104 protein-coding genes and 3 pseudogenes are annotated in these 115,343 nt (G+C 53.8%); 42 read left to right on the forward strand and 65 right to left on the reverse strand.

The window, feature by feature from the left end; all coding sequences use genetic code 11:
• Window positions 1–650: 650 nt before the first annotated feature.
• Both purH and purD read left to right on the forward strand, forming a co-directional pair.
• The gene (gene purH, locus C3432_RS19885) at window positions 651–2,240 is read left to right on the forward strand and encodes a bifunctional phosphoribosylaminoimidazolecarboxamide formyltransferase/IMP cyclohydrolase (RefSeq protein ID WP_103778287.1); all 1,590 of its coding nucleotides are present in this window, start codon (window positions 651–653) and stop codon (window positions 2,238–2,240) included.
• Between the two features lie 11 nt (window positions 2,241–2,251).
• Entirely contained in the window at window positions 2,252–3,541 is a 1,290-nt protein-coding gene (gene purD, locus C3432_RS19890) for a phosphoribosylamine--glycine ligase (RefSeq protein WP_103778288.1), read from the forward strand.
• Here the strand turns inward: purD and zraR are convergent.
• Together zraR and zraS are read right to left on the reverse strand one after the other, a co-directional pair.
• Window positions 3,538–4,863, reverse strand: a complete 1,326-nt coding sequence (zraR, locus tag C3432_RS19895) for a sigma-54-dependent response regulator transcription factor ZraR (RefSeq protein WP_103778289.1) — start codon at window positions 4,861–4,863, stop codon at window positions 3,538–3,540. The genes purD and zraR overlap by 4 nt on opposite strands.
• Entirely contained in the window at window positions 4,860–6,272 is a 1,413-nt protein-coding gene (zraS, locus tag C3432_RS19900; protein WP_103778290.1) for a two-component system sensor histidine kinase ZraS, read from the reverse strand. Before zraS ends, zraR begins: the two co-directional genes overlap by 4 nt.
• 252 nt (window positions 6,273–6,524) lie before the next feature.
• Between zraS and zraP the strand changes: the two genes are divergently transcribed.
• Window positions 6,525–6,971 (forward strand): zinc resistance sensor/chaperone ZraP, encoded by a 447-nt coding sequence (gene zraP, locus C3432_RS19905; protein ID WP_103779078.1) that lies wholly within the window; start codon window positions 6,525–6,527, stop codon window positions 6,969–6,971.
• 88 nt (window positions 6,972–7,059) lie between these two features.
• Here the strand turns inward: zraP and C3432_RS19910 are convergent, their stop codons facing one another.
• The 6 genes from C3432_RS19910 to nudC form a co-directional block, all read right to left on the reverse strand.
• A complete protein-coding gene (locus C3432_RS19910) occupies window positions 7,060–7,755 on the reverse strand; it encodes a DUF1481 domain-containing protein (protein WP_103779080.1) in 696 nt (231 codons plus the stop codon).
• A 12-nt stretch (window positions 7,756–7,767) separates the two neighbouring features.
• Window positions 7,768–8,040, reverse strand: a complete 273-nt coding sequence (gene hupA / locus C3432_RS19915; RefSeq protein ID WP_001044509.1) for a nucleoid-associated protein HU-alpha — start codon at window positions 8,038–8,040, stop codon at window positions 7,768–7,770.
• 186 nt (window positions 8,041–8,226) lie between these two features.
• A complete protein-coding gene (locus tag C3432_RS19920) occupies window positions 8,227–8,817 on the reverse strand; it encodes a YjaG family protein (RefSeq protein WP_103778291.1) in 591 nt (196 codons plus the stop codon).
• A gap of 42 nt (window positions 8,818–8,859) precedes the next feature.
• Window positions 8,860–9,531: a deoxyribonuclease V gene (nfi, locus tag C3432_RS19925; RefSeq protein ID WP_103778292.1), complete on the reverse strand. Its 672-nt coding sequence runs from the start codon at window positions 9,529–9,531 to the stop codon at window positions 8,860–8,862.
• A gap of 9 nt (window positions 9,532–9,540) precedes the next feature.
• Window positions 9,541–10,605 carry a uroporphyrinogen decarboxylase gene (gene hemE / locus C3432_RS19930; RefSeq protein WP_103778293.1) on the reverse strand — a complete coding sequence of 355 codons (1,065 nt, stop codon included), beginning with the start codon at window positions 10,603–10,605 and terminating at the stop codon, window positions 9,541–9,543.
• Between the two features lie 50 nt (window positions 10,606–10,655).
• The gene (gene nudC / locus C3432_RS19935; protein ID WP_103778294.1) at window positions 10,656–11,429 is read right to left on the reverse strand and encodes an NAD(+) diphosphatase; all 774 of its coding nucleotides are present in this window, start codon (window positions 11,427–11,429) and stop codon (window positions 10,656–10,658) included.
• A 94-nt stretch (window positions 11,430–11,523) separates the two neighbouring features.
• Between nudC and rsd the strand changes: the two genes are divergently transcribed.
• The 7 genes from rsd to thiH all read left to right on the forward strand — a co-directional run bounded on the left by rsd (window position 11,524) and on the right by thiH (window position 17,745).
• The gene (rsd, locus tag C3432_RS19940; RefSeq protein WP_103778295.1) at window positions 11,524–12,012 is read left to right on the forward strand and encodes a sigma D regulator; all 489 of its coding nucleotides are present in this window, start codon (window positions 11,524–11,526) and stop codon (window positions 12,010–12,012) included.
• 368 nt (window positions 12,013–12,380) lie between these two features.
• Window positions 12,381–14,279, forward strand: coding sequence for a phosphomethylpyrimidine synthase ThiC (gene thiC / locus C3432_RS19945; protein ID WP_103778296.1), 1,899 nt, complete (start codon window positions 12,381–12,383; stop codon window positions 14,277–14,279).
• A complete protein-coding gene (gene thiE, locus C3432_RS19950; RefSeq protein WP_103778297.1) occupies window positions 14,279–14,914 on the forward strand; it encodes a thiamine phosphate synthase in 636 nt (211 codons plus the stop codon). Before thiC ends, thiE begins: the two co-directional genes overlap by 1 nt.
• The gene (locus C3432_RS19955; RefSeq protein WP_103778298.1) at window positions 14,907–15,665 is read left to right on the forward strand and encodes a HesA/MoeB/ThiF family protein; all 759 of its coding nucleotides are present in this window, start codon (window positions 14,907–14,909) and stop codon (window positions 15,663–15,665) included. The genes thiE and C3432_RS19955 overlap by 8 nt, the downstream gene beginning before the upstream one ends.
• On the forward strand, window positions 15,646–15,846 hold the full coding sequence (gene thiS, locus C3432_RS19960) for a sulfur carrier protein ThiS (RefSeq protein WP_103778299.1): 201 nt from the start codon (window positions 15,646–15,648) through the stop codon (window positions 15,844–15,846). Before C3432_RS19955 ends, thiS begins: the two co-directional genes overlap by 20 nt.
• A gap of 1 nt (window position 15,847) precedes the next feature.
• A complete protein-coding gene (gene thiG, locus C3432_RS19965) occupies window positions 15,848–16,618 on the forward strand; it encodes a thiazole synthase (RefSeq protein ID WP_103778300.1) in 771 nt (256 codons plus the stop codon).
• Complete coding sequence (thiH, locus tag C3432_RS19970; RefSeq protein WP_103778301.1) at window positions 16,615–17,745, forward strand: 2-iminoacetate synthase ThiH; 1,131 nt, start codon at window positions 16,615–16,617, stop codon at window positions 17,743–17,745. Before thiG ends, thiH begins: the two co-directional genes overlap by 4 nt.
• 36 nt (window positions 17,746–17,781) lie before the next feature.
• On the opposite strand, the gene C3432_RS19975 is transcribed toward thiH, so the two are convergent.
• Complete coding sequence (locus tag C3432_RS19975) at window positions 17,782–18,927, reverse strand: SIS domain-containing protein (protein ID WP_103778302.1); 1,146 nt, start codon at window positions 18,925–18,927, stop codon at window positions 17,782–17,784.
• Window positions 18,928–19,022: 95 nt separating this feature from the next.
• Here C3432_RS19975 and C3432_RS19980 point away from each other — a divergent pair, with 95 nt between their 5' ends.
• Window positions 19,023–19,754, forward strand: a complete 732-nt coding sequence (locus C3432_RS19980) for a GntR family transcriptional regulator (protein WP_103778303.1) — start codon at window positions 19,023–19,025, stop codon at window positions 19,752–19,754.
• Here the strand turns inward: C3432_RS19980 and C3432_RS19985 are convergent.
• Together C3432_RS19985 and C3432_RS19990 are read right to left on the reverse strand one after the other, a co-directional pair.
• A complete protein-coding gene (locus tag C3432_RS19985; protein ID WP_103778304.1) occupies window positions 19,744–21,057 on the reverse strand; it encodes a 6-phospho-beta-glucosidase in 1,314 nt (437 codons plus the stop codon). The genes C3432_RS19980 and C3432_RS19985 overlap by 11 nt on opposite strands.
• Before the next feature lie 11 nt (window positions 21,058–21,068).
• Window positions 21,069–22,400: a PTS sugar transporter subunit IIC gene (locus C3432_RS19990; protein WP_103778305.1), complete on the reverse strand. Its 1,332-nt coding sequence runs from the start codon at window positions 22,398–22,400 to the stop codon at window positions 21,069–21,071.
• A gap of 746 nt (window positions 22,401–23,146) precedes the next feature.
• Between C3432_RS19990 and C3432_RS19995 the strand changes: the two genes are divergently transcribed.
• From C3432_RS19995 to C3432_RS20005, 3 genes are all read left to right on the forward strand, one after another.
• A complete protein-coding gene (locus C3432_RS19995; protein ID WP_103778306.1) occupies window positions 23,147–24,688 on the forward strand; it encodes a sensor domain-containing diguanylate cyclase in 1,542 nt (513 codons plus the stop codon).
• Between the two features lie 170 nt (window positions 24,689–24,858).
• Window positions 24,859–25,164, forward strand: a complete 306-nt coding sequence (locus C3432_RS20000; RefSeq protein ID WP_103778307.1) for a PTS sugar transporter subunit IIB — start codon at window positions 24,859–24,861, stop codon at window positions 25,162–25,164.
• Between the two features lie 4 nt (window positions 25,165–25,168).
• Complete coding sequence (locus C3432_RS20005; protein WP_103778308.1) at window positions 25,169–25,489, forward strand: PTS lactose/cellobiose transporter subunit IIA; 321 nt, start codon at window positions 25,169–25,171, stop codon at window positions 25,487–25,489.
• 54 nt (window positions 25,490–25,543) lie between these two features.
• Here the strand turns inward: C3432_RS20005 and rpoC are convergent, their stop codons facing one another.
• The 18 genes and pseudogenes from rpoC to fkpA all read right to left on the reverse strand — a co-directional run bounded on the left by rpoC (window position 25,544) and on the right by fkpA (window position 45,559).
• Complete coding sequence (rpoC, locus tag C3432_RS20010) at window positions 25,544–29,767, reverse strand: DNA-directed RNA polymerase subunit beta' (protein WP_103778309.1); 4,224 nt, start codon at window positions 29,765–29,767, stop codon at window positions 25,544–25,546.
• Window positions 29,768–29,843: 76 nt separating this feature from the next.
• Window positions 29,844–33,872 (reverse strand): DNA-directed RNA polymerase subunit beta, encoded by a 4,029-nt coding sequence (rpoB, locus tag C3432_RS20015; protein ID WP_103778310.1) that lies wholly within the window; start codon window positions 33,870–33,872, stop codon window positions 29,844–29,846.
• A gap of 319 nt (window positions 33,873–34,191) precedes the next feature.
• A complete protein-coding gene (gene rplL / locus C3432_RS20020; RefSeq protein WP_012133812.1) occupies window positions 34,192–34,557 on the reverse strand; it encodes a 50S ribosomal protein L7/L12 in 366 nt (121 codons plus the stop codon).
• Between the two features lie 66 nt (window positions 34,558–34,623).
• Entirely contained in the window at window positions 34,624–35,121 is a 498-nt protein-coding gene (gene rplJ, locus C3432_RS20025; protein WP_004097644.1) for a 50S ribosomal protein L10, read from the reverse strand.
• Window positions 35,122–35,535: 414 nt separating this feature from the next.
• Window positions 35,536–36,240 carry a 50S ribosomal protein L1 gene (gene rplA / locus C3432_RS20035; RefSeq protein WP_044185940.1) on the reverse strand — a complete coding sequence of 235 codons (705 nt, stop codon included), beginning with the start codon at window positions 36,238–36,240 and terminating at the stop codon, window positions 35,536–35,538.
• 3 nt (window positions 36,241–36,243) lie between these two features.
• Window positions 36,244–36,672: a 50S ribosomal protein L11 gene (gene rplK / locus C3432_RS20040; protein ID WP_006688357.1), complete on the reverse strand. Its 429-nt coding sequence runs from the start codon at window positions 36,670–36,672 to the stop codon at window positions 36,244–36,246.
• Between the two features lie 157 nt (window positions 36,673–36,829).
• On the reverse strand, window positions 36,830–37,375 hold the full coding sequence (gene nusG, locus C3432_RS20045) for a transcription termination/antitermination protein NusG (protein WP_003862341.1): 546 nt from the start codon (window positions 37,373–37,375) through the stop codon (window positions 36,830–36,832).
• 1 nt (window position 37,376) lies between these two features.
• Window positions 37,377–37,760 (reverse strand): preprotein translocase subunit SecE, encoded by a 384-nt coding sequence (secE, locus tag C3432_RS20050; protein WP_103778311.1) that lies wholly within the window; start codon window positions 37,758–37,760, stop codon window positions 37,377–37,379.
• A gap of 223 nt (window positions 37,761–37,983) precedes the next feature.
• Window positions 37,984–39,087: pseudogene (gene tuf / locus C3432_RS20055) on the reverse strand (elongation factor Tu); the annotation flags it as partial.
• Window positions 39,084–39,467 (reverse strand): GTP-binding protein, encoded by a 384-nt coding sequence (locus tag C3432_RS20060; protein WP_103772090.1) that lies wholly within the window; start codon window positions 39,465–39,467, stop codon window positions 39,084–39,086. The gene C3432_RS20060 and the pseudogene tuf, both read right to left, overlap by 4 nt.
• Before the next feature lie 69 nt (window positions 39,468–39,536).
• Window positions 39,537–41,651: an elongation factor G gene (gene fusA, locus C3432_RS20065; protein ID WP_103778312.1), complete on the reverse strand. Its 2,115-nt coding sequence runs from the start codon at window positions 41,649–41,651 to the stop codon at window positions 39,537–39,539.
• A gap of 96 nt (window positions 41,652–41,747) precedes the next feature.
• Window positions 41,748–42,218, reverse strand: a complete 471-nt coding sequence (rpsG, locus tag C3432_RS20070; protein WP_042322792.1) for a 30S ribosomal protein S7 — start codon at window positions 42,216–42,218, stop codon at window positions 41,748–41,750.
• Window positions 42,219–42,314: 96 nt separating this feature from the next.
• Window positions 42,315–42,689: a 30S ribosomal protein S12 gene (gene rpsL, locus C3432_RS20075; RefSeq protein ID WP_000246815.1), complete on the reverse strand. Its 375-nt coding sequence runs from the start codon at window positions 42,687–42,689 to the stop codon at window positions 42,315–42,317.
• Window positions 42,690–42,814: 125 nt separating this feature from the next.
• Complete coding sequence (gene tusB / locus C3432_RS20080; protein ID WP_103778313.1) at window positions 42,815–43,102, reverse strand: sulfurtransferase complex subunit TusB; 288 nt, start codon at window positions 43,100–43,102, stop codon at window positions 42,815–42,817.
• Between the two features lie 7 nt (window positions 43,103–43,109).
• Complete coding sequence (gene tusC, locus C3432_RS20085; protein WP_103778314.1) at window positions 43,110–43,469, reverse strand: sulfurtransferase complex subunit TusC; 360 nt, start codon at window positions 43,467–43,469, stop codon at window positions 43,110–43,112.
• Window positions 43,469–43,855: a sulfurtransferase complex subunit TusD gene (gene tusD, locus C3432_RS20090; RefSeq protein ID WP_103778315.1), complete on the reverse strand. Its 387-nt coding sequence runs from the start codon at window positions 43,853–43,855 to the stop codon at window positions 43,469–43,471. Before tusD ends, tusC begins: the two co-directional genes overlap by 1 nt.
• Entirely contained in the window at window positions 43,855–44,577 is a 723-nt protein-coding gene (locus tag C3432_RS20095) for a helix-turn-helix transcriptional regulator (RefSeq protein ID WP_103778316.1), read from the reverse strand. The genes tusD and C3432_RS20095 overlap by 1 nt, the downstream gene beginning before the upstream one ends.
• Before the next feature lie 163 nt (window positions 44,578–44,740).
• Window positions 44,741–45,559 carry an FKBP-type peptidyl-prolyl cis-trans isomerase gene (fkpA, locus tag C3432_RS20100; protein WP_103778317.1) on the reverse strand — a complete coding sequence of 273 codons (819 nt, stop codon included), beginning with the start codon at window positions 45,557–45,559 and terminating at the stop codon, window positions 44,741–44,743.
• Between the two features lie 221 nt (window positions 45,560–45,780).
• Here fkpA and C3432_RS20105 point away from each other — a divergent pair, with 221 nt between their 5' ends.
• Window positions 45,781–45,999, forward strand: coding sequence for a protein SlyX (locus C3432_RS20105; RefSeq protein WP_103778318.1), 219 nt, complete (start codon window positions 45,781–45,783; stop codon window positions 45,997–45,999).
• A 250-nt stretch (window positions 46,000–46,249) separates the two neighbouring features.
• On the opposite strand, the gene slyD is transcribed toward C3432_RS20105, so the two are convergent.
• The 4 genes from slyD to kefG form a co-directional block, all read right to left on the reverse strand.
• On the reverse strand, window positions 46,250–46,840 hold the full coding sequence (gene slyD / locus C3432_RS20110; RefSeq protein WP_103778319.1) for a peptidylprolyl isomerase: 591 nt from the start codon (window positions 46,838–46,840) through the stop codon (window positions 46,250–46,252).
• 94 nt (window positions 46,841–46,934) lie between these two features.
• A complete protein-coding gene (locus tag C3432_RS20115) occupies window positions 46,935–47,135 on the reverse strand; it encodes a YheV family putative zinc ribbon protein (protein ID WP_103778320.1) in 201 nt (66 codons plus the stop codon).
• A gap of 10 nt (window positions 47,136–47,145) precedes the next feature.
• Complete coding sequence (gene kefB, locus C3432_RS20120) at window positions 47,146–48,951, reverse strand: glutathione-regulated potassium-efflux system protein KefB (protein ID WP_103778321.1); 1,806 nt, start codon at window positions 48,949–48,951, stop codon at window positions 47,146–47,148.
• Window positions 48,951–49,502 (reverse strand): glutathione-regulated potassium-efflux system ancillary protein KefG, encoded by a 552-nt coding sequence (kefG, locus tag C3432_RS20125; RefSeq protein WP_146050952.1) that lies wholly within the window; start codon window positions 49,500–49,502, stop codon window positions 48,951–48,953. The genes kefB and kefG overlap by 1 nt, the downstream gene beginning before the upstream one ends.
• A gap of 212 nt (window positions 49,503–49,714) precedes the next feature.
• Here kefG and C3432_RS20130 point away from each other — a divergent pair, with 212 nt between their 5' ends.
• The 4 genes and pseudogenes from C3432_RS20130 to C3432_RS20150 all read left to right on the forward strand — a co-directional run bounded on the left by C3432_RS20130 (window position 49,715) and on the right by C3432_RS20150 (window position 53,952).
• Window positions 49,715–51,616: an ABC transporter ATP-binding protein gene (locus C3432_RS20130; protein WP_103778323.1), complete on the forward strand. Its 1,902-nt coding sequence runs from the start codon at window positions 49,715–49,717 to the stop codon at window positions 51,614–51,616.
• Window positions 51,617–51,786: 170 nt separating this feature from the next.
• Window positions 51,787–52,849: pseudogene (locus C3432_RS20140) on the forward strand (hydrolase).
• Window positions 52,850–52,851: 2 nt separating this feature from the next.
• Window positions 52,852–53,070 (forward strand): YheU family protein, encoded by a 219-nt coding sequence (locus C3432_RS20145; RefSeq protein ID WP_103778326.1) that lies wholly within the window; start codon window positions 52,852–52,854, stop codon window positions 53,068–53,070.
• Window positions 53,071–53,082: 12 nt separating this feature from the next.
• Window positions 53,083–53,952: a phosphoribulokinase gene (locus C3432_RS20150; RefSeq protein WP_103778327.1), complete on the forward strand. Its 870-nt coding sequence runs from the start codon at window positions 53,083–53,085 to the stop codon at window positions 53,950–53,952.
• Between the two features lie 93 nt (window positions 53,953–54,045).
• Here the strand turns inward: C3432_RS20150 and C3432_RS20155 are convergent, their stop codons facing one another.
• Window positions 54,046–54,453, reverse strand: coding sequence for an OsmC family protein (locus C3432_RS20155; RefSeq protein WP_103778328.1), 408 nt, complete (start codon window positions 54,451–54,453; stop codon window positions 54,046–54,048).
• Window positions 54,454–54,762: 309 nt separating this feature from the next.
• On the opposite strand from C3432_RS20155, the gene crp reads away from it, so the two are divergent.
• On the forward strand, window positions 54,763–55,395 hold the full coding sequence (gene crp, locus C3432_RS20170; RefSeq protein ID WP_000242758.1) for a cAMP-activated global transcriptional regulator CRP: 633 nt from the start codon (window positions 54,763–54,765) through the stop codon (window positions 55,393–55,395).
• Between the two features lie 51 nt (window positions 55,396–55,446).
• Window positions 55,447–57,534, forward strand: a complete 2,088-nt coding sequence (locus C3432_RS20175; RefSeq protein ID WP_103778329.1) for a YccS/YhfK family putative transporter — start codon at window positions 55,447–55,449, stop codon at window positions 57,532–57,534.
• Window positions 57,535–57,570: 36 nt separating this feature from the next.
• Here the strand turns inward: C3432_RS20175 and argD are convergent, their stop codons facing one another.
• From argD to ppiA, 5 genes are all read right to left on the reverse strand, one after another.
• Window positions 57,571–58,788, reverse strand: coding sequence for a bifunctional acetylornithine/succinyldiaminopimelate transaminase (gene argD, locus C3432_RS20180; protein ID WP_103778330.1), 1,218 nt, complete (start codon window positions 58,786–58,788; stop codon window positions 57,571–57,573).
• A gap of 73 nt (window positions 58,789–58,861) precedes the next feature.
• Window positions 58,862–59,425 carry an aminodeoxychorismate synthase component 2 gene (pabA, locus tag C3432_RS20185; RefSeq protein WP_103778331.1) on the reverse strand — a complete coding sequence of 188 codons (564 nt, stop codon included), beginning with the start codon at window positions 59,423–59,425 and terminating at the stop codon, window positions 58,862–58,864.
• A gap of 31 nt (window positions 59,426–59,456) precedes the next feature.
• Window positions 59,457–60,059, reverse strand: coding sequence for a putative adenosine monophosphate-protein transferase Fic (locus C3432_RS20190; protein WP_103778332.1), 603 nt, complete (start codon window positions 60,057–60,059; stop codon window positions 59,457–59,459).
• The gene (locus tag C3432_RS20195) at window positions 60,049–60,216 is read right to left on the reverse strand and encodes a YhfG family protein (protein WP_103778333.1); all 168 of its coding nucleotides are present in this window, start codon (window positions 60,214–60,216) and stop codon (window positions 60,049–60,051) included. Before C3432_RS20195 ends, C3432_RS20190 begins: the two co-directional genes overlap by 11 nt.
• Window positions 60,217–60,324: 108 nt before the next feature.
• Window positions 60,325–60,897, reverse strand: coding sequence for a peptidylprolyl isomerase A (gene ppiA / locus C3432_RS20200; RefSeq protein ID WP_103778334.1), 573 nt, complete (start codon window positions 60,895–60,897; stop codon window positions 60,325–60,327).
• A 388-nt stretch (window positions 60,898–61,285) separates the two neighbouring features.
• On the opposite strand from ppiA, the gene tsgA reads away from it, so the two are divergent.
• The 6 genes from tsgA to C3432_RS20230 all read left to right on the forward strand — a co-directional run bounded on the left by tsgA (window position 61,286) and on the right by C3432_RS20230 (window position 68,524).
• Window positions 61,286–62,467, forward strand: coding sequence for an MFS transporter TsgA (tsgA, locus tag C3432_RS20205; protein WP_103778335.1), 1,182 nt, complete (start codon window positions 61,286–61,288; stop codon window positions 62,465–62,467).
• Between the two features lie 350 nt (window positions 62,468–62,817).
• A complete protein-coding gene (nirB, locus tag C3432_RS20210) occupies window positions 62,818–65,361 on the forward strand; it encodes an NADPH-nitrite reductase large subunit (RefSeq protein WP_103778336.1) in 2,544 nt (847 codons plus the stop codon).
• Window positions 65,358–65,684 (forward strand): nitrite reductase small subunit NirD, encoded by a 327-nt coding sequence (gene nirD / locus C3432_RS20215; RefSeq protein WP_103778337.1) that lies wholly within the window; start codon window positions 65,358–65,360, stop codon window positions 65,682–65,684. Before nirB ends, nirD begins: the two co-directional genes overlap by 4 nt.
• Before the next feature lie 223 nt (window positions 65,685–65,907).
• Window positions 65,908–66,717 (forward strand): nitrite transporter NirC, encoded by an 810-nt coding sequence (gene nirC / locus C3432_RS20220; protein ID WP_103778338.1) that lies wholly within the window; start codon window positions 65,908–65,910, stop codon window positions 66,715–66,717.
• Between the two features lie 11 nt (window positions 66,718–66,728).
• The gene (gene cysG, locus C3432_RS20225; RefSeq protein ID WP_103778339.1) at window positions 66,729–68,102 is read left to right on the forward strand and encodes a siroheme synthase CysG; all 1,374 of its coding nucleotides are present in this window, start codon (window positions 66,729–66,731) and stop codon (window positions 68,100–68,102) included.
• Between the two features lie 254 nt (window positions 68,103–68,356).
• The gene (locus C3432_RS20230) at window positions 68,357–68,524 is read left to right on the forward strand and encodes a YhfL family protein (protein ID WP_103778340.1); all 168 of its coding nucleotides are present in this window, start codon (window positions 68,357–68,359) and stop codon (window positions 68,522–68,524) included.
• Between the two features lie 130 nt (window positions 68,525–68,654).
• Here C3432_RS20230 and C3432_RS20235 read toward each other — a convergent pair whose 3' ends face one another.
• The 20 genes from C3432_RS20235 to C3432_RS20330 form a co-directional block, all read right to left on the reverse strand.
• Window positions 68,655–69,746, reverse strand: a complete 1,092-nt coding sequence (locus C3432_RS20235; protein ID WP_103778341.1) for an aminotransferase class I/II-fold pyridoxal phosphate-dependent enzyme — start codon at window positions 69,744–69,746, stop codon at window positions 68,655–68,657.
• Between the two features lie 10 nt (window positions 69,747–69,756).
• Window positions 69,757–71,061 carry a YhfT family protein gene (locus tag C3432_RS20240; RefSeq protein ID WP_103778342.1) on the reverse strand — a complete coding sequence of 435 codons (1,305 nt, stop codon included), beginning with the start codon at window positions 71,059–71,061 and terminating at the stop codon, window positions 69,757–69,759.
• Between the two features lie 11 nt (window positions 71,062–71,072).
• Window positions 71,073–71,426: a DUF2620 domain-containing protein gene (locus C3432_RS20245; protein WP_103778343.1), complete on the reverse strand. Its 354-nt coding sequence runs from the start codon at window positions 71,424–71,426 to the stop codon at window positions 71,073–71,075.
• Between the two features lie 10 nt (window positions 71,427–71,436).
• On the reverse strand, window positions 71,437–72,315 hold the full coding sequence (locus C3432_RS20250; protein WP_103778344.1) for a phosphotriesterase-related protein: 879 nt from the start codon (window positions 72,313–72,315) through the stop codon (window positions 71,437–71,439).
• Complete coding sequence (locus tag C3432_RS20255) at window positions 72,312–73,538, reverse strand: phosphopentomutase (RefSeq protein WP_103778345.1); 1,227 nt, start codon at window positions 73,536–73,538, stop codon at window positions 72,312–72,314. The genes C3432_RS20250 and C3432_RS20255 overlap by 4 nt, the downstream gene beginning before the upstream one ends.
• A complete protein-coding gene (locus C3432_RS20260; protein WP_103778346.1) occupies window positions 73,538–74,701 on the reverse strand; it encodes a YhfX family PLP-dependent enzyme in 1,164 nt (387 codons plus the stop codon). Before C3432_RS20260 ends, C3432_RS20255 begins: the two co-directional genes overlap by 1 nt.
• An 83-nt stretch (window positions 74,702–74,784) precedes the next feature.
• A complete protein-coding gene (locus C3432_RS20265) occupies window positions 74,785–75,147 on the reverse strand; it encodes a PRD domain-containing protein (protein ID WP_103778347.1) in 363 nt (120 codons plus the stop codon).
• 13 nt (window positions 75,148–75,160) lie between these two features.
• The gene (yhfZ, locus tag C3432_RS20270) at window positions 75,161–76,066 is read right to left on the reverse strand and encodes a GntR family transcriptional regulator YhfZ (protein ID WP_103779084.1); all 906 of its coding nucleotides are present in this window, start codon (window positions 76,064–76,066) and stop codon (window positions 75,161–75,163) included.
• Window positions 76,067–76,228: 162 nt separating this feature from the next.
• Window positions 76,229–77,233, reverse strand: coding sequence for a tryptophan--tRNA ligase (trpS, locus tag C3432_RS20275; RefSeq protein WP_103778348.1), 1,005 nt, complete (start codon window positions 77,231–77,233; stop codon window positions 76,229–76,231).
• The gene (gph, locus tag C3432_RS20280; RefSeq protein ID WP_103778349.1) at window positions 77,226–77,984 is read right to left on the reverse strand and encodes a phosphoglycolate phosphatase; all 759 of its coding nucleotides are present in this window, start codon (window positions 77,982–77,984) and stop codon (window positions 77,226–77,228) included. Before gph ends, trpS begins: the two co-directional genes overlap by 8 nt.
• Window positions 77,977–78,654: a ribulose-phosphate 3-epimerase gene (gene rpe, locus C3432_RS20285; protein WP_103778350.1), complete on the reverse strand. Its 678-nt coding sequence runs from the start codon at window positions 78,652–78,654 to the stop codon at window positions 77,977–77,979. The genes gph and rpe overlap by 8 nt, the downstream gene beginning before the upstream one ends.
• Before the next feature lie 17 nt (window positions 78,655–78,671).
• Window positions 78,672–79,508: an adenine-specific DNA-methyltransferase gene (dam, locus tag C3432_RS20290; RefSeq protein WP_103778351.1), complete on the reverse strand. Its 837-nt coding sequence runs from the start codon at window positions 79,506–79,508 to the stop codon at window positions 78,672–78,674.
• A 66-nt stretch (window positions 79,509–79,574) separates the two neighbouring features.
• Window positions 79,575–80,855 carry a cell division protein DamX gene (damX, locus tag C3432_RS20295; protein ID WP_103778352.1) on the reverse strand — a complete coding sequence of 427 codons (1,281 nt, stop codon included), beginning with the start codon at window positions 80,853–80,855 and terminating at the stop codon, window positions 79,575–79,577.
• A gap of 96 nt (window positions 80,856–80,951) precedes the next feature.
• Window positions 80,952–82,040 carry a 3-dehydroquinate synthase gene (gene aroB, locus C3432_RS20300; RefSeq protein ID WP_103778353.1) on the reverse strand — a complete coding sequence of 363 codons (1,089 nt, stop codon included), beginning with the start codon at window positions 82,038–82,040 and terminating at the stop codon, window positions 80,952–80,954.
• A gap of 57 nt (window positions 82,041–82,097) precedes the next feature.
• Entirely contained in the window at window positions 82,098–82,619 is a 522-nt protein-coding gene (gene aroK, locus C3432_RS20305) for a shikimate kinase AroK (RefSeq protein ID WP_042322869.1), read from the reverse strand.
• Between the two features lie 544 nt (window positions 82,620–83,163).
• Window positions 83,164–84,402: a DNA uptake porin HofQ gene (gene hofQ, locus C3432_RS20310; RefSeq protein ID WP_103778354.1), complete on the reverse strand. Its 1,239-nt coding sequence runs from the start codon at window positions 84,400–84,402 to the stop codon at window positions 83,164–83,166.
• The gene (locus C3432_RS20315) at window positions 84,314–84,718 is read right to left on the reverse strand and encodes a HofP DNA utilization family protein (protein WP_103778355.1); all 405 of its coding nucleotides are present in this window, start codon (window positions 84,716–84,718) and stop codon (window positions 84,314–84,316) included. Before C3432_RS20315 ends, hofQ begins: the two co-directional genes overlap by 89 nt.
• Window positions 84,708–85,166 (reverse strand): HofO family protein, encoded by a 459-nt coding sequence (locus tag C3432_RS20320; RefSeq protein ID WP_103778356.1) that lies wholly within the window; start codon window positions 85,164–85,166, stop codon window positions 84,708–84,710. The genes C3432_RS20315 and C3432_RS20320 overlap by 11 nt, the downstream gene beginning before the upstream one ends.
• A complete protein-coding gene (locus C3432_RS20325; protein ID WP_103778357.1) occupies window positions 85,150–85,689 on the reverse strand; it encodes a PilN domain-containing protein in 540 nt (179 codons plus the stop codon). The genes C3432_RS20320 and C3432_RS20325 overlap by 17 nt, the downstream gene beginning before the upstream one ends.
• Window positions 85,686–86,468 carry a DNA utilization protein HofM gene (locus C3432_RS20330; RefSeq protein ID WP_103778358.1) on the reverse strand — a complete coding sequence of 261 codons (783 nt, stop codon included), beginning with the start codon at window positions 86,466–86,468 and terminating at the stop codon, window positions 85,686–85,688. Before C3432_RS20330 ends, C3432_RS20325 begins: the two co-directional genes overlap by 4 nt.
• Window positions 86,469–86,588: 120 nt before the next feature.
• Here C3432_RS20330 and mrcA point away from each other — a divergent pair, with 120 nt between their 5' ends.
• Window positions 86,589–89,141 carry a peptidoglycan glycosyltransferase/peptidoglycan DD-transpeptidase MrcA gene (gene mrcA / locus C3432_RS20335; RefSeq protein ID WP_181012959.1) on the forward strand — a complete coding sequence of 851 codons (2,553 nt, stop codon included), beginning with the start codon at window positions 86,589–86,591 and terminating at the stop codon, window positions 89,139–89,141.
• Window positions 89,142–89,196: 55 nt separating this feature from the next.
• Here mrcA and nudE read toward each other — a convergent pair whose 3' ends face one another.
• On the reverse strand, window positions 89,197–89,757 hold the full coding sequence (nudE, locus tag C3432_RS20340; protein WP_103778360.1) for an ADP compounds hydrolase NudE: 561 nt from the start codon (window positions 89,755–89,757) through the stop codon (window positions 89,197–89,199).
• A 324-nt stretch (window positions 89,758–90,081) separates the two neighbouring features.
• On the opposite strand from nudE, the gene igaA reads away from it, so the two are divergent.
• From igaA to pckA, 5 genes are all read left to right on the forward strand, one after another.
• Complete coding sequence (igaA, locus tag C3432_RS20345) at window positions 90,082–92,214, forward strand: intracellular growth attenuator protein IgaA (protein WP_103778361.1); 2,133 nt, start codon at window positions 90,082–90,084, stop codon at window positions 92,212–92,214.
• Window positions 92,215–92,389: 175 nt separating this feature from the next.
• On the forward strand, window positions 92,390–93,058 hold the full coding sequence (gene yrfG, locus C3432_RS20350; protein ID WP_103778362.1) for a GMP/IMP nucleotidase: 669 nt from the start codon (window positions 92,390–92,392) through the stop codon (window positions 93,056–93,058).
• Between the two features lie 10 nt (window positions 93,059–93,068).
• Window positions 93,069–93,470 (forward strand): ribosome-associated heat shock protein Hsp15, encoded by a 402-nt coding sequence (gene hslR, locus C3432_RS20355; protein ID WP_103778363.1) that lies wholly within the window; start codon window positions 93,069–93,071, stop codon window positions 93,468–93,470.
• A 24-nt stretch (window positions 93,471–93,494) separates the two neighbouring features.
• Window positions 93,495–94,373, forward strand: coding sequence for an Hsp33 family molecular chaperone HslO (gene hslO, locus C3432_RS20360; protein ID WP_103779086.1), 879 nt, complete (start codon window positions 93,495–93,497; stop codon window positions 94,371–94,373).
• Between the two features lie 384 nt (window positions 94,374–94,757).
• Window positions 94,758–96,380 (forward strand): phosphoenolpyruvate carboxykinase (ATP), encoded by a 1,623-nt coding sequence (gene pckA / locus C3432_RS20365; RefSeq protein WP_103778364.1) that lies wholly within the window; start codon window positions 94,758–94,760, stop codon window positions 96,378–96,380.
• Window positions 96,381–97,009: 629 nt separating this feature from the next.
• Here the strand turns inward: pckA and envZ are convergent.
• Both envZ and ompR read right to left on the reverse strand, forming a co-directional pair.
• Window positions 97,010–98,362 carry a two-component system sensor histidine kinase EnvZ gene (gene envZ / locus C3432_RS20370; RefSeq protein WP_103778365.1) on the reverse strand — a complete coding sequence of 451 codons (1,353 nt, stop codon included), beginning with the start codon at window positions 98,360–98,362 and terminating at the stop codon, window positions 97,010–97,012.
• Window positions 98,359–99,078, reverse strand: a complete 720-nt coding sequence (ompR, locus tag C3432_RS20375; RefSeq protein WP_001157751.1) for an osmolarity response regulator transcription factor OmpR — start codon at window positions 99,076–99,078, stop codon at window positions 98,359–98,361. Before ompR ends, envZ begins: the two co-directional genes overlap by 4 nt.
• Before the next feature lie 227 nt (window positions 99,079–99,305).
• On the opposite strand from ompR, the gene greB reads away from it, so the two are divergent.
• The 6 genes and pseudogenes from greB to C3432_RS20415 all read left to right on the forward strand — a co-directional run bounded on the left by greB (window position 99,306) and on the right by C3432_RS20415 (window position 106,793).
• Window positions 99,306–99,779, forward strand: coding sequence for a transcription elongation factor GreB (gene greB / locus C3432_RS20385; protein WP_103778366.1), 474 nt, complete (start codon window positions 99,306–99,308; stop codon window positions 99,777–99,779).
• A gap of 213 nt (window positions 99,780–99,992) precedes the next feature.
• Complete coding sequence (locus C3432_RS20390) at window positions 99,993–102,326, forward strand: Tex family protein (RefSeq protein WP_103779088.1); 2,334 nt, start codon at window positions 99,993–99,995, stop codon at window positions 102,324–102,326.
• Between the two features lie 534 nt (window positions 102,327–102,860).
• The gene (gene feoA, locus C3432_RS20400; protein ID WP_103778367.1) at window positions 102,861–103,088 is read left to right on the forward strand and encodes a ferrous iron transporter A; all 228 of its coding nucleotides are present in this window, start codon (window positions 102,861–102,863) and stop codon (window positions 103,086–103,088) included.
• Between the two features lie 18 nt (window positions 103,089–103,106).
• Window positions 103,107–105,425: a Fe(2+) transporter permease subunit FeoB gene (gene feoB / locus C3432_RS20405; protein WP_103778368.1), complete on the forward strand. Its 2,319-nt coding sequence runs from the start codon at window positions 103,107–103,109 to the stop codon at window positions 105,423–105,425.
• A 10-nt stretch (window positions 105,426–105,435) separates the two neighbouring features.
• On the forward strand, window positions 105,436–105,672 hold the full coding sequence (gene feoC, locus C3432_RS20410; protein ID WP_103778369.1) for a [Fe-S]-dependent transcriptional repressor FeoC: 237 nt from the start codon (window positions 105,436–105,438) through the stop codon (window positions 105,670–105,672).
• Window positions 105,673–105,854: 182 nt separating this feature from the next.
• A pseudogene (locus tag C3432_RS20415) lies at window positions 105,855–106,793 on the forward strand (Rpn family recombination-promoting nuclease/putative transposase).
• A gap of 48 nt (window positions 106,794–106,841) precedes the next feature.
• Here C3432_RS20415 and bioH read toward each other — a convergent pair.
• Window positions 106,842–107,612, reverse strand: coding sequence for a pimeloyl-ACP methyl ester esterase BioH (bioH, locus tag C3432_RS20420; protein ID WP_103778370.1), 771 nt, complete (start codon window positions 107,610–107,612; stop codon window positions 106,842–106,844).
• A 37-nt stretch (window positions 107,613–107,649) separates the two neighbouring features.
• On the opposite strand from bioH, the gene gntX reads away from it, so the two are divergent.
• From gntX to gntT, 3 genes are all read left to right on the forward strand, one after another.
• Entirely contained in the window at window positions 107,650–108,333 is a 684-nt protein-coding gene (gene gntX, locus C3432_RS20425; RefSeq protein WP_103778371.1) for a DNA utilization protein GntX, read from the forward strand.
• A 58-nt stretch (window positions 108,334–108,391) separates the two neighbouring features.
• Window positions 108,392–108,967, forward strand: a complete 576-nt coding sequence (gene nfuA, locus C3432_RS20430; RefSeq protein ID WP_103778372.1) for a Fe-S biogenesis protein NfuA — start codon at window positions 108,392–108,394, stop codon at window positions 108,965–108,967.
• 413 nt (window positions 108,968–109,380) lie between these two features.
• On the forward strand, window positions 109,381–110,697 hold the full coding sequence (gene gntT / locus C3432_RS20435) for a gluconate transporter (RefSeq protein WP_103778373.1): 1,317 nt from the start codon (window positions 109,381–109,383) through the stop codon (window positions 110,695–110,697).
• Between the two features lie 44 nt (window positions 110,698–110,741).
• On the opposite strand, the gene malQ is transcribed toward gntT, so the two are convergent.
• Both malQ and malP read right to left on the reverse strand, forming a co-directional pair.
• Window positions 110,742–112,829, reverse strand: coding sequence for a 4-alpha-glucanotransferase (gene malQ / locus C3432_RS20440; RefSeq protein ID WP_103778374.1), 2,088 nt, complete (start codon window positions 112,827–112,829; stop codon window positions 110,742–110,744).
• A gap of 9 nt (window positions 112,830–112,838) precedes the next feature.
• Entirely contained in the window at window positions 112,839–115,232 is a 2,394-nt protein-coding gene (gene malP / locus C3432_RS20445) for a maltodextrin phosphorylase (protein WP_103778375.1), read from the reverse strand.
• Window positions 115,233–115,343: the final 111 nt, after the last annotated feature.

Below are 115,343 nucleotides of genomic sequence, written 5' to 3' on the forward strand. Positions count from 1 at the left end.
GAGCCATGATCAAACTCTTCAATTTAAGTTTGATGCTCGTAGAATTAAACTTCGTAATGAATTACGTGTTCACTCCAGAGACTTGGTATTCATTTATTGTCCGAAGACATTAAGAATCCATGTCACTTTGAGTGCCCACACAGATTGTCTGATAAATTGTTAAAGAGCAGTTGCGACGCGCTTCAGCGCTCTGTCGCGAGGTGGCGTATATTACGCTTTCCTCTTTCAGAGTCAACCCTGAATTTCAGGATTTTTCTCTTCAACCGGCCCGGCTGTTTGTGTGAAGTGATTCACATCCGCCGTGTCGATGGAGGCGCATTATAGGGAGTTCCCGAGCATCCGCAATAGAAAAATTGCAGAAAAATGACTGACTGCTGCATTCCCCAGCAAAACCCCGCCTTATACCTTTTTACACACAGAGTTATCCACAATTTCAGGGATCGTTTGCCGGATCCTTCCTGCGGCAAGGGATCGATAATAGAAGGAAAATCAGTGGCCGAATCGAAAAAGAAAAATTCGCGAGCGTTGCGCAAACGTTTTCGTTACAATGCCCCCGCAAAATAAAGATGCCCCGTAAGGGGCGTTAGCTGAGTTTTTTACGAAAAACTCAGCTAACGCTCTCTGTTATAGTCAAATCCAGGGGATTTACCATGCAACAACGTCGTCCAGTCCGCCGCGCTCTGCTCAGTGTTTCTGACAAGGCCGGTATCGTCGAATTCGCCCAGGCACTTTCTGCACGCGGTGTGGAGCTACTGTCTACGGGGGGTACTGCCCGCCTGTTAGCAGAAAAAGGTCTGCCGGTGACCGAAGTTTCCGATTACACCGGTTTCCCGGAAATGATGGATGGACGCGTAAAAACCCTGCATCCGAAAGTACACGGCGGTATTCTCGGCCGTCGCGGCCAGGATGACGGCATTATGGAACAGCACGGTATCGCGCCAATCGATATGGTGGTTGTAAACCTGTATCCGTTCGCCCAGACCGTGGCTCGCGAAGGCTGCTCGCTGGAAGATGCGGTGGAGAATATCGATATCGGCGGCCCGACCATGGTGCGCTCTGCGGCGAAGAACCATAAAGATGTGGCTATCGTGGTGAAGAGCAGCGACTACAGCGCCATTATTAACGAGATGGATGCCAATGAGGGTTCTCTGACCCTCGACACCCGTTTCGATCTCGCCATTAAAGCCTTTGAACACACCGCCGCTTACGACAGCATGATTGCCAACTACTTCGGCAGCATGGTGCCAGCCTATCACGGTGAAAGCAAAGAAGCGGCAGGCCGCTTCCCGCGTACCCTGAATCTGAACTTCATTAAGAAGCAGGACATGCGCTACGGCGAGAACAGCCACCAGCAGGCTGCCTTCTATATAGAAGAAGAGGTAAAAGAAGCCTCTGTTGCTACCGCACAGCAGGTTCAGGGTAAAGCGCTCTCTTATAACAATATCGCTGATACCGACGCCGCACTCGAATGCGTGAAAGAGTTTAACGAACCTGCCTGCGTTATCGTGAAGCACGCTAACCCGTGCGGCGTGGCGGTCAGTACCTCTGTTCTTGACGCTTACGACCGCGCGTATAAAACCGACCCGACCTCTGCGTTCGGCGGCATTATCGCTTTCAACCGTGAGCTGGATGCCGAAACCGCCCAGGCCATCATCTCTCGTCAGTTTGTTGAGGTAATTATTGCGCCATCGGCGTCTGAAGAAGCCCTGAAAATCACAGCCACAAAACAGAACGTCCGCGTCCTGACCTGTGGACAGTGGGCGGAACGCGTTCCGGGCCTGGACTTCAAACGTGTTAACGGTGGCCTGCTGGTTCAGGATCGTGACCTCGGTATGGTGACAGAAGGCGAGCTGCGCGTGGTTTCTAAACGCCAGCCGACCGGACAGGAGCTACGTGACGCGCTGTTCTGCTGGAAGGTGGCGAAGTTCGTTAAATCCAACGCCATTGTTTACGCCAAAGAGAACATGACCATCGGGATAGGTGCAGGCCAGATGAGCCGCGTCTACTCCGCGAAAATCGCTGGTATTAAAGCGGGTGATGAAGGTCTGGAAGTGAAAGGTTCTGCGATGGCATCCGACGCTTTCTTCCCGTTCCGCGATGGAATTGATGCCGCCGCCGCCGTTGGGGTGAGCTGCGTGATCCAGCCAGGCGGTTCCATCCGTGATGATGAAGTGATTGCCGCTGCGGATGAACACGGCATTGCAATGATCTTCACCGACATGCGCCACTTCCGCCATTAATGGAGCGAGACATGAAAGTATTAGTTATTGGAAACGGCGGGCGCGAGCACGCCCTGGCGTGGAAAGCCGCCCAGTCGCCGAAGGTAAACACGGTATTTGTTGCGCCAGGTAATGCCGGCACCGCACTGGAGCCCACGCTGCAAAACGTTGCCATCAATGCCACCGACATTCCGGCACTGCTGAACTTTGCACAGAACGAGAAAATCGACCTCACTATCGTCGGCCCGGAAGCGCCGCTGGTCAAAGGTGTGGTGGACACCTTCCGCGCCGCAGGTCTGAAAATCTTCGGCCCGACCGAGGGTGCCGCGCAGCTGGAAGGCTCCAAAGCCTTCACTAAGGATTTCCTTGCCCGTCACCAGATCCCGACGGCGGAGTATCAGAACTTTACCGACGTTGAGCCTGCGCTGGCGTATCTGCGCGAGAAAGGCGCGCCGATCGTGATCAAAGCCGACGGCCTGGCTGCGGGCAAAGGCGTGATTGTCGCCATGACGCTTGAGGAAGCCGAAGCCGCCGTTCACGACATGCTGGCTGGCAACGCGTTTGGCGACGCGGGTCACCGTATTGTCATCGAAGAGTTCCTCGACGGTGAAGAGGCGAGCTTTATCGTGATGGTTGACGGCGAGCACGTGCTGCCAATGGCCACCAGCCAGGACCATAAGCGCGTAGGCGACGGTGATACCGGGCTGAACACGGGTGGTATGGGCGCCTATTCTCCGGCACCCGTGGTAACTGATGAGGTTCATCAGCGCACCATGGAACGCATTATCTGGCCAACCGTAAAAGGTATGGCGGCGGAAGGTAACACTTACACCGGTTTCCTCTACGCGGGACTGATGATCGACAAACAGGGTAACCCAAAGGTTATTGAGTTTAACTGTCGCTTTGGCGATCCGGAAACTCAGCCGATCATGCTGCGCATGAAGTCCGACCTGGTTGAGCTGTGCCTTGCCGCCTGCGAAGGTAAGCTGGACGAGCAAGAATCGCAGTGGGATGAGCGCGCATCGCTGGGCGTCGTCATGGCCGCAGGGGGTTACCCAGGCGACTATCGCACCGGCGACGTCATCCACGGTCTGCCGCTGGAAGAAGCGGCGGATGGCAAAGTGTTCCACGCCGGAACCCGAGTGGCGGATAGCGATCGGGTAGTCACCAGCGGCGGCCGCGTGCTGTGCGTCACCGCGCTGGGAGATACCGTGGCTGAAGCGCAAAAACGCGCTTATGCCTTAATGACCGATATCCACTGGGACGACGGCTTCTGCCGTAAAGATATCGGCTGGCGCGCGATTGAGCGTGAGCAGAACTAACGCAACAGTTTCGCCAGCAGCGTCTTGCGTGTGATGCCTAACTGACGGGCGGCTTCAGTCTTGTTGCCGCCCGTTTTCTCCAGCGCCGCCAGTATCACCTCTTTCTCGACCTCCACCAACGGCTGAATGGCAGCCTCCTGCATTTGTGGGATTGCCGCGTTAGCCATAGCCAGCGGCAGTTCGCGCTCCGAAATGTACTCCCCATTAAGCAGGACCACCGAACGCTCAATGGCATTTTCCAGCTCGCGGATATTACCCGGCCAGTCGTAATGAATCAGCAAATCCATCGCCCGTGGGGTAAATCCTTTCACCACTTTGCGGTTACGCTCAGCAAAACGCTGGAGAAAATGTTCCGCCAGCAAGGGGATATCTTCCCGGCGCTGGCGTAGCGACGGCATTTCAATCGTAACCACGTTCAGTCGATAGTAGAGATCCTGGCGAAAGCGACCGGCGCTCACCTCTTCGGCCAGATCGCGGTGGGTGGCGGCAATCAGACGAACATCCACGGAAAGCGTCTGATTGCTCCCCACACGCTGCACTTCCCGCTCCTGAATGACGCGCAGCAGGCGCACCTGCATCATTGGCGAAATATCGCCAATTTCATCGAGAAATAGCGTGCCGCCGTCAGCCTCAATAAATCGCCCCTCCCGGCGTTTGTCTGCGCCGGTAAACGCCCCCTTTTCGTGACCGAACAGCTCTGACTCCAGCAGCGACTCGTTGAGCGCCGCGCAGTTCAGGGTCACCAGTGGTTTACCACTGCGCGCGCTGCTGGCATGCAGCGCCCTGGCGACCAGCTCTTTCCCGGTACCCGAATCGCCATGTATCAACACCGTGGCATCAGATGGGGCAACCATCGCAATCTCACTAAGCAATTGCTGCATTGCCGGGCTTTTGCCGGTCATACCGAACTGCGCGCCAGAGACCGACGTCAGCTCGCTTGTGGAATCCCGCGTGTGGGCCAGCGCTTTTTCCAGCGTCTCCTGTAAGCGGTCAAAATCCAGCGGTTTGATTAAGTAATCCAGCGCCCCGGTCTTTAGTGCCTCCACCGCCGTCTCCACGCTGGAAAAGGCGGTCATGATCAGCACCGGAATAGCCGGGTTAAGCGTTTTGATCTCTTTGAGCGTTGCAATGCCATCCATCTCCGCCATCCGCACATCGCACAGTACCAGGTCAAAGACATGTTCACGTACCTGTTCCAGCGCTGCGCGTCCGCTGTACGCCAGCGCGACGCCATAGCCCCAACCGCGAAGCAGCGCCTGCAAGATCGTGCAGTGGCTGACATCATCATCCACCACCAGAATGTCAATTTTTCCGCGAGTCATCCGTGTAAATCCTTACGTGTTGCCTTAACCGGCAGCCAGAGTGTGAAAACAGCGCCTTTTCCTGCCGGGCTGGCGGCCTGAATGTTGCCCCCATGCTGCTCAATAATGTTTTGTACCACCGCCAGTCCCAGCCCGGTCCCCTCAGCTTTGGTTGTAAAGTAGGGGGTAAAAATGGCTTCCAGCTGTTCTGCCGCAATCCCCTTCCCCGTGTCGGTAACCGTAATTTTAACGCGATCGCTTCCGCTTTCACTCGCCTCAACGGTGATAATCCCTTGACGATCAATAGCATGGATCGCGTTCAGATAGAGGTTCAGCAGTACCTGGGTCAACCTGTCCGGATCCGCCTGAACAGGCGGGAGCGTCGGTTTGGCACTGAAACGCAGCACAATCTCCCGACTTTGAGCATCCTGCCTGACCAGTTGCAAAGAGTGGGCTATCACCTCGTTAAGATCCACCGACTGCAACGACAGATGCGCGGGCTTCACCAGCTCCAGCAGCTCGCTGACCACCCGGTTTAAGCGGTCAGCTTCTTTTGCCATCACCTGCGCCAGTTCATGCGCCTCACCTCCTGCTGGCGAGCGCTCGGCGAAATATTTTGCTAAGCCCTTGATGGAAGAGAGCGGATTACGAATCTCGTGGGCGACCCCCGCCGCCAGATGCCCTAGCGCCACCAGCCTCTCTTTACGATTCATCTCATCCTGTAAAAGTTGGCGGGAACGCAGGTACCGGCGATACCAGAAGAATGTCAGGAGCGTCGCCAGCAGTACCGTCGCCAGCGCAAAAAGAACAATCAGCGTATTGTGCCACTCTCGCGCCTTCGTCACCGCCAGCTCACTGGCATCAAAGGCGATAAAAATCATCTGCTGCGCCGCCGGAGTGGCGTCACCGTTGCTGTCACAACGCGGCGTATTGCGCATGCCGTGCCTGCCAGGAGCAAACAGCGGCTGAAAATGGCGATAGATTTCCAGTGCCTCCACCGGCTCACCGTTCTCACCTTGCGCTTCAATATACCGCCAGCGTTCCTCGTCTCCCGGATTTAACGTCTGAATCTCATCCGTCGAATAGAGCTTTTTCCCTACCATCGCAGGATCGCTGTGGGTCACGATTTTGCCCTGGGCATCCGTTACCGCAAACCAGAGCACCCCTGGCTGTCCGGCCATCTCCTCCAGCAGCGTCTGCTGTTGGACATGGTGCATCCGCATGCTCATTCCTACGCGGGTTCCTGACTCCAGCGCCCGGATCAGCACGCTGCCTTTTTCCAGCAGCGTCTGACGGGCCGCGTTGCTCTCCCGACCATAGTCACGGATCACCATCACGGAAAACAGCCCTACCAGAATGAGAATAACGGCGGGCAGCACGCCGTTCAGCCATTTCGCTATTTTATCCTTATGTTCCCGCATGAAATGCATATGCTCTCTCTTATTGTCGTTCCCTTCCCTGCTTCAGCAGAAATCATGCCACTTTTCATCGCGGGTAAACCTGTCCCTCGACACAAACCGCGGCACCCTCTGAGTAAAAATGACTCACAGGGCTAACCAGACGGGTCATTTTTACTCACATTCAGACCCAGGGGACAACCAGAGCCTATGGGATACGGGGCGGACACATCTGGCACGGAAGATGCAATACAGTGAGTAAGACTACCCACAGGAGGATAAATGATGAAACGGATTAACAAACCTGGACTTGCGCTGATTGCTCTCTCTCTGCTGGCATTGGGTTCAACCCCAGCCTTAGCACGCCACCACTGGGGGAACGGCGACGGCATGTGGCAGCAAAATGCCAGCCCGCTGACCGCTGAACAGCAAACAACCGTGCAGAAAATTCATAATGATTACTACACACAAACCAGCTCGCTGCGTCAGCAGTTAATGTCCAGGCGTTATGAATACAATGCGCTGTTAACCGCCAGCTCACCGGACAGCGCCAGGATCAGCGCGGTGGCAAAAGAGATGGAAGCGCTGAACCAGTCACTGGATGAGCAGCGTGTGAAACGGGATATTGCGATGGCGGAAGCGGGCGTACCGCGTGGCGCGGGTATGGGCTATGGCGGCTGCGGCGGGGGTTACCATCGTGGCGGTGGTCATATGGGGATGGGCAACGGGTAAAGGACTTAATGCCTGATGGCGCTACGCTTATCAGGCCTACAGATGGACACCGTAGGCCGGGTAAGACGCCTTTGCGTCGCATCCGGCGCTAAAATGTTTTCTCTTTTGGCTGCCAGCGGCAGAAATCAGAATTAGCCACCAGTAAGAGTTGCGACCCTTCCGGCGCCTCCAGCCATGCCACGCTCACGTCTGACGACGAGCGGCTCTGGCGGCGCTCAATATGGCTCATTGCCCACGAATCTAAATCGGGCTTAACCGTCTCGCCTTCACAGGTTGTGATCGTGCGTTCCGCAGCATGCCAGCGCCCCTGACGCAATATCACTCGCCCCTGGCGTAGCGCATCGCTGGTCTGGCGGATCTGCTGTGCACGGTAGCGATATAACGCGATTTGATCGTTAGAAAGCTGCTGCTTTTGCCCATCGACTTCGCGCTGCATAAAACTTAGCTCATTGCGATCGTCAAAGCGCACGCGAATATGTTCCGGCGGTTTAGCGTAAATGTTGAGCTCAATCAGAGAGAGCGTGTCTCCCTGCCAACGGTATTCGCTGGTGGTGGTATCGCCGTTACGCCAGGGACTAAAGACTGAAAGCAGATGGACACCGTCGGCGGAATCTTTCCGCCAGATGCGCACCGCCCCCTGATCGTCCGCAAACCCGCTGGCCGTAAACGGCGGCAGAGAAGTATTGTGACTACAGGCCGTCAGCAACAGCATGCCCGCCAGCGTCAACGCGCGACGCCAGACAGACAAAAGGGGCGAAACCGCCCCTTCGCTAAAACTGTTCACAGCCATGCGGTCTTACTTAACTGCGTCTTTCAGTGCCTTACCAGAAACAAATGCCGGTACATTAGCTGCGGCGATTTTGATTTCTTTACCGGTCTGCGGGTTGCGGCCAGTACGCTCAGCGCGGTGGTTCACTTTGAAGGTACCGAAACCAACCAGTTGTACAGCATCGCCTTCTTTCAGAGACTCAGTAATTGCAGCCAGAGTGGATTCCAGAGCAGCTTTAGCCTGGGTTTTAGACAGTTCTGCTTTGTCTGCAATTACATCAATCAGTTGAGTCTTGTTCATAAGTTATCCTTACAATGTGTTTATCGCTTGCTAAGCATCGAGTGCGACGGAAATGCCAGAAAAGCACTCTCCTGCATACACGCACCGATAGCCACTTTTTTTCGCCCCCCAAATGTAGACCAGACGGGGGGCGAAAGGGAAGACTCCAGGCACGACAAATCAGGCGTTAAATCACGTTTTCTGGTCTCATTGCTGAAAATTTATACCGATATTGCTCTCTCCGACCTCGCGGAGGTCTGCACGGAGCCCTTTTATCAGCTCAATATCGCGTTCTTCGCAGTCGGCCAAAAGTCGGAATATTTCCCACTGAATATCCCATTCCTGTTCAACAGCGGGGTTTTCTTTGAGCTCTTCATCGGTCATTTCCCGCCCAGCTTGCGTCATTTCCAACATCGCTACCGTAGTGATCGATGTCTTACTGACCTCAAGTGCATGTTCCAGCGTTTCACCGCTCAGACGGGAATGCATTAATTCGCTTAATGCAACGCAGGCATCAATCGCCGGATAAACGCCGTACAGGTCAAAATCATCGGCCACCGGAATCGCTTCTTCAAACTTTTCGAGCTGACTGTCGAAATTCACCTTCGCATCTTTCACCGTCAGCGTCTCCCAGATGAGATCCAGGATGCGGCGGTATACCTGGCCGTCGCCAAATCCAGTCTGCTGGCAAAACATCGCGTAATTCGGGTACATGCGTTCACATAAACAGGCCATAAAAGTGACGTGCTGCCAGCTTTCCAGGCGCTCCAGACGGAGATGAATCGGGTTTTGTAACATGATGAGTTCTCGAAAACAGAAATTAGCGGCAGTGTACCTGAATCAGGGTTGAATTTCTTGCCATCGCATAAACGCCGGGCGTTCCGACGCGACGGCATCCGCCCAGCGGGTCGGCTCCGGCAGGCGGTACCCTTTCATACAGCGTTGAACCCACGCCAGCGCGCTATCCGTACTGACCCGATGCCCTGTCGCGATAAACAGCGGATTACAGCGTGCCTTGCTGCGCCAGACCCAGGCCAGCTGTTCGCCTTTATCCATTAGCGGGGTTAATGCGCCAGGTTCAGCAGAAAGCGGCTCAAATTTACCGCAGAGTCGTTTTTTTGCCACGCCAATGGTCGGCACATCCACCAGCAGTCCGAAATGGCTGGCAACGCCAAGCCGACGCGGATGCGAGATGCCGTGACCGTCAACAAAGACTAAATCGGGTTTTTGCGATAGCTGTTCCCACGCCGCCAGCAGCGCGGGATATTCACGAAACGAGAGAAAGCCTGGAATATAAGGCATGGTCGTGGCGATACGCGCCACTTTGTACTCCACCAGCTCAAGCGTGGGATACTTCAAGAGAACCATTGCGGCCCGCGTCACTTCACCGCCCTGCTCAAACCCGACGTCGGCTCCGGCGATCAGATCTGGCGGATCTTGATCAAGACGATCTTCACGACAAACGGATGAGGCAAGTTCAAGCTGTTTTGCGCGTAGCGACGCGAGATCCATAATGGTTCCTTAGCGGTGATACTGTTGGGACAAACGGTGCACCGCCTCCACAAAGACGCCGGCATGTTCTGGCGGCACATCCTGGTGGATACCGTGACCGAGGTTAAAGACGTGCCCTTCACCCTGGCCGAAACCAGCCAGTATCGTTGCCACCTCTTCTTCGATACGCGCCGCTGGCGCATAGAGCATCGACGGGTCCATATTGCCCTGCAGGGCGACCTTATGCCCCACGCGACGGCGCGCATCCGCAATATCGGTGGTCCAGTCAAGCCCCAGCGCATCACAGCCCGTTTCCGCCATCGCTTCCAGCCACTGCCCGCCGCCTTTGGTGAACAGCGTAACCGGGACGCGGCGACCGTCGTTTTCACGCAGCAAGCCATCGACAATCTTGTGCATGTAATACAAAGAGAACTGCTGATAATCACGACCCGTCAGCACACCGCCCCAGGTGTCAAAAATCATCACTGACTGAGCACCCGCCTTGATTTGGGCGTTAAGGTACAGCGCGACGCTCTTCGCCAGCTTATCAAGCAGCAGATGCAGCGCCTGCGGATCGGCATACATCATCTTTTTGATGACGGTAAAGGCTTTGCTGCTGCCGCCTTCCACCATGTAGGTCGCCAGCGTCCACGGGCTGCCGGAGAAACCGATCAGCGGCACGTCGCCTTTCAGTTCACGACGGATAGTACGCACCGCATTCATTACGTAGCCCAGTTCATCTTCCGGGTCAGGGATCGGCAGTTTGTCGACGTCAGCTTTACAGGTCACCGGCGCGGTGAAGCGCGGGCCTTCTCCGGCTTCGAAATAAAGCCCCAGCCCCATCGCATCCGGAATCGTCAGGATATCGGAGAAGAGGATCGCCGCATCAAGCTTATAGCGGCGCAGCGGCTGTAGCGTCACTTCACACGCCAGCTCGGCGTTTTTGCACAGCGACATAAAATCGCCCGCCTGTGCGCGGGTGGCTTTATATTCCGGTAAATAGCGGCCCGCCTGGCGCATCATCCACACCGGGGTGACATCAACGGGCTGGCGCAGCAGCGCACGCAGATAACGATCGTTCTTCAGTTCGGTCATTTTTGCAGTTCCTTATTGCGTCAGTCCGCCAGTGTATCACTACTCATTCTTTACTCGTACCCGGCCCGGCAGATCGCCACGGTATCTTCGATAAGGCGGCGCGCCACGGTGCCCGGCGGCGGCAGTAACGGGAGAGAGTCATAACGATACCAGTTCGCTTCTAACAGCTCTTTTGGATCGATAACAATCTCGCCGCTGTCATACTCTGCCATAAAGGCGGTCATCAGTGACATAGGGAAAGGCCACGGCTGGGAAGTCACGTAGCGCAGGTTTTTGACCGTAATCCCACTCTCTTCCATCACTTCGCGCGCCACCGCCTGTTCTAAGGTTTCGCCCACCTCCACAAATCCGGCAAGCACGGTATGGATGCCGTTACGATGGCGGGTATGTTGCGCCAGCAGAATGCTATCGTCACGACGAATGGCGACGATAATGCAGGGGGCAATTTGCGGGTAATAACGTTCACGACAGTGGCTGCAAAGCATCGCCCATTCGGTTTTGCCTGGATACATTGGGTGCCCGCAGTAGCCGCAGAATTTATGCGAACGAAAGAATTCCGCCAGCTGCACGCCACGCCCCGCCAGTTGAAACAGGCCGACATCCTGATCGATAACCTGACGCACCGAGCCCATATCGTACCGTCGATGCTGTTGTACCAACCAGACAGGCTCATCTTCCCACTCCCCGATTCGGAGTGCGCGCTGCCCCACAAGATCGAAATTTCCCGCCTCACCGTGTGGCAATTCACCGTGGGGCAACCATAATTTTTGCTCATGACTGACGATCCACCAGCCGTGATCTCTTTTTTCAATAATACGATCCATAGCTCTTGCACTACCTTTGCTTCACTGGCATGTTGTTAACATTATATTTACATTTTTGGGTGAGCAGTTTACATCTACATTTGCGGAGTCAATCATGCTAAACCAGCTGGAAAACCTGACAGAGCGCGTCGGAGGAAGTAATAAACTGGTTGATCGCTGGCTACATGTACGTAAGCATCTGCTCGTTGCTTACTACAATCTGGTCGGCATTAAGCCTGGCAAAGAATCGTACATGCAGCTGAATGAAAAAGCGCTGGATGATTTTTGTCAGAGCCTGGTCGATTACCTGTCCACCGGACATTTCAGTATTTATGAACGCATTCTCCATAAATTGGAAGGGAATGGTCAGCTTTTAAAAGCGACAAAAATCTGGCCCTTACTGGAAGCCAATACCCAGCGCATTATGGATTACTATGATTCCAGCCTGGAGATCGCTATCGATCACGATAACTGCCTTGAGTTTCAGCAGGCGCTGTCCGATCTCGGTGAAGCGCTGGAAGCCCGGTTTGTGCTGGAAGATAAGCTGATTATGCTGGTATTCGATGCCATGCACGACAGCGCCACGCTCAAACGTCCAGCTTGAGTTCTGCATTATTAACGCGTAGTTTACAAGCGTCCCCTCTCTTCGGAGGGGAGTTATCTTGTCGGAGTGCTTATTTTCCACAAAAGCATTCGTGATGCCTCAGGGCGGCAGGTCAGTGAACCTCCGGAAGCTTACATAAGTAAGTGACTGGAGTGAGCGGACGAAGCCAACGAAGAGGCAGCGCGAAGGTTGAAGTGGAAAAGGCTGAGACCGTTAATTCGGGATCCGCGGAACCTGATCAGGTTAAGACCTGCGAAGGGAACAAGAGTAATTCTGCCTTATGCTATGCTGCGCCCGTACGGGCGGTGTACATCCATTACTCCATCCGTCGTCTGACAAGCCACGTCCTTACTTTTATGGAATGAGCTATGTCTGCAACCACGAAACCATCACGCCGCGAACAGCGCAAACATGCCCAACACTTTATCGATACCCTGGAAGGCACCGCCTTTCCCAACTCGAAACGGATCTACATTACCGGCTCACAACCGGATATCCGCATCCCAATGCGTGAAATCCAGCTTAGCCCGACGCTGACTGGCGGCAGCAAAGAACAGCCGCAATACGAAGAGAACGAAGCGGTACCGGTGTATGACACCTCTGGCCCTTACGGCGATCCGGATGTGGCGATTAACGTCCAGCAGGGTCTGGCGAAACTGCGCCAGCCGTGGATTGTCGCCCGTAACGACAGCGAAGAATTAGACGACCGTAGCTCCGCTTATACCAAAGAACGTCTGGCGGATGACGGCCTTGATGAACTGCGTTTCAACGGCCTGCTGACGCCAAAACGCGCCAAAGCAGGCAAACGCGTAACCCAGTTACACTACGCCCGCCAGGGGATGGTGACGCCAGAAATGGAGTTCATCGCCATTCGCGAAAACATGGGCCGCGAGCGCATTCGTAGCGAAGTGTTACGCCACCAGCATCCGGGAGAAGGGTTTGGCGCGCGTCTGCCGGATAACATCACCCCGGAATTTGTCCGTGATGAAGTCGCCGCCGGGCGCGCGATTATTCCCGCCAACATCAACCACCCGGAATCCGAACCGATGATTATTGGCCGCAACTTCCTGGTGAAGGTGAACGCCAACATTGGTAACTCAGCGGTGACCTCCTCCATCGAGGAGGAGGTGGAAAAGCTGGTGTGGTCGACACGCTGGGGGGCGGATACGGTGATGGATCTCTCCACCGGTCGCTATATCCACGAAACCCGCGAGTGGATCCTGCGTAACAGTCCAGTACCTATCGGTACTGTGCCTGTCTATCAGGCGCTGGAGAAGGTTAACGGGATTGCCGAAGATCTCACCTGGGAAGCCTTCCGCGATACCCTGCTGGAACAGGCGGAACAGGGCGTGGACTACTTTACTATCCACGCGGGCGTGCTGTTGCGCTACGTGCCGATGACCGCCAGACGTCTGACGGGTATCGTCTCACGCGGCGGTTCAATCATGGCGAAATGGTGTCTCTCTCATCACAAAGAGAACTTCCTCTACGAACACTTCCGCGAAATTTGTGAAATCTGCGCCGCCTATGACGTCTCTCTGTCGCTGGGCGATGGCCTGCGTCCAGGGTCAATTCAGGATGCCAACGACGAAGCGCAGTTCTCCGAACTGCGTACGCTGGGCGAACTGACCAAAATCGCCTGGGAATATGATGTGCAGGTGATGATTGAGGGGCCGGGTCACGTGCCGATGCAGATGATCCGCCGCAATATGACCGAAGAGCTGGAGCACTGCCATGAAGCTCCGTTCTACACCTTAGGACCGTTAACCACCGATATCGCACCGGGCTATGACCACTTCACCTCCGGGATTGGCGCAGCGATGATTGGCTGGTTTGGCTGTGCCATGCTGTGCTACGTGACGCCGAAAGAACACCTGGGCCTGCCGAACAAAGAAGATGTGAAGCAGGGGCTGATTACCTACAAGATTGCTGCCCATGCCGCCGATTTAGCCAAAGGACACCCTGGCGCACAGATCCGCGATAACGCGATGTCAAAAGCACGCTTCGAATTCCGCTGGGAAGATCAGTTCAACCTCGCACTCGACCCATTCACCGCCCGTGCTTATCACGATGAAACCCTGCCGCAGGAATCAGGCAAAGTAGCCCACTTCTGCTCCATGTGCGGGCCGAAGTTCTGTTCGATGAAAATCAGCCAGGAAGTGCGCGACTATGCCGCCGCGCAAACCATCGAAGTGGGAATGGCGGATATGTCGGAGAACTTCCGCGCCAGAGGCGGTGACATTTATCTTCGCAAGGAGGAAGCCTGATGTACCAGCCTGATTTCCCCACCGTCCCCTTCCGCCTCGGACTTTATCCGGTGGTAGACAGCGTGCAATGGATCGAGCGTCTGCTGGAGGCAGGCGTGCGTACTATTCAACTGCGCATTAAAGACAAGCGCGATGAAGAGGTGGAGGCCGATGTGGTCGCCGCCATTGCGCTGGGTCGCCGCTATGATGCCCGGCTGTTCATTAACGATTACTGGCGTCTGGCGATCAAACACCATGCCTGGGGAGTGCATCTCGGCCAGGAGGACCTGGAAACGACCGACCTGAAGGCCATTCAGATGGCGGGATTACGCCTCGGCGTGTCGACTCACGATGATATGGAGATCGACGTGGCGCTGGCGGCTCGTCCTTCTTACATCGCATTAGGGCATGTTTTCCCGACGCAAACCAAGCAGATGCCTTCGGCCCCGCAGGGGCTGGAGCAACTGGCACGTCATATTGAGAGGCTATCCGATTACCCCACCGTCGCCATCGGCGGTATCAGCCTGGAACGTGCACCTGCGGTACTGGCCACCGGCGTCGGCAGCATTGCCGTGGTCAGCGCGATCACTCAGGCAGCAGACTGGCGTGCTGCCACCGCGCAGCTACTTTCGGTAGCAGGAGCCGGCGATGAATGACCGTGATTTTATGCGCTACAGCCGACAGATCCTGCTCGGCGATATCGCCCTTGAGGGGCAGCAAAAGCTGCTCGAAAGTCATGTACTGATTGTCGGTCTGGGTGGACTAGGCTCACCTGCTGCGCTGTATCTGTCCGGTGCCGGCATCGGAACGCTAACCCTGGTGGATGATGATGACATTCATCTGAGCAACCTGCAGCGGCAGATTCTTTTTACCACTGATGATATCGCCCGCCCGAAAGCGCAGGTCGCCCGGCAGCGGCTGTCGCGACTTAACCCGGACAGCGAACTGGTGGCGCTGCAACAACGTCTGACGGGCGATGCGCTCAGACATGCGGTGGCATGTGCCGACGTGGTGCTCGACTGTACTGACAATATGACCACCCGCCAGGAGATTAACGCCGCCTGCGTGGCGCTGAATACGCCATTGGTTACCGCCAGCGCCGTCGGTTTTGGCGGTCAGCTGATGGTGCTGACGCCGCCCTGGGAGCAGGGCTGCTATCGCTGCCTGTGGCCAGACGACGCAGAGCCGGAACGTAACTGTCGCACCGCGGGTATTGTCGGCCCTGTCGTCGGCGTGATGGGCACGCTGCAGGCGCTGGAAGCGATTAAACTGCTGAGCAATATCGAAACACCCGGCGGCGAATTACGCCTGTTTGACGGCAAAACCAGCCAGTGGCGTAGTCTGGCGCTGCGCCGTGCCAGCGGTTGTCCAGTATGTGGAGGGCAACATGCAGATTCAGTTCAATGATGAGCCAATGCAGTGCGCAGAGGGGCAAACCGTCAGCGAACTGCTCACCGCGCTTAATCAGCTCAAACCGGGGGCAGCGCTGGCGCTGAACCAACAGATCCTGCCACGCGAGCAGTGGCAGCAGCAAATCGTGCAGGAAGGCGACCAGATCCTGCTTTTTCAGGTTATTGCAGGGGGTTGATATGTTACACATTGCAGACAAAACGTTTGATTCACATCTGTTTACCGGCACCGGAAAATTCGCCTCATCGCAGCTTATGGTTGATGCGATCCGCGCTTCCGGTAGCCAGCTGGTGACGCTGGCGATGAAGCGTGTGGATTTGCGTCAGCATAACGACGCGATCCTGGCGCCGCTGATCGAGGCTGGCGTTACGCTACTGCCCAACACCTCAGGGGCAAAAACCGCCGAAGAGGCGATCTTCGCCGCTCAGCTGGCGCGCGAAGCGCTGGGCACAAACTGGCTGAAGCTGGAGATTCATCCGGATGCCCGCTGGCTGTTGCCGGATCCGATTGAAACGCTGAAGGCCGCCGAAGCCCTGGTAAAACAGGGGTTTGTGGTGTTGCCCTACTGCGGCGCTGACCCGGTGCTGTGTAAGCGGCTGGAAGAGGTCGGCTGTGCGGCGGTAATGCCGCTCGGCGCGCCGATAGGATCAAATCAGGGACTGGAAACCAGAGCCATGCTGGAGATTATTATTCAGCAGGCGACGGTGCCTGTCGTCGTGGATGCCGGGATCGGCGTCCCCAGCCACGCGGCGCAGGCGCTGGAAATGGGCGCCGATGCGGTGCTGGTAAATACGGCCATTGCCGTGGCGGACGATCCGGTCACGATGGCGAAGGCATTCCGGCTGGCGGTTGAAGCCGGGATTCTGGCGCGTCAGGCCGTTCCGGGATCGCGTGGCGTTTATGCCAGCGCCACCAGCCCGTTGACCGGATTCCTGGAGGCCATCGCATGAAAACCTTCACCGACCGCTGGCGGCAGCTGGACTGGGACGATGTTCGCCTGCGTATCAACAGCAAAACCGCCGCTGACGTAGAGCGCGCGCTCAACGCCGCGCATCTCAACAGCGAGGATATGATGGCGCTGCTCTCCCCTGCCGCCGCCAGCTATCTTGAGCCGCTGGCGCAGCGGGCGCAGCGTCTGACCCGCCAACGGTTTGGCAACACGGTAAGCTTCTACGTCCCGCTCTATCTCTCTAACCTCTGTGCTAACGATTGCTCCTATTGCGGTTTTTCGATGAGCAACCGCATTAAGCGTAAAACGCTGGATGAAGCAGAAATTAACCGGGAGTGTGCGGCCATCCACGCGCTGGGGTTTGAACATCTCCTGCTGGTGACCGGCGAGCATCAGACCAAAGTCGGAATGGACTATTTCCGTCGTCACTTGCCCGTCATCCGCCGTCAGTTTTCCTCTTTACAGATGGAAGTACAGCCGTTATCGGAAGAAAACTACGCGGAGCTGAAAGCGCTGGGGCTTGACGGCGTGATGGTCTATCAGGAGACGTACCACGAACCGGTGTACGCCCGGCATCATTTGAGGGGCAAAAAACAGGACTTCTTCTGGCGGCTGGAAACCCCGGACCGGCTGGGGCGGGCGGGGATCGACAAAATTGGTCTCGGCGCGCTGATCGGTCTTTCCGACAGCTGGCGGGTGGACTGTTTTATGGTCGCCGAACACCTGCTGTGGCTACAGCAGCACTACTGGCAGAGTCGTTACGCCATCTCCTTCCCACGCCTGCGTCCATGTACCGGGGGTATTGAACCGGCATCTATTATGAATGAGCGGCAACTGGTGCAAACCATCTGCGCGTTTCGCCTGCTGGCACCGGAGATTGAGCTGTCACTGTCCACGCGCGAGTCAGCGTGGTTTCGCGATCGCGTGATCCCGCTGGCGATCAACAACGTCAGCGCATTTTCAAAGACGCAGCCTGGCGGTTACGCCGACAATCACCCGGAGCTGGAGCAGTTTTCTCCGCATGATGACCGTCGTCCGCAAGCCGTTGCAGCCGCATTGACGGCGCAGGGGCTACAACCGGTGTGGAAGGACTGGGACAGCTGGCTGGGGCGCTCGTCGCAACAATGACAAAAGCGGCGGGGGGAGTGACTCCCCCCGTTTTTTTCAATACACGGTGACTTTGGCCACTTTTGCTACTTTACCATCATGAGAGGGATTGTCAGGCGTTACGCCTGCTGCAATTGCTTTATATAACCCGGCCAGTTGAGCAAATAAGACGTACAGCATAGCCGTAAAGGATTCATGCACTTCAGCCAGTTCCGGGCTGGAAAAATGAAAGTAGCGATCGCACACAGTAGCTTCATCCGGCAACGCGTCATGACCAATTCCAATAATCATGGCCGCTTCACTGCGATCGCGTTTTAGCTCTGTCATCATATCCAGATCGTAACGCTGTAAATCTGGACGGGCGGCGATATAACCAAGAATCGTGGCATCACGATTAACGATCAACTTTGGACCGTGACGAAATTCCAGCATAGAATGCCACGCCGTCATGATGCTGCCATTGCCCATCTCCAGCAATTTGAGGCTGGTTTCGCAGGCTACCGCTTTTAGCGACAATGCGCCGACGGCCACCATATTATCGCGCTCAAGCGTGGCCCACTGTTCAATAGCCGACGCATAATTTTGCAGAAAATAACCGGCGCCACGCATTAGCACGGGCAAAATATTTTCCAGCTCCTGCCTGCGTTTTGGCGCCAGTAGCAGCATCAGATACCACAATGGCAACGTAAATTCAGATGTTGCGGCAAAACTCCCGTTTGAAGTCCCCTCTGGCACAGGTACAAATAACCCTTCCGGATGCTGGCAGGCAAGCAGTGCCAGTTTACTCTGTGCATTGTTGGTGATGGCAATATGATAAAGTCCGGGCTGGCTCATGAGATATTTTTCAACGACGCGGACTGTTTCAGGTGTATTACCAGAGCTGCTTACCGAAACTAAAATCACATCATCCGTCATCCTTTCGGGCATCAATACCAGGTCCGTAGAGGGTATGACCTCTATCTGGCGTTCCGATACGCTGCGCAGCCAGTTGAGACAGGATCGCGCAGCAAGTAGCGATGAGCCCGCACCGGTAATCACAATCCGATGCCGGTTCTCACAGCCTGTCCAAAAAGCCGCTATCGCCTCCTCCTGCGTTTTAACCCGTTCGAGTCCTTCCTTCCACAAACGTGGCTGCGCCACGATAGCCTTCGCAGTCAGTATGGCCCCTTTCTCTTGCCACCAGTCTTCATTGTGGTTAAGCATAATGATTTCCTGAAGTTAATGTCCTTGCACCCGGCGGAAGTTGTGCATTAGCATCCCGTCGCCAGCCTTTTTATTCATACTTTCCGGGGACCCTCATGAAGCCAGTCTATGTTTTGATTCGCGACACGCTAAAGCGTGATATTCAAAATCAAAAATATCCGGTGGGTTCCCTTATTCCATCCGAACGCGAGCTTGCTCAAACGTACCAGGTCACACGAGCAACGGTCCAAAAAGCAATAACTCACCTTGAGCAGGAAGGCCTGGTTAAAAAGATCGTGGGCAAAGGAACATTTGTTAGCCGGACCTTTGCGCCACCCGTTTATTTGCTGAACCCCGAAGGTAAAAATAGCGCCCTGGGGGTCACTCAGGAGCTCAGCGAAAAAGCGACCATTACCAGTCAACTGATCTATAACGTCAGACAACCAGCCGGTGAATTACTTGCCTCCCAGTTTGGCGTTAACGCAGATGAACCCGTCCATGCCATTCGACGTATTCGACTCTTTGACGGCGTGCCGGCATTAATCGAAGACAGCTATATTCCCCGGTCAGTTGTTGCGGTGATTGACAACGACACGCTGGAGAATCATTCGCTCTATACCTTTATCGAAAACGCCTGCCAGCAAAAAATTGGGGGTACCGATTCGGAAATCTCGGCCAGCCTTTTCAACCAGGAGATGGCCAGACTTTTGCGTATTCCGGTGAACTCCCCCATGCTGCATATTAAAGAGCGAACCTGGCTTGCCGACGGCACTATTTTTAACTACTCATGGAGCTATAACCGCGGCGATCTGTTCCGTATGCACAGCCGCAAAATCCTCACGCCTTAAAAAACTGAGGCAGATATTCCCGATGCGCCTGCAGAAGCTCATCCAGCACGTTTTTGGCGACCTTCCCTGACGGTACCAGCGGGTTGAGCGTCAGCGCCTGTAGCGCTGCGCCATAGTCTCCGGTCACCGCCGCTTCTACCGCCATCTCCTCCCACGCTTTCATCAGCGACACCAGGCCGGATACCGTTGCCGGGAGCGGATCGTTATTCAGCGGAATAGCGCCGTAGCGCCCTATAACGCAGGTAGTTTCAATGGCGACATTATCCGGCAGAGAGCGAATCGCGCCGTTATTACGCACATTCACCGTCATCAGCAGATTTTTATCATTGTAGATTGCGCTAATGAGCTCACACGCCGCCTCGGAGTAGTAAGCCCCGCCCCGCTGCTCCAGCTGTCCTGGCTTTTCATGAAGCTGTGGATTTTTGTATAACGCAAAAAGCTCATGCTCGACGGCTTTAACAACCTCGCCGCGCGTACCGTGTTCTCTGTATTCCTGTACTTGTTTCTCAAGAACATCGCTGGTGGCGTAGTAATACTGATGATAAGGGCAGGGAATCACGCCGAGATGCTGAATTTGCGCCTGTAGCCAGGGAATATCCGGAATATTTTTTGGCTTATGCTCACTGTCGTATCGCAGGTTTTTCAGCACTTCCGGCATGACATCCCTGCCATCCATATAGACATGCGTGCCGTATAAGAAATGGTTTAATCCCACCAGTTGCAGCATAAATCGAGATTTATCCACGCCCAGGATCTCAGCGACCATCCGCTGCATGGATTGAGAAAGATTGCACAGGCCAACGCATTTTATCTGGCTATGTTTAAGCACCGCTTCCGTTACGATCCCGCTGGGATTCGTAAAGTTGATGAGCCAGGCATCCGGGCACAGCGCTTCCATGTCCCGGCAAATATCCAGAATCACCGGAATTGTACGCAGCGCTTTTGCCAACCCCCCTGCGCCATTGGTCTCCTGACCAATCAAACCATGTGAAAGAGGAATGCGTTCATCTTTAATTCGCGCTTCAAGCTGTCCCACGCGGAATTGCGTAGTCACGAAATCGGCACCTTTCAGAGCCTCCCGGCGATCGAGCGTCAGATGAACCTTGCAGTCAATCCCCGCCGCTTCAACCATCCGCTTTGCCAGGTTACCAACGACGTCGAGTTTCTCACGCCCTGCTTCAACATCGACCAACCAGATTTCGCCAACAGGCAATTCATGATAGCGCTGGATAAAACCTTCAATAATTTCTGGGGTATAAGAACTGCCGCCCCCAATAGTGACTATTTTAATTTTCTTCGTCATAACCTAATCCTTTAACTTTCCGCTACGGGCGATACTGTTTTTATAAAATCACGTTGTTGCTCTGTTTCATCACGTAGATATTGTTTATCAAGAGTCATTACAAATGGATAATAGATGGTCATCGCCACAATAAGATTTATTAGCTGAAGCAACATCCCTTTCCAGCCGCAGATTAAAAAACCGCTGATCAATATGGGTGTCGTCCACGGCACTTCCAGACCCGATGTCAGGGGTAAGACCCCCGATGACATTGCACTGTATGTGATAATACACAAGACAACCGGCACGATGACAAAAGGGATCATCATGACGGGATTCAGCGCAATAGGCACACCAAAAATAATAGGTTCATTAATATTAAACATCGCGGCAGGGGTGGCCAGTTTAGCAATTTCTCGCATACGCTTACTTTTTGCTTTCAATAGCATGACCAGCAGCATGGCCAACGTAAAACCGGTGCCGCCGCAGATCAAGAAAACATCCCTGAATTGCTGCGTAATAATATTGATGGGCGGCAAACCGTTTTTCGTCGCCTGAAGATTTTCCAGCGTTAATGAGCGCCAGATAGGTCCCATAACTGCGGTGACAATAGAGTCACCGTGCAGTCCAAAAAACCAAAAGAAGCTGATAAAGAACTCGGCAATCATTTGTGAAAACAATGAATTCCCTAACTTCATCATCGGCGCTTGTAAAACGGTGAAGATCATCTCCTGAACAGTATTAAAGTTCGTTATTTCAAAGAGTAAACGTAACAACCAAAATAGCAACACAATCAGGAATGAGGGAATAAGGGAACTAAAACTGTTCGATACTGCAGGTGGAACACTGTCAGGCATCTTGATCATCAGGCGAGGATGATTAAAGAGGCGATACAATCTGACTGACGCCAGCGTTACCATCAAAGACAAAAATAATCCCTGCGCCCCCATTGCAAACACAGGAATGACATCACTGACGACAGTGCCGCTATTCAGAGGGAGTTTATAAGGTGTGATCAGCAAAAAACTGACCAGAGAAATCAGTGCGCATGATATTTCATTGAGCTGCCAGCGCTTTGCCAGACTGATACTTGTGCTGACGATGACCAACAAAGCCATAATTGAATAAGTCGCATCAAGAATATAATTCAATCGGCTAATAAATTTTTCACCAAACAATCTGATAACAAATTCGCTATATCCAGGGACAGGTATGTTGGCGACCAGGAGAAAGAATGACCCTATGATCAAAAAAGGCATAATCCTGATAAACCCATCTTTAATCGCAGACAGGTAATCATTACCTTCAATTCGCATTGCCAAAGGGAGCAATCTTCTTTCTATAAATGCAGTGAACTTGTTCATACATGACTCACCGTTACCTCACAAGTGGTATATACCACTTGTGAGAGAGTATTTTTTCTTCAGGAGAGAGTCAATCGACTAGAGAGTTTGCAGAGGCTATTTATTGTATTATGTGAGAACGAACACAAATAAATAAAATTTGAGCTTTGATTGAAGACGTTAAGATAATCAATAAATTTAAAATTAATGCAGGATAAATCAAGAAAGAATATGAAAAACATCGTGTTATGCTGCGATGGATTACGACATGCTGAAAGGCAATGGCATACCGGGGAAAGCATAACGGTATGGAAGAGCCACAGACAACCAGCATCATGGCACTGATGGTCAACGTGGGTGCGGCATGCAGCCAGGCGGCATAAAGGGGATTTCGCTGGGGCGTGCCTCGCAAATGCGGTGAATGGCGATGTAATCGAATAACTCTTTTACGAGCGTCTATGGAAGATTGAAAACGGCAGGTTGTTGTTAATCGGCCGCCCTTTTAAGCTGATGTTGTCAGCCATTCATGCTGTCCAGGGCGGAAAGCTTCTTCCTCGTTTCGCCCTGCCTTCAATGCCAGCAATACGATAAAACCCCCATACCCGCGGTAAATTTTCTCGAACTAACGGCATTTTTAAGATAATTCATCTCCATTCATAATGTTAAGATTATAATTGCATACATTCTGTCCTGATGCGTAGATCCACCTTCTGGTTCTTCATCGTGCTTCCCTTCAGGATTCACACCTTCTGAAACTGGTTACAGTAATGGCAAGTTATAGCAGAAAACTTTCTTTCACTACGCCGATTCTGGTGAGCTTCACGGGTATCTTGATCAGTTTTATTCTGATTGCGGTATTTATTACCTTCACCCAAAGAAAAGACTTTCTCGATGATTATCATGGCATTAACAAAAATTTCACGCATAACCTCGCCGTGAACTACACGGAGTCGTTGCTGCGTGAAAATGACTATATTCTCGGACGTGCGGCAACCTTCTTCTCCCGCAACGATCAGCTAAACCAAACAGTAAACGTTAACCCGGAAGAAGGGTTGAATACGCTGATGCAGTTGCAAACGCTGATGCCGAGCGTCTCTTCAATTTCACTGGCCGATACCAAGGGAAACTATCTGCGCGCGCCAGAAGTGCTGTCTGATGAAAGCAGCCACACTTTCGATGCCAAAACTCGCCCGTGGTTTATATCGCAGGCTGAGGCCAGCACGTTCAGTAGTTATACCTCCCCCTATATGGACCACTTCACTCATAATCCAACGGTCACTCTCTATAAGCCCGTGATATCGCCGGAAGGCAAGCTGAAAGGCACCATCGCGTTCCACCTCGATTTGACCTCAATTGGCTATACCTTGCGTCAGATGGTGGCTCCGGTACAGGGCGAATTTTTTGTTGTCGATCGTCATGGAAACGTCATGTTGCATCCGGATACCGGCATGTTATTTAAGCGCTATGTTAGCGAAGCCATAATGCATAAAATGACCAGTGGCGAGGGCCATCTCTACGATAAAGAGAGTGATGACTGGTATTACTACTACTCGTTTACCAATCCGGACTGGTTTGTTATCTACCGGGTAGCCAATACCACCCTGGTTGGCCTGACGCGACATGAAACCGACATTGTCCTATGGGGCTTTGCCCTGGCAGCCATCGTGATTGTGCTCTTTGGTCTCTATCTACGTCACGCCTCCCGTACGGTGTTGATGAACATTTTTAATGCAATAAAAACGGGAGACGTTCAACGCGCGCCCCGTCTCGAAGCGATGCTCAGTAAAGCCATTGAAACCAACAAGGAACGTGAACTCACTTATGTCCGCCAGGCCACGATCGACGCGCTGACGGGCTGTAAGAACCGTCGCGCTTTTGACAGCGATATCTCCACGCTGATGAACGATCACCAGCCATTCGCTCTGGCGCTGGTAGATATAGATAACTTCAAGTCCATCAACGATACCTGGGGCCACCTGAATGGCGACATCGTGCTACGCAACGTGGCACGAGAAGGTATTGCGGTCATGCAGCCGCAGGGCATCTCTGTGTATCGCTATGGCGGTGAAGAGTTCGCGATCCTGTTTCCTGCCGGGCATCTGCATGCTGCGGACTCGCTGCTGGAAAGCTGGCGAATTCAGGTCGCGCAGAGAACCTGGCGCGAGGAGGGTCTGCACGTCACCTTTAGTGCTGGCGTTGGCGAGTGGAACCTGGAGACGCTGGAGCAGCTGGTGATAAACGTGGATGAAGCATTATACAAAGCGAAAAAGCAGGGTAAAAATCGAATTCTCCGCGTCAAAACCCACTAACCCCTGCTACCTATAAAGGCCTGCCATCGCAGGCTTTTTAATACCGCCAACAAAATTGTAACCGGTTTCATTTTTTGTGTGATGCTTTACACACATTCACATGAAGACAGTTGTTCTCATCACCTGCCCGGACTAAAGATGAAGTATCAACGTAACCGTGAGAACCAACTATGAAGAATATCGTTTTATGCTGTGCCGCCGGAATGTCCACCAGCATGCTGGTACAACGAATGAAAGACGCGGCTCAGAAGAAAGGCGTGGAAGTCAGCATCAAAGCCGTGCCTGTCGCCGAATTCAAAGAAAATATCGCCGCAGCGGATATCGTTCTGCTTGGCCCGCAGGTTAAGTATGAACAGGGCAAGCTTCAGGCACTTGCTGACCCATTAGGTAAGAAAGTCGCAGTTATCGATATGATGGATTACGGCATGATGAAAGGCGATGTCGTGCTGGAGAAAGCGCTTAAACTTATGGAGTAACAGCATGGAAGATTTAGAGACAATCATCATGGAGCTGCTGGTCAATGCAGGAGCGGCGCGTAGCCAGGCGCTAACTGCGCTTCAGCTGGCGCGTAAAGGGGATTTCGCCGGAGCCGGGCAGGCAATGGAAGAGTCGCGCGATTACGTTAAGCTGGCGCATAAGATCCAGACCCAGCTTATCGGTATAGACGAAGGGACAGGCAAGTTACCGGTCAATTTGATCACCGTACACTCGCAGGATCATCTGATGAATGCAATGGTCATTCAGGATCTGGCGGGCGATATGATTGAGCTATACCGTCGGTTGCCGCCAGTCGGTGAGTAGACATAAAAAAACCCGCTTCGAAAAGCGGGTTTTTTATTACAGGACGTTCAACGATTAATCGTTGTCAGAACCACCCAGGCCTGCGTTCAGCAGTTCTGCCAGGCTGGCAGACGCATCTTCAGCAGTCACCTGCGGTGCAGCCGGGAGTTCACCCGCTGCGCGGCGGCGCATACGATCCTGGTGGTACGCGTAACCGGTACCTGCCGGGATCAGACGACCCACGATAACGTTCTCTTTCAGACCGCGCAGTTCATCACGTTTACCCGCAACGGCGGCTTCGGTCAGGACACGCGTGGTTTCCTGGAACGATGCTGCAGAGATGAAGGACTCGGTTGCCAGAGACGCTTTGGTGATACCCAGCAGATCGCGGGAGAATGTTGCACCCACTTTGCCGTTCGCTTCCAGATCGCGGTTTGCGATCTTGACGCGGGAGTATTCAACCTGCTCGCCTTCCAGGAAGTCGGAGCTACCTACGCTTTCGATGGTGGCTTTACGCAGCATCTGACGAACGATAACTTCGATGTGTTTATCGTTAATCTTAACGCCCTGCAGACGGTATACGTCCTGAACTTCGTTAACGATATAACGAGTTACAGCATGCACACCACGCAGACGCAGAATGTCGTGCGGCGCTTCCGGACCGTCGGAAACAACGTCACCACGTTCTACGCGTTCACCTTCGAACACGTTGAGCTGACGCCATTTCGGAATCATCTCTTCGTACGGATCGCTACCGTCTACCGGGGTGATAACCAGACGACGTTTCCCTTTGGTTTCTTTACCGAAGGAAATGATGCCGCTGATTTCAGCCAGGATTGCCGGCTCTTTCGGACGACGTGCTTCGAACAGGTCCGCAACGCGCGGCAGACCACCGGTGATATCCTTGGTACCGCCGGATTCCTGCGGTACACGCGCCAGGGTGTCACCAGAACTGATCTGTACGCCATCTTCCAGCTGAACAATCGCTTTACCCGGCAGGAAGTACTGCGCAGGCATATCGGTACCAGGGATCAGAACATCATTACCCTGAGCATCAACGATTTTCAGCGCAGGACGCAGATCTTTACCGCCGGTAGTACGTTCAGCAGAATCCAGAACCACCAGAGAAGACAGACCGGTCAGCTCGTCGGTCTGACGAGTAATGGTCTGGCCGTCGATCATGTCAGTGAAGCGGACGAAACCACTCACTTCGGTGATAACCGGCATGGTGTGCGGATCCCAGTTTGCAACGGTTTCGCCGCCAGCAACCTGCTCACCATCACCTTTCGCCATAACGGAGCCGTAAGGCACTTTATAGCTTTCTTTGGTACGGCCGAATTCGTCGATCAGTTTCAGTTCGGTGTTACGTGAGGTGATAACCAGTTTACCGCTGGAGTTAACAACCGACTTCGCATTGCTCAGACGGATGCTACCTTTGTTTTTCACCTGGATGCTGGATTCAGCAGCCGCACGAGATGCCGCACCACCGATGTGGAACGTACGCATCGTCAGCTGTGTACCCGGCTCACCGATGGACTGCGCCGCGATAACACCGATCGCTTCACCTTTGTTGATGATGTGACCACGCGCCAGGTCGCGACCATAGCAGTGCGCACATACACCAAAGTCGGTGTCACAGGATACAACGGAACGCACTTTCACAGAGTCAACGGAGTTCGCTTCCAGCAGGTCACACCACTGTTCGTGCAGCAGCGTGTTACGTGGAACCAGAATATCCGCCGTACCCGGCTTCAGCACATCTTCAGCCGTCACACGGCCCAGTACGCGATCGCGCAACGGCTCTTTAACGTCACCACCCTCGATAACCGGGGTCATGGTGATGCCTTCCAGTGTGCCACAGTCGTCTTCAGTGACGACCAGATCCTGCGCCACGTCAACCAGACGACGGGTCAGATAACCGGAGTTCGCTGTTTTCAGTGCGGTATCCGCCAGACCTTTACGCGCACCGTGAGTGGAGATGAAGTACTGGAGTACGTTCAGACCTTCACGGAAGTTCGCGGTGATTGGCGTTTCGATGATGGAGCCATCCGGCTTCGCCATCAGACCACGCATACCCGCAAGCTGACGAATCTGTGCAGCAGAACCACGCGCACCGGAGTCGGCCATCATGTAGATGCTGTTGAAGGAAACCTGCTGCTCTTCTACGCCGTCACGGTTAATCACGGTTTCGGTTTGCAGGTTGTCCATCATCGCTTTGGATACACGATCGTTCGCCGCGGCCCAGATATCGATAACTTTGTTGTAGCGTTCGCCCGCCGTTACCAGACCAGACTGGAACTGCTCCTGGATCTCAGCAACTTCGGCTTCCGCTTCGCTGATGATCTCGTGTTTTTTCTCCGGGATGACCATGTCATCAATACCAACAGATGCACCTGAACGTGCTGCATAAGCAAAGCCGGTGTACATCGTCTGGTCCGCAAAAATAACGGTCGGTTTCAGGCCCAGAATACGGTAACAGGTGTTCAGCATTTTGGAGATTGCTTTCTTGCCCAGCGCCTGGTTGACGATGGAGAAAGGCAGCCCCTTCGGTACGATCATCCACAGAATGGCACGGCCAACGGTCGTGTCTTTCAGGCTGGTGTGCGCAACGAATTCGCCATTAGCATCTTTTTCGTATTCAGTAATACGCACTTTAACGCGCGCATGCAGAGAGGCCAGGCCAGCGCGATAAATACGCTCGGCTTCTTTCGGGCCAGTCAGCACCATGCCTTCGCCTTTGGCGTTAACACAGTCACGGGTCATGTAGTACAGACCCAGTACAACGTCCTGGGACGGAACGATGATAGGTTCGCCGTTCGCCGGGGACAGGATGTTGTTGGTAGACATCATCAGCGCACGCGCTTCCAGCTGGGCTTCCAGCGTCAGCGGTACGTGAACAGCCATCTGGTCACCATCGAAGTCGGCGTTGTATGCCGCACAAACCAGCGGGTGCAGCTGGATAGCTTTACCTTCGATCAGTACCGGTTCAAACGCCTGGATACCCAGACGGTGCAGTGTTGGTGCACGGTTCAGCAGTACCGGGTGTTCGCGGATAACTTCGTCCAGGATATCCCAAACGACAGCTTCTTCACGCTCAACCATCTTCTTGGCGGCTTTGATGGTGGTGGCCAGGCCACGCAGTTCCAGCTTGCCGTAGATGAACGGTTTGAACAGTTCCAGCGCCATTTTCTTCGGCAGACCGCACTGATGCAGACGCAGGTATGGACCTACGGTGATAACAGAACGACCGGAGTAGTCGACACGCTTACCGAGCAGGTTCTGACGGAAACGACCCTGTTTACCTTTGATCATGTCGGCCAAAGATTTCAGAGGACGTTTGTTAGAACCGGTGATTGCACGACCGCGACGACCGTTATCCAGCAGGGCGTCAACCGCTTCCTGCAGCATACGCTTTTCGTTACGGACGATGATGTCCGGCGCAGCCAGATCCAGCAGACGTTTCAGACGGTTGTTACGGTTAATGACGCGACGATACAGATCGTTCAGGTCAGAAGTCGCAAAACGACCACCATCCAGCGGTACCAGCGGACGCAGATCTGGCGGCAGAACCGGCAGAACGGTCAGGATCATCCACTCCGGCTTGTTGCCAGACTGTACGAACGCTTCCAGCAGTTTGATACGCTTGGTCAGCTTCTTACGCTTGGTTTCAGAGTTGGTTTCGTTCAGCTCTTCGCGCAGAGTTTCGCACTCTTGCTCCAGATCCATGCTCTTCAGCAGAGCCTGGATTGCTTCCGCACCCATCTTCGCATCGAATTCGTCACCGAACTCTTCCAGCGCATCCAGATACTGCTCTTCAGTCAGGATCTGCTGGCGTTCCAGGTTAGTCATACCGCCTTCGATAACCACATAGGATTCGAAGTACAGCACGCGTTCGATATCACGCAGCGGCATATCGAGCAGCAGGCCGATACGGGACGGCAGAGATTTCAGGAACCAGATGTGAGCAGTCGGAGACGCCAGCTCGATGTGGCCCATACGCTCACGGCGCACTTTGGTCTGGGTCACTTCAACGCCGCACTTCTCACAGATCACACCGCGGTGTTTCAGGCGCTTGTACTTACCGCACAGGCACTCGTAATCTTTTACTGGCCCAAAGATACGGGCGCAGAAAAGGCCGTCACGCTCAGGCTTGAACGTACGGTAGTTGATGGTTTCCGGCTTTTTAACTTCACCGAAAGACCATGAACGGATCATGTCTGGCGAAGCCAGAGCAATTTTGATCGCATCAAACTCTTCGGTTTTAGTTTGCGCTTTCAGAAACTTTAATAAGTCTTTCACGGATTTGCTCCCGTCGGAGTTAGCACATTCCGCTGCCGGGTATTACCCCGACAGCGGTGACCTGTTTGAGCGAGAATTACTCGTCTTCCAGTTCGATGTTGATACCCAGCGAACGAATCTCTTTCAACAATACGTTGAAGGATTCCGGCATGCCCGGCTCCATCTGATGGTTGCCGTCCACGATGTTCTTATACATCTTAGTACGGCCGTTAACGTCATCAGACTTAACGGTGAGCATTTCCTGCAGGGTGTATGCTGCGCCATATGCTTCCAGCGCCCACACTTCCATCTCCCCGAAGCGCTGACCACCGAACTGAGCCTTACCACCCAGCGGCTGCTGAGTAACCAGGCTGTAAGAACCGGTAGAACGCGCGTGCATCTTGTCATCAACCAGGTGGTTCAGTTTCAGCATGTACATGTAGCCAACGGTAACCTGGCGCTCGAACTGCTCACCGGTACGACCGTCGAACAGGGTGATCTGACCGGAAGTCGGCAGGCCGCCCAGCTGTAACAGTTCCTTGATTTCAGACTCTTTCGCACCGTCGAAGACCGGCGTTGCGATCGGCATACCTTTACGCAGGTTTTCAGCCAGACGCAGAACTTCTTCATCGCTGAAGGTATTCAGGTCAACTTTCTGACGAACATCAGAACCCAGATCGTAGGCACGCTGGATGAACTCGCGCAGTTTCGCGACTTCCTGCTGCTGTTTCAGCATGGCGTTAATCTTATCGCCGATACCTTTCGCAGCCATACCCAGGTGGGTTTCCAGGATCTGACCAATGTTCATACGAGACGGTACGCCCAGCGGGTTCAGTACGATGTCTACCGGCGTACCGTTTTCATCGTAAGGCATATCTTCGATCGGGTTGATCTTAGAAATTACACCCTTGTTACCGTGACGACCTGCCATCTTGTCACCAGGCTGGATACGGCGTTTAACCGCCAGATATACCTTAACAATCTTCAGCACGCCCGGTGCCAGATCGTCGCCCTGAGTGATTTTGCGGCGTTTCGCTTCGAGTTTTTTCTCGAACTCGTGTTTCAGTTCGTCGTACTGTTCAGCCAGCTGTTCCAGCTGATTTTGTTTCTCTTCGTCGGTCAGGCCCAGTTCCAGCCAGCGATCGCGCGGCAGCTTGTCGAGCTTCTCAGCTTCAACGCCACCGGAAACCAGCACAGCGTGGATACGGCTAAACAGGCCAGCTTCGAGGATTTGCAGTTCTTCAGACAGGTCTTTCTTCGCCTGCTTCAGCTGCATCTCTTCGATTTCCAGCGCACGTTTGTCTTTTTCTACGCCATCGCGAGTAAAGACCTGAACGTCGATCACGGTACCGGATACACCGTTTGGTACGCGCAGAGAAGAGTCTTTAACATCAGACGCTTTCTCACCGAAGATCGCACGCAGCAGCTTCTCTTCTGGCGTCAGCTGGGTTTCACCTTTCGGCGTTACCTTACCAACCAGAATGTCACCACCGGTCACTTCCGCACCGATGTAAACAATACCGGACTCATCCAGTTTGGAGAGCGCAGCCTCACCCACGTTCGGGATGTCGGCCGTGATCTCTTCCGGCCCCAGCTTGGTGTCACGGGACACACACGCCAGTTCCTGAATGTGGATGGTTGTAAAGCGGTCTTCCTGGACAACACGCTCGGAAACGAGGATGGAGTCTTCGAAGTTGTAACCGTTCCACGGCATGAACGCCACGCGCATGTTCTGACCGAGCGCCAGTTCACCGAGGTCGGTGGACGGACCGTCTGCCAGCACGTCGCCGCGTTCAACCGGCTCACCCAGAGATACACAAGGCATCTGGTTAATGCAGGTGTTCTGGTTAGAACGGGTGTATTTGGTCAGGTTGTAGATGTCGATACCCGCTTCGCCCGGATACATCTCATCTTCGTTAACTTTGATAACGATACGAGATGCATCGACGTACTGGACGGTACCGCCACGCTTAGCAACCGCAGTTACGCCGGAGTCAACGGCAACAGCACGCTCCATACCGGTACCAACCAGCGGTTTATCAGCGCGCAGGGTCGGAACCGCCTGACGTTGCATGTTCGCACCCATCAATGCACGGTTGGCGTCATCGTGTTCCAGGAACGGGATCAGGGACGCACCGACGGAAACCACCTGCTGGGTGGAAACGTCCATGTAGTCAACCTGGTCACGGCTGAACAAGCTGGATTCGCCTTTACTACGGCAGGTAACCAGATCTTCTTCAAAGTGGCCTTCGTCATCCAGGTTGGAGTTCGCCTGAGCGATAACGTAGTTACCCTCTTCGATAGCAGAAAGGTAATGAATTTCGTCCGTTACCACGCCATCAACTACACGACGGTACGGCGTCTCAAGGAAGCCATATTCGTTAGTCTGTGCATACACGGACAGGGAGTTGATCAGACCGATGTTCGGACCTTCTGGCGTTTCGATAGGACATACGCGACCGTAGTGAGTCGGGTGTACGTCTCGAACTTCGAAGCCCGCACGTTCACGGGTCAGACCGCCAGGGCCGAGTGCGGAGATACGACGCTTGTGCGTGATCTCAGACAGCGGGTTGTTCTGGTCCATAAACTGAGACAGCTGGCTGGAACCAAAGAACTCTTTCACGGCTGCAGAAATCGGCTTGGCGTTGATCATATCCTGAGGCATCAGGGTATCCAGATCGCCCAGAGACAGACGCTCTTTCACCGCACGCTCAACTCGTACCAGGCCAACGCGGAACTGGTTTTCCGCCATTTCGCCTACGGAACGGATACGACGGTTGCCGAGGTGGTCGATATCATCGACTTCGCCCTTGCCGTTACGGATATCGATGAGCTTCTTCATCACGTCAATGATGTCGTCTTTGCTCAGGATACCGGAACCTTCGATTTCGTCGCGCAGCAGAGAACGGTTGAACTTCATACGACCAACCGCAGACAGATCATAGCGGTCTTCGGAGAAGAACAGATTCTCGAACAGGCTTTCAGCCGCTTCACGCGTCGGCGGCTCACCAGGACGCATCATACGGTAGATTTCTACCAGTGCGCTCAGACGATCGTTAGTTGGGTCGACGCGTACAGTTTCAGAAATGTACGGGCCGTGGTCCAGATCGTTGGTGAACAGCGTTTCGATACGCTTGTGACCAGACTGGCTCAGCTTAGCCAGCAGATCCAGGCTCAGCTCCATGTTCGCTGCGCAGATCAGCTCACCAGTGGATTCATCAACGTAGTCTTTAGATGCCACTTTGCCAGCAATGTACTCAACCGGAACTTCGATATGTTTGATATCGTCTTTTTCCAGCTGGCGAATGTGGCGCGCAGTGATGCGGCGGCCTTTTTCGACGTAGACTTTGCCGTTCGCTTCGATGTCAAAGGAGGCGGTTTCACCACGCAGGCGTTCCGGCACCAGTTCCATCTGCAGCTTGTTGTCGCGGATCTCAAAGATCACTTTCTCAAAGAACAGATCCAGAATCTGCTCAGTGGTGTAGTTCAGTGCACGCAGAATAATGGTCGCAGGCAGTTTACGGCGACGGTCAATACGTACAAACAGGTTGTCCTTCGGATCGAATTCGAAGTCCAGCCAGGAGCCACGGTAAGGAATGATACGCGCGTTATACAGCACTTTACCCGAAGAGTGGGTTTTACCTTTGTCGGAGTCAAAGAAGACGCCAGGACTACGGTGCAGCTGAGAAACGATAACACGCTCAGTACCGTTGATAACAAAGGTACCGTTGTCGGTCATGAGCGGAATTTCGCCCATGTAGACTTCTTGTTCTTTAATGTCTTTAACGGTGCCTTCCGGCGCTTCGCGCTCGTAGATCACCAGACGCAGTTTTACGCGCAGCGGTGCGGAATAGGTCACACCACGGATCTGACATTCCTGAACGTCAAACACCGGTTCGCCAAGGCGGTAGCTGACGTATTGCAGCTCGGAATTACCGCTGTAGCTCTGAATCGGGAACACGGAACGGAAAGCTGCTTCCAGACCATACTGCCCTTCAGGATCTTGCTCGATAAACTTCTGAAACGAGTCAAGCTGGATAGAAAGGAGATAAGGTATGTCCAGAACTTGTGGACGTTTACCAAAATCCTTACGAATACGTTTTTTCTCGGTATAGGAGTAAACCATAGGGTTCCTCAGCTCGCTGACAAGTCGACCCATCTGTCCTGCACTGGGACAGTTTGTGCAACACTATTTTGTTGACCGGAAAATGGAATACTTTCCGCAATGCCTGTTGCTATCACGCTTAAACCATTTCATTGCGATTTACACAGAACGTGCGTTCTGTCGCAGTATATTAAGTCGTCGATAGAAACAAGCATTGAAAGGCACAGCAGTAGTCAAACAGTGTGAAACGCTACTGGCACCTTACAGCGCAAAAAGGCTGGTGACTAAAAAGTCACCAGCCATCAGCCTAATTTCTCAGGCTGCAACCGGAAGGGTTGGCTTATTTAACTTCAACTTCAGCGCCAGCTTCTTCCAGAGATTTTTTCAGAGCTTCAGCGTCATCTTTGCTCACGCCTTCTTTCAGAGCGGCCGGAGCAGATTCTACCAGGTCTTTAGCTTCTTTCAGACCCAGGCCAGTTGCGCCACGTACTGCTTTGATAACAGCAACTTTGTTAGCGCCAGCAGCTTTCAGAATTACGTCGAATTCAGTTTTTTCTTCAGCAGCTTCAACCGGGCCAGCAGCTACAGCTACAGCAGCAGCAGCGGAAACACCGAATTTTTCTTCCATTGCAGAGATCAGTTCTACAACGTCCATTACGGACATAGCGGATACTGCTTCAATGATTTGATCTTTAGTGATAGACATTTAAATTGTTCCTGAATATCAGAATAAGTTTATACGTAAGCAGATGCTTTACAAAGACGACTGCGATTAAGCAGCTTCTTTCGCATCGCGTACAGCAGCCAGAGTACGAACCAGTTTGCCAGCCGAAGCTTCTTTCATGGTTGCCATCAGGCGTGCAATTGCTTCTTCGTAGGTCGGCAGAGTTGCCAGGCGGTCGATCTGCGACGCCGGGATCAGCTCACCTTCAAAGGCAGCGGCTTTGACCTCAAATTTTGCATTCGCTTTCGCGAACTCTTTGAACAGACGAGCAGCAGCGCCCGGGTGTTCCATAGAGTATGCAATCAGGGTCGGACCAACAAACGTGTCTTTCAGGCACTCGAACGGAGTACCTTCAACGACGCGACGCAGCAGGGTGTTACGAACAACACGCATGTATACGCCAGCTTCACGACCTGCTTTACGCAGTTCAGTCATTTTATCTACAGTCACGCCACGGGAATCCGCAACTACTGCAGACAGCGCACCTTTGGCTACTTCGCTGACTTCAGCAACAATCGCTTGTTTGTCTTGAAGATTTAAAGCCATTAGCTTTGCTCCTGGATGTTTGCCAGAGCTCATGCTCTGGAACTCACTTCACTCTCTCCAACGAGAAGAGCGTCATAATACGGTGAGCAGAAACAAGCCAGAGTATAAAAAATAATCTTAGCGTTCTGTCACCGTCTACGCAGGGCATTAAGTTTCTTACGAAACACCTGCGGTCTTCGACGGAGGCCTGGATAGGCCAGGCTCCAACGAACAAATTCTTTCTATTTGTCGCTATTCCGTCCGTAGCCGGCGCTAGTATCCCTGGTTCACACCGTTCGCATAGTTATCTATGCTCCTGGCGATTCACACGGTTGCTGCCTTGCCACAACCTGAATATCTCGAATAGAGATCTGCTATTTGCAGAATCGTGGGGGTAGAATTGTAGACAAAACCACCGCCCACGTAAAGCTAATCTTAGTTCGCGGAAGCGCTCAGACCAGCTTGATCAACGGCAACGCCAGCACCCATGGTGGTGGAGATGCTAACTTTCTTGATGTACACGCCTTTCGCCTGAGTCGGTTTTGCTTTTTTCAGCGCAACCAGCAGAGCTTCCAGGTTTTCTTTCAATTTGTCAGCGTCGAAATCCACTTTACCGATGGTGGTGTGGATGATGCCGTTTTTGTCGTTACGATAACGAACCTGACCTGCTTTAGCGTTCTTAACCGCTTCAGCAACGTTCGGCGTTACAGTACCGACTTTCGGGTTTGGCATCAGGCCACGTGGACCCAGAACCTGGCCCAGCTGGCCAACAACGCGCATTGCATCCGGGGAAGCAATAACAACGTCAAAGTTCATCTCGCCTTTTTTGATCTGGTCAGCCAGATCTTCCATACCTACCAGTTCAGCGCCAGCAGCTTTCGCAGCTTCAGCGTTTGCACCCTGGGTAAATACAGCTACGCGAACAGAACGGCCAGTACCGTGCGGCAGTACAGTTGCACCACGTACGTTCTGGTCAGATTTACGCGCATCAATGCCGAGGTTAACGGCAACGTCTACGCTTTCTACGAACTTAGCGGTAGCCAGTTCTTTCAGCAGAGAGATAGCTTCATTGATGTCGTACTGTTTGGTCGCATCAACTTTCTCACGGATCACACGCATGCGCTTGGTCAGTTTAGCCATTTCTTAATCCTCCACTACCAGGCCCATGGAACGTGCAGTACCTTCAATGGAGCGAGTCATCGCTTCAATGTCGGCACCAGTCATGTCGGCAGCTTTGGTCTGCGCGATTTCCTGCAGCTGAGCGCGGGAAATTTTACCTACTTTGTCTTTGTTCGGCTTGCCGGAACCAGACTTGATACCAGCCGCTTTTTTCAGCAGAACTGCTGCTGGCGGAGTTTTGGTAACGAAGGTGAAAGAACGGTCAGCATAAACAGTGATAACAACCGGGATTGGCAGACCTTTTTCCATAGAATCCGTTTTAGCGTTGAACGCTTTGCAGAATTCCATGATGTTAACGCCCTGCTGACCCAGTGCTGGACCAACCGGCGGACTCGGGTTTGCCATACCAGCTGCAACCTGCAGCTTGACATAGGCTTGTACTTTCTTAGCCATTCTTAAAATCCTCAGATTGGGTTATAGCGCCTTTATACAAGGCTCCCCGTGATAAATATCGTTTTATGGGCCAGGCCCATAAAAACAAAAGGCGCGAAATTGTAGTCCAATCTCACGCCTTGTGCAACGATTAAATCGCCGCTTTTTTGATCGGCCTTTAGGCTTTTTCTACCTGGGCAAAGTCCAGTTCTACCGGAGTCGCGCGACCGAAGATAGAAACAGAAACTTTCAGGCGAGACTTCTCGTAATCGACTTCTTCGACCACACCATTAAAGTCAGCAAACGGACCGTCGTTAACGCGGACCATCTCACCGGGTTCAAACAGCGTTTTCGGACGCGGCTTATCACCCACCTGTTGCAGACGGTTCATGATCGCATCAACTTCTTTATCGCTGATTGGCGCTGGGCGATCGGAAGTACCACCGATGAAGCCCATCACACGCGGTACGCTGCGCACCAGGTGCCAGCTCGCGTCATTCATAACCATCTGGACCAGTACATAGCCTGGGAAGAATTTGCGTTCGCTTTTGCGACGCTGGCCGCCACGGATTTCGACCACTTCTTCGGTCGGCACCATGACTTCACCAAACAACTCTTCCATGTTGTGTAATTTGATATGCTCGCGCAGCGACGTTGCTACGCGGCCTTCAAAACCGGAAAACGCCTGAACGACGTACCAGCGCTTTTTAGGAGCTTCAGACATCTCAGAACCTCAGGCCAGTGATAAAGGATACCAGGCGAACCAGAATACCATCCAGTCCCCACAGGATCAGTGACATTACTGCGGTAACCGCAGCCACAATCAGCGTGGTGTGCAACGTTTCCTGGCGAGTCGGCCAAATGACCTTACGGACTTCGGTACGCGCTTCACGGGCAAAAGCAACGGTTGCTTTACCTTTTGTCGTCAACAGCGCGACACCACCCGCTGCAGCAATCAGAATTACTACGGCCAGCGCACGCAGCGGCAGCATCATGTCACGATAAAGGTAGTTGCCCACGATTGCCACGATCAGCAATGCGGCAACAATCACCCACTTCATCGCTTCCAGGCCGCGCCCGCTCCCTTGAGCTTCGGTATTCGCACTCATAAACCAACCTGTCAGAAGTATTCTACAAACATTTTCACCCCGCGTGTGCGAGGCAATCCAAACCGAAAATTATGTTTCGGACTAAACGCCCTCTGCAGAGCCTGTCTCAGCAATGATTATGACAAAAAAAATCACTGATGAGCCAGGTTCTGATGTGAAAGCGTGCAAAAAGGGCATCAAATGATGCCCTTTTATTGCGCATTGCGTCAAATGTTATCAGCAATTAGCTCATTACTTTAGCAACAACGCCCGCGCCAACGGTACGGCCGCCTTCACGGATTGCGAAACGCAGACCGTCGTCCATCGCGATCGGGTGGATCAGGGTAACAACCATTTTGATGTTGTCGCCCGGCATTACCATCTCTACGCCTTCCGGCAGTTCGATGGTGCCAGTCACGTCAGTTGTACGGAAGTAGAACTGCGGACGGTAGCCTTTGAAGAACGGAGTATGACGGCCGCCTTCATCTTTGGACAGGATATAAACTTCAGATTCGAATTTRGTGTGCGGCTTGATGGAACCCGGCTTAGCCAGTACCTGACCACGTTCGATTTCTTCACGTTTGATACCACGCAGCAGAACACCCACGTTCTCACCAGCACGGCCTTCGTCCAGCAGTTTGCGGAACATTTCAACGCCAGTACAGGTAGACTTCGCAGTCTCTTTGATACCAACGATTTCAACTTCTTCGCCCACTTTGATGATACCGCGCTCTACACGACCGGTAACAACGGTACCACGACCAGAGATGGAGAATACGTCTTCGATCGGCAGCAGGAACGGCTTGTCAATCGCACGCTCTGGTTCCGGGATGTAAGAATCCAGGAAGCCAGCCAGTTCGATGATTTTCGCTTCCCACTCTGCTTCGCCTTCCAGCGCTTTCAGAGCAGAACCACGAACGATCGGGGTGTCGTCGCCCGGGAAATCGTACTGAGACAGAAGTTCACGCACTTCCATTTCAACCAGTTCCAGCAGCTCTTCGTCATCAACCATGTCACATTTGTTCAGGAACACGATGATGTACGGAACGCCTACCTGACGACCCAGCAGGATGTGCTCACGAGTCTGCGGCATCGGGCCGTCAGTCGCAGCAACAACCAGGATCGCGCCATCCATCTGCGCAGCACCGGTGATCATGTTTTTAACATAGTCGGCGTGGCCCGGGCAGTCTACGTGTGCGTAGTGGCGAGTCGGGGTGTCGTATTCAACGTGAGATGTGTTGATGGTGATACCACGAGCTTTTTCTTCCGGCGCGTTATCGATCTGATCGAATGCGCGAGCAGCACCACCGTAGGTTTTAGCCAGAACGGTAGTGATTGCAGCGGTCAGNCTACCTGACGACCCAGCAGGATGTGCTCACGAGTCTGCGGCATCGGGCCGTCAGTCGCAGCAACAACCAGGATCGCGCCATCCATCTGCGCAGCACCGGTGATCATGTTTTTAACATAGTCGGCGTGGCCCGGGCAGTCTACGTGTGCGTAGTGGCGAGTCGGGGTGTCGTATTCAACGTGAGATGTGTTGATGGTGATACCACGAGCTTTTTCTTCCGGCGCGTTATCGATCTGATCGAATGCGCGAGCAGCACCACCGTAGGTTTTAGCCAGAACGGTAGTGATTGCAGCGGTCAGGGTAGTTTTACCATGGTCAACGTGGCCGATAGTGCCGACGTTAACGTGCGGTTTTGTACGTTCAAATTTTTCTTTAGACACGGCTATATTCCTTACTATAGTGCTCTCCCCTCTGGAGAGAGCACGGGACTTAGGTTTTAATCCTGTGGATTATTTACCACGGGCTTCAATAACGGCCTGAGCAACGTTGTTCGGTGCATCATCATATTTCAGGAATTCCATCGTGTATGATGCGCGACCTTTGGTCAGAGAACGCAGCTGAGTTGCATATCCGAACATTTCAGACAGCGGTACTTCAGCGTGGATCTTAACGCCAGTAACTTCAGATTCCTGACCGCGCAGCATACCGCGACGACGGCTCAAGTCACCGATTACGTCACCGGTGTTCTCTTCCGGCGTTTCTACCTCAACCTTCATGATTGGCTCAAGCAGAACAGGTTTTGCTTTCTTAAAGCCATCTTTAAAGGCGATAGACGCAGCCAGTTTAAACGCCAGTTCAGAGGAGTCAACGTCGTGATAAGAACCGAAGTGCAGACGCACACCGAGATCAACCACAGGGTAACCCGCCAGCGGACCAGCTTTAAGCTGTTCCTGGATGCCTTTATCAACGGCCGGGATGTATTCACCAGGGATTACACCACCTTTGATATCGTTGACAAACTCGTAGCCTTTCGGGTTGGAACCCGGCTCCAGCGGGTACATGTCGATAACAACATGACCGTACTGACCGCGACCACCAGACTGCTTGGCGTGTTTACCTTCGATATCGGTAACTTTCGCGCGAATCGCTTCACGGTAAGCAACCTGAGGTTTACCGACGTTCGCTTCAACGTTGAATTCACGCTTCATACGGTCAACGATGATGTCGAGGTGCAGCTCACCCATACCGGCGATAATGGTCTGGTTAGATTCTTCGTCAGTCCATACGCGGAAAGACGGGTCTTCTTTAGCCAGACGGCCCAGAGCCAGACCCATTTTTTCCTGGTCAGCTTTGGTCTTCGGTTCTACTGCGATGGAGATTACCGGCTCAGGGAATTCCATACGCTCCAGAATGATCGGCGCATCCGGATCACACAGGGTGTCACCCGTAGTTACGTCTTTCAGGCCGATAGCAGCAGCGATGTCGCCCGCGCGAACTTCTTTGATCTCTTCACGTTTGTTAGCGTGCATCTGAACGATACGACCGAAACGCTCACGTGCAGTTTTCACGGAGTTCAGTACGGTATCACCAGAGTTAACCACACCAGAGTACACGCGGAAGAAGGTCAGGTTACCCACGAACGGGTCGGTAGCAATTTTGAATGCCAGTGCAGAGAAAGGCTCTTCATCGCTAGCGTGACGCTCAGCCGGAGTATCTTTACCGTCGTCCAGAATGCCGTTGATCGCAGGTACGTCAACCGGGGATGGCAGGTAATCAATTACCGCATCCAGCATCGCCTGAACACCTTTGTTCTTAAATGCAGAACCACAGGTTACCAGGATGATTTCGTTGTTCAGAACGCGCTGACGCAGAGCTTTTTTGATCTCTTCTTCAGTCAGTTCTTCACCACCCAGGTATTTCTCCATCAGCTCTTCAGAAGCTTCTGCAGCGGATTCGATCAGGTTCTGGTGCCATTCTTCAGCCAGTTCCTGCATGTCAGCCGGGATATCTTCGTATTCGAAGGTTACGCCCTGATCTGCATCGTTCCAGTTGATGGCTTTCATTTTCACCAGGTCGATAACACCGGTGAACGCTTCTTCAGCGCCAATTGCCAGCTGCAGCGGAACCGGGTTCGCGCCCAGACGGGATTTGATCTGACCAACAACTTTCAGGAAGTTCGCACCCATGCGGTCCATTTTGTTAACGAACGCAATGCGCGGAACTTTATATTTGTTTGCCTGACGCCATACGGTTTCAGACTGCGGCTGAACACCACCAACTGCGCAGTAAACCATTACCGCACCATCAAGAACACGCATGGAACGTTCTACTTCGATAGTGAAGTCAACGTGCCCTGGGGTGTCAATGATGTTTACGCGATGCGGCTCATACTGCTTAGCCATACCAGACCAGAATGCAGTAGTCGCTGCGGAAGTGATAGTAATACCACGTTCCTGCTCCTGCTCCATCCAGTCCATGGTAGCTGCGCCGTCATGAACTTCACCGATTTTATGGTTTACACCGGTGTAGAACAGAATACGTTCGGTAGTAGTGGTTTTACCGGCGTCGATGTGCGCACTGATACCGATGTTACGATAGCGTGCGATGGGTGTTGTACGAGCCATTTGATTCCTCGTTTATCTTTTAGGCGTTCAATTTAAGTAGCCCAAAGCGGGCTGCTTACTGGAAGCGCCCGCCTGGTGACTAAAATTCCGAAGGGATTACCAACGGTAGTGTGCGAACGCCTTGTTGGCTTCGGCCATACGGTGAACGTCTTCACGTTTCTTAACTGCAGTACCTTTGTTGTCTGCAGCATCAGAGAGTTCGTTCGCCAGGCGCAGAGCCATGGATTTATCACCGCGTTTACGAGCAGCTTCAACGATCCAACGCATTGCCAGAGCATTACGACGAACCGGACGGACTTCAACTGGTACCTGATAAGTAGAACCACCAACGCGGCGAGACTTAACTTCGACAGTCGGGCGCACGTTTTCGAGAGCTACTTCGAAAGCTTCCAGTTCAGATTTACCAGAACGCTGAGCCAGGGTCTCCAGCGCGCTGTATACGATAGTTTCGGCAGTAGATTTTTTACCATCTACCATCAGGATATTTACAAATTTAGCCAGCAGTTCTGATCCGAACTTCGGATCCGGCAGAATTTTACGCTGACCAATGACGCGACGACGTGGCATGGAAATACTCCGTTGTTAATTCAGGATTGTCCAAAACTCTACGAGTTTAGTTTGACATTTAAGTTAAAACGTTTGGCCTTACTTAACGGAGAACCATTAAGCCTTAGGACGCTTCACGCCATACTTGGAGCGAGCTTGCTTACGGTCTTTAACGCCGGAGCAGTCAAGCGCACCGCGCACGGTGTGGTAACGAACACCCGGGAGGTCTTTTACACGACCGCCACGGATCAGGATCACGGAGTGCTCCTGCAGGTTGTGACCTTCACCACCGATGTAGGAAGTCACTTCAAAACCGTTAGTCAGACGAACACGGCATACTTTACGCAGCGCGGAGTTCGGTTTTTTAGGAGTGGTGGTATATACACGAGTACATACGCCACGTTTTTGCGGGCATGCTTCCAGCGCAGGCACGTTGCTTTTTGCAACTTTGCGCGCGCGTGGTTTGCGTACCAGCTGGTTAACTGTTGCCATTAAATAGCTCCTGGTTTTAGCTTTTGCTTCGTAAACACGTAATAAATCGACCTCACACAATATGAGGACGCCGAATTTTAGGGCGGTGTCGAAAAGGTGTCAAGAAATATACAACGATCCCGCCGTCACCAGGCCATCTGGCTGGTGTGCTTAACCGCAAGTCTGACGAAGTCAGTATAGCCAACCCTGACGACACTGTCTGAAATTTGACCACTCAAACCGCGAGCTTCAATGTCTTCTTTCAGTGCGTATACGGTTATGGGGGCGTTGTGCAGACTTTCAAGGAAACGGCTGCCTTCTAATGCGGCGGTCACGCCATCCTGTAGCAAGAGAAGCTCATCCCCTTCTTCCACCAGACGCAGAAGTGAAGTGAGATCGGTAAACCACGCAGAGCGATGTAACGTATGCAGCATAAACGCCTCAGAATCTCAGTATGACATCGAAATTGCCCAGTTCACGGCGTAGCGCCTGAGGTTCAAGCGGTGTGGCATCAACCACAAAGTTCGTTTCTTTTCCAAGACCACGTTCACGCAATGAGTCGGCACAGAGCCAGCACTGCTCGATGTCATACAGTCCCAGCAATTTGAAGGTGGCAATATAATCACGCGCCAGAACCACATCCGGCTTTTGCCCCGGCAGAATCTGGAAGACGCCGTCGCCAATAAAGAAGACGCCGAGATTATCCGTTAACGCAGAGGTCGCCAGAAGTGCATCCAGACCTTCACGGCCCGATGCGCTACCGTGTGGCGCAGTGGAAAAAACAAAGGCAATGCGTTTCATCAGAACTGTACCACGCGATCGCAGGTCAGAGACGCTTCTGCCAGCGCACCAAGTCCGCTTAATGTAAAACCGGGCTGAAGATTGGCTGATGCCAGCCCCAGCCTGCCCGCTTCGGTTTCATCAACGATACCGCGTCGAAGCGCCGCCGCTACGCAAATGTTCAACGCCACGCCGTACTGCGCGTTCAGTTCTTGCCAGGCTCGCACCAGGTCAAATTCATCACTGGCCGGGGAGGTCAGTTGGTTGGCGTTGTACACCCCTTCCCGATAGAAGAAGACGCTGCACAGCTCATGTCCCTCTGCCAGCAGAGCGTGAGCAAACTGCAAAGCGCTGCTCGCCTGTTGGGTACCATAAGCCGGGCCGGTAACCATAATGGCAAAACGCATTACTTATCTTGCCCCTGGAAGTCACCGCTTTTGAACTGGCGAATATAGAGGTAAACGGTATGCTTGGAGATGTTAAGACGGTCAGCTACCTGATTGATCGCATCTTTAATATCGAAGATACCTTTCTCGTACAAATTCAGAACGATCTGACGGTTCTTGGCGTTATTGGAAACGTTACGATCGGCATTCACTTCTTCAATCGTGAACTCCAGCGTCTGGGTGACCAGGTCTTCAACTGAGGAAGCAAAGTTTACCGCAGAACCCACTTCCGGTGTTTCCGGCGGAATAAAGGTGTTCATAATCTGCGAGAACGGTACATCTAGGTTCATGTTGATACACAGCAGACCAATCACGCGATGCTCACGATTGCGAATAGCAATGGTTACTGACTTCATCAGGACGCCGCTTTTGGCACGAGTGAAGTAGCACTTCGACACGCTGCTGTCTGCACCGGTCATATCATGCAGCATTCTCAGCGCAAGGTCGGTAATTGGCGAACCAATTTGACGGCCCGTATGTTCACCGTTAGCAATGCGAATGGCCGAGCATTTTAAATCCTGCAAAGAGTGCAATACGATTTCACAATGAGAACCAATGAGCATCGCTAACCCGTCCACCACCGCTTCGTAGGATTTCAGAATATCAAAGTCGGTTTGATCGAAAGGACGTTGATCCAGTAAATCAAGCTCACTGGTTTCATTGGTTAAAAGCGACCTGGACATGAAAAAAAACACTCCTTTTCAGGAGCCTGTCGTTATGTTCTCAGGGCAGGCTCATATTTACGCGGATAACTAAACTAATACAGCGGAGGTTCCGCTTTCCAGTTAATTATATCCGGCCTGCAATAAAAAAACCGCCGCCATATCAGGCGGCGGTTCTCAGTTTTTATTTTTTAGCAGCATCAGCTGCTTTAGCATCAGCTTCTGCTGGCGCGGCGGCATCCGCCTTCGGTGCCGGTTTAATGTCCAGCAGCTCTACGTCGAATACCAGCGTGGAGTTAGCCGGGATCCCCGGAACGCCAGTTTTGCCATAAGCCAGATCCGGCGGGATAACCAGTTGGATCTTACCGCCTTTCTTGATGTTCTTCAGGCCTTCAGTCCAGCCAGGGATCACGCCATCCAGACGGAAGGAGAGCGGTTCACCACGGGTGTAAGAGTTATCAAACTCTTTACCGTCGATAAGCGTACCTTTGTAGTTCACCACGACGGTATCGCTGTCTTTCGGCGCTTCACCCGTACCGGCTTTCTCTACTTTGTAGAGCAGGCCAGTAGAAGAGGTTTTAACATCTTTCTCTTTCGCAAACTTAGTGCGGTACTCTTTGCCTTTGGCTTCGTTGTCCGCTGCGTCTTTTTCCATCTTCGCCTGAGCAGAAGCCTTCACGCGAGCTTCAAATGCCTGAAGAGTCTGTTCGATTTCCTGGTCAGACAGTTTGCTCTTATCCGCAAACGCATCCTGCACACCGGCGATCAGCTGATCTTTATCCAGTTTGATTCCCAGTTTTTCCTGCTCTTTCAGGGAATTTTCCATGTAACGACCCAGTGATGCGCCCAACGCGTAAGCAGATTTCTGGTCGTCATTTTTGAACGCGGCTTTGCTGTTTTCGGTAGCAGCCGGTTTCGCAGCGTCAGCAGCGAAGGTGATCGGAGCGTGCAGCGCAACGGCCATTGTGGTCGCCAGCAGCGTAGCTTTAAACAGTGATTTCATCCATATCTCCAGGGCCGGGGCATCTCGCCCCAGGGTTAACTTACTTAAGAAGCGTACTATAAAGCGTTGTAGAACAAATCAACATACGGACACGCCCTATTATCACCCCTTTTCAGACTCTTTTTGTTTAAATAAGTTTCTACGCGGGCAAATGAAGGCTGTGCAACCCGATAAAGTTAAGTAGAATCCGCCGCGACCAGAGACAATCAATGAGGTGAATCATGCAGGATACAACGATGGAAGCTCGCCTGGCTGAACTGGAAAGTCGCCTGGCCTTCCAGGAGATAACCATTGAGGAGCTCAACGTGACCGTGACCGCCCACGAAATGGAAATGGCGAAGCTGCGCGATCATCTGCGTTTGCTGACGGAGAAACTGAAAGCCAGCCAGCCGTCGAATATCGCCTCACAGGCTGAAGAGACGCCACCGCCTCATTATTGAGACGTAAAAAAAGCGGGTTTTGCCCGCTTTTTTTGTACCCGGTAGTTTACCGGGCCAACAGATACCCTATGGATTTCAAGTCACAGCAAGGCGGAAAGCTTGAGCAATCCCCGGGAGCATAGGTAACTAAACCCGTCATACTTCAGGTTGCAGGTGCGTTGGCTTTCCTGCAACCCGAATGATTTAGGGTCTATGTGACAGGGGGTCGAAAACGCAGCCAACGCCACTGTAGCTTGAAAAACGACGGGTATTAGTGGCAGCCGCAGCCGCCGTTGCCTTTACCGCCACAGCAACCTTCGCCGCCGTGCTCGTGACCGTGGTCATGGCCGTGACCGCCGCAGCAACCATCATGGTCATGATCGTGGTCGTGACCGTGCGCACCGTGAACGTGACCGTGAGCCAGTTCTTCTTCGGTTGCTTCACGAATCGCCACAACTTCCACGTTGAATTTCAGATTCTGACCAGCCAGCATGTGGTTGCCGTCAACCACAACGTGATCGTCTTCCACTTCGGTAATTTCTACCGGTACCGGACCCTGGTCAGTTTCGGCCAGGAAACGCATGCCGACCTGCAGTTCGTCAACGCCCATGAAAACGTCTTTAGGAACGCGCTGCACCAGGTTTTCGTCATACTGACCGTAAGCGTCATTCGCGCCTACAGCAACATCAAATTTGTCGCCAACTTCATGACCGTCCAACGCTGTTTCCAGGCCAGAGATCAGGGAACCGTGACCATGCAGGTAGTCCAGCGGCGCACTCACCGGAGACTCATCAACCAACACACCGTCTTCTGTACGTACCTGATAGGCCAGGCTGACCACCAGGTCTTTTGCTACTTTCATGATATCTCCTGAGCATGGGAAGAATAGTGGCGCAGATTGTAGCGGAATTCTGCACCCGTGTACCCACTAGCTTAAAAAAACCTGCGGCATATCGCTAGTCCGGATGAAAAATCCCGATCACTTGTTCTTCCTTACGAACATGCTCGCGGACCTCTTTATCGGCTTCGCGCATCTGGTGACCACACTTAACGCATTCAACAATATCGACATTATTCTCACGCCACATCGCCATCGAATCCTGCGTCTGGCAGGCCGGGCATTTTGCCCCTGCAATAAAACGTTTACGGATTGCCATCTCTTACCCCCTACTCGAATTCGTCCCAACCATCCAGCTGTCGTCGTTCCTGCTGCATTTCGCGTTGGAAAATCTCTTCCAGCTCGCGCCTCGCTTCCCGGGCGCGAGAAATTTGCACCGTGTCGGTATGTACCGGAATCAGCTCCCGCAGCATGCGCATATCCAGACGCCGGAAATGCAGCTGGGCCCGCTGGGCCTGATGCGGATGCATCCCCAACGACACCAGCGTTTTGCGTCCCAGCTCCAGCGCGCTGGAGAAAGTCTCACGGGAAAACTGCGTCACCCCGGCCTGTAACAGCTCATGCGCCTCCACACGTCCGCGCGCTCGCGCAAGAATATGCAGGTGAGGAAAGTGTTGCTGACACAGCTCCACCAGCTTCATGGTATCTTCCGGCTCATTACAGGTGATGACGATAGACTCCGCCGCTTCCGCACCTGCTGAACGAAGCAGATCCACCTGTGTCGCATCGCCGTAATAGACCTTATAGCCATATTTACGCATCAGGTTAACGGCGCTGATATCGCGCTCCAGCACGGTGATGCGCATTTTATTTGCCATCAGCAGGCGACCAATCACCTGGCCAAAGCGTCCGAACCCCACCACGATAACCTGTGGTTTATCATCGTCCACCCAGGGCTTTTCGTCTTCTTCATCCGGGCCGTTAAATCTGCGGGAAAGCCACTTATCAACCAGCTTCATGAGCAGCGGCGTGGTCATCATCGACAGCGTAACGGTCACCAACAGCAGCGCCATCTGGTCGCCCTGAAACAAGCGCTGGGAGGAGGCGGTAGAAAAAAGCACAAAGGCAAACTCCCCTCCCTGGCTTAGCACCCCGGCAAACTGCATACGCTCGGAGCTTCTCACGCCGTACAGTCGCGCCAGCAGGTAGAGAACCAGTGCTTTCACCGCGACCAGCATAAAAACGCTGGCGACAACCCACAGTAGATGGGTATAGAGCACGCCCAGGTTTAGCGACATCCCGACGGAAATAAAGAACAGGCCGAGCAGGAGCCCTTTAAACGGGTCAATCGCGGTTTCCAGCTCATGGCGGTACTCGCTCTCCGCCAGCAGCACCCCGGCGATAAATGTGCCAAGCGCCATCGACAGCCCCAGTGCATCCATAAATAGCGCCGATCCCAACACCAGCAGCAGCGTGGCGGCGGTAAACACTTCACGCACCCCGGAATCGGCAATAAAGCGAAACACCGGACGCAGCAAGAAACGACCGCCAATCAGCATGCCGGCAAAAGCCAGCACCTTCATCCCGATTTTCATCCAGTCAAAATGTTCGTCAGCCGAACCGGCTAATAACGGCACCAGCGCCAGCGCCGGGATCACCGCAAGATCCTGGAACAGCAGCACTGAAAAACCAAGCTGTCCCGATTCGCTACGGTTCATCCCTTTTTCCCGCATCAGCTGGAGTGCCATCGCCGTCGACGACATCGCCAGGCCGATCCCACCGACGATTGCAGCCTGCCAGGAAAAGTGAGTGAGCATCAACAAACCGGCCAGCACCGCGGCACTCAGTAGCACCTGCGCGGCCCCAACGCCAAATATAGAACGCCGTAGTTGCCAGAGCTTGGAAGGATTAAGCTCCAGCCCAATGATGAACATCAGAAAGACCACGCCCAGCTCGGAGAAATGGAGGATTTCATCAACATCGCTGATAAAGCCCAGCCCCCACGGACCAATGGCGATCCCCGCCAGCAGATAACCTAAAACGGCGCCAATACCCAGCCGCGATGCCAGTGGCACCGCAGCAACCGCCGCGAAGAGAAACAGCACCCCCGCTAATAACAAATCAGAACCTTCCATCAGCGGCCTCCCACAGCAACTGGATTTGCCAGCCACTCACCATACGCTTTGGCATGGCTCGCCAGCGCGGGCTTACTTTGTCGCCTGGCCCAGTAAACGATGATTGGGCTCATCCAATGCATCCGACACATACCGGCCGTCAGCTCAAACGGTCGCAGAACGTCGCTCATCGGATAACGGTTCAACGCATCATGGCGATACGCACTCTCCGGCTCGCCCGTGGTGATCACGCTGCGCCAGTATTTTCCCGCAAGCTGGTTTCCTCCGGGGCCGCTGGCGAAACCGCGACTCAGCACGCGGTCGAGCCACTCTTTAAGCAGGGCCGGACAGCTGTAGGTATACAGCGGATGCTGAAACACAATCACCTCGTGTTCGCGCAGCAGCGCCTGCTCATGGGCGATGTCGATAAAAAAATCAGGATAGTGCGCGTAGAGATCGTGCACCGTTACATTGCTGAGCTGCGTGGCCGGTTTAAGCAGTACCCGATTGGCAACCGAGTCCTGAGATTCCGGATGGGCATACAGCAGCAGAACTTTTGCTGGCTGAGACATCATCCCCCTCCCGGTTTTGTACTTTGTATATAGACACTTTATCCTTCAGTCTGCCTCTGCGTTGGCGGCGTTACTCGCGCCTCCCTGATGCAGCTTGAATGATTTTGTGTATAGCTGTTGTTTTGAGCTACCATTGCGCCCAGCGCGGCAGAATGCCCGCATACTACATTATCATAATGATAAATTAACATAGTCAAAACATACGGCGCCTTATGATTGTTTTCTCCTCGTTACAAATTCGTCGCGGCGTACGCGTCCTGCTGGACAATGCCACTGCCACCATTAACCCGGGTCAGAAGGTCGGTCTGGTGGGTAAAAATGGCTGTGGTAAATCTACCCTGTTGGCATTGCTGAAAAATGAAATCAGCGCCGACGGCGGCAATTTCACTTTTCCGGGCAGCTGGCAGCTGGCGTGGGTGAATCAGGAAACGCCCGCACTACCTCAGCCGGCGCTGGAGTACGTCATTGACGGAGACCGCGAATATCGTCAACTGGAAGCCCAGTTGAACGATGCCAACGAACGTAACGACGGACATGCCATCGCAACCGTGCACGGCAAGCTGGATGCTATCGACGCGTGGACCGTACGTTCGCGTGCCGCCAGCCTGCTGCACGGACTTGGTTTTAGTAACGAACAGCTGGAACGTCCGGTCAGCGACTTCTCCGGTGGCTGGCGAATGCGTCTGAACCTCGCCCAGGCGCTGATTTGCCGTTCCGATCTGCTGCTGCTCGATGAACCGACCAACCACCTCGATCTCGATGCGGTTATCTGGCTGGAAAAGTGGCTGAAGAGCTATCAGGGCACGCTGATTCTGATTTCACACGACCGTGACTTCCTCGATCCGGTGGTGGATAAAATCATTCATATCGAACAGCAGAACCTGTTCGAGTACACCGGTAACTACAGTTCATTTGAGGTACAGCGCGCCACCCGTCTGGCCCAACAGCAGGCGATGTATGAAAGCCAACAGGAGCGCGTGGCGCATCTGCAAAGCTACATCGACCGTTTTCGTGCAAAGGCGACGAAAGCGAAGCAGGCGCAAAGCCGTATCAAGATGCTGGAACGCATGGAGCTTATCGCTCCAGCTCACGTTGATAACCCGTTCCGCTTCAGCTTCCGTGCGCCGGAAAGCCTGCCTAACCCACTGCTGAAGATGGAGAAGGTCAGCGCCGGATATGGCGATCGCATCATTCTGGATTCCATCAAGCTGAACCTGGTACCCGGCTCACGCATTGGCCTGCTGGGGCGTAATGGTGCAGGTAAATCGACCTTGATCAAACTGCTGGCGGGTGAACTTAATCCTGTGAGCGGTGAAATGGGTCTGGCGAAAGGGATCAAGCTGGGTTACTTCGCTCAGCACCAGCTGGAGTTTTTACGTGCAGATGAATCGCCAGTCCAGCATCTGGCTCGACTGGCCCCACAGGAGCCGGAGCAGAAACTGCGTGATTATCTCGGCGGTTTTGGCTTCCAGGGGGATAAGGTCAGCGAAGAGACCCGTCGTTTCTCCGGGGGTGAGAAGGCGCGTCTGGTGCTGGCGCTGATCGTCTGGCAGCGTCCAAACCTGCTGCTGCTTGATGAACCGACCAACCACCTTGACCTCGACATGCGTCAGGCGTTGACCGAGGCGCTCATCGAATTTGAAGGTGCGCTGGTTGTCGTCTCGCACGATCGTCACCTGTTACGTTCTACCACCGACGACCTTTATCTGGTTCACGATCGTAAGGTCGAACCGTTTGATGGCGATCTGGAAGATTATCAGCAATGGCTGAGCGACGTGCAGAAGCAGGAAAGCCAGCCTGATGACACGCCAAAAGAGAATGCCAACAGCGCGCAGGCGCGTAAAGATCAAAAGCGTCGGGAGGCAGAGCTACGCACGCAAACTCAGCCGCTGCGTAAAGAGATTGCTCGTCTTGAAAAAGAGATGGAGAAGCTCAACGTACAGTTAGCGCAGGCAGAAGAGAAGCTGGGCGACAGTGAACTGTATGACCAGAGCCGTAAAGCCGAGCTGACGGAATGTTTGCAGCAGCAGGCCAGCGCCAAATCCGGGCTGGAAGAGTGCGAAATGGCCTGGCTGGAAGCACAGGAACAGCTCGAGCAGATGCTGGCTGACTAAGAGCCTGGTCCATCAGGGCTATTTTGAACCTGGGCAGTGCTCGAAATCCTCACGTACTCCGTGTCCGTTCCGGTTTCTCTGCGCTGTCCGTGTTCAGATTGCCTGCGACAATAACGCCTGGTGGCCAGGCTCTAAGCGCAAAATGACATATTGGCTAACCTGCGGCCCTTATGCGCGGTATAGTTATGCTTTCCGATTCTTAATTGCTCTGGTGCTATGGTTGAAATCACCCCAACAGAAATGACCCCGCCCGCTGATGATTCGCGTGAGTTCCACCCAATGCGCTGGATCAGCAATCGCCATCTGCAAACGATGCTTCCACGTTTGCTCCGTCGTAAAGTGAAGTTCGATGCTCACTGGCAGCGGCTGGAACTGCCCGACGGCGACTTTGTCGACCTGGCATGGAGTGAAGAACCACACCAGGCGAAACATAAACCGCGACTGGTGGTTTTTCACGGTCTCGAAGGCAGCCTGAACAGCCCCTACGCGCATGGGTTGATCGAGGCGGCGAAAAAACGTGGCTGGCTGGGCGTGGTGATGCATTTTCGCGGCTGTAGCGGCGAACCGAACCGACTGAATCGAATTTACCACTCCGGCGAAACGGAGGACGGCAGCTGGTTTTTACACTGGCTGGCGCGTGAATTCGGCCACGTTCCGACCGCTGCGGTTGGCTATTCCCTCGGCGGGAATATGCTGGCATGTCTGCTGGCCAAAGAGGGGAAAAATATCCCGATTGATGCTGCGGTGATTGTTTCAGCCCCTTTTGTACTTGAAGCGTGCAGCGACCACATGGACAGAGGCTTTTCCCGCGTTTATCAGCGCTACCTGCTCAATCTGCTGAAAGCCAATGCCTCACGTAAACTGGCGGCCTACCCGGGTTCACTGCCGGTCAGTTTGGCACAGTTGAAATCGATGCGTCGTATTCGCGAGTTTGATGACCTGATCACCGCCAAAATTCATGGCTTTGCCGATGCCATTGACTATTATCGTCAGTGCAGCGCGATGCCGCTACTGAGTCAGATAGCCAAACCGACGCTGATCATCCACGCAAAGGACGATCCGTTTATGGATCACCACGTGATCCCCGAAGCCAAAGAGTTACCACCACAGGTGGAATACCAGTTAACCGAGCATGGCGGACACGTCGGGTTTATCGGCGGCACGCTGCGACGCCCGGAAATGTGGCTGGAATCGCGTATTCCCGACTGGCTGACAACGTACCTGGAGGCGTAATCATGATGCTCCCCTGGCAAGATCTCTCCCCCGAGACGCTGGACAATTTGATTGAAAGCTTTGTGTTGCGCGAAGGCACCGATTATGGTGAACATGAGCGTACCCTTGAGCAAAAAGTCGCCGACGTCAAACGCCAGTTACAAACGGGTGAGGCCGTACTGGTGTGGTCTGAACTGCATGAGACGGTGAATATTATGCCGCGCGCTCAATTTCGTGAATAAACAGGAGTGGTTATGTCTGCCAAACATCCGGTGATTGCGGTAACAGGATCCAGCGGCGCGGGGACCACCACCACCAGCCTCGCGTTTCGTAAAATTTTTGCGCAGTTAAATCTGCGCGCTGCCGAGGTGGAAGGCGACAGTTTTCATCGTTACACACGTCCGGAAATGGATATGGCGATTCGCAAAGCGCGTGACGCCGGGCGGCATATCAGCTATTTCGGCCCCGAGGCCAATGACTTCGGCCTGCTGGAACAAACCTTTATCGAATACGGCCAGACCGGCAAAGGCCAGTCGCGCAAGTATCTGCATACTTACGATGAAGCTGTGCCGTGGAATCAGGTTCCGGGCACGTTTACTCCGTGGCAACCGCTGCCGGAACCAACAGATATCTTATTCTACGAAGGGCTACACGGCGGTGTCGTCACCCCGCAGCACAGCGTTGCACGGCATGTCGATCTGCTGGTCGGCGTAGTGCCTATCGTTAACCTGGAGTGGATCCAGAAACTGATCCGTGACACCGGCGAGCGCGGTCACTCCCGCGAAGCGGTGATGGACTCCGTGGTTCGGTCGATGGATGATTATATTAACTTTATCACGCCACAGTTCTCCCGCACCCATATTAACTTCCAGCGCGTGCCAACCGTCGACACCTCAAATCCCTTTGCCGCAAAGGGGATTCCCTCACTGGATGAGAGCTTTGTGGTGATTCATTTGCGCAATCTGGAAGGAATCGATTTCCCCTGGCTACTGGCGATGCTGCAAGGTTCATTCATTTCTCACATCAATACGTTAGTGGTGCCGGGCGGCAAAATGGGTCTGGCGATGGAATTGATTATGCTGCCGCTGGTCCAGCGACTGATGGAAGGCAAAAAGATAGAGTAGGGTGTTATTTTGCCGGATGGCGGCCGATGCCTTATCCGGCCTACGTGTTTATATCCTGTAGGCCTGATCAGTGAAACGCCATCAGGCATGACATCACGAAGCAGCAACCACTTCATAGGAGTGGGTAATGTTCACCGCCTTTTCCAGCATCAGCGCCACGGAGCAATATTTTTCCGCAGAGAGATCGACTGCGCGCGAAACGGACGCATCTTTCAGATCGTTACCCGTGACGATGAAATGCAGATTGATATGGGTGAACAGGCGTGGAGCCTCTTCACGGCGTTCTGAGGTCAGCTTGACTTCGCAGTTCGTGACATCCTGGCGACCTTTCTGCAGGATAGAAACCACATCGATTGCGCTACAGCCGCCAGCGGCCATCAGCACCATCTCCATTGGACTCGGCGCTTTGTCACCGGAGTTACCATCCATCAAAACCTGGTGGCCGGAAGCAGACTCCCCCAGAAAGGTTAACCCTTCAACCCACTTAACACGTGCTTGCATATTTTATTACTCCGATGCATCAATTTTCCTGACAGATTACGCGCGCACAACAAATCTCGCAACGGAAGGCGACCTGCGTCATGCTGAAGCGAGACACCAGGAGACACACGGCGAAAGCTATGCTAAAACAGTCAGGATGCTACAGTAATACATTGACGTACTGCATGTATGCAGAGGACATCACATTACAGGCCGTCGCACTTTTTTGACAGCCCCCTTCCCAGGTAGCGGGAAGCACATTTTTGCAACCCCCAGAGACAGCATCGTTATCTGGCTCTGGAGACAGCTTATAACAGAGGATAACCGCGCATGGTGCTTGGCAAACCGCAAACAGACCCGACTCTTGAATGGTTCTTGTCTCATTGCCACATTCATAAGTACCCATCGAAGAGCACGCTGATTCACCAGGGTGAAAAAGCGGAAACGTTGTATTACATCGTTAAAGGCTCAGTGGCCGTGCTGATCAAAGATGAGGAAGGGAAAGAAATGATCCTTTCTTATCTGAACCAGGGCGATTTTATTGGTGAACTGGGCCTGTTTGAAGAAGGCCAGGAACGTAGCGCCTGGGTGCGTGCTAAAACAGCATGTGAAGTGGCTGAGATTTCCTACAAAAAATTTCGCCAATTAATTCAGGTGAACCCGGATATTTTGATGCGCCTGTCTTCCCAGATGGCTCGTCGTCTGCAAGTAACTTCCGAGAAAGTCGGCAATCTGGCTTTCCTCGATGTAACAGGTCGTATCGCCCAGACACTGCTGAACCTGGCGAAACAACCCGATGCGATGACTCACCCGGACGGCATGCAAATCAAGATTACCCGCCAGGAAATTGGCCAGATCGTTGGATGCTCCCGCGAGACCGTTGGTCGTATTCTGAAGATGCTGGAAGATCAAAACCTGATCTCCGCTCACGGTAAGACCATCGTCGTCTACGGCACACGTTAACCCCGTCGGAATGGCGCGTTACGGAGTAGCGCGCCCTTTTTGTTGTATCCGATGTGGCGCAGACTGATTTATCATCCAGAGATTAACTACGCACTACGACAAACGCTGGTGCTGTGTTTACCCGTGGGCGTCGGCCTGATAATTGGTCAGCTACACCTGGGGTTGCTCTTCTCGCTCGTTCCCGCCTGCTGTAACATTGCCGGACTTGATACGCCGCATAAGCGTTTTTTCAAACGCCTGATGACTGGCGCGTCGCTGTTTGCCGGATGCAGCCTGATAATGCAGTTGCTGCTGGCGCAAGCCATCCCCCTGCCGTTCATCCTGACCGGGTTAACGTTAATCCTCGGCGTCACCGCGGAACTAAGCTCTCTCCACGCTCGCCTGCTGCCAGCCTCTCTGATTGCCGCGATTTTCACACTCAGCCTGGCCGGGAATATGCCCGTCTGGGAACCGCTGCTAATCTACGCGCTCGGCACGTTATGGTACGGGCTTTTCAACTGGTTCTGGTTTTGGCTGTGGCGCGAACAGCCGTTGCGGGAATCTCTCAGTCTGCTGTATCGCGAGCTGGCCGATTACTGCGAGGCCAAATACAGCCTGCTGACCCAGCATATCGTTCCGGAAAAAGCGCTGCCGCCGCTACTGGCGCGCCAGCAAAAAGCGGTGGATCTGATCACCCAATGCTATCAGCAGATGCACATGCTTTCAGCACATCGCAATAACGATTACAAACGCATGCTGCGTGCTTTTCAGGAAGCATTAGATCTCCAGGAACATATCTCCGTCAGCCTGCACCAGCCAGAAGAGGTGCAAAAACTGGTTGAACGCAGCCACGCGGAACAGGTGATTCGCTGGAATGCCCAGACCGTCGCCGCCCGACTGCGGGTGCTGGCGGATGACATTCTGTACCACCGGTTGCCAACGCGCTTTTCGATGCAAAAACAGACTGGCGCGCTGGAGAAGATTGCCAGTCAGCATCCGGATAATCCGGTAGGTCAGTTTTGTTACTGGCACTTTAGCCGCATTGCCCGCGTGTTACGCACCCAGCGACCGCTCTACGCCCGCGATCTGATGGCCGATAAGCAGAAGCGCTTACCGCTGTTCCCGGCCCTGAAAAACTATCTTTCATTTAAATCTCCGGCGTTACGCAATGCCGGACGCATCAGCGTGATGCTGAGTATCGCCAGTCTGATGGGCAGCGCGTTACACCTGCCCAAACCTTACTGGATCCTCATGACGGTGCTGTTTGTCACCCAAAACGGTTACGGTGCCACCCGTGTGCGGATCCTTCACCGGTCGGCCGGTACGCTGGCGGGTCTGGTGATAGCCGGCGTGACGCTGCACTTCCATATTCCGGAAGGGTATACCCTGGCGCTGATGCTGCTTGTCACTCTGGTGAGCTATCTGATTATCCGCAAAAACTACGGCTGGGCGACGGTTGGCTTTACGGTCACCGCCGTGTATACCCTGCAACTGCTGACGCTGGATGGCGAGCAGTACATTGTGCCGCGGTTTATCGATACGGTGATTGGCTGCCTCATCGCCTTCGGCGGTACGGTTTGGCTCTGGCCGCAATGGCAAAGCGGTTTATTGCGAAAGAATGCCCACGACGCGCTGGAGGCCGATCAGGAAGCCATTCGTCTGATCCTCAGCAACGATCCGCAGGCCACTCCGCTGGCGTATCAGCGAATGCGGGTCAACCAGGCGCATAACACGTTGTTTAACTCGCTGAATCAGGCGATGCAGGAACCCGGATTTAATAACCATTATCTGGAAGATATGAAACTGTGGGTCACGCACAGCCAGTTTATCGTTGAGCATATCAACTCAATGACCACCATGGCGCGGGAACATACGATGCTGACGCCAGACCTGGCGCAGCGCTATCTGCAATCCTGTGAAATCGCGATCCAGCGCTGTCAGCAGCGGCTGGAGTACGACGGGCCGGGCGGCTCTGGCGATGTGAACATTCTGGAGTCGCCGGAGATGCTGTCTCACGGCCCGCTTAGTGCCCTGGAACAGCATCTGCAACGCATCCTGGGGCATCTGAACACGATGCATACCATCTCTTCCGTGGCATGGCGTCAGCGACCGCACCACGGGATCTGGCTCAGCCGCCGGTTGCGGGATACGAAAGGTTAAGATCGATTGCCGGATAAGCGTAACGCCTTCCGGCATTTACCCCGCGACTTTCGCTACCGCCTGGGCGAAGCGCTGCATGCCTTCGTCAATATCGGCCTCTTCCACCACCAGCGACGGGGCGAAGCGCATCACATCCGGACCTGCATTGAGCACCATCACGCCTTCGTGTGCGCCCGCGTAAAGGAAATCCCGCGCCCGGCCTTTGTATTGCGGCTTCAGCTCCGCGCCAATCAACAGGCCCATGCCGCGAACATCACTGAAAATGTCGAACTGCTCATCAATCTTCTGCAAATGTTGCACAAATAGCTGCCGTTTGGCCTGAATCCCTTCCAGCACTTCCGGCGTGTTGATGATGTCGAACGCCGCGCCAGCAACCGCGCAGGCCAGCGGGTTACCGCCGTAGGTTGAGCCGTGGGAGCCTACGTGAAACGCGGAGGCAATTTCCTGGGTTGTCAGCATCGCGCTCACCGGGAAGCCACCGCCCAGCGCTTTAGCGCTGGTGAGAATATCGGGCGTTACACCATAGTGCATATAGGCAAACAGGTCACCGGTGCGGCCCATCCCGCACTGCACTTCATCGAACACCAGCAGCGCCTGATGCCGATCGCAGAGTTCGCGCAAGCCCTGCAGGAACTCCGGCGTTGCGGCAGTAACGCCGCCTTCCCCCTGGATCGGCTCAACCACCACCGCGCAGGTATGATCGTCCATCACCGCTTTCACCGCGTGCAAATCGTTAAACGGCACATGGATAATGTCCGCTGGTTTTGGTCCAAAACCGTCGGAATATTTAGGCTGACCGCCGACAGAGACAGTGAATAGCGAACGACCGTGGAAGGCGTTATGAAAAGCAATGATTTTGGTTTTGAACGGGCTATGGCGCACGCAGGCATAGTGACGTGCCAGTTTGAAGGCGGTCTCGTTCGCTTCGGTACCTGAGTTCATAAACAGTACGCGTTCGGCAAAGGTGGCGTCGATAAGTTTACGTCCCAGACGCAGGGCCGGCTCGTTGGTGAAGACGTTACTGGTATGCCACAGGGTTTCACCTTGGCTTTTCAGCGCCCCGACCAGCGCCGGATGGCAGTGGCCTAACGCTGTCACCGCAATGCCGCCCGCGAAATCAATGTATTCCTTGCCCTGCTGATCCCAGACCCGGCTTCCTCTGCCCTTTACCGGGATAAATTCTGCTGGTGCATAAACCGGCAGGATCACTTCGTCGAAAGTCGCGCGCGTAATTGCAGTTTGTTCAGTTGCCATCTTATGCCCACCCAGCCATATGAAATTTCAGTCATAAAATATGCATAAAAAATCACTGAATGGCAACCATAAATCAACGGTTGAGGAAATTAGCCAGCAGCTGATGCCCCTGTTCGCTAAGGATACTTTCCGGGTGGAACTGTACGCCTTCCAGATCCCACTCCCGGTGGCGTATCCCCATAATTTCCTGGCTGTCGCTCCAGGCGGTAACGGCAAAACAATCCGGCAAATCAGAAGGCTCCACCACCAGCGAATGATAGCGGGTAACGGTTAAAGGATTCATTAAACCCTGAAAAACACCCTGCCCGTTATGGGTAACGGGTGAGGTTTTGCCATGCATCACTTTGGTGGCACGAACCACCGTCGCGCCAAAGGCCTGCGCGATTGCCTGATGCCCCAGACAGACGCCGAAAATCGGTATCTGTCCGGCATAATGGCGAATCACCTCAAGGGAAATCCCGGCATCGTCCGGGGTACAGGGGCCGGGAGAGATAACGATTTTCTGCGGATGCAGCGCATCTATCTGCGACAGCGTCAGCTCGTCATTACGTCTGACCAGAACGTCAGCGCCGAGCTCACAAAAATACTGGTAGAGGTTCCAGGTAAAAGAATCGTAATTGTCGATAAGCAGGATCATGGCGGCTCCGGTACAATAGAACCGCGCTATTCTACTCAGTTTCCCCGGCTTCGCTCACCACTTTACGCAAGATAGCCTGTAGCGCAGAAAGATCGCCCATCGCCGCGTTCTGATTAGCGCCATTCCATTCGTCCTGCTCAATCCCATTCCAGCTCAGCCGATAACCTGCATGCAGCGCCAGTTGCTCAAAGAAAATACGCTGCGCCATACCGCTGCCGACGCGAAATGGATGCAGCATGTTAATCTCACAGTAGTAGTGCGCGAGCCGGGCGATAAACGGTTCTTTAGCTAACCCCGTCAGATACTTTTCTTCTTCCAGATCCTGCATAAGGGCATTGCCCTCTTCTTCGATCCTGGCGAAATGGCAAAACCAGGTGTCTCCCTGATAGATATCGACTTCGCGCAACTGCCCGGCCCAGTCAAAAACATCCTGGTAAAGCTGGCGGTGGATTGCGCACAGATGAGGCAATCCACGCACCAGTGGCCCCAGTTCGATGGTCGCGGCACGTAATGACGTGAGTTCACAGGCTGCCTGCTCCAGACGTTGTAACTGATGAATGCCGAGACGGTTGCGCATGACATTCAGACCAGGATAGAGATAGGGATCGCGCCCTTCACCGAACTTATCGCTCATAATGCCCCCTTAGTGCCTCAAGGCGTTCGAGAGCTTGTTCGGCTGTCAGAGTGACTAATGGAACGTCAATGCCTTCAAGACGACGACTGGCCTGAAAATTGACGTTACGCGTTTGTTCCCAAAGGCGGGATTTTTGCCTGTCGGTGAGTTTGTTCACATTGACCTCCCTGAATGATCCGGTATGTGCCACAAGTATAAGCAGCAAATACAGGTTACGCAGAGGAGGTGACTGTGCGCGGGCATTGATTACCCGCGCAGGCGATCATTACGGCAGGACTTTGGCTGAAAGGATAACGACCGGCCTGGTCGGAACATTTTGATAAGGACCGACGTCGTGCGTCTGTACCTGAGAGATCTTATCCGCCACGTCCATCCCTTTCACCACTTTGCCAAAAACGGCATAACCGAAGTCGCGCTGACCGTGATCGAGGAAAGCGTTATCTGCAACGTTGATAAAGAACTGGCTGGTAGCGCTGTCTTTGTCAGCGGTACGCGCCATCGCAATAGTGCCACGGGTATTACGCAAACCGTTGTCAGCTTCGTTTTTGATCGGTGGATTTGGCTTCTTCTGCTGCATCTGCTCGTTAAAACCACCGCCCTGCACCATGAAGCCTGGGATCACACGGTGAAAGGTGGTGTTGTTATAGAAACCGCTGTTCACATAATCGACAAAGTTTTGTACAGAAACCGGGGCTTTCTGGCTGTTCAGTTCCAGTTCAATGTTACCGGCAGAGGTTGTCAGCAGAACGTGCGGATCCCCTTTCGCTGCCAGCGCTGCGGGAGAGATAGCAGAAAGAGCAAAAACAGCTGCAACAGCCGCCAGAGTCGATTTGAGCATGAGATTTCCTTAAACGAGAGCAGAAACTAAAGCAAGTGGATTGATTCTAAAGAGCCTTCAATGACAAGGCCATCCCTTTACCTAATTTTACGTATCTGAAACAAATGTAACTTCATGACGGCAATAATCAACGTGATAAAAATCACATTAAAAAATGCAATGTTGCCAGTAATTACCAATAAATATTTAAATAGATCACGAAAACGCCTAAAATCTGCCCGTTCACGGCGCTGTCAACGCGCTTTAATCTTTTATACACAACGCATTCACGCTGCATCGCGGTAGCCAGCGAAGCCCCCGGTAGCATCGCGACCTGGGTGACTGTCGCGGCAAAGCGCGGCCAACAAAGAGGTAGCCTGAAGGGTGACGTGTATTAATAAGGCCAGTCATGACTAACAGCAATCGCATCAAGCTCACATGGATCAGCTTTCTCTCCTACGCCCTGACCGGCGCGTTGGTGATTGTCACCGGGATGGTGATGGGAAACATCGCGGAATACTTCCATCTGCCCGTTTCCAGTATGAGTAACACTTTCACCTTCCTCAATGCCGGTATTTTGATCTCTATTTTCCTTAATGCCTGGCTGATGGAAATTGTCCCGCTGAAAAAGCAGCTACGTTTTGGCTTTATCCTCATGGTACTGGCGGTGGCCGGGCTGATGCTCAGTCATAGTCTGGCGCTGTTCTCTGCGGCGATGTTTGTACTGGGACTGGTCAGCGGGATCACCATGTCGATTGGTACCTTCCTGATCACCCAGATGTACGAAGGCCGTCAGCGTGGTTCACGCCTGCTGTTCACTGACTCCTTCTTCAGCATGGCGGGGATGATCTTCCCGATGATCGCCGCGTATCTGCTGGCGCGCAGTATCGAGTGGTACTGGGTGTATGCCTGCATCGGCGTGGTGTATGTTGCCATTTTCATTCTGACCTTCGGCTGTGAATTCCCGGCGCTGGGCAAGCATGCGCAGCAATCTGAAGCCCCCGCCGTAAAAGAAAAATGGGGAATCGGCGTGCTGTTTCTCTCCATCGCGGCGCTGTGCTATATCCTCGGCCAACTGGGCTTTATCTCCTGGGTACCCGAATACGCGAAGGGTCTGGGCATGAGTCTGAACGATGCCGGTACGCTGGTCAGCAATTTCTGGATGTCCTACATGTTTGGTATGTGGGCGTTCAGTTTCATCCTGCGCTTCTTCGACCTGCAACGTATTTTGACCGTGCTGGCTGGGCTGGCAACCGTGCTGATGTACCTGTTCATTACCGGCACGCCGGAAAATATGCCGTGGTTTATTCTGACGCTTGGTTTCTTCTCCAGCGCCATTTATACCTCCATCATCACGCTCGGTTCACAGCAGACCAAAGTCGCCTCGCCGAAACTGGTTAACTTTGTTCTGACCTGCGGCACCATCGGCACCATGCTGACCTTTGTGGTGACCGGTCCTGTGGTTGCCCACAGCGGCCCACAGGCGGCGCTGTGGACCGCCAACGGTCTGTATGCGGTCGTCTTTGTGATGTGCTTTATTCTCGGTTTTGTTACCCGTCATCGCCAGCACAGCGTACCAACTGCGCATTGATGATGACTGCCGGATGACGATGCTATGCGTCTTCTCCGGCCTGGAGCGTAAGCCGTTCACTGGCCGGATCAAGGCGAAGTCGCTATCCGGCTTTTTCTGCGTTTCCCCTCTCCTCCCCACGGTGTAGATCGCAAAATCTTTAGAGGTAGCTCCTCTTCATCAAAAACCCTGCGTTTTGTATGTTATTTGTACAACAACGAAAAGTCTGACAATTCCGTGACTTAATAAAATGCTGACAAATCAGCAATATACCCCTTAAGGAGTATATAAAGGTGAATTTGATTTACATCAATAAGCAGGGTTGCTGAATCGTTAAGGTAGGCAGTAATAGAAAAGAAATCGAGGCAAAAATGAGCAAAGTCAGACTCGCAATTATCGGTAACGGTATGGTCGGCCATCGCTTTATTGAGGATCTTCTTGATAAATCCGACGCAAGCCTGTTCGATATTACCGTCTTCTGTGAAGAACCCCGCAAAGCTTACGACCGCGTACACCTCTCTTCCTACTTCTCTCACCACACTGCTGAAGAGCTTTCTCTGGTGCGAGAAGGGTTTTACGAGAAGCACGGCGTTAAGGTACTTGTAGGCGAACGGGCGATCACCATCAACCGCCAGGAAAAAATTATCCACTCCAGCGCAGGCCGCACGGTCTACTACGATAAGCTCATTATGGCAACCGGCTCCTGCCCGTGGATCCCACCGATTAAAGGTTCCGATACCCAGGACTGCTTCGTTTACCGCACCATTGAAGACCTGAACGCCATTGAAGCCTGCGCCCGTCGCAGTAAGCGTGGTGCTGTTGTCGGCGGCGGCCTGCTGGGTCTGGAAGCCGCTGGCGCGCTGAAGAACCTCGGCGTTGAAACGCACGTGATTGAATTCGCCCCTATGCTGATGGCGGAACAGCTGGATCAGATGGGCGGCGAACAGTTACGTCGCAAGATTGAGAGCATGGGCGTGCGCGTGCACACCAGCAAAAACACCAAAGAGATCGTTCAGGAAGGTACCGAAGCGCGTAAAACCATGCGTTTTGCCGACGGGAGCGAGCTGGAAGTCGATTTCATCGTCTTCTCTACCGGTATTCGCCCACGTGACAAACTGGCGACCCAGTGCGGTCTGGAAGTCGCGCCACGCGGCGGTATCGCGATCAACGATTCCTGTCAGACCTCTGACCCGGATATCTACGCCATCGGCGAATGCGCCAGCTGGAATAACCGCGTCTATGGCCTGGTAGCGCCTGGCTACAAAATGGCGCAGGTTGCCGTCGACCATATCCTCGAAGCTGAAAACGCCTTTGAAGGCGCAGATCTGAGCGCCAGGCTGAAGCTACTGGGCGTTGACGTCGGCGGGATTGGCGATGCGCATGGCCGCACGCCCGGCGCACGTAGCTACGTCTATCTTGATGAAAGCAAAGAAGTCTACAAGCGCCTCATCGTGAGCGAGGATAACAAAACCCTGCTCGGCGTGGTGCTGGTGGGGGATACCAGCGACTACGGTAACCTGCTGCAACTGGTGCTGAACGCCATCGAACTGCCGGAAAACCCGGACTCACTGATTCTGCCGGCTCACGCGGGCAGCGGGAAGCCTTCAATTGGTGTGGATAAACTTCCGGATAGCGCGCAAATCTGCTCCTGCTTCGACGTCACCAAAGGCATGTTGGTTGCCGCCATTAATAAAGGCTGCCATACCGTTGCCGCGCTGAAAGCAGAAACCAAAGCCGGAACCGGCTGTGGCGGCTGTATTCCACTGGTCACTCAGGTGCTGAACGCCGAACTGGCGAAACAGGGCATCGAAGTAAACAACAACCTGTGCGAGCACTTCGCGTACTCCCGTCAGGAACTGTTCCACCTCATCCGCGTGGAAGGCATCAAAACGTTTGAAGAACTGCTGGCAAAACACGGTAAAGGCTACGGTTGCGAAGTGTGTAAACCGACCGTTGGCTCCCTGCTGGCCTCCTGCTGGAACGAATATATCCTGAAACCACAGCACACCCCGCTACAGGATACTAACGATAACTTCCTGGCAAACATTCAGAAAGACGGAACCTACTCCGTGATCCCTCGTTCCGCCGGGGGCGAAATCACCCCGGAAGGTCTGGTGGCCGTAGGGCGTATTGCCCGTGAATTTAATCTCTACACCAAAATTACCGGTTCTCAGCGTATCGGCCTGTTTGGCGCGCAAAAAGACGATCTGCCGGAAATCTGGCGCCAGCTGATTGAAGCCGGTTTCGAAACCGGTCACGCATATGCCAAAGCGCTGCGTATGGCGAAAACCTGCGTGGGTAGCACCTGGTGCCGCTATGGCGTGGGCGACAGCGTAGGCTTCGGCGTGGAACTGGAAAACCGCTACAAAGGCATTCGCACGCCGCACAAAATGAAATTTGGCGTCTCTGGCTGTACCCGTGAGTGTGCGGAAGCCCAGGGTAAAGATGTCGGTATCATCGCAACTGAGAAAGGCTGGAACCTGTACGTCTGCGGTAACGGCGGGATGAAGCCGCGTCATGCGGATCTGCTGGCGGCGGATATCGATCGCGAAACGCTGCTTAAGTACCTTGACCGCTTCATGATGTTTTACATCCGAACGGCAGACAAGCTGACCCGTACCGCACCGTGGTTAGATAACCTGGAAGGCGGCATCGACTACCTGAAGTCGGTCATCATCGACGACAAACTGGGTCTGAACGAACATCTCGAAGAAGAGATGGCGCGTCTGCGTGCCACTGTCGTCTGCGAATGGACAGAGACCGTCAATACCCCATCCGCGCAGACGCGTTTCAGACACTTTATCAACAGCGACAAGCGTGACCCCAATGTCCAGGTGGTGCCAGAACGTGAACAGCACCGCCCGGCCACGCCGTATGAGCGCATCCCGGTAACTCTGGTGGAGGAAAACGCATGAGCCAGTGGAAAGACATCTGCAAAATTGATGACATCCTGCCGGAAACCGGCGTCTGTGCGCTGTCAGGCGAAAAGCAGGTTGCCATTTTCCGCCCATATCACAGCGACCAGGTGTTTGCGATCAGCAACATTGACCCGTTCTTTGAGTCCAGCGTGCTGTCGCGTGGGCTGATTGCTGAACATCAGGGTGAACTGTGGGTTGCCAGCCCCTTGAAAAAGCAGCGCTTCCGTCTGAGAGACGGACTGTGCATGGAAGACGAACAGTTTTCCGTCGCGCATTATGAAGCGCGCGTGAAAGACGGCGTGGTACAGATACGCGATTAATACGTTAGAGGGAGGCGCAATGCCTCCCCTTTTTGGATTTTTTGCTCCATTTTTCATTGTTTTCACAAAATCATTTGTGATGCATCGCGGCGGCAACTGAGTAAATCCCCGGCAGCATAGTTCACTATGTGACTGGGGTGAGGCCCGGAGATGGGCCGAATAACGAAGGTAGCCAACAAAGAGGCAGCGCAAAGGATGAAGTGATAAAAGGATAATCAAACTCATGTTTACAGACACCATCAACAAGTGTGCGGCTAACGCTGCGCGCATTGCACGCCTGTCAGCGAGTAATCCGCTCGGCTTCTGGGTCAGTTCCGCTATGGCTGGCGCTTACGTCGGCCTGGGTATCATCCTGATTTTCACCCTCGGCAATCTGCTCGACCCGTCAGTTCGCCCTTTAGTGATGGGGGCAACCTTTGGTATCGCCTTAACGCTGGTCATTATCGCCGGTTCTGAGCTGTTTACCGGGCACACCATGTTCCTGACGTTCGGCGTTAAAGCCGGCACGATCGGTCATGCCCAGATGTGGGCGATTCTGCCACAAACCTGGCTCGGCAATCTGGTCGGTTCCGTGTTCGTTGCCCTGCTCTACAGCTGGGGCGGCGGCAGTTTGCTGCCGGTTGATACCAGCATCGTACACTCGGTGGCTCTGGCAAAAACCACGGCACCCGCAGCGGTGCTGTTCTTTAAAGGCGCGCTGTGTAACTGGCTGGTTTGTCTGGCGATCTGGATGGCGATTCGTACTGAGGGTGCAGCAAAATTTCTCGCAATCTGGTGGTGTCTGCTGGCATTTATCGCTTCAGGCTATGAGCACTCGATTGCCAACATGACCCTGTTTGCCCTCTCCTGGTTTGGTCACCATAGCGAAGCCTACACATTGACCGGAATTGGTCATAACCTGCTGTGGGTGACACTCGGCAATACTTTGTCCGGTGTCGTATTCATGGGATTAGGTTATTGGTATGCTACGCCAAAATCGGAGCGTCCCGTTCCGGCAAAAATCAATCAAACTGAGGCTGCTGCCAATAATTAAGGGGTAATGTCGTGGATCATTTGCCTATATTTTGTCAATTACGCGACCGCGACTGTCTGATTGTCGGCGGTGGTGATGTCGCAGAACGCAAAGCTCGGTTACTGCTGGATGCGGGCGCACGTATAACGGTTAACGCGCTGACGTTTATTCCTCAGTTCACCGTATGGGCAAATGAAGGCATGTTAACGCTGGTTGAAGGTCCATTCGATGAAGCGCTGCTCGACCCGTGCTGGTTGGTCATCGCAGCGACCGATAACGATACGGTGAACCAGCACGTTAGCGAAGCGGCAGAATCACGTCGTATCTTCTGTAACGTGGTCGATGCCCCAAAGGCCGCCAGCTTTATTATGCCCTCGATTATCGACCGCTCACCGTTGATGGTGGCGGTCTCCTCCGGTGGTACCTCGCCGGTTTTGGCTCGTCTGCTGCGTGAAAAACTCGAATCAGTGCTACCGCAGCATCTGGGTCAGGTTGCGCATTACGCCGGGCAGCTGCGCGACCGGGTAAAAAAACAGTTCACCACCATGGGCGAACGCCGCCGGTTTTGGGAGAAGCTGTTTGTTAACGACAGGCTGGCGCAGTCGCTGGCAAACGACGATCAACAGGCTATTGCAGAGACAACCGAACAGTTGCTCAGCGAGCCGCTGGATCATCGCGGCGAAGTGGTATTGGTCGGCGCGGGCCCAGGGGATGCTGGTTTGTTGACACTGAAAGGACTGCAACAGATCCAGCAGGCCGACGTGGTGGTCTATGACCGTCTGGTCTCGGACGATATTATGAATCTCGTGCGCCGCGACGCAGATCGGGTGTTTGTGGGCAAACGTGCGGGTTACCACTGCGTACCGCAGGAAGAGATTAACCAGATCCTGCTACGTGAAGCACAACAGGGTAAACGCGTCGTACGTCTTAAAGGCGGCGATCCGTTTATCTTTGGTCGCGGCGGTGAAGAGCTGGAAACATTGTGCCATGCCGGGATCGCCTTCTCCGTGGTACCCGGCATCACGGCTGCATCCGGCTGTTCCGCTTACTCCGGAATTCCACTGACCCACCGTGATTACGCACAGAGCGTACGCCTGGTTACCGGACACCTGAAAACCGGCGGCGAGCTGGACTGGGAAAATCTGGCGGCAGAAAAGCAGACGCTGGTGTTCTATATGGGCCTGAATCAGGCGGCAACTATCCAGCAAAAACTGATTGAGTTTGGTATGCAGGCAGATATGCCTGTCGCACTGGTTGAAAATGGTACCGCGATAAAACAACGGGTCGTTAGCGGTGAACTGTCGCAGCTGGGTGAACTGGCGCAACAGGTTTCCAGCCCGGCACTGATTATCGTTGGTCGCGTGGTTGGGCTACGCGACAAGCTCAACTGGTTCTCGAATCATTAATGAAAATAAGTCATTGCTGAGGCCGGATATGTCCGGCCTTTTTTATTCCCCGTCACTAATCAAATTAAAAGTCCGAATCCGGACTTTTATCTTAACCTATTAATTACAATAAGTTACCACCACTCAAAACATCCCTGTCGATTACATTGCTGACGTCAAAACCATATTAATATATCGTTTTACATGAGCAGCAAACTTATATTCGCTTCTTCAATCAGTTATTTACACATATATTTAATACATAGGGAATGTAAATGAACAAATTTATTAAAATGGCGCTGGTTGGTGCCGCTCTGGCTACCCTGACTGCATGTACTGGTCATATTGAGAACCGTGATAAGAACTGCTCTTATGACTACCTGTTGCACCCGGCGATCTCTATTTCCAAAATCATTGGCGGCTGCGGTCCAACAGCACATTAATCGTTTAAAATCGCGATTGTGCAGATACAGAAAACCGGGAAATTCCCGGTTTTTTATTTTGTGCTTATCAGGCCTACAGTATTGTGTAATCGGTTAGCATTCGGCGCAGGCAGAGCCCTCATCCGACATATCACATCAGACACTGGTCCACGCTTTCGCGTAAAATGCGCAGCACGGTTTCCTCTCCGCTACGGTTTGGATTAATGCGAATCGCATAATCGGCCAGTCCAGGACTCGCTTCGCGGAACGTCCCGGAAAGGCGATAAAATAGCGGCGGGATCTCATATTTCGACTCCGCACCAACCGGATACGGCAGCGCCCCTCTTTTATGCGACTCTTCCAGCACGCCTGCCGCAATCGGTCGATCAAACTCAACGATCAGCACCTTCGACTGGGCATTGGCAATCGCCGCCTTTCTCACCCCAGATATTGTTCCGCTATTGAGCAAGGTCAGCAGACGCTCAGAGACGCCAGCCTGCACTGCATGCATCACCGGAGCGAAAACCAGACCACGAATAACCTCCAGCGCCTGCGTCCCCTGAATCTGACTGCCGCCGGAGTAAAGAGTGTTACGGATCCGGGCAATCGCTTCCGCTTTCCCAACCACCACGCCCACCCCCTCCGGGCCGAAAAGTTTAAAGCTGGAGAAGGTGGAGAGCGTCGCCCCGCATTCACAGCCGATACGATCTACCTTCATCACCGCATAGTTATCGTCGGTCAACGTCGGTACGCCACACTGCGCAATCGCCTCCAGAACGGCGTCTAAAACATAATGGTCCTGCGGCTGTTGACGCGTGTGTTGCACCAGCGCAGCATCGGGGCGGTGTGCAGTAATGGCCTGCCTGATTGCCAGCAGATCGTTGAAATCAGCCCTGATAAGCACAATCCCCATCTGCTCAACGAGCACTTTTGTTGTGGGATATACGGGCGCATCGTGGACCAGCAGCCGTTGTCCCGGTTTCAGCAACGCCGCCAGCCCCGCACGAATGGCCCCGGTCCCCGCCCCCTGAACCAACGCTGCCGCCTGCGCATGAAACGCATCGGCCAGAACCTTTTCCACACGCTGCGTCACCCGGGGCTGATTCAGCCCCGGAACCAACCCCAAATCGCCACCAGCCAGAAAATCAGCGCCCGGAAAATGACGGCAGAGCGTATCCACCAGCGCAAACTGCTTCTGCTGCGCCTGTGCAAGCGTCAGGCTTTGCAGGGGAAACGTCTTCATTTACGCCTCCTCAGGCCGGGATGAACAGACCAAACCAGTAGAGAATATTGAGCAGAATACCGGTAATCATTACCGCGACCACCGGCGCCGCCATTTTCTGCACCGGACGTCCAATCGACTCGTTGAGGAAGTAAATCGCCACCGCGATGGAAAAGCCGGTATAGCCTGCCATCTTAATGGAGGCAAAAATAGAACCGATCAGCAGCGCCATTTCCATCAACATATTCATGGCGTTGCGGATGTTATCCGACGCGTTACGTATGGACGGATAGCGACCAAGCCATTTGCCAATTGAGCGCAACAGCAGTACTTCCGCTGAGATCACGATTGCGCCGAGGATGGCGGCAATCCACGGATTCGGCGCCAGATAACCAACCGCATAGACAAAGGTGAAACCCGCCACCGCATATACACCTGTTGCCAGTGCGGTTGTGGCAATCAGCGGCACAAAACCTAACCCACGCATGAACTCTGCCAGCGCTGCCTGGTTAATCAGCGTCTGCGACTGCTCTGGCGTAATCCCTGCGGAGTAAGCTTTTTCCAGCGTAAAGATGGAAACCTCGCTGCCCGCGAAGATCTTCATGCTGGCGACGGCAGCAATCAACGCGCCGACAATCGCAATATACGGCAGGTTTTTAATGATCCGCGAAGTTCGCTCTTCAAAAACAGACAGCCCGCTGGCGTCCATCTCCCCATCACCACGATGAAGTATGTCATGGGTAATCGCGATAGCCAGTAACATCACCATCCCCACAAAAATCTCGATGGATTCCGGGTTCAGGTATGGGAAAAAACGAACGACAACCACGCGGGTCATCAGCACCACCACCGCAGCGATAATGCTATGTTTCCAGCCAAACTGGTAGAAAATCGCCACCAGCGGGAAAAGTGCAAATGCGGAAACGACCGGTGAGCTTAATTCACCAAGGCTACCCAGCACATCCACCGGCAATGCCGTCAGCAGCTGGTTCACTGGCAACAGGCAGGTCAGAATCAGCACGCCCCAGATAGCGCCCAGGCCGAACGCCAGCACGCTGTTTACCGCCAGCACGCCGAGAATATCCGTGGGCAGGAACAACAGCCAGGCGTTGAGTAATCCGGTTTTCAGGGTAAAGGAGATCCCAACCGAAGCCACAAAGCCAATACTCAGACCAAACGCGATACTCCCCGCCTCACGGCGATTCATATATCCTTCGATTAGCTGCGGCAGAATGGGGCGGATACCGTCATGAAAGACAGCAGCCGACCGATGTGCCAGAAGTGACGTCATGCCCGTCAGGCAGGCCACTACGACAATCTGAATGTACAGATCCATAATCGTACCTTTTATTTCAGATGGTTAATCAGCATCGGAATCGCATGTTCAATATGTTCGACGGAGAGGCCAAAAGCCACCTTCCCTTCCGCGACCATTTTTGCGATATGTTCATCTTTCGCCTTAATTCCCGGTTTGGCGATGGTGCAGCTCTTGTTATAGCCAATCACCGCGATGGCAATTGACAGCGCCGCACCTGCGCCGGTATTACAGGCGCCGATGTAGTAGTCCAGCTGCCCGGATTTCACCTTCATCGCCGCGTCCATATCGTTGTGAATAGATACTTCAAAGCAGCCGGGAGCCGCAGTCTCGATGGTCTTTTTAATCTGCTCACGCTGTAAGCCAGCAACGCCAATCTTTTTCATGATTCTGTCCTTATTGGAAAAATTGTGAGGGGTTATCACGTAACATCGTGTCCACATCGGCCTGACTGAATCCTGACTGGCGCAGCTGTGGGACAAAAGTGGTTAACAGGTAGCCGTAACCATTGCCGCCATTGGCTTTTAAATGGGAACGACGGGTAATATCCATCGAGAGCATCACGCGATTAAGCAGCCCGCGATCGCGTAGCGCGTGCAGCATGCCGATGCGTTTCTCGTCCGGGTAGTAGTTGTTTTTACCAATGGTGTCGAACTGCACATACGCGCCGAGGTCGATCATCCTTAAGATGTTGTCGAGGTTGTCTTTCAAATCGCAGTGGCCCACTACCACGCGTGAAAGCGTGACGCCCTGAGCCTTCAGCAGGGCCAGCTGTTCCAGCCCCATTGTGCTGAACGAGGTATGGGTCGAAATGGGGCGGCCGGTTTCGTTATGCGCACGCGCGGCGGCGATAAAGACCTTCTCTTCAAGCGGCGTAATCACCCCTTCGCTGGAGCCGATCTCAGCAATGATTCCAGCCTTCAGCCCTGTACCATCAATACCGATAACAATTTCATCAACCATCTCCCGCGCAAGCTGTTCCACGCTGCGGGACGCAACGTGCTCAGGGAAAAACGCGTCCTGGTAATACCCGGTACAGACCACGACGTTGATCCCCGTGTCACGCATCAAATTGCACATAAACTGCGGATTACGCCCCATATAGCGGTTGGTCATCTCAATAATATTGCGAACGCCCAGCGCATAAAGATCGTTCATCTCCTGACAAATGAGATCGTACTGATCTAACCGACAGTCGAGGTTGTTCTTAAAACCGGAGAGATCGATATGCAGATGCTCGTGGGCCCAGGTGTAGCCCGTCGGATCAAAATTCATAAGGCGTCTCCTGAAAGCCGCAATGCCGAAAGAAAAGAGGTACCGTTTTGAGGAAGCGGGGCGCCGAAAAACTCACACACCGTAGCCCCAACATCGGATAAGGTGGCACGAACCCCCAACCGGGCAGGCTCCAGCCCCTGCTGATAAACCAGGACCGGCACGACTTCACGGGTATGATGGCTATGTCCAATAGTCGGGTCGTTACCGTGATCGGCCATGACAACCAGACAATCATCAGGATCCATAGCGGCCATAAGGCGCGAAAGATTAAGGTCGACAAGCTGCAATCGTTCGGCATAACGAGCTACATCTTCTGCGTGTCCGGCAAGATCGGTTTCCTGAATGTTGGTACAGATGAATGCCGTCGGTTCGGCATGAAATTCATTAAAGGTGATATCCATAATCTGCTGGCTATCGACCAGGTTTTGCCAGCTGCGGCCATGCGGATTACTGACGATGTCCGCCACTTTCCCGACCAGTACGGTTGGTACGCCCGCTTCATGCAGTTTTTGCGGGACCTGCACCTGCTCATCAACGCCGTAGCCCATATGCCGCACCTGAAAACCGCATTCATAAGCGCCGGAACGCGGGGCGTTAATCCCGATAAAACGCCCCTCTTTTGTCTCCGCGGCGTCCAGAATCTGCTGGCTGTCATGAAGTCGTCCGCCAAAGGTAATCACGCGCCCGACCCGTACCTGTTCACGCACCACGCGGCCTATCTCCAGCACCTCGTCAAAGGGAATAACCGAAAGATTGGCGGTAACGTTGTAGACCTGGCCTAAATCTGCTTCGAGATTATCACCTACCGCGACCGCCCCATTAACCCACAGAAACGCCAGCGAGCCGCCGCGTCGTTCCACCCGCCAGCCCGCGGCTTTCAGCGCTTGCTCAACGTTGTCGATGACGTCGCTGAACGGCATCCGCAGCGGCACCTGTGGTCGTGAACCTAAAATCTCCTGATGTCCCATGAAGGTATCTCCGCCTTCATGCTGCAATTCCGCAACGCCCCAGACTGCCAATTCCGAAGGTTTCATCACCCCTGGCGTATAGCCCAGCGCGTTAATTAACCCGAGTTTTTCCAGAGTCGGCAGCTGTAAGTGCGGTAATTCACCGAGAATATGCCCACAGGTATTCGCCCCGGCATCCTGCGGCCTGACCAGCGTCACATCTTTCATTGCGCCGACACCAAAGCTGTCGATAACCAGCACCACAAATCGGGCCATTAGTCCTCCAGAATATTACCGAGACTGTCATAACGGGCGACAATCTCCGCCGCTCCGCGTTGAATACCTGACACCAGCACCACATCACTGCGCGTCACGAAGATCTGCGTACGAAAGCAGAACACCGCCGCGCTGCTTACCGGGAACTCACCGGCGAGAGGCAGGTAGTAATCAATGCTGCTGTCATCCACAGGTTTCAGCTTCGCCTGAATCGGGGTGTCATTATTCGGCGTAAAGACCAGCGCGTTCTGTGCATGACCGCGACGGTAATATCCCCCGCCATAGCAGTAACTGTCCCCGCGAAAATTATGGGAAACCTCGCTCAGCCAGAGCATCGCGATACGTTCAGGCTGATCGCCCTTCTGGTTGCAAGGAATAGTGCCGGTAAGCGCATGACCCGGCTCAGCATGAGTTACGCCATATTCCGCCAGGAGTGGTAACGACGCGCAGCTACTTGCAGACGGCGCGTTGAGTTGCTCAATCCCCATTCCCGCCTCTTCCAGCTCACGTCGGGCCTCCACCAGCGTTTGCAGGTTCGGCGTTGGTATGGTCTGGTGTGATTTTTCATCCCACAATAAACAGGGGAAATGTGTTAACCCCCTCACCCGCAGACCCGGTAACCGACGGATTTCACTTACCACGTCCGCCAGATACGCCAACGGAAAACCGCTTTCCTGGCCTGGATAGAGAAAATCATTCTTACCGTATACCTTGAGCATTACGCTCTGTTCGCGACCGGCCCTGACCGCCGCCGCAGAGACTTCGCGCGCTTTCTCCAGCGAAAACAGGGTAATGACATCGGTTCCCTGCGCGACGGCCTCGCTGACCTGATGTGATGGGATTTGTACCAGATGCCCCTGATGCGCCACCGGTAACCCGGCGCGGCGCATAACGCGAGCCTCTTTGTAATCCACCACCACAATGCCTGCATATCCAAGCTGTAACAGCCTGTCCGCCAGCCAGGGATTACGCCCAATTTGTTTGGTCATCAGATACAATGAGATGCCGTGCTGTCGTGCGACATCCAGCAGGCGTTTGCCATTTTCCATCACCTGATCAACATCAATGACCCAACTGTCCGGAGCAATCTTTCCCTGCTGCCACAGAGCGAGAGCGGCTGAGATAAGCGTGGGATTCTGGCGTTTCAATGCCTCTATAAACATCTTGTTGCCTCGTTTCTAATCCTTCAATTAAATATTCATTTTTTTGAATATTTAAGGTGCGATACGCGGATATTCCGTTCACTTCAGACGCTTTCGTGTACCGCCATCCACAATCCATATAAATTCGCCAACAGATATCCCTCCTCATTAGGATGGAGCGCCACCGCAAATTCTTTCAGCAAAGTGTGATTAACCAACTGTATGGTTGGCCAGAGGTTCGATTGCGCCAGCTCAGCCAGCAGCTCATTATCCAGCGCCTCAATAACTTCACCCCGACGACTGCGCATTAATGCGCTCGCCATGTGGGTCATCGCCATCGTCCCCTGCTCGGTATAAACCGGCAGACGCCACTCTTCGTCCAGTCGCCTGACCACCTGCAACATACCACTGCAAATATCTTTATCGATCACGCCCGCTTCACACAGCAGGTTCAGCCTGTTTTCCATTGGTACGCCCTAACTAATAACTGGGTTCCTGTTCACCGTTCGCCACACGTTGTTGATGAGCAAGCAGCGCCTCTTTATTCACAACCGCACTTAATAACTGCTGCATCGGATAATCCTCTGCCCGGGTCAACACCACGGCCTCCGTTGCCTGTAAAAATCGAAGATCGTCGGTGAGCGGCGTGGCCTCTAATCCCAGCACCGCCAGCTCGGCTTTTGCTACAACGTTCCAGATCACCGCATCCACATCCCCTTTCGCAATACGCTGAAGGCTCTCGTGATATGGAAGATCGATCAGTTCAACATCGCGTTCGCCAAAGCACGCTTCCGTCATGATCTTCTGATCCGCCGAGCGGTTATCCAGTCCCACTCGCTTCACGCGTCCTGACTCCCCTTTACGGCAAATCAGCTGATGCTCACCCACGTAGGTATGCGGCCCCAGCGCCAGGGCAATACGAAGTCCGTCCTGGGCAAGATAACTTTCTGCGGCCAGACGAGAGACAACCGCCATGTCGTAGACGCCGTTTAGCAGGCATTCCACACGGATATCCGCCCCACGCATATGCGCATAATAAAAGGGAATGCCGTCGAATTGCGCCTTAAGCCCGCTCGCCAGCCCTTCATACAAACGGGTGTAGGGCAACGGCATTGCGCAAACCACGTTGCTGATATCCACATGCTTCAACAACGTACGGTTATCCATCTCTACCAGGTAGCTACCGTTACGCCCTCGTCGCTCAATACGGATCGCCCCGGATGATTCCAGCGTTTTCAGCGCAGCCTGGGTTAATCCCACGGATGAATGGCACTCATTTGCCAGTTCATCTATAGTTTTCAGACGGTTACCGCACTTCTCACCAAGCAGATAACGAGCCAGGGTTGTCAACACAACCCCCTCTTTCTTAATAAATGTCCGACGCATCATATATTTTCATTTAATTGAATATTTATATCCTCATTAAAATGAAGATATAACGCAATGGTGAAATGCACAAACGGCGAGGCGCTTCACAGTTTTTGTGGGTAGCAAACCGACAGGCGAAAAAAAACCGGGCAAAACCCGGTTTTCACAATACGGAATGGATCACGGCTTAGCAACAAAACCAATCGCTTCGTAAACCGCCTTCAGGGTAGCAGAGGCACGCGCACTGGCTTTCTCAGCCCCTTCTTTCATAACCTGCTGCAGGAAGGCTTCGTCGTTGCGGAAACGATGATAACGCTCCTGCAACTCGGTCAGCATACCGGAAACCGCTTCGGCCACTTCGCCCTTCAGATGACCATACATTTTCCCTTCGAAGTGCTGCTCCAGCTCCGGGATGCTCTGGCCGGTGACGGCAGAGAGAATATCCAGCAGGTTGGATACACCCGCTTTGTTCTGGACATCGTAGCGCACAACCGGCGGCTCGTCGGAATCGGTCACCGCACGTTTGATCTTCTTCACGACAGATTTCGGATCTTCCAGCAGGCCAATCACGTTGTTGCGGTTATCATCCGATTTGGACATCTTTTTGGTTGGCTCCAGCAGCGACATCACGCGCGCGCCAGACTTCGGAATAAACGGCTCAGGTACTTTGAAAATATCACCATACAGCGCGTTAAAACGCTGTGCGATGTCGCGGCTCAGCTCCAGATGCTGTTTCTGGTCTTCACCCACCGGCACCTGGTTGGTCTGATACAGCAAAATGTCCGCCGCCATCAGCACCGGATAGTCAAACAGACCCGCGTTGATGTTCTCAGCATAGCGTGCAGATTTATCTTTAAACTGAGTCATACGGCTCAGCTCGCCGAAGTAGGTGTAGCAGTTCAGCGCCCAGCTCAGCTGCGCATGTTCCGGCACGTGAGACTGAACGAAGATAGTGCTTTTTTCAGGGTCGATACCGCATGCCAGATACAGAGCCAGCGTATCCAGCGTCGCTTTACGCAGCTGTTGCGCGTCCTGGCGCACGGTGATGGCATGCTGGTCAACGATGCAGTAAATGCAATGATAGTCATCCTGCATGTTCACCCACTGACGCAGCGCACCCATGTAGTTGCCAATGGTCAATTCACCTGAGGGCTGTGCGCCACTAAAAACGATGGGCTTAGTCATTTTTCAATTCCTGATTATCGCTGTGCAAAAGCCCGAGAGCGGGCAGAAGGTCATTAATTTGGTCGTAAATGACGTCCGGCTGGCTAAGATCAATCGCTTCACCGTAGTTATAGCCATACGTCAGCCCCACAGAGGGACAGCCCGCCGCTTTTGCTGCCTGAATGTCGTTGCGGGAATCGCCGACAAAGAGCATCTGCTCTGGCGCAACGCCCATTCGGTTTGCCACCAGCAGCAGCGGATCCGGATGCGGCTTTTTGTTTTGTACATCGTCGCCACCGATGACCACGCTGAAATATCTGGCGATATCCAGTGCATCAAGCAGCGGTGCCACAAACGGCGTCGGCTTGTTGGTCACCAGGCCTAACGGCAGCCCTTTCGCGTGCAAGGCACCCAGCGTATCGGCCACGTGTGGGAACAGGAATGTCCCTTCCTCCGCAACATCGCCATAGTACCGGTCGAACAGCTTACGCAAAATACGCACCTGTTCTTCAGCGGGGATATCATCGTCCACCGGCGGTTTACCCATTGTTTTTCGCAACGTAGCACGTTCCTGGCGCGACCAGGCAAGCGCACGTTCCATTAAGACATCAGCACCGTTTCCGATCCAGGTAATCACGCGTTCTTCACCGGCAACCGGCAGCTCCAGCGCATACAGCGCCATATCGACGGCGGCGGCCAGGCCCGGCGCGCTGTCTACCAGCGTACCATCGAGGTCAAAGGCGACGCCCCGAATATTATGCAACTTATTCATGACTTACCTTTGCCAGTTCACTACGCATTTCATCGATGACTTTTTTATAGTCAGGTTGATCGAAGATGGCAGAGCCAGCGACAAACATGTCGGCACCTGCCGCCGCAATTTCACCAATGTTGCTCGCCTTCACGCCGCCATCCACTTCCAGGCGGATATCGTAGCCAGACTCATCAATACGACGGCGCACTTCACGCAGTTTATCCAGCGTTTGTGGGATAAAAGACTGACCGCCAAAGCCTGGGTTAACGGACATCAGGAGGATCACATCCAGCTTATCCATGACGTAGTCCAGATAGCTCAGCGGTGTTGCCGGATTGAACACCAGACCCGCCTTACAGCCGTTTTCTTTAATCAACTGCAAGGTGCGGTCAACGTGTTCGGAGGCTTCCGGATGAAAAGTGATGATGCTGGCGCCTGCTGCGGCGAAATCCGGCACGATGCGGTCTACCGGTTTCACCATCAGATGCACATCAATTGGCGCGGTAATACCGTATTTACGCAAGGATTTTAGCACCATCGGACCAATGGTCAGGTTAGGCACATAGTGGTTGTCCATGACGTCGAAATGGACGACATCAGCACCGGCAGCCAGTGCGTTTGCGGTGTCCTCACCCAGGCGAGCAAAATCAGCCGACAGAATTGAGGGGGCAATCAAATACTGTTTCATCCGCTTCTCCTTGAGAATTACTTTTTCGCAGGCGTTACGGCTTCTGGTTTGTACAGCGCCAGCAGTTCGTTCACCTTTTTACGTGTGCCGCCGTTGCTGCTTATACTGCGCCGCACTTTGACCTGAAAATGTTTCGCCGCTTTATACCATTCACGGGTATCGGGCGTATCGTGGTTCGAAATTAACACCGGGATCCGCTTATTGACCAGCTTTTCCGCCATCTCCGCCAGACGAGCCTGTTCTTTAGGGCTGAAGCTGTTGGTATGATAAGCGGTGAAATTTGCCGTTGCAGAAAGCGGTGCATAAGGCGGATCACAATAGACCACAGAGTTTACCTCTGCACGATCCATGCACTCTTCGTAAGAGAGGCAGTGAAACTCTGCTTTCTGCGCTTTTTCGGCAAAATGGTACAACTCTGCTTCCGGGAAGTAAGGCTTCTTATAGCGGCCAAACGGAACGTTAAACTCACCACGCAAATTGTAGCGGCACAGACCATTGTAACCATAACGGTTCAGGTATAAGAACAGAACCGCCCGACGGAATGGATCCTGGCAGTTGTTGAACTCATCACGGAATTGATAGTAAACCTCGGCCAGATTCGTATCAGGCGCAAACAGCTCACGGGAAGCCTGCACATACTCTTCGGTACGCGACTTCACAATGTTATAAAGACCGATCAGATCGCTGTTAATATCGGCAAGAAGATAACGAGAAAAATCGGTGTTAAGAAACACCGACCCGGCCCCCACAAAGGGTTCGACCAGACACTCGCCTTGCGGTAAATGCCGTTTGATATCATCAAGCAGGGGGTATTTTCCCCCTGCCCACTTCAGAAAAGCGCGATTTTTTTTCATGCTGACTAACTAATTACACCTTCTCCGGCTGTGGAAAAAGCTCCGACAGCATTCTGCGCTTTAACATTACTTCAGATCGGCCTGCACCTGACGCAACGGTTTTGCCCACGGGTTTTTCGCCTGCACATCGGCTGGCAGCGTGGAAACCGCACGTTTCGCATCGTCTTTAGAGGCATATACGCCAGTCACCAGAACATACCACGGCTGGCCATTACGCGTCGTCTGATACACCACATAGTTTTTCAGGTTCTCTTTCTTCGCCCAACCGTTCAGGTTGTCGTAGTTAGAAGAGCTGCTGAGCTGCAGGGTGTAATGACTGGAAGGCGCAGATTTCAGCGAATCCACATTACCCGCGCTTTTCGCACCCGCCGCACTGCTGGTATTAGCCGCCGGGGTTGTCGTTTGCGCTGGTGCTGCGGTTTGCGCAGGCGTAGTCGTTGCCGTCGCTTTAGGCGCAGTCGTGGCAGCCGGGGTCTTCGCTGTCGTAACAGGCGCAGCAGGCTCAGTACGTTTTGGCTGGGCGGTTGGCTTAGGCTCCACAGGGGTCGCTTTTGCGGTTGTCTGCGGTTTCTTCGGCTCAATCACCACCTGCTTACGCTCCGGACGTGTCGTCTGGCGCTCAGTGGGTTGCGCTGTCGCCGTCTGGCGAGGCGCGTTGCCGTTATGAACAGGAGCAACGGTCGCCGGTTCGGTCGGCAACGTAGAGTTCACCACCACATTGTTAACCTGATCCTGACCCCGCGGTTGAGTCAGTGCATTGTTCAGGTCGCCCTGAACTTCAACGCGCTGCTGACCTTCCGTCGCCGCTGGCGCTTGTCCTTGCGTTGGCGTTGAGGAGATCGGCGGCAGAGAAACGTCCTGCTGCGCGTTTGCGGTATTCTGTTCAACGCCCGGCGCAGGCTGAGCTGTGCTCGCCTGATCGGTCGCGTTATTGCCGGAAAGATCGATACTCTTCTCGCCAGACGCCGTCTGTTCGCTGGAAGAGGTTGAAGGGGACTTCAGCGCGGAACCAATGCCGACGATCAGCAGCAGCAATACCAGCACCCCAACCCCCATCATCACATACTGACGCGAGGCAGGTTTGGCGGCGGCTTTTTTACGCTTTTTAGGACGACGCTCTACGCGTTCTTCATCCACGATTTCATCATTGGACTCGTAATCGTCTTCAGCGTCCTGTTCGTCAAGGCGCTCTTTACGCCCACGCGTCGGACGACGGTCATCGGTATCCAAATCAACATCATCGAAATTGATTTGTGGCTCACCGCGTTCAGAAGATTGACGAGAACGACCAGTACGACGATCGCTGGGATCGGGTTTCAGCTCGTCTTCTGGTTTGAATTCATCCATTTAACACCCCGCTCAAAGGTTAATGCTTACGACGTTGCAATTAACCTGAATTTAAATGACCAGTACCGTACGGTATCGGTCCGACCTTTCTTGTTTTTACGCCTGCTGACAGTCAGCAATAGCGCTAAGAACTACCTCGTGCGACACTCCGCCGCGGACTTCACTTTTCCCTATGGCCAGCGGGAGAATTAAGCGCATTTCACCCGCCAACACTTTTTTATCACGTAACATATGCGGCAGATAAGCCTGAGCGGACATCTCGCGTGGTCCGTTAACTGGCAAGCCAGCGCGCTTAAGCAACGTTATGATACGCTGCGTGTCAGCAGAACTAAACTGACCAAGACGTTCTGAGGTACGGGCAGCCATCACCATACCAGCGGCGACAGCTTCACCATGTAACCAATTGCCATAACCCATTTCAGCTTCAATGGCGTGACCATACGTGTGTCCCAGATTCAGTAAAGCACGTAAGCCCATTTCACGCTCGTCTGCGGCAACAACTTCGGCTTTCAGCTCACAACAACGGCGAATACAGTACGCCATCGCCGGACCATCCAGACGCAACAGCGCATCCAGATTCTCTTCAAGCCAGCTGAAAAATTCACCGTCAAGGATAATGCCGTACTTGATCACTTCCGCCAGTCCCGATGCCAGCTCGCGTGCCGGAAGGGTTTTCAGGCAGTCGAGATCCACCACCACGGAGGCGGGTTGATAAAACGCGCCAATCATGTTTTTGCCGAGAGGGTGGTTTACCGCGGTTTTACCGCCAACGGAGGAGTCAACTTGCGACAGTAATGTCGTTGGGACCTGAATAAAACGCACGCCACGCTGGTAGCTGGCGGCCGCAAACCCCGTCAGATCGCCAATCACGCCGCCGCCAAGCGCGACCAGCGTGGTATCACGACCGTGTGGTTTTTGCAGTAATGCCGTAAACACCGTATCCAGCACCGTCAGGCTTTTATACTGCTCGCCATCGGGAAGGATGACGCTGTCAACGTTCACACCAGCCTGTTCAAGTACGCCGCGAATCTTATCAAGATAAAGAGGAGCCAGGGTTTCGTTGGTCACCAACATAACCTGCTCGCCCGATTTCAGCGGTAAGAATGAAGCTGGTTCGTTAAACAAACCAGCCGCGATGGTGATAGGGTAACTACGTTCCCCGAGAGTGACGGTGATCCTCTCCATGACGCGACATCCACCTTAATGACTTGTACCCGCAGGCAAGTGTGTATTAAGCCAGAATCAGTTGCTTTCCAGCATATGGATAATCTGGTTCGCTACGACTTTGGCGCTCTGATCGTCGGTACGAATGGTCACGTCGGCAATCTCTTCATACAGCGGATTACGTTCGTCGGCCAACGCTTCCAGCACTTCGCGAGGCGGTGCTTCTACCTGCAACAGCGGGCGTTTTTTATCGCGCTGCGTACGCGCAAGTTGTTTTTCAATCGTCGTTTCAAGATAGACTACGACACCGCGCGCGGAGAGACGATTACGAGTTTCGCGTGATTTTACAGAGCCACCGCCGGTTGCCAGCACAATACCCTGCTTTTCCGTCAACTCGTTGATGACTTTCTCTTCACGATCGCGGAAGCCGTCTTCACCTTCCACATCGAAGACCCAGCCCACATCAGCTCCGGTGCGTTTCTCAATCTCTTGATCAGAATCGTAAAATTCCATATTGAGTTGTTGAGCTAACTGGCGCCCAATAGTGCTTTTTCCGGCACCCATAGGCCCAACCAGAAAGATATTGCGTTTCTCTGCCATTTTTTCGGTACTACTAAGACTATTCGTTAATGATAAACCCGCGTCGCAGACACTGAGCGCAGCAGGACATGAACTGAAACCTCATAAGATATTGCGAGAGTCAGACTGAAAATTATCTCAATACTCCAACGGGTTTGGCAACTGAATAAATTACCAAGCCCCTTGTATTTCTGGTAGCGGCAAACGAACTGGCCTTAAAATACCGTAACGAGCAACGAATCGCGCTCGTTGGCAACTCAAAACAGGCCGACAACCAACCACCGAAAAAGTGAAGAGTATTCACAAGTGCATAAGCAACAAAAAGTACCGACTCTCAAATCGGTACTCCTTGTATGCTAAATACCTCCGCACGTCAAATCCCTGAAACGAATTCAGTGCAAAAATAACCGTGTTTTATCCCCGAAATAATTCGAGTTGCAGGGCAAAACGGCGCTGTCATTTTGAACCGCGCTTGCAGCGGCCCCGCGGGGGAGAGGCCCGGAGATGGGCCGGGTAACAAAGCTAACGCATCTGCAACTTGAAGTATGACGAGTATATTTATAAATCACTCTGTCGAAACCAGTCTGGGGGTGATAAACACCACCAGCTCACGTCGCTCATTTTCTTTACCATCATGGCGAAACAATTGTCCGAACCAGGGAATATCCCCCAGCAACGGTACGCTATCTTTACCGAATTTATTTTTTCGCGAAAAAATGCCCCCCAGCGCCAGCGTCTCTCCGCTTTTGACCTCGACCTGAGTTTCTATCTCTTGTTTATCGATCGCCAACACCTCACCCTCTGCCTGCTGTAGTACCTGGCCGGGGACGTTCTGGCTGATATGCAGCTTCAGACGGATCCGCCCGTTTTGTAACACCGTAGGCGTAACCTCCATCCCCAATACGGCCTCCTTAAACTCTACCGAGGTGGCGCCGCTTTCACCGCTGGAAACCGGATAGGGGATCTCGCTCCCCTGTTTAATACTGGCGGGCTGCAAATGTGAGGCCAGCAGCCGCGGGCTGGCGATAATATCGAGCTGCTGTTTTTGCTCCAGCGCTGAGAGTTCAAGATCCAGTAATCGTCCGTTAATACGTCCGATGTTAAACCCAACGCGCGATGTGGCGGCAGCCACCGAGAGATCGCTGGCAAGCGAGGTCGCCTGCCCCACGCCTCCCGCTTTTTCAGCGTCTGCCAGCGTCCATTTCACGCCCAACTCACGCAGGCTCTTTTCATTAATCGTGACAATGTGCGCAGCCAGTTCAACCTGCTCAACGGGCAGATCCATCTGCATGGCCCACTGTTCCAGCGCCGCCAGCGCTAGTTTATTGTCACGCAGTAACAGTCGGTTGGTTCGTTTATCAACGGTGATGCTGCCTTTGGCGCTCAGCAGTTTCTCTCCAGCTTTTGCTACTTCTGTTGCATCGGCATAACGCAGAGATATGTTGCGATTTTCCAGCGGCAAACTCGCCTGCCGCCTCACCATCTCGGCCTCCTGACGCGCCGCGTCTTCCTTCTGCCAGCTGGCGGAATGAACATGCAGGATGCTCCCCTCCTGACGCAGCACCAGCCCGGCGCTTTTCACCACCGTCTGGAAGGCCTGTTTCAACGGAACCTCCGTCAGGTGTAGAGACAGCACGCCATTGACGTCCGGCGATACCACCAGATTCTTCTTCTCCAGTTCAGCGAGCGCCTGCAGGATCTGCACAACGGGAACATCATCCACGACCAGCGTCACGTTTTGCGTCTTTCCCGCCTGGGCGGCGAGGGTGAGAACCATCAGCGGTACCACTATCCATTGCTTCATCCACTTCTCCTTGTCGTTGCCACTGCCAGTCCGGTGGATCGCAATTTTCCCCCGTAATGAGCGTTAACGTTTGTGTCGTCAGTTGGGTAACCGTCCAGCCGTTATCAAGTACCTGATGTTGCTCTACCCGTCGCCATCTCTGTTGACTGTCCTGAAGAATGCCAATCGTCCGTTCTCCCCGGCTCACCGCCCCCTGATAGCGCCACATCGTCAGTTCCCCCGTCTGGCAACGATCCTCCGGTGGTTTAAACGGATCCCGCATTCCGGTCAGCATCAACAATGAGATCCCCACCAACAGCCAATGTTTAACCGTCATTCGGTTGCTCCAGCTGGAATGTCAGTAATAACTCTGCGTCCTCAACGCGAAAAGAAAATTGACTCACCCCCATGCCCTGCAGGGCTAGCTGGCTAAAAATCTGCGGTACCGCGTCCCATTGCCCTTTTAGCGCCATTTCTCCGCCAGACGCCGTTGGCTTCCAGTGCTGAAGACGCATCTGCGGCACCTGAAAGTGCAGTGGTGAAAAAGACGGTCTCGCGCCATCCGTCGCCATCAGATGCTCATCCACAGAGTTGACCAGATGACGCAGGGCTTGCCACTGTCCACGTAGCGCCACTCGCTGCTGGAGTCGCTCCTCGCTTTCTGGTTGAGCCATGTCAGGCATACAGATGGCTGCCAGCACGCACAGGCTAAGAGACCAGAGACACCAACCGCCAATACGCAAGCGCGTCGGGAGCGCGCACCAGGCGTCAACGAGAGAGTTCATCGTCCCGCCCCCTTATCAGCTGATACTGAAACTGCCATCGCCCCTGCGCATCCTGCTGTGTCCCGCCAGTACTGCGTATTCGGAATTCTGGCTGACGACGCAGTGAGGCTTCCAGTTCACTCAGTGAGACAAAGGTGAGTGCTTTTCCTGCCAGTTCCAGCGTGTCATGTTGCCAGACCAGCTGTGTAAGCCACGCCTGTTCCGGTATCAGGGTCGCAAGGTTTTTCAGTACCGACTGCCAGCGCAGGGTCTGCTCACGCTGTTGCTGTCGGTGCAAGGCTTGCTGCCAGAGCTGTTGTCGCTGCTGCCAGCGCGGCTTAGTGGCTAACAACGTGGCAAGGCAGTGTTTATCGGCCTGCAGTAAAACAGCATCAATCCGGGCGTCCTCATAGAGAACCACGCAAAAGCGCAGGACAACGCCGAACACCACCAACAGAGACAGGGTAAACATAACGCCCCAGAACCGTAGACATGCCGTTCGCTGCATCTGCCGCCAGGGCATGAGATTGATCGGTTTATTCATCCGCGCATCTCTCCCAGCGCTAGCCCAAGGGCAATGGCAAATGCCTGGCCTTCCGGCGGGAACGGCGGCTGACGAACGGACACCGCGCTCCAGGGGTCGAACCCGTCCGGCCCACATAGCGTCAGCTCACTGACAGGAAGGGAGAGCACCCCGGCAAGCTCGGCAACGCTGGCAATGTCCTCATCCGGTTTTCTTCCCCAGGCATAACAGGTTGCCCATAGCCACTGGGTACTGCCACGCCAGACCAGGCACTGCTTGCCGGGTGGTAAAAAAGGCAGTAAGCGCTGTAAGGCGCTGGCATCCGGCGTAATCGCGGCAATTTTCACTTTCAGCGTTTTCGCCAGCGCTAACAGCGTCGACACCTCCTTGCTTTGCGCCGCCGTGACGTTAAACGCAGAACTTAAGGCATCTTCGCTATAATCAAATCGCAGCGCATCGGGATCCATGTCCAGTTCTCGCGCCATTGTTCCGGCAAGCCACGCGGCCTGCTCGCGTTCGCGCAGCGCCATTGCTGGCCGTGCAAAAGCTTTCTGCCGCGTGCGTCCGGCGGGAAAAGAGAGGTGAATGTGGTGGCGCAGAGGCAATTCGCGACTCCAGGGTCGCAGCACGTCGGCGAGCTGTTCAGGTTCACGGATATGCCCATCTTTAACAATCTCTTCGGCTAACGGCATACGCCACCAGCGCTGTAAACTCCACCCGGATACGCCGCGAACGACGGCGACAGCCAGCGCCTCATGCTGTCGAATATGAAGGCCAATTTGCCAGTTCCTGAAAGCCATTGCTGATGATCTCCTTATCACCCGTCACTCTAACGGGTATATCAATGCGTCAGGCTTGCCTTTATACTACCGCGCGTTTGTTTATAAACTGCCCAAATGAAACGAAATGGGAAATCTCCAGTGAAGTTCGTAAAGTATTTATTGATCCTTGCAGTATGTTGCATCCTGCTGGGAGCAGGCTCGATTTATGGCCTCTACCGCTATATCGAGCCGCAACTACCTGACGTCGCGACCCTCAAAGATGTGCGTTTGCAGATCCCGATGCAGATTTACAGCGCTGATGGCGAGCTGATTGCGCAATATGGTGAGAAACGTCGTATTCCAGTCACGCTCAGTCAGATGCCGCCGGAAATGGTGAAAGCCTTTATTGCGACAGAAGACAGCCGCTTTTATGAGCATCACGGTGTTGACCCTGTGGGGATCTTCCGTGCGGCAAGCGTTGCGCTGTTTTCCGGTCATGCGTCGCAAGGGGCAAGTACAATTACTCAGCAGTTAGCGAGAAATTTCTTCCTGAGCCCTGAACGCACGCTGATGCGTAAAATCAAGGAAGTGTTCCTCGCCATCCGCATTGAACAAATGCTGAGTAAAGACGAGATCCTCGAACTCTATCTGAACAAGATTTATCTCGGTTACCGCGCTTATGGCGTCGGCGCTGCGGCACAGGTCTATTTTGGTAAGACCGTCGATCAGCTTGATCTGAGCGAAATGGCGGTCATTGCCGGTCTGCCAAAAGCCCCTTCCACCTTCAACCCGCTCTACTCCATGAGCCGCGCAACCGCACGTCGTAACGTGGTGCTGTCGCGTATGTTGAACGAGGGCTACATCACACAAGCACAGTACGTTCAGGCCCGCCGCGAGGTGATTGACGCAAACTACCATGCGCCAGAAATTGCCTTCTCTGCGCCATATCTGTCAGAGATGGTGCGCCAGGAGATGTACAACCGCTACAATGAAAACGCCTACGAAGATGGCTACCGCATTTACACCACCATTACCCGTAAAGTGCAGCAGGCGGCACAGCAGGCCGTTCGCAATAACATCCTGGATTACGATATGCGTCACGGTTATCGCGGTCCGGCCAATGTGCTGTGGAAAGTCGGTGAGAGCGCCTGGGACAGAAAAAAAATCACCGATACGCTGAAGGCGTTGCCGACCTACGGGCCGTTGCTGCCAGCGGTGATCGCCAGAGCTAACCCGCAGGAAGCAACGGCTGTCCTGGCCGATGGCACCTCCGTCTCCCTGCAGATGGAGGGCGTGCGTTGGGCGCGTCCTTACCGTTCAGACACGCAACAAGGTCCCACGCCACGTAAAGTCACCGATGCGGTTCAGGCGGGTCAGCAAATCTGGGTTCGTCAGATGGGCGATACCTGGTGGCTGGCGCAGGTGCCAGATGTCAACTCCGCGCTGGTTTCTATCAATCCGCAAAACGGTGCCGTCCTGGCGCTGGTCGGCGGATTCGACTTTAACCAGAGCAAGTTCAACCGCGCTACCCAGGCGTTGCGTCAGGTGGGATCAAACATCAAGCCATTCCTCTACACCGCGGCGATGGATAAAGGTCTGACGCTGGCAAGTATGCTGAACGATGTGCCGATCTCCCGCTGGGATGCCGGTGCCGGTTCTGACTGGCGTCCGAAGAACTCGCCGCCACAGTATGCGGGTCCGATTCGTTTACGCCAGGGTCTGGGGCAGTCAAAAAACGTGGTCATGGTCCGGGCAATGCGTGCGATGGGCGTTGACTATGCGGCCGAGTATCTGCAACGCTTCGGCTTCCCGGCACAGAACATTGTCCATACCGAATCGCTGGCGCTGGGTTCCGCGTCCTTCACGCCAATGCAGGTGGCACGCGGCTATGCGGTTATGGCGAACGGTGGCTTCCTGGTTGATCCCTATTTCATCAGCAAGATTGAAACCGACCAGGGTGGCGTGATTTTCGAAGCCAAACCGAAAATCGCCTGTGAGAATTGCGATCTCCCGGTGATCTACGGCGATACCCCAAAATCAAACGTGCTGGAAAACAGCGACGTTGAAGATGTCGCCCACTCCCGGGAGCGGCAAAACGCTACGGTTCCAATGCCTCAGCTTGAACAGGCAAACCAGGCGTTAGTGGCGCAAAGCGGCGCACAAGAGTATGCCCCGCACGTTATTAACACCCCACTGGCGTTCCTGATCAAAAGCGCGCTGAACAGCAACATTTTTGGCGAGCCTGGCTGGATGGGTACCGGCTGGCGGGCGGGTCGCGACCTGCAACGCCGCGATATCGGCGGTAAAACCGGGACCACCAACAGTTCGAAAGATGCGTGGTTCTCCGGTTACGGACCTGGCGTGGTCACTTCCGTCTGGATTGGTTTTGACGATCATCGTCGCGATCTGGGACGCACTACCGCATCAGGTGCGATCAAAGACCAAATCTCCGGTTATGAAGGCGGGGCAAAGAGTGCGCAACCCGCATGGGATGCCTACATGAAATCGGTGCTGGAGGGCGTTCCTGAGCAGCCATTAACCCCGCCGCCAGGTATTGTCACGGTGAATATCGACCGCAGCACCGGGCAGCTGGCAAACGGCGGTAATAGTCGTGCAGAGTACTTCATTGAAGGGACTCAGCCAACGCAGCAGGCGGTACATGAAGTGGGGACCACCATTATCGATAATGGTGAGACGCACGAACTGTTCTGATCAAAAAAGGCGCTTCGGCGCCTTTTTTACTATTTCGTATAACGGTGAATCTGAACTACATCCGCCCCTGCCCTTTCAGCCACTCGCGCACCAGAAACAGTGCGCTGACGTTGCGCGCTTCGTTGAAATCCGGATCTTCCAGCAAATCCATCATGTGTGCCAACGGCCAGCGTACCTGAGGCAGCGGTTCTGGTTCGTCGCCTTCCAGCGATTCCGGGTAGAGATTTTCCGCCACCACAATATTCATCTTGCTGGAAAAATAGGAGGGCGCCATGCTGAGCTTCTTCAAAAACGTCAGATCCTGCGCGCCAAAACCCACCTCTTCTTTCAGCTCCCGGTTAGCCGCTTCAAACACCGTTTCCCCCGGGTCGATCAGCCCTTTGGAAAAACCTAACTCATAGGACTCCGTCCCGACGGCATATTCACGGATGAGAATCAGGTGATCGTCGACGATCGGCACAATCATTACCGCTTCACGATTGGACGGACGCATACGTTCATAGACTCGACGGACGCCGTTGCTGAACTCCAGATCCACACTTTCGACGCTAAATAGCCGGGATTGTGCGACAGTTTCAACATTCAGAATGGTGGGTTTTTGTAATGATTTGCTCATCGTGAGAATCTTTGCAGTGAAATCTACCGTCATTGTGCGATATGCAGCACGGTTTCGGCAATGTGAATTGCTGGTTATTTACATTTATGTAACCTAATAAAAATATAATTAGCGTTTCAAATTAAAAGTCAATAGGTTGAAATAAGTCCAGGAATTTGCTGATATTCCGGCTTTGCTGGTTTTGCTATGGTTTGCGTTCACTGGGATACGCTTAAAAATGCTCAAGTTAAACTCCACGCTTGCCGATAGCCAACCACAGAATCACGTGTATTGCGACAGGGTGCGACTGACCACACCTGACAGACTAAGTAAGATGGGGAAAGCATGAGCACCATTCTGATTTTTTTAGCGGCTTTGCTGGCCTGCGCGCTGCTTGCAGGGTGGTTGCTCAGGATCCGCGCCAGGCGGCGGAATCTGCCCTGGGTTAATGCCTTCCCGGATGCGGCTACGCGCAGGCTCACCGCGGAAGAACGCAGCGCCATTGAAAACTATCTTGATAATCTCAGCCAGATCCAGCAAGTTCCGGGGCCAACCGGAGCCAGTGCCGCGCCCGTCTCACTCACCCTGAATGCGCAAAGCAACAGCGTTATCATTCTGACGCACTCAATCACCCGTTATGGCATCACCACCGACGATCCCAATAAGTGGCGGTATTACCTTGACTCTGTCGAGGTGCATCTGCCGCCGTTCTGGGAACAGTACATCAATGATGAAAACAACGTTGAGCTGATCCATACCGATACGCTGCCTCTGATTATCTCGCTCAACGGCCACACGTTGCAGGAGTATGTACAGGAGACGCGTGGCTATGCCCTGCAGCCCACAACCTCAACGCAGGCATCGATTCGCGGTGAGGAAAGCGAGCAGATCGAGCTACTGAATATCCGCCAGGAAACCCATGAAGAGTACACGCTGAGTCGTCCTGCAGGACTTCGTGAAGCGCTGCTGATCGTCGCGTCATTCCTGCTGTTCTTCTTCTGCCTGGTTACGCCGGACGTATTTGTCCCCTGGATGGCCGGCGGGGCCATTCTGCTGCTTGCCGCGGGCCTCTGGGGGCTGTTTGCCCCTCCGTCGAAAACCGCGCTGCGAGAAATTCATTGTCTTCGGGGCACGCCGCGGCGCTGGGGATTATTTGGCGAAAACGATCAGGAACAGATTAACAACATCTCTTTGGGGATTATTGACCTGATCTACCCGCTCCACTGGCAGCCGTATATCGCCCAGGATCTTGGGCAACAGACGGATATTGATATCTATCTCGACCGCCACGTTGTGCGACAGGGGCGATTTTTATCCCTGCATGACGAAGTGAGGAACTTTCCGCTGCAACACTGGCTACGCAGCACCGTCATTGCCGGTGGCTCACTGCTGGTGTTGTTTATGCTGCTGTTTTGGATCCCATTGGATATGCCGATCAAGTTCACTCTGTCATGGATGAAAGGCGCGCAAGTCATTGAAGCGACCAGCGTTAAGCAGCTGGAAGCGTCCGGCGTCCGCGTGGGCGACACGCTGCATCTTCGTGGAACGGGGATGTGTAATATCCATGCTGCCGGCGACTGGACGGCGCAATCCAACTCCCCCTTTATGCCATTCGATTGTTCACAGATTATCTGGAATGACGCACGTACGCTGCCACTCCCTGAGTCTGATCTGGTCAATAAAGCCACCGCGCTGACCCAGGCCGTTAATCGCCAGCTGCATCCAAAACCGGAAGATGATTCCCGCGTCAGCGCCTCTTTGCGTTCGGCAATCCAAAAATCCGGTATGGTACTGCTGGATGATTTTGGCGACATCGTCCTGAAGACGGCTGACCTCTGTTCCTCCGAAGATGAATGCGTGCGACTAAAAAACGCGCTGGTGAATCTGGGGAACAGTAAAGACTGGAACGCGCTGGTCAAACGCGCCAACTCCGGCAAGCTCGACGGTGTAAACGTGCTGCTCCGCCCGGTCAGCGCAGAGTCGCTGGATAATCTGGTAACGACCTCAACGGCGCCGTTTATATCACGCGAGACCGCCCGGGCGGCGCAGGCGTTAAACAGCCCGGCGCCCGGCGGATTCCTGATCGTTAGCGACGAAGGTAGCGATCTGGTCGCTCAGGCGTGGCCGTCAATATCTTTGTATGATTATCCTGCGCAAGAGCAATGGAACGCCTTCCAGCGGCTGGCGCAAGCGCTGATGAATACACCATTCAGCGCCGAAGGCATTGTCACCAATATCTTCACCGACGCCAACGGAACCCAACACATTGGTTTGCACCGTATTCCGGATCGCTCCGGCCTGTGGCGTTATCTCGGCACCACGCTGCTGATGCTGGCCCTGCTGGGAAGTGCCATCTATAACGGCGCTCAGGCGTACAGGCGTTATCAGCGTAACCGCCGCCGTATGATGGAAATTCAGCAATATTATGAAAATTGCCTGAAACCGAAGCTTATTGCCTCCCCGGAAAGCCTCATCTGATACATCACGGTATGCTACCCTGTAGCGCATACTGATGGCAGAGCACTCAATGCCTGATGACGCTACGCTTATCAGGCCTGCAATGAACACAAAATCGTAGGCCGGAGAAGGCGCTTGCGCCGCCATCCGACAAACGCCGCCAGGGTTTAGCGGCAATCTAATCTGGAGAGTTTCCATGCTTATTGATATCGCCTGGCAGGACGTCGATACCGTTTTGCTGGATATGGACGGCACCCTGCTCGATTTGGCATTCGATAACTATTTTTGGCAGAAGCTGGTGCCGGAGACCTATAGCGCGCAGCAGGGGCTCTCTGTAGAAGCGGCGCGGGACTATATCCGTCAGCAGTACCACGACGCCCGACATACGCTAAACTGGTACTGTCTTGATTACTGGAGCGATCGCCTGGGTCTGGACATCTGCGCCATGACGACGGCAATGGGCCCGCGCGCCGTCCTGCGTGAAGATACGGTTCCCTTTCTGGATGCCTTAAAAGCCAGCGGCAAGCGCCGTATTCTGTTGACCAACGCGCATCCCCATAACCTGGCGGTGAAGCTGGAGCATACCGGTCTGGCTTCACACCTTGATTTATTACTTTCCACCCACACATTTGGTTATCCCAAAGAGGATCAGCGGTTATGGCACGCTGTGGCTGAAGAGACGGGAATAAGCGCCGGGAAAACGCTGTTTATTGATGACAGCGAGCCGATTCTCGATGCTGCCGCGAAGTTTGGCATTCGTTACTGCCTCGGCGTGACGAACCCCGACTCCGGTCTTGCAGAGAAGCAATATGCACGTCATCCGTCGCTGAATGACTACCGCCGTCTGATCCCCTCGCTGATGTGAAGGAGATGCCATGAAAGAGAAGCCCTCCGTTGAGGTCAGACTGGATAAATGGCTGTGGGCGGCACGCTTTTATAAAACCCGTGCGTTAGCCCGCGAGATGGTTGAAGGCGGCAAGGTGCATTACAACGGGCAGCGCAGTAAGCCGGGCAAGATCGTTGAGCTGAATGCCACCCTCACGCTGCGTCAGGGAAACGACGAACGGACCGTCATCATTAAAGCCGTGACCGAACAACGCCGTCCGGCGACCGAAGCCGTTATGCTGTATGAAGAGACGGCTGAAAGCGTACAAAAACGCGAGAAAATGGCGCTGGCGCGTAAGCTTAACGCATTGACGATGCCGCATCCGGACAGACGACCGGATAAGAAAGAACGCCGCGACCTGTTACGATTTAAACACGGCGACAGTGAGTGACTGTCACCCGCAAGAGAGATGATTATGCCGCAACATGACCAATTACACCGTTATCTGTTTGAAAACTTCGCCGTGCGCGGCGAGCTGGTGACCGTTTCGGAAACCCTGCAACAGATCCTCAACAACCACGCTTATCCGCAGCCGGTAAAAACCGTGCTGGCGGAGCTGTTGGTTGCCACCAGTCTGCTGACCGCGACGCTGAAGTTTGCCGGTGATATCACCGTGCAGCTGCAGGGCGATGGTCCGCTGAGCCTTGCGGTCATCAATGGCAATAACAACCAGCAGATGCGCGGCGTGGCACGCGTACAGGGCGACATCCCTGATAACGCCGATCTGAAAACCCTGGTCGGCAATGGCTATCTGGTGATCACCATTACGCCCGAAGAAGGCGAACGCTATCAGGGCGTGGTTGGTCTGGAAGGCGACACGCTTGCTGCGTGCCTTGAAGATTACTTCCTGCGTTCTGAACAGCTGCCGACACGCTTGTTTATCCGTACTGGTGAAGTCGAGGGTACACTGGCGGCAGGCGGGATGCTGCTGCAGGTGATGCCGGCACAGAATGCGCAGGCTGATGATTTCGACCATCTGGCGACGCTGACCGAAACCATCAAAGCTGAGGAACTCCTGACGCTGCCGACAAACGATGTGTTGTGGCGTTTGTACCACGAAGAGGAAGTCACCCTCTATGATCCGCAGGACGTTGAGTTCAAATGTACCTGTTCACGCGAACGTTGCGCTGGTGCGCTGAAGACACTGCCGGACGAAGAGGTGGACAGCATTCTGGCGGAAGAAGGTGAGATCGACATGCACTGCGATTATTGCGGAAACCACTATCTGTTCAACGCAATGGATATCGCTGAAATCCGTAATAACGCCTCACCCGCCGATCCACAGGTACATTAATCACTCCTGGGTAAGCTTCGGGCTTACCCACTTTTTCCCGGACCACTCCCCTTCCCCTTTATCGCTGATTAACCTCTTTAAACGTTTTTTTGTTCGAGGTGAATCGATATTTTATATGTTTCAGTTACGTAATTTTCTTACGTGAATGCGATTACACTCACAATACTTCCGTCAAAAACACTTGTTTTTAACCTTTCAGGAACATTTTCCACAACAAAAAGGGGTTTTCTGCCATAATAACGGCCGCTTCGTGACAGGAGTCACAGTGTTTTCAGTCAATAATGAATTTGTCCAGATAAGTAAATCTATGAGCCTTGTCGCGGTTAACAAACCTCAAAAAACCTTATTATTTCAGGTAATACATATTGGCTAAGGAGTAGTGAAATGCGCGTGAACACAAGTTTAACCCCGCAAGATCTCAAGGCTTATGGTATCAATGATGTTCAGGATATCGTTTACAACCCAGACTACGACATGCTTTATCAGGAAGAACTCGATCCTTCCCTTCAAGGCTACGAGCGTGGCGTGCTGACAAACCTGGGGGCCGTTGCAGTTGATACAGGTATCTTTACCGGGCGTTCGCCGAAGGATAAGTACATTGTCCGCGATGACACCACGCGTGATACGCTCTGGTGGTCCGACAAAGGTAAGGGCAAGAACGATAACAAACCTCTCTCCCAGGAGACCTGGCAACACCTGAAAGGCCTGGTTACCCAACAGCTCTCCGGTAAACGTCTGTTCATTATCGATGCCTTCTGCGGCGCAAATGCGGATACCCGTCTTTCCGTACGTTTCATTACTGAAGTGGCCTGGCAGGCGCATTTTGTCAAAAACATGTTCATTCGCCCGAGTGATGAAGAGCTGGTCGATTTCAAACCAGACTTTATCGTCATGAACGGCGCGAAGTGCACCAACCCGCAGTGGAAAGAACAGGGTCTGAACTCCGAGAACTTTGTCGCCTTCAACCTCACCGAACGCATTCAGCTGATTGGCGGAACCTGGTACGGCGGCGAAATGAAGAAAGGGATGTTCTCAGTGATGAACTACCTGCTGCCGCTCAAGGGCATTGCCTCCATGCACTGCTCTGCTAACGTGGGTGAGCAAGGCGATGTGGCCGTATTCTTTGGTCTGTCCGGTACCGGTAAAACCACCCTTTCGACCGATCCGAAACGTCGCCTGATTGGTGATGATGAGCACGGTTGGGACGACGACGGCGTATTCAACTTCGAAGGCGGCTGCTATGCGAAAACCATCAAGCTGTCTAAGGAAGCCGAACCGGAGATCTATAACGCCATCCGCCGCGATGCGCTGCTGGAAAACGTTACCGTACGTGAAGACGGATCTATCGACTTTGATGACGGTTCAAAAACCGAGAATACCCGCGTTTCCTACCCGATCTATCATATCGATAATATCGTTAAGCCAGTGTCCAAAGCGGGTCATGCCACTAAGGTTATCTTCCTGACCGCAGATGCTTTCGGCGTGCTCCCCCCGGTTTCCCGTCTGACGGCAAACCAGACCCAGTATCATTTCCTGTCAGGCTTTACTGCCAAACTGGCCGGTACTGAGCGCGGTGTGACCGAACCCACCCCCACCTTCTCTGCCTGCTTTGGCGCAGCCTTCCTGTCGCTGCACCCAACCCAGTATGCGGAAGTTCTGGTGAAACGTATGCAGGCCGCAGGCGCCCAGGCTTATCTGGTGAATACTGGCTGGAACGGCACCGGCAAACGTATCTCCATCAAAGATACCCGCGCGATTATCGACGCTATTCTGAACGGTTCTCTGGACGATGCGGAAACCTTCAGTCTGCCGATGTTCGACTTGGCAATTCCGACCGAACTGCCGGGCGTGGAAACGCGTATTCTCGACCCGCGTAACACCTACGCGTCACCAGAACAGTGGCAGGAAAAAGCCACCGCACTGGCGAAACTGTTTATCGAGAACTTCGAGAAGTATACGGATACCCCGGCAGGTGCAGCGCTGGTTAGCGCAGGGCCGAAGCTGTAAGGGAATCAGCCGGATAATGATATTTGCTTATCCGGCTCACAGAAACGACAAGGGAGGCTCCCCCCGCAGCCTCCCTTACAACCCAGGCTCCCGGCAGGGAAAATCACCACTTCGTGGTCCATTCACCTTATGTCGTATTCCTTCGGGCGGACCCAGTCATCCGACAACCTCTCATCGATTTTCATGCCGGACCCGGCGCATCGCTTCAGCACACTGACTTTCAGTTAAATCCGTTTCGCTTTAATAAAAAATACAGACCCCACAAAGGGTCAGGTGTGGAACAGTCCGGCTGAAAATTGCCGACGTGTTTCCGTAAGGCCGGGAGAACCCGCATGGATGCGGGTTCAGGGCGCGTTTTGCAGGGACGCTACATCGCGCCCGACCCGGTAGCCTGGAGGAATAAACGGAGGGTATCGCGAAGCGACAATTTTCCCGCCGGGAGCCGGGATTGTTAAGGGTGCGGCGATAGCACCCTTAACCCGTTCACTGGAGCTGGAATGTCAGAAAGGCGCAGGACATGACGTGAACGGAATAATTAACCGAATCCGGCATATTGAGTCTTCGTCACACAGGGCTTTGCGGCTAATCAATCCTTAAGTAACCCGCATCAGGCATCTCGCCTCCCTTTTTTATGCGTCTTTTGCTGAACCCTGTACACGCGTGACCGGAACCGGCAGCCAGGCACGAATAGAGAGCCCGCCGCGCTCGCTGGTGCCAATTTCCAGCATACCGTTATGATTATCAATAATGCGCTGCACAATCGCCAGCCCCAGCCCTGTACCACTGGTGCTACGGGCGCTGTCACCGCGCACAAAAGGCTGGAACAGATGCTTACGCTGTTCAGGTTTGATCCCCGGACCGTCATCCTCAACCTGGAACCAGGCGCGATGCAGTTCCGTTCCACTACTCACTTTGATCCAGCCATTACCATAGCGAGCGGCGTTCACCACCATGTTGGCAACCGCGCGCTTGATCGACAGCGGATGCATTTTCACCTGAATATTACCCGGCTGAAGCGCGGTATCAATCTCACGTTCATAGCCGCTTTCTGCCGCCACCACTTCGCCCAACACAGCATTAAGATCCGCCATTTCCATCGGCATCTCCTGTCCGGTGCGCAGATAATCAATAAACTGCTCGATGATGGCGTTGCACTCTTCAATATCCTTATTGATAGACTCGGCAAGATAGCCGTCCTGCTCGCCCATCATCTCGGTCGCCAGGCGAATACGCGTCAGCGGCGTGCGTAAATCGTGGCTCACACCCGCCATCAGTAACGTACGGTCATCAGCCAGCTGCTTCACCCCGGCGGCCATATGGTTGAAAGCACGCGTGACAGAACGCACCTCAGAGGCGCCATACTCGCGCAGCGGAGGAGGAATAATGCCCTTCCCGACCTGTAGCGCAGCATGTTCAAGATCCACCAGGGGGCGGTTCTGAATACGAATAAACAACCACGCGCCGCCTATCGCCAGCAGCATTATCGCCAGCGTGTAGCGGAACAGCGGGGAAAAATCGCCCTGATGGATTTCAGTCAGCGGCACGCGCACCCAGATATTGGGCGACAGCCAGGTTTTGAGCCAGACGACCGGCGAGCTTTTGTTGACCTCAACGCGAACTTCCGTCGGCCCACCCAGCTGCTGCGCCATTTGGTGGCTTAAAAATTCATAGTGTTGCGCCCAGCGAAGCCCGGCCTCTTCGGCGGCTTCATTGGAGTAGAGGGAAATCCCCAGTTCACGGTAGATTTCCCGGCGAAATGCGGGCGGCACAACCAGCTGCGTGCCGTCTTCCAGCTGCAGTTTATCGGTCATCAGCATACGGACTTCGTATGCCAGCACCTTATTAAACTGCTGAAGGCTCGGCAGAATCGCAAAGTTCAGCACCACCAGATAGGTCGTCACCAGGCTGACAAATAGCAGGGTGACGATAAGTAACAGCGTGCGGGCAAACGAACTTCGTGGCGAGAAGCGCATTCGCCTCATGCTTTAGAACCGTCCGGCACAAAGACATAGCCCAGACCCCAGACGGTCTGAATGTAACGAGGATGCGCCGGATCTTCTTCCACCATGCGGCGCAGACGGGAAATCTGCACATCGATGGAACGCTCCATTGCAGAATATTCACGACCGCGAGCCAGGTTCATCAATTTATCGCGAGACAGCGGTTCACGAGGGTGGCTGACCAGCGCCTTCAGTACCGCAAACTCGCCGCTGGTTAGCGGCATAGGCTCATCTTCACGGAACATTTCACGGGTGCCGAGGTTCAGTTTGAACTTCCCGAAGGCAATAACCGCTTCTTCCTGAGAAGGCGCGCCCGGCAGTTCGTTCGCCTGACGGCGCAACACCGCACGAATACGCGCCAGCAGCTCACGTGGGTTAAACGGCTTAGGAATATAGTCATCGGCACCGATTTCCAGACCGACGATACGGTCCACTTCTTCGCCTTTCGCCGTCACCATGATGATCGGCATCGGGTTACTCTGGCTGCGCAGACGACGACAAATCGACAGGCCGTCTTCTCCCGGCAGCATGAGATCCAGTACCATAAGGTGGAAAGATTCACGGGTCAGCAGACGATCCATCTGCTCAGCGTTTGCGACGCTTCGAACCTGGAAGCCCTGCTCGGTCAGATAACGTTCCAGAAGCGCACGAAGACGCATGTCGTCATCGACAACCAGAATCTTATAGTTCTCTTGCATTGTTTGTACTCCCAAAGGTTCGCAACAATTGTAAGTGTATATTCTTTAGAAAGCTTACGTGAGTCACCAGCAAATTCTGGTATGAATTCCAGGCTAAATTGTTACAAAGCATATTAAACAGCAGCTTAAGTATACATTGAAACGTGCGACACATTATTTATTCTGTTGATAAGGTCGCGTAATACGAATTGTGCGCATCATCACAAACTCGAAGGTAAATCAAAAAGATGAAAACGCCCCTGATTACCCGGGAAGGGTATGAAAAACTCAAACAAGAACTGAATTACCTCTGGCGTGAAGAGCGCCCGGAAGTCACCAAAAAAGTGACCTGGGCCGCGAGTCTTGGCGACCGCAGCGAGAATGCTGATTATCAGTATAATAAAAAGCGGCTGCGTGAGATCGACAGGCGCGTCCGTTATCTGACCAAATGCATGGAAAATCTTAAAATTGTCGATTACTCCCCGCAACAGGAAGGCAAAGTCTTCTTCGGTGCATGGGTGGAGATCGAAAACGACGATGGCGATACCCGCCGTTTCCGCATTGTCGGTTACGATGAAATTTTTGGTCGTAAGGATTACATCTCGATCGACTCGCCAATGGCCCGCGCGCTGCTGAAAAAAGAGGTTGGCGATCTTGCGGTAGTGAATACGCCTGCCGGAGAAGCGAGTTGGTACGTTAACGAGATTGAATACGTTAAATAGTCCGAGAGCGCCCTCCGCGACTGGCATTTTGTCGTGCCAGTCCGTATAACTATCCCCTCAATAATTTGGGCTGCATCAAGACGGCAAGCTCGTGGATCCTCAGGAGCATAGAAAACGATGTGACTGAGGTGAGCGCACGAGGCTAACGCGAAGGCAGCCTGAAGTATGAGGGGATATCCCCTGATTTTTTATTCTAAAGATGAAACTAAATCCATGATGAATGATTCTTTCTGCCGCATTATCGCGGGTGAAATTCAGGCACGCGCCGAACAGGTAGACGCTGCCGTTCGCCTGCTTGACGAAGGGAACACCGTGCCGTTTATCGCACGTTATCGTAAGGAGATCACCGGCGGTCTGGATGACACGCAGTTGCGTAATCTGGAAACCCGTTTGGGATATCTGCGAGAGCTGGAAGACAGACGTCAGGCCATCCTCAAGTCCATTTCCGAGCAAGGCAAATTAACCGATGATCTGGCAAACGCCATCAACGGCACGTTGAGTAAGACCGAGCTGGAAGATCTCTATCTGCCTTATAAACCGAAACGCCGTACCCGTGGACAAATCGCTATCGAAGCAGGGCTGGAACCACTGGCTGAACTGCTGTGGACCGACCCGTCCCATCACCCGGAAACCGAAGCCGCCAGGTATATCGATGCGGATAAAGGCGTTGCCGACAGTAAAGCTGCGCTGGACGGCGCGCGCTATATCCTGATGGAGCGCTTTGCCGAAGATGCCGCGCTGCTGGCAAAGGTGCGTGATTACCTGTGGAAAAATGCTCATCTGGTCGCCACCGTAGTGAGCGGTAAAGAGGAAGAGGGAGCGAAATTCCGCGATTATTTCGATCACCACGAGCCGATCGCAACCGTACCTTCTCACCGCGCGCTGGCGATGTTCCGGGGGCGTAACGAAGGGATATTGCAGCTCTCACTCAATGCCGATCCACAGTTCGATGAACCGCCAAAAGAGAGCCACTGCGAACAGATCATCCAGGATCACCTCAGCCTGCGCCTGAACAACGCTCCGGCAGACAGCTGGCGTAAAGGCGTCGTGAGCTGGACGTGGCGTATTAAGATATTGATGCATCTCGAAACCGAGCTGATGGGTACCGTGCGTGAACGCGCGGAAGATGAAGCGATTAACGTCTTCGCCCGCAACCTGCACGATCTGCTGATGGCTGCCCCTGCGGGTCTGCGCGCCACCATGGGGCTCGATCCGGGTCTGCGTACCGGCGTTAAAGTCGCGGTGGTTGACGGCACCGGTAAACTGGTTGCCACCGACACGATTTACCCACATACCGGCCAGGCGGCGAAAGCGGCGGTCGCGGTTGCGGCACTGTGCGAGAAATACAACGTAGAACTGGTTGCCATCGGTAACGGTACGGCGTCTCGTGAAACCGAGCGCTTCTACCTCGACGTGCAGAAACAGTTCCCGAAAGTCACCGCCCAGAAGGTGATCGTCAGCGAAGCCGGGGCATCGGTTTACTCTGCCTCCGAGCTGGCGGCACTGGAGTTTCCGGATCTGGACGTTTCCCTGCGTGGCGCGGTATCTATCGCCCGCCGTCTGCAGGATCCGCTGGCCGAGTTGGTGAAAATCGATCCGAAATCCATCGGAGTCGGCCAGTATCAGCATGATGTCAGCCAGACCCAGCTGGCCCGTAAACTGGATGCGGTGGTGGAAGACTGCGTAAACGCCGTCGGCGTCGATCTCAATACCGCTTCCGTGCCGCTGCTCACCCGCGTGGCTGGACTGACCCGCATGATGGCGCAAAATATCGTCGCCTGGCGTGATGAGAACGGTCAGTTCCAGAACCGCCAGCAGCTGCTGAAAGTCAGCCGACTGGGGCCAAAAGCCTTTGAACAGTGCGCGGGCTTCCTGCGTATCAACCACGGCGACAACCCGCTGGACGCCTCCACCGTTCACCCGGAAGCCTATCCGATTGTGGAACGCATTCTGGCGGCAACCGAGCAGTCATTACGCGACCTGATGGGCAACAGCAGTGAACTTAAGTCTCTGAAGGCGGCAGATTTTACCGATGAACGCTTCGGGGTGCCGACTGTCACCGACATCATCAAAGAGCTGGAGAAACCGGGTCGCGATCCGCGTCCGGAGTTCAAAACCGCACAGTTTGCTGACGGCGTGGAGACAATGAACGATCTGCTGCCGGGCATGATTCTGGAAGGCGCTGTCACCAACGTCACTAACTTTGGCGCGTTTGTTGATATCGGCGTCCACCAGGACGGTCTGGTTCACATCTCTTCACTGTCAAATAAATTCGTCGAAGATCCGCATACCGTGGTGAAAGCAGGCGACATTGTGAAGGTGAAAGTGCTGGAGGTCGATCTGCCGCGTAAACGTATCGCCCTGACTATGCGTCTGGACGAGCAGCCAGGTGAAACCAATGCCCGTCGCGGCGGCGGTAGTAACGAGCGCGCTCAGGGTAACCGCCCGGCGGCGAAAGCAGCTAAACCACGTGGTCGTGATGCACAACCTGCAGGCAACAGCGCCATGATGGACGCCCTGGCCGCTGCCATGGGTAAAAAACGCTGACAGAATACCGGAAGGCGACGCCCCGCGTCTTATCCGGTCTACGGTCACCCGTCACCGTAGGCTGGATAAGGCATTTATGCCGCCATCCGGCAATATCATTTAAATTTAACAATTAGCGCCTGCGCTGGCCCCGGAGGGACGAGGCCGAAAGCCGGGTAACAAAGCCAATGCACCCGCAACCTGAAGTATGGCGAGTATATCCGCTTAATTCATTCTCCATCTGTTGTTAATAGCGATAATTATCATTTCATTAACAAATAAAACCTGAATTAAACATTAATAACGCTGAATAATGCGCAAATCACGGTCTTTCTACAAAGGCGAATAAATGTTGAGCCATATCAACATTGGTTCAAATTATTTTTCAAACCAATATTCAGTCACATTTTAAGTATTGATGATAGAAACCATTCTCATTATCATTGCATTGTTGGTTATTTAGTCTTTTCTTCGTTGGCACGTTATCTGCTCTCATGTCGCTCCCTTACGCCCCATGAGGTAATCATCCAGTTAGTGAAAAACAAGTAGGTCCTTATGCAATTCGCTCCAGACACTGCGTGGAAAATTACCGGCTTTGCACGTGAAATCAGTCCGGCATACCGCCAGAAACTGCTTTCGCTCGGCATGTTACCAGGATCCTCATTTAACGTGGTGCGAGTGGCGCCACTGGGCGACCCAATTCATATTGAAACGCGCCGGGTTAGCCTGGTGTTGCGAAAAAAAGATCTGGCCTTAATAGAAGTGGAAGCGGTTTCCTGTTAATACAGTGAGTCTATAAAGATGAAAAAATTAACCATTGGTTTAATTGGTAATCCAAATTCCGGCAAGACTACGTTATTTAACCAACTCACCGGCGCACGTCAGCGTGTCGGGAACTGGGCTGGCGTAACCGTTGAGCGCAAAGAAGGTCAATTCTCAACGACCGATCATCAGGTCACACTGGTGGATTTACCCGGCACCTACTCTTTGACCACCATCTCTTCACAGACTTCACTCGATGAACAGATTGCCTGCCACTATATCCTGAGCGGCGACGCCGATCTGTTGATCAACGTGGTCGATGCCTCCAACCTTGAGCGTAATCTCTACCTGACGCTACAACTGCTGGAACTGGGCATCCCCTGCGTTGTCGCGCTCAACATGCTCGACATTGCTGAGAAGCAGCAGATTCGCATTGATATTGATGCACTGTCCGCACGTCTGGGCTGTCCGGTCGTGCCGCTGGTCTCTACGCGTGGTCGTGGTATTGAAGCGCTGAAGCTGGCGATCGACCGCTACAAAGCAAACGAAAATGTCGAACTGGTGCACTATGCCGAGCCGCTGCTCAACGAAGCACAATCGCTGGCTGAAGCAATGCCCGTTGAGATGCCGCGAAAGCAACGTCAATGGCTCGGTCTACAGATGCTGGAAGGCGATATCTACAGTCGCGCCTTTGCCGGTGATGCCGCCCACAAACTGGACATTTCGCTGGCCCGCCTGAACGACGTTATGGACGATCCGGCGCTGCACATTGCCGATGCGCGTTATCAGTGTATCGCCGCAATCTGTGATGTGGTGAGTAACACCCTGACGGCAGAACCCAGTCGTTTCACCACCGCAGTGGATAAAATCGTCCTCAACCGTTTCCTCGGCCTGCCGATTTTCCTGTTCGTGATGTATCTGATGTTCCTTCTCGCCATTAACATCGGCGGGGCGCTTCAGCCGCTGTTTGATGCAGGCTCCGTGGCAATCTTTATCCACGGGATTCAATGGATTGGTTACACGCTGCACTTCCCGGACTGGCTGACAATCTTCCTGGCGCAGGGCCTGGGCGGCGGTATTAACACCGTGCTGCCGCTGGTGCCGCAGATCGGCATGATGTACCTGTTCCTCTCCTTCCTTGAAGATTCCGGCTACATGGCACGTGCCGCGTTTGTCATGGACCGCCTGATGCAGGCGCTGGGGTTACCGGGGAAATCATTCGTGCCGCTGATTGTCGGCTTTGGCTGTAACGTTCCGTCAGTGATGGGCGCGCGTACGCTGGATGCCCCACGTGAGCGTCTGATGACTATCATGATGGCACCGTTTATGTCCTGCGGCGCACGTCTGGCGATCTTCGCCGTGTTCGCTGCCGCTTTCTTTGGTCAGAACGGTGCGCTGGCGGTCTTCTCGCTGTATGTCCTCGGCATCGTCATGGCCGTGCTGACTGGCCTGATGCTCAAGCACACCATCATGCGTGGTGAAGCCACACCGTTTGTGATGGAACTGCCGGTTTACCACGTACCGCATATCAAGAGTCTGGTTATTCAGACCTGGCAGCGTCTGAAAGGCTTCGTACTGCGCGCAGGTAAAGTCATTATCATCGTCAGTATCTTCCTCAGCGCATTTAACAGCTTCTCGCTGAGCGGAAAAATCGTCGACAACATCAACGACTCCGCCCTTGCTTCTGTCAGCCGGGCCATCACCCCTGTATTTAAGCCGATTGGCGTACATGAAGATAACTGGCAGGCAACCGTGGGTCTGTTCACCGGAGCAATGGCGAAAGAAGTCGTGGTTGGGACGCTTAATACGCTCTACACCGCAGAAAATATTCAGCAAGAAGAGTTCAATCCGGCTGATTTCCATCCTGGTGACGAACTGTGGGATGCCGTTGAGGAAACCTGGCAGAGCCTGAAAGACACCTTCAGCCTTAGCGTGCTGGCAAACCCGATCGAGGCCAGCAAAGGCGACGGGGAAATGGCCACCGGCGCAATGGGCGTGATGGACGCGAAATTCGGTAGCGCCGCCGCGGCATACAGTTACCTGATCTTCGTACTGCTGTACGTGCCGTGCATTTCGGTTATGGGAGCTATCGCCCGTGAATCCAGCCGTGGCTGGATGGGTTTCTCCATCCTCTGGGGTCTGAACATTGCCTACTCGCTGTCCACCTTGTTCTACCAGGGCGCCAGCTACAGTCAGCACCCAACCTGGAGCCTGGTCTGTATTCTGGCGGTCATCCTGTTTAACATCGTGGTGATTGGTCTGCTACGTCGTGCGCGTAGCCGGGTGGATATCAGCCTGCTGGCAACACATAAAACGGCGAGCAGTTGCTGCGCCAGCACCACCGGCGATTGCCATTAAGGTGTAAATGATGGCTTCACTTATTCAGGTTCGTGATTTGCTGGCGCTGCGGGGGCGTATGGAGGCGCAACAAATTAGCCATACGCTGCACACCCCGCAGCCGATGATCGACGCCATGCTGAAGCAACTGGAGACAATGGGCAAAGCGGTACGGGTTCAGGAGGATGCCGATGGGTGCCTCTCCGGGAGCTGCAAGAGTTGTCCGGAGGGTAAAGCCTGCCTGCGTGAGTGGTGGTCTTTGCAGTAACTGAATGCCGGATGGCACTCTGTCATCCGGCGTTTTGCGTGGCGGCTTGCGTAAAAGTGAATCCGTTTCGGCAAAACAAATTTATCCCCCAGCCTTTCCCGCGTTGTTAAAAACATGGAGATGCATCCCGCCGTCCTGGCAAGTAGAGTCACATCATCGGGTTTTTAAGGTGATGGATCGCCATGAATACTGCTACGACAGCGACACCGCACGATGCGATTTTCAAAACTTTTTTGAGCCACCCGGCAACCGCGCGGGATTTCCTTCAACTCCACCTTCCAGCGTCTTTACGTACTCTTTGTGACCTGAAAACACTGAAGCTGGAATCGGGCAGTTTTATTGAAGAAGATTTACGCGCGTACTATTCCGATGTGCTGTGGTCCCTGAAAACCCACGAGTGAGACGGCTACATCTACGTCGTCATCGAACATCAGAGTACCGCAGATGCACATATGGCGTTTCGTCTTATGCGCTATGCCATCGCGGCAATGCAGCGACATCTGGATGCCGGTCATAAGAAGCGGCCCCTGGTGATACCTGTGTTTTTTTATCACGGCACGGTCAGTCCTTACCCTTTTTCACTATGCTGGCTGGACGAATTTGACGACCCAAAATCAGCACGCCAGTTTTATGCCACAAATTTCCCACTGGTGGACATCACGGTTGTTCCTGATGACGAAATCATGCAGCACCGCCGCATGGCATTACTGGAACTCATTCAAAAGCACATCCGCAAGCGGGACCTGATGGGGTTGGTGGAAAGAATGGTCATTCTGCTGATTAAAGGACACGCTAATGACAGCCAGCTGAAAGCGCTGTTTAATTACCTGATGCAGGCTGGCGACACGGCTCATTTTAGTAAGTTTATCCATCGTGTTGCCGAACGTTTACCCCAACATAAGGAAAAGTTGATGACTATCGCCGACAGACTACGCCAGGAAGGGCATCGCAATGGTCTTCAGGAAGGTCATATAAATGGATTACAAGAGGGCTTGCAACAAGGTAAACGTGAAGAGGCGCTTCGCATAGCGGCGACAATGCTGGCTGACGGCATAGACCGTCATACTATTCTCAGAATCACCGGCCTTACGGCTGAAGACCTGAAAGCGCAGAACCACTAACCTCAGTCCCGGCAAGTGTTTGCACTTACCGGGCGGATTTTCTGCGCGTTACAGTTTCTGCCGGAATGCCACCAGCGCCTCACAGAACGCGGCGGGGTGCGAGATAAACGGCGCATGGGCTGCTTTTGCAAATATCTGAGATTCACTTTCCGGCCATAATTCATCAAGCAAAGAGACCACTTTACGCGGCACCAGGCCATCCAGATACCCGTACAGACGCAGGAACGGCAGCGGTAACGTTTTTAACGGTTCGCGCAGGTCCGTCATTTTCAAAATCTCCAGCCCGCCATTTAAAACGTCAACCTCCGGCATCGGTTGCGCCAGCACGGTTTTCTTCAGCGCACGGGCATCCTGACGCGCAGTCTCCGTCCCCATGGTTTGCAAAGCCAGAAAACGCTCGACCGTACGCTGGAAATCATCGCTCAACTGCTGCTGAAAACCCGCCAGCACTTCCGGCTTAATGCCTGGCCACGCGTCACGCGCGCTGAAACAAGGAGAGGAAGCGACGGTCACCAGCGCCTGGACGCGTTCTGGATGGGTCAGCGCCACCTGACTTGCCACCAGCCCCCCCAGACTCCAGCCCAGCCAGACCGCTTTGTCGGGCGCATTCTGCAGTACGCACTCCGCCATCGCTTCCAGCGTCATTGCCGTAAAACCCTGACTGCGACCAAAACCGGGCAGGTCAACAAGGTGCAACGTAAAATGCGCGCTGAGTTCCTCGCTTACGCAATGCCACACCTCCGCATTCAGCCCCCATCCGTGCAGCAGCACAAGATGACAATTTCCCGTTCCCAGGGTCTGCCACCAGACGTTATTCATCAGTTATTGTTCTCTTTTCACCAACATGGATGAACCTATGCTAACAGTACCAGGATTGTGCTGGCTATGCCGAATGCCGCTCGCCCTCAGTCGCTGGGGGATTTGCTCTGTCTGCGCACGTGCTGCCTGCCGACATCCGACACTGTGCCCACAATGTGGACTTCCCGCGGCGCACCCTGCCATGCCCTGCGGCAGATGCCTGCAAAAACCACCGCCGTGGCAGCGTCTGGTGACCGTCAGTGATTATGTTCCGCCGTTGAGCACGCTTATCCATCAGCTCAAGTTTTCCCGACGGAGCGAGGTTGCCACCGCGCTTTCGCGTCTGCTGTTACTGGAGGTTTTACAGACTCGTCGGGAGACAGGACTACAAATCCCCGACCGTATTGTCAGCGTGCCGCTATGGCGCCGCCGCCACTGGCGCAGAGGATTTAACCAGAGCGATCTGCTGTGTCGTCCACTGGCGCACTGGCTGAATTGCCCCTGGGATGCTCATGCCGTAACGCGTATACGGCCTACCGCCACGCAGCATCATCTCAGCGCCCGATTGCGCAAGCACAACCTGAAAAATGCCTTTCGCCTTGAATTGCCGGTGCAGGGACTCCATATGGTTGTTGTGGATGATGTCGTCACTACCGGAAGTACCGTTGCAGAAATTGCGCAGCTGCTTTTACGCCAGGGCGCAACGACGGTCCAGGTATGGTGCCTGTGTCGAACCTTGTAGAGCCTCGATGATGGGCGTATTATAACCAACTAAAATAGTCAACTATTAGGCCATTACTATGATCCATATTTCCGAGGCTGCACAAGCGCACTTTGCCAAACTGCTGGCAAATCAGGAAGAAGGGACACAAATCCGCGTATTTGTGATCAATCCCGGCACGCCTAACGCTGAGTGCGGCGTTTCTTATTGTCCCCCGGACGCCGTGGAAGCAACCGACACTGCTCTTAAATTTGACCTGCTGACCGCCTACGTTGATGAACTGAGCGCCCCGTATCTGGAAGATGCTGAGATCGATTTCGTCACCGACCAGCTAGGCTCCCAGCTGACGCTGAAAGCACCGAACGCCAAAATGCGTAAAGTCGCCGATGACGCGCCGCTGATGGAGCGCGTGGAGTACATGCTGCAATCGCAGATCAACCCCCAGCTCGCGGGCCACGGTGGTCGCGTGTCGCTGATGGAAATCACCGACGAAGGCTATGCGATTCTACAGTTTGGCGGCGGCTGTAACGGCTGTTCCATGGTCGATGTCACCCTGAAAGAAGGGATAGAGAAACAGTTGCTGAACGAATTCCCGGAGCTGAAAGGCGTTCGCGATCTGACCGAACACCAGCGCGGTGAGCACTCCTACTACTAAGTTTCCATTCGTCGGCATAACGCCTGATGGCGTTATGCTTATCGGACCTGCGTCCACTGTAGAGTATTCGTAGGTCCGATAAGACACATCAGCGTCGCCGTCAGGCATTATTGATGTCGGATGGCAACATAAACGCGAACTGCATTACCCGGCCTTCAATCCAGATCTTCACCCTCCATAACTTGACCTGCATCGCATAATTCAAATTTTTCTTGCCCTGGTGATTCTCAATTACCGCATGTTACCCGTATCATTCTCATGGGCACTGAACACACACATAACAACTGGCTAAACTAAATAGTTTGAAGGTAAGCAGTAGTGGTGCCGTTACGTTTCGGTTTACGCCCGGAGCAAAAGACATTTTTCGTCGATACTTCGACGTTACCCATAACAAATGAAAGGCCAGGTAAATCATGCCATTAGTCATCGTTGCTATCGGTGTAATCTTGTTATTACTCCTGATGATCCGCTTCAAAATGAACGGATTCATCGCTCTCGTCCTGGTGGCGCTTGCTGTTGGATTGATGCAAGGAATGCCACTGGATAAAGTCATTAATTCTATTAAAGCCGGCGTTGGCGGCACGCTTGGCAGCCTTGCCCTGATCATGGGTTTTGGCGCTATGCTCGGCAAAATGCTGGCGGACTGCGGCGGCGCACAGCGCATCGCCACGACGCTCATTGCCAAATTTGGTAAAAAGCATATTCAATGGGCGGTAGTATTAACCGGTTTTACCGTTGGTTTTGCGCTGTTCTATGAAGTGGGCTTTGTCCTGATGCTGCCGTTGGTGTTCACCATCGCTGCGTCTGCAAACATCCCGCTGCTGTATATCGGCGTACCGATGGCGGCAGCGCTGTCTGTAACTCACGGCTTCCTGCCTCCGCACCCGGGTCCAACCGCGATTGCCACTATTTTCCAGGCCGATATGGGGAAAACGCTGCTGTTCGGTACGATTCTGGCAATCCCGACGGTCATCCTTGCTGGTCCGGTGTACGCTCGTTTCCTGAAAGGAATTGATAAACCAATCCCGGAAGGCCTGTACAGTGCGAAAACCTTTACTGAAGAAGAGATGCCTGGCTTTGGCGTCAGCGTCTGGACCTCTCTGGTACCGGTGATCCTGATGGCGATGCGTGCCATCGCAGAGATGATCCTGCCGAAAGGCCACGCTTTCCTGCCGGTTGCAGAGTTCTTCGGCGACCCGGTGATGGCAACACTGATTGCGGTACTGATTGCGATGTTCACCTTCGGTCTGAACCGTGGTCGTTCAATGGATCAGATTAACGACACGCTGGTCTCTTCCATCAAAATCATTGCAATGATGCTGTTGATTATCGGTGGCGGCGGTGCCTTCAAACAGATACTGGTTGATAGCGGCGTGGACAAATACATCGCGTCAATGATGCACGGTTCAAACGTTTCTCCGCTGCTGATGGCCTGGTCTATCGCTGCGGTACTGCGTATCGCACTGGGCTCCGCAACCGTTGCAGCGATCACCGCTGGTGGGATTGTGGCACCGCTGATTGCAACGACCGGCGTAAGCCCTGAGCTAATGGTTATTGCGGTTGGTTCCGGTAGCGTGATTTTCTCTCACGTGAACGATCCGGGCTTCTGGCTGTTCAAGGAGTACTTCAACCTGACCATCGGTGAAACCATCAAGTCATGGTCAATGCTGGAAACCATTATCTCCGTCTGCGGTCTGGTAGGATGTCTGCTGCTGGGAATGGTCGTCTGATAAAATGTTGCCGGGTAGCGTTTCGCCTACCCGGCAACGTAACATTACGTCTTCTTCGTGACAGCCTTCCGGCGCTTATCCAGATCCTTAATCAGCTTATTCACTCTCTCATCGGCAAACATCTTCTCAAGGCTCACCGCCAGCTTGCGTCGCCAGTTTTTATACTGATAGCTGGTGCCTGGAATATTCACCGGCGCCGCCATATCCAGCCAGTCTTCCGGCTGCAGGCCCAACAGTGCGCTATGACTGTCGGCGATATAACGCTGCATACCGCGGTTGAGCGCTGGCGTCATCGACATCTGCGATGCTTTATGCCCCACACGTTTTGGCAGACAGCCATATTTGTGCAGCGCATCCAGCAGTCCCTGCTTTGCCAGCTCACGATCCTGGTACAGCTCACGCAATACCTCTTCATCGGGGTAAAGCCCCAGCGTTTTACCCAGCGTCAGATCACCGCTTTCCCAGTAGCCACGTAGCACAGGAAGGTCGTGCGTCGTCGCGACGGCCATTGACTGTTCCGGGTACGCTTTCGGCGCACGGAAATTCTTCTCATGGTCGTTTTCAAAATAAAGCACTTTGTAGGAGTAAACGCCGCTGTCACGCAGCTTACCCACGATCTCCACCGGTACGGTACCCAGATCTTCGCCAATCACCATACAGCGATGACGCTGACTTTCCAGCGCCAGGATGGAGAGTAAATCGTCCACCGGATAATGGACGTATGCCCCGTGATCGGCCGTTTCACCGTAGGGGATCCACCAAAGCCGCAGCATTGACATCACGTGATCGATGCGCAACGCGCCGCAGTTCTGCATATTGGCGCGCAGCAGTTCAATAAACGGTTCATAGGCACGTGCAGCGATGATATGCGGATCCATCGGCGGTAAGCCCCAGTTCTGCCCCAGTGGACCGAGAATATCCGGCGGCGCGCCCACAGACGCTTTCAGGCAGTACAGCTCACGATCACACCAGGTTTCAGCCCCCCCTTCCGCCACGCCGACGGCCAGGTCGCGATACAAACCGACGGGCATTTTAAAGCCCTGACAGGTTTCCCAGCAGGCAGCAAACTGCGTAGAGGCCAGCCACTGTAGCCAGAGGAAAAAATCCACCTCGTCGCGGTGTGTTTCGCAAAACTGTTCCACTTCCGGGGAATCCACCGACTGGAATGCTTCCGGCCAGACCGGCCAGCCCCAGCGCAGCGCATCCTCTTTCACCTGATAAGCATGCAGCGCGTCGAACGCCGCCTGCCAGTACAGGCTGTCGCCCTCCCGGGAGACAAAGTGACGAAACGCCGCCATCTGCTCATCATCACGAACCGCAAAACCTTTCCACGCCATGCGCAGAGCCGCCATTTTCAGCGCGGTGACGGTGGCATAATCCACCCACTCAGCATCTCTGGCGCGTTGCAGCGTTTGCTGAGTGGTGGGCATCTGCCACCATGCCTGCGCCTCTTCGCTCAGGCAAAAATCCTCTACGGCATTCACATCGATATAAATCACGTTCAGCCAGCGGCGAGAAGAAGGGCTGTACGGGCTGGCGCTCTCCGGATTGGCCGGGTAGAGAGCGTGAATGGGGTTCAGCCCGATAAACGCGCCGCCACGCTTAGCAACATCCACCAGCATATGCTTCAGATCGCCAAAGTCGCCAATTCCCCAGTTTTTTTCTGAACGCAGGGTGTAGAGCTGGACACACGCCCCCCACAGTTTTTGCCCGCTCAGCAGCGCCTGTGGCTCATAGCAGCGTTTTGGCGCCACGATAATGCGGCAATGCGTGCGCTGCTCCCCCTGCGTCAGGGTCAGCGTGTGGTAGCCCTCAGGCAGCTTAGCCGGAAGATTGAACGCTTTCCCGCCCGTGGCGTGCCCTTTATGCTGGCTCCCCTCTTCCGTTGTCAGCAGCCAGCTAAATTCCCCACTTCCCTCAACCGCCAGCGGCATCTTTTTGCCTGCGGTGTAGACCACGACATTCGGCACCGGCGTCACCGCCACCTTCGTGGCAGCAGTGGTGCGATGCATGGCGTCAAGCAAACGCCGCTTGGTTTCGGCGCCAATAGACTGCGGTTTACCGTGGGCATTGATATAACTGGGGCTAATCCCCGCCGCCAGCGCGGCATTATCCAGACGTTTGCTTTCCATCGCGCTTCCTTAGCGTTTTGCCTGCCAGATACGGCTCTGATAATCGCGGATAGAGCGATCCGAGCTAAACATGCCGCAGCGAGCCGTATTCAGAATCGCCGCCCGGGTCCAGGCCTCCTGGTCGCGATACAGCACATCAACCTGCTTTTGCGCCTCAACGTAAGCGGCAAAATCCGCCAGCACCAGATACGGGTCACCGCCCTGCTTACCGAGGCTATGCAGCATCTGGTCAAAGGCATGCTTATCGCCCTCGCTATATTTACCGCTTTCCAGCTCTTTAAGTACCGCATCCAGCACTTTATCTTTCTTACGCCATTTCACCGGATCGTAGCCTTTGGCCTTAAGCGCCTTCACCTCTTCCACGGTATGACCAAAGATAAAGATGTTCTCTTCACCCACCTTCCCGGCGATTTCGACGTTTGCCCCATCCAGCGTACCGACCGTCAGCGCCCCGTTCAGCGCCAGCTTCATGTTGCCGGTACCTGAGGCCTCTTTTCCGGCAGTCGAAATCTGCTCGGAGATATCCGCTGCCGGGATCAGCAATTCCGCCGCCGAAACACAGTAATCCGGCAGGAACACCACTTTCAGCTTGTCGCCAACCTGCGGGTCGTTGTTGATAGTTTCCGCCACCTTGTTAATTGCGAAGATAATGTTCTTCGCCAGGTAGTAACCCGGCGCAGCCTTCGCGCCAAACAGGAAGACACGCGGCACGCGATCTGCCTGCGGGTTTTCGCGGATCTCTTTGTACAGCGCCAGAATATGCAGCAAATTCAGGTGCTGACGTTTGTACTCGTGCAGACGCTTAATCTGAATATCGAAAATCGCCTGCGGATTGATTTCAATCCCGGTACGCACCTTCACGAACTCTGCCAGACGGATTTTGTTGGCCTGTTTAATCTGGCGATAGGTCTGCCGGAATTTCGCATCGTCAGCCTGCTTTTCCAGGTGGATCAGCTGATCGAGATCGTTCGCCCACTCTTTTTTCAGCGTCTTATCTAACAGCGCCGCCAGCTGCGGGTTGCACTGTTTAATCCAACGGCGTGGCGTGATGCCGTTGGTCACGTTGTGGAACTTGTTCGGCCACAGCTGGTGATATTCCGGGAACAGATCCTTCACCACCAGATCGGAGTGCAGCGCCGCAACACCGTTCACCGCAAAACCGCTAACAACACACATATTCGCCATGCGAACCTGCTTGTCATGCACCACGGCCAGCTTCGCCCAGACCTGCTTATCGCCAGGCCAGGTCTTATCCACCAGCGTCTTAAAGCGGTCGTTAATTTCTTTGATGATCTGCATATGACGCGGCAGTAGCGCTTTTATCAGCTTCTCATCCCAGCACTCCAGCGCCTCCGGCATCAGCGTGTGGTTGGTATAGGCAAAGGTTTTACTGGTGATCGCCCACGCGTCATCCCAGCTCAGCTGATGCTCGTCAAGCAACACGCGCAGCAGTTCCGCAATGGCGATAGTCGGGTGGGTATCGTTGAGCTGAATAACCTCATACTCTGCCAGTTCGCGCAGCTTACGCCCCGCCAGATGATGGCGACGCAGAATATCCGCCACCGAACAGGCGCACTGGAAGTACTGCTGCATCAGGCGCAGTTTTTTACCCGCAGTGTGGTTGTCATTCGGGTAGAGCACTTTCGTCAGTTTTTCCGCGTCGATCCCCTGTTGCTCAGCACGCAGGAAATCGCCGTCGTTAAATTTGGTCAGATTAAACGGATGTGCATGGGTCGCCTGCCACAGACGCAGCGGCTGGGTTACTCCATTACGGTAGCCGAGAACCGGCAGATCCCATGCCTGTCCGGTAATGGTGAAGCCCGGCACCCAGCGACCGTCTTTCGTCACCTTACCGCCAATGCCCACCTGAACATCAAGCTGCGCATTATGACGGAACCACGGATAGCTCCCGCGATGCCAGTCATCCGGTGCCTCCATCTGCTGTCCATCCGCAAAGGATTGACGGAACAAGCCGTACTGATAGTTCAGGCCGTAACCCGTTGCGGACTGGCCTACCGTCGCCATCGAGTCAAGGAAACATGCCGCCAGACGCCCCAGACCGCCGTTGCCCAGCGCCGGGTCAATCTCTTCTTCCAGCAGGTCGCTCAGGTTGATGTCGTGCGCTTTCAGCACATCGCTCACCTCCTGATACCAGCCCAGATTAAGCAGGTTGTTCCCCGTCAGACGACCAATCAGGAACTCCATCGAGATATAGTTAACATGCCGCTGAGTTTTCGCTGGCTTCGCAGCAGGCTGCGCGCTGAGTAACTCTGCCAGCGCACCGCTAACGGCCTGCCACCACTGGCGAGACGTCATCTCTGCTGCCGACAGTAAACCAAAATGCTGCCACTGACGTGCCAGGGCCGCCTGAAATTGCTCTTTATTGAAGGTAGGCTGTGACATAGGAATTCCGGGTCCTTTGGTAATAAAACAACGTTATCGCTAGTTTGCCAGGCTCGTTGTTGACCTTCCTCATCCCACCGGGGATTAGGCAGGGAGGAGTGGTGGGGATGA

Origin of the sequence: Citrobacter amalonaticus, from assembly GCF_002918555.1 — a bacterium.
GTDB classification, from domain to species: Bacteria; Pseudomonadota; Gammaproteobacteria; order Enterobacterales; family Enterobacteriaceae; genus Citrobacter_C; species Citrobacter_C amalonaticus_A.

Excerpts from the sequence above, each read along its gene's own strand:
- aroK (WP_042322869.1), bottom strand. The coding sequence starts at position 82,619 with ATGGCAGAGAAACGCAATATCTTTCTGGTTGGGCCTATGGGTGCCGGA.
- C3432_RS20190 (WP_103778332.1), bottom strand. The coding sequence starts at position 60,059 with ATGAGCGATAAGTTCGGTGAAGGGCGCGATCCCTATCTCTATCCTGGT.
- C3432_RS19975 (WP_103778302.1), bottom strand. The coding sequence starts at position 18,927 with ATGCTTAACCACAATGAAGACTGGTGGCAAGAGAAAGGGGCCATACTG.
- tusD (WP_103778315.1), bottom strand. The coding sequence starts at position 43,855 with ATGCGTTTTGCCATTATGGTTACCGGCCCGGCTTATGGTACCCAACAG.
- purD (WP_103778288.1), top strand. The coding sequence starts at position 2,252 with ATGAAAGTATTAGTTATTGGAAACGGCGGGCGCGAGCACGCCCTGGCG.
- C3432_RS20150 (WP_103778327.1), top strand. The coding sequence starts at position 53,083 with ATGTCTGCCAAACATCCGGTGATTGCGGTAACAGGATCCAGCGGCGCG.
- secE (WP_103778311.1), bottom strand. The coding sequence starts at position 37,760 with ATGAGTGCGAATACCGAAGCTCAAGGGAGCGGGCGCGGCCTGGAAGCG.
- slyD (WP_103778319.1), bottom strand. The coding sequence starts at position 46,840 with ATGAAAGTAGCAAAAGACCTGGTGGTCAGCCTGGCCTATCAGGTACGT.
- C3432_RS20130 (WP_103778323.1), top strand. The coding sequence starts at position 49,715 with ATGATTGTTTTCTCCTCGTTACAAATTCGTCGCGGCGTACGCGTCCTG.
- C3432_RS20115 (WP_103778320.1), bottom strand. The coding sequence starts at position 47,135 with ATGGCAATCCGTAAACGTTTTATTGCAGGGGCAAAATGCCCGGCCTGC.
- tsgA (WP_103778335.1), top strand. The coding sequence starts at position 61,286 with ATGACTAACAGCAATCGCATCAAGCTCACATGGATCAGCTTTCTCTCC.
- C3432_RS20315 (WP_103778355.1), bottom strand. The coding sequence starts at position 84,718 with ATGACGGTTAAACATTGGCTGTTGGTGGGGATCTCATTGTTGATGCTG.
- igaA (WP_103778361.1), top strand. The coding sequence starts at position 90,082 with ATGAGCACCATTCTGATTTTTTTAGCGGCTTTGCTGGCCTGCGCGCTG.
- nudC (WP_103778294.1), bottom strand. The coding sequence starts at position 11,429 with ATGGATCGTATTATTGAAAAAAGAGATCACGGCTGGTGGATCGTCAGT.
- zraS (WP_103778290.1), bottom strand. The coding sequence starts at position 6,272 with ATGCATTTCATGCGGGAACATAAGGATAAAATAGCGAAATGGCTGAAC.
- trpS (WP_103778348.1), bottom strand. The coding sequence starts at position 77,233 with ATGACTAAGCCCATCGTTTTTAGTGGCGCACAGCCCTCAGGTGAATTG.
- C3432_RS20325 (WP_103778357.1), bottom strand. The coding sequence starts at position 85,689 with ATGAATAAACCGATCAATCTCATGCCCTGGCGGCAGATGCAGCGAACG.
- rplK (WP_006688357.1), bottom strand. The coding sequence starts at position 36,672 with ATGGCTAAGAAAGTACAAGCCTATGTCAAGCTGCAGGTTGCAGCTGGT.
- hupA (WP_001044509.1), bottom strand. The coding sequence starts at position 8,040 with ATGAACAAGACTCAACTGATTGATGTAATTGCAGACAAAGCAGAACTG.
- yrfG (WP_103778362.1), top strand. The coding sequence starts at position 92,390 with ATGCTTATTGATATCGCCTGGCAGGACGTCGATACCGTTTTGCTGGAT.
- rpsG (WP_042322792.1), bottom strand. The coding sequence starts at position 42,218 with ATGCCACGTCGTCGCGTCATTGGTCAGCGTAAAATTCTGCCGGATCCG.
- bioH (WP_103778370.1), bottom strand. The coding sequence starts at position 107,612 with ATGAATAACGTCTGGTGGCAGACCCTGGGAACGGGAAATTGTCATCTT.
- C3432_RS19920 (WP_103778291.1), bottom strand. The coding sequence starts at position 8,817 with ATGTTACAAAACCCGATTCATCTCCGTCTGGAGCGCCTGGAAAGCTGG.
- C3432_RS20265 (WP_103778347.1), bottom strand. The coding sequence starts at position 75,147 with ATGGAAAACAGGCTGAACCTGCTGTGTGAAGCGGGCGTGATCGATAAA.
- feoA (WP_103778367.1), top strand. The coding sequence starts at position 102,861 with ATGCAATTCGCTCCAGACACTGCGTGGAAAATTACCGGCTTTGCACGT.
- nirC (WP_103778338.1), top strand. The coding sequence starts at position 65,908 with ATGTTTACAGACACCATCAACAAGTGTGCGGCTAACGCTGCGCGCATT.
- thiS (WP_103778299.1), top strand. The coding sequence starts at position 15,646 with ATGCAGATTCAGTTCAATGATGAGCCAATGCAGTGCGCAGAGGGGCAA.
- C3432_RS20235 (WP_103778341.1), bottom strand. The coding sequence starts at position 69,746 with ATGAAGACGTTTCCCCTGCAAAGCCTGACGCTTGCACAGGCGCAGCAG.
- ompR (WP_001157751.1), bottom strand. The coding sequence starts at position 99,078 with ATGCAAGAGAACTATAAGATTCTGGTTGTCGATGACGACATGCGTCTT.
- ppiA (WP_103778334.1), bottom strand. The coding sequence starts at position 60,897 with ATGCTCAAATCGACTCTGGCGGCTGTTGCAGCTGTTTTTGCTCTTTCT.
- C3432_RS20260 (WP_103778346.1), bottom strand. The coding sequence starts at position 74,701 with ATGTTTATAGAGGCATTGAAACGCCAGAATCCCACGCTTATCTCAGCC.
- pckA (WP_103778364.1), top strand. The coding sequence starts at position 94,758 with ATGCGCGTGAACACAAGTTTAACCCCGCAAGATCTCAAGGCTTATGGT.
- C3432_RS20105 (WP_103778318.1), top strand. The coding sequence starts at position 45,781 with ATGCAGGATACAACGATGGAAGCTCGCCTGGCTGAACTGGAAAGTCGC.
- rpsL (WP_000246815.1), bottom strand. The coding sequence starts at position 42,689 with ATGGCAACAGTTAACCAGCTGGTACGCAAACCACGCGCGCGCAAAGTT.
- C3432_RS20095 (WP_103778316.1), bottom strand. The coding sequence starts at position 44,577 with ATGTCCAGGTCGCTTTTAACCAATGAAACCAGTGAGCTTGATTTACTG.
- C3432_RS20245 (WP_103778343.1), bottom strand. The coding sequence starts at position 71,426 with ATGAAAAAGATTGGCGTTGCTGGCTTACAGCGTGAGCAGATTAAAAAG.
- aroB (WP_103778353.1), bottom strand. The coding sequence starts at position 82,040 with ATGGAGAGGATCACCGTCACTCTCGGGGAACGTAGTTACCCTATCACC.
- nirD (WP_103778337.1), top strand. The coding sequence starts at position 65,358 with ATGAGCCAGTGGAAAGACATCTGCAAAATTGATGACATCCTGCCGGAA.
- thiG (WP_103778300.1), top strand. The coding sequence starts at position 15,848 with ATGTTACACATTGCAGACAAAACGTTTGATTCACATCTGTTTACCGGC.
- C3432_RS20175 (WP_103778329.1), top strand. The coding sequence starts at position 55,447 with ATGTGGCGCAGACTGATTTATCATCCAGAGATTAACTACGCACTACGA.
- nudE (WP_103778360.1), bottom strand. The coding sequence starts at position 89,757 with ATGAGCAAATCATTACAAAAACCCACCATTCTGAATGTTGAAACTGTC.
- nfi (WP_103778292.1), bottom strand. The coding sequence starts at position 9,531 with ATGGATCTCGCGTCGCTACGCGCAAAACAGCTTGAACTTGCCTCATCC.
- zraR (WP_103778289.1), bottom strand. The coding sequence starts at position 4,863 with ATGACTCGCGGAAAAATTGACATTCTGGTGGTGGATGATGATGTCAGC.
- malQ (WP_103778374.1), bottom strand. The coding sequence starts at position 112,829 with ATGGAAAGCAAACGTCTGGATAATGCCGCGCTGGCGGCGGGGATTAGC.
- C3432_RS19995 (WP_103778306.1), top strand. The coding sequence starts at position 23,147 with ATGGCAAGTTATAGCAGAAAACTTTCTTTCACTACGCCGATTCTGGTG.
- C3432_RS19985 (WP_103778304.1), bottom strand. The coding sequence starts at position 21,057 with ATGACGAAGAAAATTAAAATAGTCACTATTGGGGGCGGCAGTTCTTAT.
- hemE (WP_103778293.1), bottom strand. The coding sequence starts at position 10,605 with ATGACCGAACTGAAGAACGATCGTTATCTGCGTGCGCTGCTGCGCCAG.
- kefG (WP_146050952.1), bottom strand. The coding sequence starts at position 49,502 with ATGTCTCAGCCAGCAAAAGTTCTGCTGCTGTATGCCCATCCGGAATCT.
- C3432_RS20330 (WP_103778358.1), bottom strand. The coding sequence starts at position 86,468 with ATGGCTTTCAGGAACTGGCAAATTGGCCTTCATATTCGACAGCATGAG.
- rsd (WP_103778295.1), top strand. The coding sequence starts at position 11,524 with ATGCTAAACCAGCTGGAAAACCTGACAGAGCGCGTCGGAGGAAGTAAT.
- damX (WP_103778352.1), bottom strand. The coding sequence starts at position 80,855 with ATGGATGAATTCAAACCAGAAGACGAGCTGAAACCCGATCCCAGCGAT.
- envZ (WP_103778365.1), bottom strand. The coding sequence starts at position 98,362 with ATGAGGCGAATGCGCTTCTCGCCACGAAGTTCGTTTGCCCGCACGCTG.
- hofQ (WP_103778354.1), bottom strand. The coding sequence starts at position 84,402 with ATGAAGCAATGGATAGTGGTACCGCTGATGGTTCTCACCCTCGCCGCC.
- tusB (WP_103778313.1), bottom strand. The coding sequence starts at position 43,102 with ATGCTGCATACGTTACATCGCTCTGCGTGGTTTACCGATCTCACTTCA.
- tusC (WP_103778314.1), bottom strand. The coding sequence starts at position 43,469 with ATGAAACGCATTGCCTTTGTTTTTTCCACTGCGCCACACGGTAGCGCA.
- rpe (WP_103778350.1), bottom strand. The coding sequence starts at position 78,654 with ATGAAACAGTATTTGATTGCCCCCTCAATTCTGTCGGCTGATTTTGCT.
- hslO (WP_103779086.1), top strand. The coding sequence starts at position 93,495 with ATGCCGCAACATGACCAATTACACCGTTATCTGTTTGAAAACTTCGCC.
- thiC (WP_103778296.1), top strand. The coding sequence starts at position 12,381 with ATGTCTGCAACCACGAAACCATCACGCCGCGAACAGCGCAAACATGCC.
- yhfZ (WP_103779084.1), bottom strand. The coding sequence starts at position 76,066 with ATGCGTCGGACATTTATTAAGAAAGAGGGGGTTGTGTTGACAACCCTG.
- nusG (WP_003862341.1), bottom strand. The coding sequence starts at position 37,375 with ATGTCTGAAGCTCCTAAAAAGCGCTGGTACGTCGTTCAGGCGTTTTCC.
- C3432_RS20000 (WP_103778307.1), top strand. The coding sequence starts at position 24,859 with ATGAAGAATATCGTTTTATGCTGTGCCGCCGGAATGTCCACCAGCATG.
- C3432_RS20250 (WP_103778344.1), bottom strand. The coding sequence starts at position 72,315 with ATGAATTTTGATCCGACGGGCTACACCTGGGCCCACGAGCATCTGCAT.
- feoB (WP_103778368.1), top strand. The coding sequence starts at position 103,107 with ATGAAAAAATTAACCATTGGTTTAATTGGTAATCCAAATTCCGGCAAG.
- malP (WP_103778375.1), bottom strand. The coding sequence starts at position 115,232 with ATGTCACAGCCTACCTTCAATAAAGAGCAATTTCAGGCGGCCCTGGCA.
- C3432_RS20390 (WP_103779088.1), top strand. The coding sequence starts at position 99,993 with ATGATGAATGATTCTTTCTGCCGCATTATCGCGGGTGAAATTCAGGCA.
- hslR (WP_103778363.1), top strand. The coding sequence starts at position 93,069 with ATGAAAGAGAAGCCCTCCGTTGAGGTCAGACTGGATAAATGGCTGTGG.
- C3432_RS20005 (WP_103778308.1), top strand. The coding sequence starts at position 25,169 with ATGGAAGATTTAGAGACAATCATCATGGAGCTGCTGGTCAATGCAGGA.
- C3432_RS20145 (WP_103778326.1), top strand. The coding sequence starts at position 52,852 with ATGATGCTCCCCTGGCAAGATCTCTCCCCCGAGACGCTGGACAATTTG.
- C3432_RS20320 (WP_103778356.1), bottom strand. The coding sequence starts at position 85,166 with ATGAACTCTCTCGTTGACGCCTGGTGCGCGCTCCCGACGCGCTTGCGT.
- thiE (WP_103778297.1), top strand. The coding sequence starts at position 14,279 with ATGTACCAGCCTGATTTCCCCACCGTCCCCTTCCGCCTCGGACTTTAT.
- dam (WP_103778351.1), bottom strand. The coding sequence starts at position 79,508 with ATGAAAAAAAATCGCGCTTTTCTGAAGTGGGCAGGGGGAAAATACCCC.
- C3432_RS19990 (WP_103778305.1), bottom strand. The coding sequence starts at position 22,400 with ATGAACAAGTTCACTGCATTTATAGAAAGAAGATTGCTCCCTTTGGCA.
- pabA (WP_103778331.1), bottom strand. The coding sequence starts at position 59,425 with ATGATCCTGCTTATCGACAATTACGATTCTTTTACCTGGAACCTCTAC.
- nirB (WP_103778336.1), top strand. The coding sequence starts at position 62,818 with ATGAGCAAAGTCAGACTCGCAATTATCGGTAACGGTATGGTCGGCCAT.
- fkpA (WP_103778317.1), bottom strand. The coding sequence starts at position 45,559 with ATGAAATCACTGTTTAAAGCTACGCTGCTGGCGACCACAATGGCCGTT.
- rplJ (WP_004097644.1), bottom strand. The coding sequence starts at position 35,121 with ATGGCTTTAAATCTTCAAGACAAACAAGCGATTGTTGCTGAAGTCAGC.
- fusA (WP_103778312.1), bottom strand. The coding sequence starts at position 41,651 with ATGGCTCGTACAACACCCATCGCACGCTATCGTAACATCGGTATCAGT.
- zraP (WP_103779078.1), top strand. The coding sequence starts at position 6,525 with ATGAAACGGATTAACAAACCTGGACTTGCGCTGATTGCTCTCTCTCTG.
- feoC (WP_103778369.1), top strand. The coding sequence starts at position 105,436 with ATGGCTTCACTTATTCAGGTTCGTGATTTGCTGGCGCTGCGGGGGCGT.
- greB (WP_103778366.1), top strand. The coding sequence starts at position 99,306 with ATGAAAACGCCCCTGATTACCCGGGAAGGGTATGAAAAACTCAAACAA.
- rpoB (WP_103778310.1), bottom strand. The coding sequence starts at position 33,872 with ATGGTTTACTCCTATACCGAGAAAAAACGTATTCGTAAGGATTTTGGT.
- rplL (WP_012133812.1), bottom strand. The coding sequence starts at position 34,557 with ATGTCTATCACTAAAGATCAAATCATTGAAGCAGTATCCGCTATGTCC.
- C3432_RS20255 (WP_103778345.1), bottom strand. The coding sequence starts at position 73,538 with ATGGCCCGATTTGTGGTGCTGGTTATCGACAGCTTTGGTGTCGGCGCA.
- thiH (WP_103778301.1), top strand. The coding sequence starts at position 16,615 with ATGAAAACCTTCACCGACCGCTGGCGGCAGCTGGACTGGGACGATGTT.
- gntX (WP_103778371.1), top strand. The coding sequence starts at position 107,650 with ATGCTAACAGTACCAGGATTGTGCTGGCTATGCCGAATGCCGCTCGCC.
- gntT (WP_103778373.1), top strand. The coding sequence starts at position 109,381 with ATGCCATTAGTCATCGTTGCTATCGGTGTAATCTTGTTATTACTCCTG.
- purH (WP_103778287.1), top strand. The coding sequence starts at position 651 with ATGCAACAACGTCGTCCAGTCCGCCGCGCTCTGCTCAGTGTTTCTGAC.
- C3432_RS19955 (WP_103778298.1), top strand. The coding sequence starts at position 14,907 with ATGAATGACCGTGATTTTATGCGCTACAGCCGACAGATCCTGCTCGGC.
- gph (WP_103778349.1), bottom strand. The coding sequence starts at position 77,984 with ATGAATAAGTTGCATAATATTCGGGGCGTCGCCTTTGACCTCGATGGT.
- argD (WP_103778330.1), bottom strand. The coding sequence starts at position 58,788 with ATGGCAACTGAACAAACTGCAATTACGCGCGCGACTTTCGACGAAGTG.
- C3432_RS20230 (WP_103778340.1), top strand. The coding sequence starts at position 68,357 with ATGAACAAATTTATTAAAATGGCGCTGGTTGGTGCCGCTCTGGCTACC.
- C3432_RS20155 (WP_103778328.1), bottom strand. The coding sequence starts at position 54,453 with ATGCAAGCACGTGTTAAGTGGGTTGAAGGGTTAACCTTTCTGGGGGAG.
- kefB (WP_103778321.1), bottom strand. The coding sequence starts at position 48,951 with ATGGAAGGTTCTGATTTGTTATTAGCGGGGGTGCTGTTTCTCTTCGCG.
- rplA (WP_044185940.1), bottom strand. The coding sequence starts at position 36,240 with ATGGCTAAACTGACCAAGCGCATGCGTGTGATCCGTGAGAAAGTTGAT.
- nfuA (WP_103778372.1), top strand. The coding sequence starts at position 108,392 with ATGATCCATATTTCCGAGGCTGCACAAGCGCACTTTGCCAAACTGCTG.
- C3432_RS20240 (WP_103778342.1), bottom strand. The coding sequence starts at position 71,061 with ATGGATCTGTACATTCAGATTGTCGTAGTGGCCTGCCTGACGGGCATG.
- C3432_RS19980 (WP_103778303.1), top strand. The coding sequence starts at position 19,023 with ATGAAGCCAGTCTATGTTTTGATTCGCGACACGCTAAAGCGTGATATT.
- crp (WP_000242758.1), top strand. The coding sequence starts at position 54,763 with ATGGTGCTTGGCAAACCGCAAACAGACCCGACTCTTGAATGGTTCTTG.